The following is a 115,343-nucleotide window of genomic DNA, read 5'->3' as shown; positions in this document are numbered from 1 at the left end:
AGCCGCTCCAGTTCCGGCTCGTCGATCGTGACTTTTCTTAGCTCCAGTGCCTTGTTGATCATCACTTTAGCGCCGCTGCCGACAAGGTAGGTCATATCCTCGAAGTGCACCGGTTCAAGCCCGATTGTACCGATCGTGTGATTGAGGCTGTTCATCAGGTCCGGCGCCGTATCGAACAGCGTTCCGTCGAGATCGAATATAACAAGGGGTGAGGGCATAGTATCCGGTTAAACTGGTAATGTTGTCTCCCCGGGTAGGCCACGAATGCCCGTTTTGCAAGCCTTTATCGGCTGCCGGCAAATCGCCTCTTTGCGTTGAAACGCGAATTGATACAGAGCCGAACGGATTTTGACCAGCGCCGGTAAGCATAGTCGGTAATTACGCCTTTGCTTGGCGCTTGCTACATGGTAACAGCGCACAGGTCTATTACTTGGAGCAATCGGCGTATGGACGCCCGTCAACTGAAAATCCAGGCCGCGAGCGTTGCACTGGAGCATGTTCGCCCTGGAATGCGGCTTGGAATCGGAACCGGAAGCACGGCCGACGAGTTCGTTCGGCTTCTGGCTGAGAAAGTCGAAGCCGGATTTGAAATCAAGGGTGTTCCGACGTCGGAACGCACGGCAGGATTGTGTGTTGAGCTTGGCGTTCCGCTGTTTCCGCTTGAAGAAGTGCCCGAACTCGACCTGACAGTCGATGGTGCTGATGAGGTCGATCGCGAATTGCGTCTCATCAAGGGCGGCGGCGGCGCGTTGCTTCGCGAAAAGATCGTTGCATGCGCTTCAGAAAAGATGATTGTCATTGCAGACGAATCGAAGATCGTCGACACTTTAGGTCGTTATCCGCTGCCCATTGAAGTCAATCCTTTTGGTTTGGCATCCACACGCATTGCCATCGAAAAGGTTGCGTCTTCGCTTGATCTGAGCGGTACGATCGATCTTCGAATGGACCGGGCTGTGCCTTATGAGACGGATGGCGGCCATTTTATCCTGGATGCATCTTTTGGCCGTATTCCGGATGCAGAAGCGCTCTCAAGCGCGCTGAATGCAATACCGGGCGTCGTCGAGCACGGACTGTTTATCGGTGTAGCATCCGAAGCGATTATAGCCGGGCCAACCGGTGTAAAGACAATGAAAAACAGAGGAAATCAGGAGATATGAAACAGATGAGCATGGCCTTGGGCGTACGCCATTGTGCCCTGGCAATCGCTGCGGTTGCTGTGGTCAGCCTCGGAGCGTCCGCACAGGCTCAGGAACCGTCTGCCGAGCACCTCGCCGCTGCGCGCGCCGCAATCGATGCGATCAACGCAACTGATCAATTTGACGCTATTTTGCCGAATGCCGCGCAAAATCTGAAAACCGCGTTGATTCAGACTGCCCCCAACCTTCAGGAAGTCATTTCGGTAACTGTCGACGAAACGGCAATCGAGATGGCCGGACGGCGCGCCGACCTCGAGCGCGAGGCGGCATTGATCTATGCCAAGAATTTCTCGGTTGATGAGTTGCAGAGCATCACGACTTTCTACAGCAGCGATGCCGGCAAGAAACTGATTGAATCCGGGCCGATCGTTACCCGCGAACTTCTTCAGGCTGCCGAGGTCTGGTCGAACGGAATTTCCCGCGATCTATCGACAGCAACCGAAAAGGCGCTGCAGGCAACGGTCGGGGAAACCCCCACAGAAGGGGCGACTGCCGACACGCAGTAGGCTTGCTTGGATAACAATAGAAACAGCCCGGCTCCAACCGGGCTTTTCTTTTGCTGAATGGTCCCTATCTTTGCACGGAGTTTGCGAAGTTACCTGCAGCAAAGCTGCTGATAATCCCCGTTCCGTATGATCCCTTAGCCAGACCAAAGGCGATACAATGACTGAATTTGACTACGACTTTTTTGTGATAGGTGGCGGCTCCGGAGGCGTTCGCGCTGCACGCCTTGCCGCCGGCATGGGCAAGAGGGTCGCGATTGCCGAGGAATATCGCTATGGCGGCACCTGCGTTATCCGTGGATGCGTTCCGAAGAAGTTGTTTGTCTACGCCTCGCATTTTTCCGAGGAGTTCGAAGATGCTGCCGGGTTTGGCTGGAAGGTCGGGGAAAGCCACTTCGACTGGAATACGCTGATTGCCAACAAGGACAGGGAGATTGCCCGGCTCGAGGGACTTTACCGAAAAGGCCTGAGCAATGCGGGAGCGGAGATTTTCGACAGCCGTGCGGAATTGGTCGACCAGCACCATGTCAGGATCCTGAGCACCAATCAGGTCGTCAGCGCAGACAAGATTCTGATTGCCGTCGGTGGGCGGGTGAGCGATGCGGGCGATCTTGAAGGCCGTGAGCATACAATTACCTCGAATGAGGCCTTTCATCTTGAGACCCTGCCGAAATCCATCCTGATCGCCGGTGGCGGCTATATCGCGGTTGAATTCGCCAATATATTTCATGGCCTTGGCGTTGAGACGACGCTTATTTATCGCGGCCCTGAAATTCTCAAGAATTTCGATATGGACCTGCGCCGGACCCTGCACCGGACCATGGAAGAAAAAGGTATCCGCGTTCTTTGCAGCGAGCTTATCACGCATGTTGTCCGCTCCGCCGACGACCGTCTGGACGTGACAACGTCGGGCGGCAAGAACCTCAAGGTGGACGAGGTGATGCTGGCGCTCGGACGAACGCCAAACACCGAAAGTCTCGGCCTTGAAAGTGCCGGTGTTGAAACCGATGCGGTCGGTGCGGTGATCGTGGACGATTACATGCGCACCAATGTCGAGAACATTTATGCGGTGGGCGACGTTACCAACCGGGTCCAGCTGACACCGGTCGCCATTCACGAGGCAATGTGCATTGTCGATACCGTATTCCGCGACAAGCCGACGCGTCCCGACCATGACATGATCGCGACTGCCGTGTTCTCCCAGCCGGAGATCGGAACGGTCGGGTTTTCGGAAGATGCAGCCGTGCAGAAATTCGAAGAGCTGGAGATTTACAGCGCCACATTCCGCCCGATGAAACACACGCTTTCCGGCCGTCAGGAGAAAATGATCACCAAGCTGGTGGTCAATGCGGCGGACCGGCGCGTTGTGGGTGCGCATATCCTTGGTCCCGACGCCGGCGAGTTGGCTCAGGTTCTTGCAATAGCGCTCAAGGCCGGATGCACGAAAGATGATTTTGACCGCACCATGGCGGTTCATCCGACGGCCGCGGAGGAGCTGGTCACCATGTACCAGCCGAGCTACCGCGTCAGAAACGGCGAACGGGTGGAATAAGGTGTTCTACGGCCTGTCGCCCAATATCCAGTCCACGATCCCCGGCCAAAGTGTGTCGCGGAAGCGGGAGCGGAAGAATCCGAGGTGGCCGATCGGTTGCCCGCCGGCGTTTTCAGGTGACAGCCAGCGATCTGTTATGTCGGCATTGACGTAGTGCTTCATAAGCGCCTCGATGGCTCTGGGCGTTCCCCACGGGTCGTCCGTCATGCCGACCGACAGGATTGGCGCGCGAACGGTCGCATAGCCGGCCCGTGCACCGACCTTCGGGTCGTCGAAAAAATACTCGGGATGGAAACACCATCTGGCCCAGTCACGGAATACAGTGGCCGGAAATGGTTCGCCCAGGCCCATCCAGCGGGCCGTTCGGCCCAGTACCGCGGTTACCGGCAGCCCGACCATGTGCATCATGACCAGATTTTGCCAGGGCGTGTCGGTGTTGCGCCAATAGCCCGACAGGCAGGCAATCATGCAATAGCGCTCGAAGCGTTCCGGCATCCCGCAAATTCCGAGTGCCTGACCGCCAAATGACTGGCCGACGCCGACCATCGGATGGCCGGGCGCTTCTTCATCCAGCCTGAGCATTGCCGCCGGCATGTCGAAATGGGCCCAATCACGCATGCTAATGCGGCCTTTGAAACCAAAGGGAGGCGGCGAATCCGGCAGGCCGCGATAATCATAGATCAACGCCGCCCGGCTTCCCCTGGCAACGAGCTCGCGGGCAAAGGCGCTGTAGAAGCCGCGCGGCGCTCCCGTGGCGGACGAAATCAGGACCAGTGGTCCGTTGTTGACGGGCCGACCCGGACGTGTTGAGAAGAGTGTCCCCGCCAGAATGTAGCGATCTGCCGTTGCAAACTGGATATCAGTCTGGTCGATATCCGCATCGTTACGTGGTCTCATTACCGATTCCACTTTGTTTTCTGCAGCTTGCGCCGAGATGCTCATTGAAAGTACCCGGTAATCCGGCTCCTGATATCGCTGATTTGTTCAAAGATACCATTTACGTTTACGTCAAAGTCAATAGTTTTTGATGCTGGTGGCTTGAAGAATTCTGCACGCCCTATATAGCGGACTGACTGAATCTGGAGTCCGACTGCAATGACGCTTGCCGCCGACAATCGGGATAATCATCCGCAACCCGATCACCTTATTGCCTATTTCGGATATGGCTCACTGGTGAACAGGGATACGTTGCGCACGGACTATGTTCACGCGCAACCGGTTCGGCTGCATGGCTGGCGGCGCTGCTGGCGGCCGCGGATGCATGGAGACCCGATCCGTTCCGGCAAACCGACATCGTTGCTGAGCGCGCGGCAGATGGCCGGCAGCGTGATCGAGGGGCTGCTGGTTTTTGACAGGGTTTCCAATCTGCCTTGCGTTGATGAACGCGAAGCCACATACGACCGCGTTCGCGTGCCGCTTGACCGGCTGGAGGTCATCGACGGCAAGCTGCCCGATTGCCGGGTCTATGTCTATGAAGCGCAAACAAACAGCGCATCCCATGATCCACACCATCCAATCCTTCAATCCTATCTGGACGCCGTGTTGCAAGGATTCCTGAATGAATTCGGCAGGCAGGGGGTGCATGATTTCTTAGATTCGACGGACGGTTTTGAGCGGACTGTGCACGCCGACAGGCATGATCCCATCTACCCGCGCTCGGTGACCCTGTCTTTGGAGGAAAGAACGTTCATTGATACTCTGCTGGAGGAACGCGGAACGCGTTTTGTCTAGGCTGCCGTTGCGGGTGGGGCCGGGGGATTTCAATGACTTTGCTGCTCGCCAAGATACTGTCCACAATCCTAATCGTGCTCGTTCTTTCGAGCATTGCGGAAAGGGCGGGTCCGGCGCTGGCAGGCACTCTGGCCGGCATTCCGCTTGGAGTGGCAATCGTCTTCTTTTTCATCGGAATTGAGCAGGGACCGTATTTTGTCACGGATGCGGCGCCTTACACGATCGCCGGCTTTGCGGCGACGCTCTGTTTCAACCTGGCTTACTGGTTCGTATCGAGCCGCGTGCATAGATACCAGTTTGCCGCAGCAACCGTCAGTGCACTTATATTCTTCCTGATTGTGGCGTTCGCCACGACACAGATATCACTCAACGTGTGGTCGGCAACTTTGCTTGTCGCGGTTGTTGCCGTTCTTTCAATGATCGCGATGCGTTCGCATGACGAAACCAAGATCGACAAGCGGCTGAAAATGACCTGGATTGTTATGGCGCTGCGCGCCGGCATCGCAGTTGCCGTTGTTCTGGCGGTCACCGGGCTGGCACAGACGATCGGTCCGGAATGGGCCGGTCTGCTTGCCGGATTTCCAATCACTTTGTTTCCGCTCCTGATCATCATGCATATAAGCTATTCAGCCGAAGACGCCGGCACCGTTCTCAAGGCATTTCCATACGGTCTTCCAAGTCTCGTCGTGTTTGTTCTTTGCGCGTGGGCGGTGTTCGAGCCGCTCGGCGTTCCGCTCGGGTTCATCGTATCGCTGATGGTCTCGGTATTGTGGCTGGTCGCGCTTTTCGTTCTGAAAAGCCGATGGAGAGACATGCAGGACCTTTCAGGCGACTGAATTTCGTCATCATCGGCTGGTTGGTGTAAGCTGAGAGATTGCCGGCGTTAATGTTGCTGGCAATTGGCGGCGATTGCGGCTATAAGCCCGCCGTTGAGGCGAGATGAACGCCCGAATTGTACCAACGCAGGTGAGTAAAATGGCACAGAATTGGACACCGGAAAGCTGGCGCAACAAGCCAATCCTCCAGGTCCCGGAATATCCGGACCAGGCAGCATTGGAAAATACGGAGAAGCGTCTCGCTTCCTATCCGCCGCTGGTTTTTGCAGGTGAAGCACGGCAGTTGCGTGACCGCCTGGCCGATGTTGCCAATGGCAAGGGCTTCCTGCTGCAGGGCGGCGATTGCGCCGAAAGCTTTGCCGAGCATGGTGCAGACAATATCCGGGACTTCTTCCGCGTGTTTTTGCAGATGGCTGTCGTGCTGACATTTGGCGCGCAGCAGCCGGTAGTGAAAATCGGCCGAATTGCCGGCCAGTTTGCCAAACCGCGCTCATCCAACATCGAGAACAAGGATGGGGTAGAGCTTCCAAGCTACCGTGGCGATATCATCAACGGCATTGAGTTTGATGAGGCATCGCGTATTCCCGATCCACAACGTCAGGTCATGGCCTATCGCCAGTCGGCGGCCACGCTGAATCTGCTGCGAGCCTTCGCGCAGGGTGGCTATGCCAATCTGGAAAACGTTCACCAGTGGATGCTGGGCTTCGTCAAGGACAGCCCGCAGGCAGAGCGCTACCGCAAACTTGCCGACCGCATTTCCGAGACCATGGATTTCATGCGGGCCGTCGGCATCACTGCCGAAAATCACGCGCGGCTGCGCGAGACGGAATTCTTCACCAGCCACGAGGCGTTGCTGCTTGGCTACGAGCAGGCGCTGACGCGCACGGATTCGACCTCCGGCGACTGGTACGGCACGTCCGGCCACATGATCTGGATCGGCGACCGGACGCGCCAGCCCGACCATGCCCATGTCGAATACTGCCGTGGCATCAAGAATCCGCTCGGCCTCAAATGCGGCCCGTCCATGGAACCTGACGGTCTTTTGGAACTTATCGATCTGCTCAATCCGGAAAACGAACCGGGCCGGCTGACGCTGATCGCCCGTTTCGGCCATGACAAGGTTGCCGATCACCTGCCGCAGCTTATCCGCGCCGTCGAGCGCGAGGGCAAGAAGGTGGTCTGGTCGTGCGATCCGATGCACGGCAATACGATCACGCTCAACAGCTACAAGACACGTCCGTTCGAGCGCGTTCTGTCGGAGGTCGAAAGTTTCTTCCAGATTCACCGCGCAGAAGGCACACACCCGGGCGGCATTCACGTCGAAATGACCGGTAAGGACGTGACCGAATGCACAGGTGGTGCGCGAACGGTAACAGCGGAAGATCTTTCCGACCGCTATCACACGCATTGCGATCCGCGTCTCAATTCCGATCAGGCGCTTGAACTTGCGTTCCTGGTTGCCGAGTTGATGAAAGGCGGACGCGACGAGGAAACAAGAGTGGCCGCCGCCGGCTGATCCCGAAATGGTGACATGAACATGAAAAAGGGCAGGGGCCTTCGCGTTCCTGCCCTTTTTAGTGATCGACACACCGTTAAAAGCAATCAGCTGGTTCGAGGCGCTGATTGTTCAACTCCATTCACAGCTGCATCAAAACAATTGTCTTGTCTGCGGCCGCTCAAGCTGCATTGCTTGACCGGATGAAAGGAGGCATTCATGACAAAGCTCCACAAGGGATCGTGCCTGTGCCGCGGCATTGAATATACGGCCGAAGGGCCGCTTAGAAGTGTCATTGCCTGTCACTGTACCCAGTGCCGCAAGCAGTCAGGCCACTATTTTGCAGCGACAAATGTGCCGGATGAACGTCTTTCCATAACGGGATTTCAGAACCTGAAATGGTATCATGCCTCTGACGATGCCAAACGCGGGTTCTGCAAAAAATGCGGCTCGACCCTTTTCTGGAAGCACAGCAATGACCCCTTTACCTCTGTTCTCGCCGGAAGTCTGGATGGCGAGACAGGCCTGACAATCGAAAAGCACATTTTCTGCGCCGACAAGGGCGACTATTATGAGATCACTGACGGGTTGCCGCAGTATCCATAAGGACGTGTTTCAGCCCGATCGCTTTCGCCTATCCGCCGACCAGGCAGAGCCTGCTGGCATCAAGATCCAGAGAGACCTTGCTGCCGACGGGGTAAAAGTCACCCATCGTGTTGTCGACGACAAAAAGATCTGAAACTGCGGTGTGGATCGTGTATTGCACCTGATTGCCCAGATAGGCGGCATATCCGACCTCGCCGGACAACCCGCCATTTTTCACATATGGCGTCAGACGGACAGCGTGAGGCCTGATTACCAGCCGCGAACCGGGCGGCGCCTGGTTATTAACGGGTAGCTGGTATTTGCTGGCGCCAATCTCCACTTCGGCGAGCCCGTCGCTCAAATTGCGCACTTCGCAATCGACGACATTGGCATCACCAATAAAGTCCGCAATGAACTCGGATGAAGGGCGCTGATACAGATCGTGCGGCGAACCGATCTGCTCGATTTCGGCATTGCGCATGACGATGATCTGGTCGGAAACGGCCATTGCCTCCTCCTGATCATGCGTGACATAGACAACCGTGATGCCCAGCTTTTGCTGGATTGCCCGAATGTCCTCGCGCACGCTGCGGCGAAGTTTTGCATCGAGATTTGAAAGCGGTTCGTCCAAAAGCAGCACTTCCGGCTCGAGAACGACGGCGCGGGCGACGGCGACACGCTGCTGCTGACCGCCGGAGAGTTCACTCGGAAGCCTTTCCCCGAAGCCATCAAGGCCCACCATTGCGAGCGCATCCAGTGCCTTTTCCGTTGCTTCGGCGGCGGGAACGGAACTGACGGTCAACCCGTATTTGACATTCTCCATGACCGACATATGCGGAAACAGCGCATAGGACTGAAAAACCATCGACACGTTGCGGTAGGTTGCCGTCAAGTCGGTCACGTCCTTGCCGCCGATGATGATCTTTCCGGCGCTGGCCATCTCAAGACCGGCGATAAGCCGCAAGGTCGTCGTTTTTCCGCAGCCGCTGGGGCCGAGCAGGGTTATCAGCCTGCCGGATTGCAGGTCCAGCGACAGGCTTTTGAGTGCAGTTACCTGACCGTATTTCTTGACGACATTTTCAAATCGTATTGAACCGACAATGTTGTTGTCTGTCATTTGTTTCTCCCGGCGGGTTGGAGTGTCAATATGCGGGGTTTTGACGAGACCGACTTCTGCAGGCGGTTTTGCCGGCGCAGGCGACGCTGGCCGATAAGCAGTTGAAGCAGCAGGATCGCGCTCAGCATGGTGATGATCAGGACGGTGGAATAGGCGATGGCAAGGCCGAATTCGCCGTTCTCGACCCGTCCGACAATGAAAGAGGTCGCCATGTTGTGCTTGGCGCTGACGAGAAAGATAACCGCGCTGACCGACGTGATTGCGCGCACGAAACTATAGGTCAAAGCTGCCAGCATTGCCGGTCCCAACAAAGGAGCGATGACCCGGCGGACGGTGGTGAAGCTGTTGGCGCCGAGGGTAATCGACGCTTCATCGAAGCTTTTGTCGAGCTGCGACATTGCCGCAATCCCACCGCGCACCCCAACGGGCATGTTTCTGAATACAAAGACGATGATCAGAATGATGCTGGTGCCGGTCAGTTCGATCGGCGGAACGTTGAAGGCCATGATATAGCTCACGCCGATGACCGTGCCCGGAATGGCAAAACTCAGCATCGTGCCGAATTCAAAAGCGTTTTTTCCGGCAAAGTTCTGCCTGACGAGCAAATAGGCCGTCGCAAGGCCCACCAGCGCTGTCAGAGGGGCGGCAATCGTGGAGATGGTGAGCGTGGTGAAGTAGCTGTCCCAGGCGACACCGGTCCATCGGATCCCGTTGGACAAATCGATCGAAAAAGCCCGCAGATAATGATCAAGCGTGAAGCTGTTGTCATAGCCCCACAGTTTGACGAAGCTGCCGAACAGGATCATGCCGTAGACGATGGCGGTAAATGCCGCCCATGGAAGTGCGGTTGCGTAGCAGGCTGTTCTGACTGCAGGGCTGAGGGCCGAATGCTGACCGGAATCCGCCTTGCCCGTGACCGTCGTGTAGGATCGCTTGCCGATCCAGCGTCGCTGGATAACAAACGCGCAGAGCGTCAGGCAAAGCAAAGCCATCGCGAGAATGGCGGCCTTGGCCGGATCCGCGACCGCGCCGACGATGGCGAAATAGATCTCGGTCGAAAGAACATTGAAGTTTCCGCCGAGAACCAGCGGGTTTCCAAAATCGGCCAGGCTCTCGATAAATCCCAATAGGAATGCGTTTGCAAGACCCGGCCGCATAAGCGGAAGTGAAACCCGCCGGAAGGTTTGCCAACGATCCGCATGGAGTGTCTGAGATGCTTCTTCCATGGACGGGCTTATGCCTTCGACGACGCCAATCAGCACCAGAAAAGCTATCGGCGTAAATGACAGCATCTGCGCCAGATAGATGCCCCAGAAGCCGTATATCCACCTGGTCTTTTCCATGCCGAGCAGATCGGCAAAGATTTCCGTCACGGCGCCTGCTCGACCAAACATCAGAATCAGGGCAAGGCCGATAACGAATGGCGGTGTAATGATCGGTATCACCGTCAGCACGCGCAAAAGGCGTTTGGCGCGGAACTCGGTTCTGGTGAAAATCAGGGCGAATGCAAGTCCAAGCAGGGTTGTTCCTGCACCTGTCATTACGGCAAGCAGAACGGAATTGACCGCCGGACCGCATGATCCGGCGCCAATCACGCATTTCAAGCTCCATATGTCGGATGAAAAAAACCTCGCAAAGAAGCCGGATAACGCGTAGCTGCCATCCGGCAGCTCAAATGCCCGGATCAGGATGTGGCCGACCGGAAAAAACACGAATATGCCGACCAGCGCGATGATGAGGCCGATCAACCCGACGACAAAGGCATCCCCGCCTTTTCCTAATGACGACACAGCGGTGGTGAGGACAAACAACAGGGCAATCATAGTGACGGCTGATCCGACGCCAAAGCCTGCCTGAGCGGGAACGACAGCAGGTTGCAATACCGCTCCAAAAGACGTCGGAGCGAACCCTTGGAACACCATCAGAAGCAGTCCGATCCCCGATATTGTAATTAAAGCCCGCGCCCTGACAGCCGGCATGCTGAACAGCATCAGGGATATGGCTGATGCAGCCAATGCGATGCCGGCGGGAGTGAGTGAAATGCGGCGCTGGAAAAGTGCTTGAAAAAGGGCGGGTGCTGTTTCGCCGGTGCCGAAATTCTGTATCCAGGAAAACGACCAGAAGCCGTCTTCGACCATGAACCAGGGCAGCAGGCAATAGCCGAACAGGCCCACAAGCAGCCAAAGGCTTGTCGTGCGTACCATGTTATTTCCTTGTGAATCAAAGCGACCGGCAAAGATGCGGTCAATTCCCGGAGCGCGCTTGGGAGTTTTCGCGCTCCGGCCGCCGGCTTAATTGCTTGCCGGCTTCACTTCCTTGTCCCATCGGGCGAGAAGACGCTCGCGCGTGTCGGATGCGCCATAGGTCGCAAAATCGTAGTCGATCAGCTTGATCGATGCGAGGTCAGGCGATTCGGGCGCCACCGTTGCCCGGCTGTTTGATGGGACGTTGTAGGTGCCGACTTCGGGACCGCGTGACTGTGCGTCGGCACTCAGCACGAAGTCCACCCAGCGCTTGGCGGCATCGATGTTTTTCGCGCCCTTGATGATGCTGACACCGCCAACCTCGTAACCGGTTCCCTCGCATGGCGAGACGATCTTGAGCGGAAAGCCCGCCTTGGCGAGTTTCACCATGTCATGCATGAAGCCGATCGAAATGGTGGTTTCCCCGCGGGCGGCTGCCTTGCTTGGAGCCGATCCTGACTTTGTATACTGGTTGATGTTCTTTCCTATTTCGGCAAGCAGCCGGAAAGCCTCGTCTTCTCCGAACAACTGGACGAATGTTGCCAGCTCCGTATAGGCGGTGCCGGAGCTGTTCGGGTTGGCGACCTGGATTTCACCCTTGTAGGAAGGATCGGCGAGATCTTTCCAGCAGACAGGCGGAGCCAGACCCTTTTCCGAAAGCACATCGGCGTTATAGGCAATGCCGAGGGCGCCGGCATGGATACCGACTGTTTTTCCGCCCGAAATCTCGGACATATTGACCGACCAGCCCAGGAGTTGCGACGTGTCGGCGCCCGATGGCTGCGTCAAGTCCTCGGCAGCCGCGATCAGATGCGGATCGCCGGTGCCGCCCCACCAGACATCGATCTTGGGATTGCTTGCCTCGGCGCGGACCTGTGCAAGGGTTTCACCGGTGCTTTTACGCACCATCGCGACGTCAATGCCGGTCTCGCCTTCGAAGGCGTTGGCCATCAGATCGCACCAGTCCTGCTCATTGCTGCAAACAACATTGAGCTGTTCAGCCGATAGCGCCTGTTGGCTCGTAATCGCCAGACCCAATATGGCCAGACTTACACCCAGTTTGATTTTCATCGTGTCCTCCACTTTATGATGATCCGGCTCACGCCGTAAGGGGCAGGGAGCCAGTCAATGGCAGCTCCAAAACCCGCGATCATCAGTCTAGGTGCCGTCTTCGGCGACGATCCAGCACTCGACTGTTAACACAAAAACCAGCGTGTTCTTTCCGGTTTCAATATTTACACTCGCAGTTAATCGGCTGAAATAATTGTAACAATTGAAACGGAAAACCCCGAAATCAGCGGTGCCGCCGGAGCGGCGAAGCGGGTATGGTACACTGTGCCGCAATCCAAGCTAATACTGGGAGGTTTCGCTGCGGATGGAGGAATCCGGGCAGGAAATAACCGACGTGCACTCGGCCGCAAGTCTCATCGCAATCATTGATGATGACCCGGACGTGCGTGATGCGCTGGCAATGCTGCTTCAGGAGCATGGCTACGCGGCGGCACCGTTTGCCGGAGGCCGCGAGTTCCAGGCATTTGCGCGAAAGCAGGATATTCGGCTGGCGATTGTTGATCTGCGATTGAGTGGTGAAAGCGGATTGAGCATTGTGCATGACATTCGTGCCAACCTTGCGTTTCCGGTCATCATGCTGACTGGAACCGGAGACGAGGTGGACAGGATTGTCGGCCTTGAGACCGGCGCCGATGACTATGTCATGAAACCCTATAATCCGCGTGAGCTTATCGCGCGTATCCGCGCGGTGCTGCGGAGGTATTCCCAAACCCATTCCGAACCGGCGCTGAGTGAACAGGCGGATTCCGAAGAGGTTGTCCGTTTCGGGCAGTTCTTTGTCGACATGGGGCAACGCTGCCTTTGCAGGAATGAAGGCGAGGAGATACCGCTCACAAACTCGGAATTCCGGCTGCTTGAGTTCTTCGTCAAAAACCCCAACCGGGTCATTGAGCGTGAGCTGCTGCTGGATGTCCTCGGCAGCGATCTGTCGCGTTATGTCGACAGGACCATTGATGTGCTGATTTTGAGGCTGCGGAGAAAAATCGAGCCGGTTCCGTCAAAGCCGGTTCATTTACAGACCCGCCGGGGCCTTGGATACATATTTGTGACCGATGCGCAGTAGGATTTTCAGGAAAGCCACGAGGCTGCTGCCAAGAAGCGGTCCCCTGGCGACAATCCGGGTTCGGCTGCTGCTGGCGGTTTCCACGCTTACCGTGGCAACTTTGCTGATTGGCGCCATCGCTCTTTTCTGGCTCGAGCGGGCCGATACACGTCTGGAAAGCCTGCATCAGGAAACCCTGACGGTTGTGGCCCGTTCCCTCGACCTGGTCAGGCGTTCCTCCGATCTGGCTACAACGGCACCCTTTCTTTTGAGTTTGCGCTCTTCCTACATGGTCGAGGGGGAGGCTTCGGCGCTCGTTGATCAGTTTTCCGGGATTGAGAAGTTGTGGGAGAACCTGCCCGGCGAGCGAAACGCCCGGCTCGTTCCTGCCGCCCTTACCGAAAAGGTCAATCCACTTTTGGCGACTTTACAGTCCGATATTGCCGATCTTGCGAAAATATCCGGCCGGCTTGCCGGCGCCGACGACAGAGCCAGGCTGATCTCAGGGCAATTGCGGGTGCTGGAGCGAACACTCGATGAACAGATCGCGTTGGCAGACGGCGGTCAAATTTCGGAAAGCCGGTACCTGCGTTCGATGCAGACCATGGCCAATATCCTGATTGCTGCAAACGGGTCCGAGAACCTGCTCGGGCTCGGAGAATACCGACGACGGTTCGTGCAACTGTCCGACCGTGCCGAAAGGCTGGACAAACCGAATGACGGTGGAGACAAATTCGGGGAACTTCTGAGACTGGCCAACGGTGCCGATGGGTTGTTCGCGCTCAAGCATAAAGCGCTCACGCTGCGCCTGGACGCCAACAACATGCTTCGGCGAATTGGAAAAAATGCGAATGACTTCAATGACCTGATTGCTGGTCTTGTTCAGGAGGGCGAGCAGCAGATACAGCGAAATCGCACACGTACCGCCGGTTTCATCCGGTTCGCGCAAATCGTCATCATTGCCATCTGTCTCGCGAGCGTGGCGCTTGCGCTGGCCTCCGCCCTTTATGTGTCGCGATATGTCGCCAGACACATAAATTCCATATCAACGGCAATGGAAAGGCTTGCAGACGGCGATTATTCGGCTGCTTTGCCGCGTGCATCCAACCGGCGGGACGAGATCGCGAAATTCCTTCAATCGTTCCGCGTCTTCCGAGCCAACGCTCTCAGGCTGGACCGTTTGAACAGGCAGCACCGCCAGAAAACCGCGTTGCTGGAGACGACGTTTGACAGTATCGCAGACGGCATCGCCATCAGCGACGGAAACGACCGACTCGAGACCTGGAATCCCCAACTCGCAAATGTGCTGAACCTGGGAGAGGACACGCTGGCGCGCGGCACTTCGATGTCCGATGTTCTTGGACTGTCTCGGTTCCGTAATCCGGGAGAGCAAGAGGCAAAGGCGCCGTCGGACTTCGGCACCTACACCGAACTTGCTGACGGTGAGGGACACTATGTCGAGATCAGACGCAGCAATCTTCCCGGCGGCGGTGCGATATGGCTCTTTTCGGACGTGACCGAACGGAAACGGATCGAGGAAAAGCTGAGAAAAATCCGCCATCTGGAAAGCCTGGGACAGTTGACCGGCGAGGTGGCACATGACTTCAACAACATCCTGACCTCAGTTGCCAGCAACATCCATCTTTTGAGCGGGAAAGAGCCACGGGATACTCGGGACCAGCGGATCCTGGATCGGACAACCGCTGCCCTGGAAATCGGAACGTCGCTGACACAACGCCTTCTCGCTTTCTCCAGAAAACAGGTTCTCGCGCCGGAAACGGTCGAATTGAACGAGCTTGTGTCCGGCATGTCCGAACTGATCTCGTTCAGCCTTGGACGTGACATCGAACTGAAAACAGAATATTCGCCTGACCGTCTTTATGTCAGCATTGACCCCGGACAATTGGAGAGCGCTCTTCTCAACCTCAGCCTCAACAGTCGTCATGCCATCACGGGCAGGGGAACGGTGATACTGCAACTCGAAAAGACCGGCGACGGAGGAGCATCAATATCAATCGTCGATGATGGGTGCGGCATGTCCGAGGACGTTCTTGAGCGGGCGCTGGAGCCGTTTTTTTCCACACGCCGCGGCATGCAGGGTTCCGGTCTGGGTTTGAGTTCGGTGTTTGGCTTCATCAAGCAATCCGGTGGCGAGATGAACATTGAAAGCACGCAAGACAAAGGAACGCGTGTGACACTGACACTACCGCTTTGTCCGGAAAAGGACGCCGCACAACCGATCCGTATCAACAGCGGAGCCGAAACCGTCCTGCTGGTGGAGGACGATGCGCAGACGCTGGAGCAGACATCGGCAATCCTAAGAACGCTGGGCAGGAAGGTGGTCGGACTTGGCACCTACGCCGCGGCAAGTGATTTTCTGCGAGATGACCGAGGCTATGACGTTCTGGTGACGGATTTGCAGCTTGATGATGGAGCATCGGGCTGGGAACTTGTCCGCGAAAGTCTTCAACGAGAAGGCAATCAGAGAATAATCGTAACGTCCGGCGGCGGTGGCGGCGAGCCGAACATTCCGGCAGACCTCGTGGGAAAGGTCGTTTTTGTGGCCAAGCCGCTTACGACCGCGATCTTCGAGAAGATATTAGCCGCAAAGCCGCCGGCAAATGAACGTGACGGGACAATTCAACAGGAGCCCAGGAATGAGCGATCCGCATAATTCATCCGCCTATGTATCCGGCCAGTCGGATATTCGTCCGTGGGGGCGCTGGCTGGTTGTCGATACGGGAGAGGAATTCGCGGTCAAGCGCATTGAGGTCGAACCCGGTCAGCGGCTGTCCTTGCAGTATCACACCTATCGTTCCGAGCACTGGATTATCGTCGGCGGGCGGGGTGTTGTGTCGATTAACGGCGATGAGTTGGATGTGCAGCCCGGAAGTTATGTATTTATTCCAAGGAGCGCCACACACCGGGTTCACAACACCGGCAAAGAGACGCTGATATTTCTGGAAGTGCAGACAGGCGCAAAATTATCGGAGTCCGACATTGTCCGCCTGGAAGATGACTATGAGAGGTGAACCTGTTTGTATGCGCTTAGGGTGGCGTTCACAAATGCTGGAAGATGTGTGCAGGAAATGCTGACTTCCGTTTGATGGAGATGGCGCTAGTTCATGGGCAAAGAGGAATGCCCATGTCTGTTCTGTCATCGCTGTTCATCTCGCACGGTTCGCCCGACATCGTTATCACCGACACCGCAGCACGGGCATTTCTGCAGGAGTTTGCCGACAGGGGGCCGCGTCCTGAGGCTATTGTCGTTGTCAGTGCGCATTTCGAAGCAGGTGGTGTTGCAATCACGGGTGACGAGCATCCCTGCACGGTTCACGATTTTGGCGGCTTTGCTCCGGAGCTCTACAAGATGAAATATTCGGCTCCGGGCTCTCCGGCGCTTGCAGACCGTTTGGCATGCATGTTGCGCAATGCGGGGCTGCCCGCAGGCGTGATTTGCGATCAGGGTTTTGATCACGGTACATGGGCACCGCTCAGTCTTATGTATCCGAAGGCTGACATCCCGGTGGTGCAGGTTTCCGTCGATCCGCATGCGGGGCCGCTGCATCACTACCGGCTCGGTCAAGCGCTCGAACCAGTGCGCAAAGACAAGGTCCTTGTCATGGGATCCGGATCAATGACCCACAATCTGAAGAAAGCATTTGCCGCTCTGCGTTGCGGTGAGCGCAATGCCGCGACACCGCCATGGGTAGTGCAGTTTGTTGATTGGATGGACAGCAAGATCAGGTCAGGGGACATGGATGCTCTGCTGGCCTATCGCGACCGGGCGCCGTTTGCCGTTGAGAACCATCCGACCGAGGAACACCTGCTGCCGCTGTTTTGCGCAATCGGCGCGGCCGGCGAGAACTGGAGCGCGCGAAGGCTTCACAGTTCGTGCGATTTCGGCGTCCTGTCGATGGATGCTTATGCCTTCAACTGATAGCGTTGTGCCGGGTTGAATTTGATTCGGGGGAACCCAGGTGAACAGGATCCTGCGGGCACTGCAACATTCCTGGAACGGGCTAATCCACGCGGGCACCAGCGAAACCGCGTTTCGTCAGGAAGTTGCGGTGCTGGTCGTTGCATTGCCGGTCGGTTACTGGCTTGCCGACAGTGTCCTGATTTATCTTCTGCTTGTCGGTTCGCTCATCCTGCTTCTTATCGTCGAGCTTTTGAACACCGCTATCGAAGCCATTTGCGACGGCTTGTCCCAGGATTACATGGACGAGATCAAAATAGCGAAGGACTGCGGCTCGGCAGCTGTAACGCTGACCATTTTTCTCGCCGCAGCCGTCTGGCTCGTAGCGCTGGCTTTGAAGGCGGGCCTTGTTGCATGAATGCGAAGCCGGATGGCACTCTCGTATCGCGCACCAAGGGCTTCAACGGCAACTATCGCAACCCCGGGTATAACTTTTGTGCGACGTGAAGTGCCGGCAGGTCCCGCGGTTGATGTAAATACACGGGATTGCCTTGCCCAGCATTGCACGATACATGGCAAATCATGAGCGATAATTCAGAACTGACCGACATCGTCCGCATCGCGGTCGTCCAGCAGAACCCCACAATGGGGGATATTGCCGGCAATCTGGAACTGGCGCGGGAGGCACGGGCCGATGCCGCCCGGCAGGGTGCGGACCTTGTCCTGTTCACCGAGCTATTCCTGTCCGGTTATCCGCCAGAGGATCTGGTTCTCAAGCCGGCCTTCCTGAGGGCCTGCGATCGCGCTTTGAATACGCTTGCGCAGGAGACGGCGGACGGCGGCCCTGGTGTTGTCATCGGTGTTCCAAGGCAAAATGGCGATGGCCGCTTCAATGCGGTCGCACTGCTCGATGGCGGAAAAATCGTCGCCGAGCGCTATAAGGTGGATCTTCCTAACTATAGTGAGTTCGACGAAAAACGGGTCTTTGAAGCCGGTCCGATGCCAGGTCCTGTGAACTTTCGCGGTATCCGCCTCGGCCTGCCCATCTGTGAGGATATCTGGGGCGATCTGGATGTTTGCGAAACGCTTGCCGAAACCGGAGCCGAGATTCTTCTCGTCGCCAATGGCTCACCCTACTACCGTGAAAAGATCGATGTGCGTCAACAGGTGGTCTTAAGGCAGATTATCGAATGCGGGCTGCCAATTGTCTTTGCCAACCAGCTCGGCGGACAGGATGAGCTCGTATTCGATGGCGCCAGCTTTGCGATGAATGCCGACAAGTCGCTCGCCTTCCAGATGAGCCAGTTCGAGGCGCAGGTGTCCGTCACCACGTGGCGCCGCGGTGATGACGGCTGGGCCTGCACAGAGGGGCCGATGGTACAGATCCCGGACCGGGAAGAGGCCGACTACCGCGCCTGCATGCTGGGGTTGCGTGATTACGTCAATAAAAACGGCTTTTCCAACGTGGTGCTCGGTCTTTCGGGCGGTATCGACAGCGCGCTGTGTGCGGCACTTGCCGTCGACGCGCTTGGCGAGGAGCGTGTACGCACCGTCATGCTTCCCTATCACTACACATCGGATGAATCGCTGAAAGATGCCGAAGACTGCGCGCGGGCTCTTGGCTGCCGCTACGACACTGTGTCGATTATTCAGCCGGTCGAGGGGTTTTCGAGCGCGCTTTCCGATATGTTCGAGGGTACCAATGAAGGCGTCACAGAAGAAAACCTGCAAAGCCGCACACGCGGCACTATCCTGATGGCGATTTCCAACAAGTTCGGTTCGATGGTTGTGACGACGGGCAACAAGTCGGAAATGTCTGTCGGCTATGCGACGCTCTACGGCGACATGAACGGTGGCTTCAACCCGATCAAGGATCTCTACAAGATGCAGGTCTACGGGCTGTCACGCTGGCGCAACAGCCATGTACCGCCCGGCGCATTGGGGCCGTCAGGCGAGGTGATTCCGGTCAATATCATCGACAAGGCGCCATCTGCCGAATTGCGACCGGATCAGACGGACCAGGATTCGCTTCCGGAATATCCCGTGCTCGATGATATTCTCGAATGTCTGGTCGAAAAGGAAATGGATGTTGATGCCATTGTTGAGCGCGGCCATCCGAGGGGCGTTGTAACCCGCATCGAGCATCTTCTTTATATTGCTGAATACAAACGCCGGCAGTCCGCTCCCGGTGTGAAAATTACAAAGAAGAACTTCGGACGGGACCGGCGTTATCCGATCACCAACCGGTTCAGAGACCGGGCTGATTGATGAGCGCCGTCACTGAACGCGCCACGATGTAGAACCCAAGCACACCAAGCGCCAGCAGGAAATAGACTCTAAAGCGCTCCTCCGATGTGCGCCTTCGAATGCGTGTTCCGAGCATCATTCCCGCAAATGTCGGCAACAGTGCGGCAACTGAAACCAGCCCGAGCTCCGCGCTGAGCAGGTTCTGCGTGCCCATGGATATGCTGAGGCCTATCGTAGACAGGGTGAATAGCATGCCAAGGGCCTGAACCAGCTGATCGCGCGGCAGCAGTGTCGACTGCAGATAAACGACACCGGGCATAGTGAAAGCACCGGTTAGCCCGGCCAAAATGCCGCTGATCACGCCCATCACCGGATTGAGCGGTTTTTCAAGCCGTCTTGGCACTACGAATTGTGAGCGTGTCAGGCTCAACACTACATATGTACACAGCAACATTCCGAGGAGTGCGGTCAGGTAGTTCGTGTTTACACGCGACAAAGCGAGTGTGCCGGGCCAGGTGAAGAACATCGTTGGAATGAAGAAAGTCCAGTAGCGCTTAAAGAGCGCGGCAGTGTTGGCGCCGGCAAAACCCTGCCACAAATTCGTTCCGAATGCGGGCACCAGGAAAAGCGCAATGGCTGTGGGAAGACCAACGATGGTGGTCATCAGGCCAATGGCGACGAGCGGCAGACCGAAGCCGACAAATCCCTTGATGAATCCGGCGAGCAGAAAAACCACACAGGCGATAAGCAAAATCGAGGTGTCGGGCATACTGCGCTCTTAGTGGAAATGGCGGGGAATCGTCATGGCGGGGCATGATTACACAACTGGAGTTGGAACGCACGGCACTTGACCGGGATTGTCGATTGGGTGCATAGCATTGCAATAACAACTCCCACAAATGTCGCCGTTCCTCCATTTAATTTTCTCAATTGCGGGAACATTGCGTCCTGAAACCGATGGTCCAAGGCAGACGAATGAGCTTTTTTGCCTTTCTGCGCGAAAATGTACGCTGGCTTGCCGGCGGCTTCCTGCTGACGTGCTTTTCGAGTTTCGGACAGACCTTCTTTATTTCATTGTCATCCGGCAGCATCCGGGCGGAATACGGACTGAGCCACGGCGAGTTCGGCACGCTCTATATGCTCGCAACGCTCGCCAGTGCGCTTACCCTGTCGCAGGTCGGCAAGATTGTTGATGTTATGAGTGTCTCGCGCGTCGCTCTTATCGTCATTCCGTTGCTGGCGCTGTTTTCCGCTTCCATGGCTTTGGTGAACAGCCTTCCGCTGCTGCTTTTGACGATTTTCGGCCTTCGCTTATTCGGCCAGGGAATGATGACGCACAACGCGATCACCGCCATGGGCAGGTGGTATGTTGCACAACGGGGGCGCGCCGTGTCGGTCGCGACGCTCGGACAACAGGCGGGCGAGGCGGTGTTTCCAATCGTCTATGTGTCGATCGTTGCCAGTGTCGGCTGGCGCAATACCTGGCTTTTGTCCGCGCTGTTGCTCATGGCGGTTGCCCTGCCTGTCATATACACGCTGATGCGGGTTGAGCGGCAGCCGAGATCGTCCGACGGCGTCGAGGCTAACAGCGCGCCAAGGGACTGGACGCGGCCTGAAGTGCTTCGCGATCCGGTATTCTGGCTCACTTTGCTTGGCATTCTTGCGCCAGGGTTCATCGGTACGACCATATTCTTTCACCAGGTTTACCTGGTTGAACTGCGTGGCTGGTCGCTGGAATTGTTTGCCGGTTCGTTTGCCTTTATGGCGGGTATGACCATCATATTCGCTCTGATCGGCGGTGTGTTGATCGACCGATTTTCAGCGGTCTCGCTGCTGCCAACATTCCTGTTGCCGCTTGCCGCGTCGTGTTTCCTGCTTGCCGGGATCGAGGCACAGTGGGGTGTTTTTGCCTTCATGGCGCTGCTTGGCGTTTCCTATGGTCTGTCTTCGACACTGTTCGGTGCGTTGTGGCCGGAAGTCTACGGTACGCGTCACCTGGGCTCCATACGTGCGGTGGTCATCGCCCTGATGGTTTTTGCGACCGCCATGGGGCCGGGTGTTACCGGTTTTCTGATCGATTTCGGCGTGAGCTATCCGCTGCAGATACTTCTCATGGGTGTCTATTGTGTCGCGATTTGCCTTGTCATGGCGATCGTCAGCGGCAAGGTTGTAAGGCGCAACCGGGCGATTGCAGCCGCCATGGGGACATAATTGCACTTGCCAATCGCCGTCTGCTTGAGTAACCCGCAATCATGACAGAACTTGAAGACATTCGCCCCGCCACCGTGCGCTTTGCGCCGTCGCCGACAGGACGCATCCATATCGGCAATGCGCGCACGGCGCTGTTCAACTGGCTGTTTGCAAAGCAGCACCATGGCGAATTCATCCTGCGTTTCGATGATACCGATCTGGCGCGCTCGAAAACCGAACATGCCGAAGCCATCCTGGCTGATCTGCAGTGGCTGGGAATCGCACCTGATACAGTGGCCTGGCAGTCGAAGCGTTTTGATGCCTATGCAGGTGCCGCCGAGCGGCTGAAGGCGGCCGGACTGCTTTACCCCTGTTTTGAAAGCGGCGAGGAACTGGAGCGCCGCCGCAAGTTGCGCCTGGCGCGCAGACTGCCCCCGATTTATGGCCGCGAAGCGCTGAAACTCAGTGCTGAGGAGCGGCAGGCACTTGAAGCCGAAGGCCGCAAGCCGCACTGGCGTTTCCTGTTGCCCAATTATGCCGATAGCCCCTTTGAGACGCGGCGCACCGAGGTCCACTGGGACGACGTGGTACGCGGTCCGCAGACCGTTGATCTTGCGTCCATGTCCGATCCGGTGCTCATTCGGGAAGACGGAACCTATCTCTATACATTGCCGTCCGTTGTCGATGATATCGAAATGGCGGTTTCGCACATTATCCGCGGCGATGATCATGTCACCAATACCGGTGCTCAGATCGCCCTGTTCAGGGCGCTTGGCAGCGAAGCACCGGCTTTTGGTCACCACAATCTGCTGACATCGGTTACAGGCGAGGGGCTGTCGAAGCGTTCGAATGCCCTGTCGATCGGTTCGCTGCGTGACGACGGATACGAGCCGATGGCGATCAACAGCCTCGCTGTTCTGATCGGCACTTCAGAGAGTGTAGCGGCGATGGCGTCAATGGAAGCGCTGCTTGAGCACTTCAAGCCGGATTTCGCGTCAAAATCCGCAGCCAAGTTCGATCCGGCAGAGCTGACCAACCTCAATCGTGCGCTCGTCCACGAACTTGCATATGAAACTGTCTCGGACCGGCTCTCGGAACTTGGAATTGCCGGAGATGCCGCAGAGGCGTTCTGGCTCACGGTTCGAAAGAACGTTGACTTCGTGAAGGAAGCCGTGCGCTGGTGGACGATTGTCGAGCAGGGCCCCGACAGCGCTGAAACGCTTGAAGACGAGGATATCGACTTTGTAAGAGAAGCGTTTTCGCTATTGCCGCCGGAGCCGTGGGACGGCGAAACATGGTCCACCTGGACTGCAGCGGTGAAGGCTGCGACCGGCCGAAAGGGACGCGCCCTGTTCATGCCGCTTCGTGTTGCGCTTACCGGGCTTCGCTCGGGACCGGAGCTCGCAGATCTATTGCCTCTGATTGGTCGGGCAAGAACTTTGGACCGACAACCCTGACACGACGGGTCGGATCGATATCTCGGGCGGGCGGTTCGTTTTCGTCTGAACCGGCGGTCTGCGAGGTTTCTTTCTGCTCTATTTCACTTTGGGCCGGCTGATTGCCGTCGATGATGGATTCAGAGGGAACATTGCCCTTTTTCGGATCGATGATGACAACCGAGCGGCTGCTTCCGGGCGCAACTGCAATGTCCCCGGCGGGCGGAAGCCCTTCTTCACATGTGCATCGTGGTCCGCCGGCAGAACCGCTTCTGCGATAGGCAAAGGCGGTCGGCAGCAGGCGGTAGGGGGTCTGGTCGGCGACCGAGACCATTTCCTCGCTTTCCTGCTCCGGTACCAGATGGAAGAACAAATCGACCTCGGCACCGGGACACATGCTGGCACAACGTTCGGCGTCGCGATCGAACTGCGCCGGTGAGGAGGCGTAGGAAATCGGGAAATAGTAGCCATCGCAAATACGGACGCACATTGTGCGGTAGCGGCTGTACGGATCGCCCAGATCGATCAGATCCTCGTCGCCCTCCACACCCAGCGTGTCCCGGATGATGATGCCGTCGGATGCGGAACAACCATTGGCACGCAACGCCGCAAGGATGCGCTGCCTGGCTTCGGAATTGCTTCCTGTGATTGCCGCCTGCCTTTGGCGCAGAGCGAACTGCAGTTGTGATTCTTCGCGCACGAGATCGGATTCCATGCGCCTGCAGACAGACCTGGTCCTGCTTCCGAGCACGATAACGCTGCCAGCCGAACAATCCAGTCGTCCAAGATCGATGCGCAGTCTGGCTATCTTGTTTTCATGCTGCCTGATGGCCGCGTCATACCGGCTGGTCAGATCATCGCGCGGTGCGACATTGTTGAATTGATCGAGTTGAGCCTCCAGCCTTGCGCACACAGCACTATCCTGCGCGCCAGCCGTTATGGTCGCGTTCAAAGCGCAAACCAGCGCAGTCGCAACCATGACAGACCATTGCTGCAGTCCAGAACCAATCCGCTTCAATACCGTAACCCTTTGAATGTACGGAATCATACACGGAATTGGTTGTAAGTGTAGCCTTTGCCTCGCCAATTAGGTCAGAAAATACTGGTTTCGACCTTTGACAAGGCAGGCGTTGTGGCTGCATAGGGCCAACCCGTATCAAGCCGCCCGGCGTGCCTCTTCCAGGGTCATCGGCGTTTCCAGTACGCGTCCGGAAATCGATGCGACTGATTTCATATGGTCGAGCAGGTCTTGCGTGACCTCCCAGCCCACAGCGACTGCGATCACTGAACCGATCCTCTTTGGCTTTCCGATCCGCTCGCCCGGGCATCCCATGCGCCGGAACATGCGCTCCAAAAACACATCGGTGACGGTGATGATGTGCGAGATCCCGGATTCGAGACCGAGTTCGCCAACCCCGCACATGAGTTCGGCCGCGGCGACCGTGACCTGGTTTGATGATCGGTCCTGAACGAGGTCCGGATCGATGCAAAACCGGCTTGATTCCCAAATTGCCGCACTGCGGATTTCCGGTTCGCCGTTCATCAGCTGCGGAAATGTGTCGGCAAGCATATTTGGACCGAGCGTCGGAAGCAGGCGCAACGCTCCACGCATTTTTCCGGTGGCTGGTGAGATGGAAGCCACATAAAGCGGATTTGCGCTGTCAAATTCGTCGAGTTCCTGGTCCCCGGTTATTTTTACGTCCCATTTGAGGCTGTCGTGGAATACGCGTTTGCGGAGCCGGAATATCTCGGCAGTTTCTTCAGGATGTATTTTTCTATCTAACCCGTTGAAAATCCTAATCATATTTACTCTCCAGTTGATTGAGGACTGGAGAATTATGTGTTGTGTTCGACCCTGCAGGGTACTGTCGGTTGCGACAGTATTCAGCCGCTACCGTTTTGTGATTGAATCTTCGGTTAATGCGAGCCTTCGGCTCGAATGCCATTCAGATCTGAAAAATGAGGAGGTGCCGCCAACTACAGCGGAATGATGCCGCGCCAGACCGCCTGGGCGACTGCCTGCGGATTGGTAACGACACCCAGTTTGTGGCGTGCATTGGTCATGAAAAACCTGACAGTGCGTTCCGAGATTCCAAGGATCATGGAAATCTCCCAATAGCTCTTTCCGGCAGCCGTCCAGGTCAGTACCTCGGATTCCCGTGCAGTCAGGTCCGTGGGAAGGCGCTCCTGGGCGAGTTCCTGTCTGGCCGAATGCAAATAGGTTGCCAGCACCTGGATGTCACCGATCACGTCCAGACGGTATTGAGACCATTCCTTCGGTGTCATATCGGCATTGACGGCAAACATGGCCGCCTGGCTGCCGCGACACAGCAACGGAATGGTCATTCCGATATCGCTCACTCCATACTCTGCGGCGATTGCAAAGATCTTTTCGGCGGTAGGATCGCCCAAATGATACACACGCCAGTCGACCGGTTTGATCCCGGTCAGAGCCGACTGCATCACCGGATCGAGAGAAAACAGGCCTTTTTTCCTGTAGAACTCTACAAAATCCTCCGGGAACGTATGGCGCATGTCCAAGACGTTCTGCTGTCCTGCCGCAAGGGAGAGGTTGATGTAGATTTGATGACGGATTCCGTACTGCGCCTGAATCCTGTCAAATACCTCGTCGGTATCCTTTTCCTCATCCTGCTCCAGCTCGCTGAGTAAGTCGTAAAATACTTGTCGTTTCGACATGTCGAACAACCCCCAAACAATTTCGGGCGGCGGCATTGTCGAGACGTCCCCAGCAGAAGTCTAGCCAAATCATCTGGGGGAAGCCGGATGTAACTGGATTCCGTGAATGATTGTTTCGGCTATCTTAATTTATTCGGTCGGATGTTTTGATAATTTAATGCTTTACTCCGGAATTGATGCCTCAACGACCGCAAGAGTTGCCATATTGACAACGCCACGGGATGTAACCGACGGAGACAAAATGTGTGCAGGTTTTGCGCCTCCCAGCAGGATTGGCCCGACATGAAGCGCATCGGTCATGGTCTTTACAACACCGAGGGTGATATTTGCAGCATCCAGATTAGGGAAAACCAGCAGGTTTGCTTCGCCTGTCAGAACCGAATTTGGCATGACCCTGTTGCGCAGTGCTTCCGAAATCGCTGAATCGCCGTGCATCTCGCCATCGGCCTCCAGGCTTGGGTCCATTTCGTGGATAAGGCTTATGGCTTTGCGCATTTTGCGTGCCGTATCCGACTCGCGTGTGCCGAAATTGGAGTGGGATACCAAGGCAGCGCGCGGTTTTATGCCGAAACGCTGTATTTCCTTGGCGGCCATAAGCGTGGTTTCGGCGATTTCTTCGGCGGACGGGTCAAGCGATACGTATGTGTCAGTAAAAAACGTGGCGCCGCGCTGCGAGATCAGCAGGCTGAGAGCGGAGAAGTCACGGACGCCTTCGCGTCTTCCGATGACCTGCTCAACGTCCCTCAGATGGCGGGCGTACCGTCCCTCGACACCACAGATCATGGCATCCGCATCGCCGCGGCGTACCGCAAGGGCGCCGATCACGGTAGTGTTGGTGCGTACGATGGTGCGAGCGGCCTCCGGATTTATTCCCTTTCGGCCAACAAGCGAGAAATAGAGGTCGACATAATCGCGATACCGGGGATCGTCGTTTGGGTTTGTGATCTGGAAATCCTTGTCGGGCCGGATCTTGAGGCCGAAGCGCTTCAACCTTGTTTCAATGATGCCGGGACGTCCGATCAGGATCGGTTCGGCGATGCTTTCTTCAATGAGAACCTGCGTTGCCCGCAAGACGCGTTCGTCTTCGCCTTCTGAGAAGACAACCCGCTTTTTCTGTGCGGTCTTGGCCGCCGCAAAGAGCGGCTTCATGATCAGGCCGGACCGGAACACGAAGCGGTTGAGTTGATCGAGATAGGCGTCAGCGTCCTTGATCGGACGCATGGCAACGCCCGATTCATCGGCGGCTTTGGCGACAGCCGGTGCAATACGCAGGATCAGGCGCGGATCGAAAGGCGAGGGGATCAGGTAGTCCGGGCCGAAGACAGGCGTTTCTCCTGAATAAGCCTTTGCTGCAACGTCGGAAGCCTCTTCGCGGGCAAGCCCGGCAATGGCATGGACGGCCGCCATTTTCATTTCTTCATTGATCGTGCGCGCACCGCAATCCAGCGCGCCGCGGAAGATATAGGGGAAGCAAAGGACATTGTTGACCTGGTTCGGAAAATCCGAGCGGCCAGTGCAGATCATCGCGTCGGGCCGGGCTTTTCGTGCGTCCTCCGGCATAATTTCAGGCGTCGGATTGGCGAGCGCCATGATCAACGGATTTTCAGCCATCTGGCTGAGCATGTCGGGCTTCAACACATTTGCCGCGGAAAGGCCGAGAAATACGTCAGCGCCGGGGATGCATTCTTCAAGCACACGCTTGTCGGAATGCTGTGCATAGACGGCCTTCCACTCGTCCATGAGTTCCTTGCGGCCCTTGTAGACCAGACCTTCGATGTCATGGACCCAGATATTCTTGCGCTTGGCACCAAGTTCCACCAGCAGATTGAGGCAGGCGAGCGACGCAGCGCCAGCGCCGCAGGCGACGATTTTCGCGTCGGCAAGTTTCTTACCCGCTAGTTCCAGACCATTGAGGATAGCGGCAGCGACAATGATGGCAGTGCCGTGCTGATCGTCGTGAAAAACGGGAATGTTCATTTTTTCCCGCAGCCTGCGTTCGATCTCGAAGCATTCGGGCGCCTTGATGTCTTCCAGATTGATGCCGCCGAATGTCGGCTCCAGTGCCGATACCACCGAAACCATGTTGTCGATTTCCTGGGTGTCGACCTCAATGTCGAAGACGTCGATGCCGGCGAATTTCTTGAACAGCACCGCCTTGCCTTCCATGACCGGCTTTGATGCCAGTGGCCCAATGGAGCCCAGCCCGAGAACGGCCGTGCCGTTTGAAATAACGGCGACGAGGTTGCCTCTTGCGGTGTAGTCGGCGGCGACGCCGGGATCGTTCTGGATGGCAAGGCATGGCGCGGCGACACCCGGTGAATAGGCAAGTGCAAGGTCACGCTGGTTACCGAGCGGCTTGGTGGCCTGTATCTCCATTTTTCCCGGGCGCGGATGCTGATGATAAAACAGTGCGCTTTCGTCGAAATCGCTGTTTTTGGGGGCTTTGGATTTGCCTTTATGCGTACTCATGTGGGTCGGTCCTCAACTTGCCTGCACCGCAATCGGAATTGGAGAATTTGTCCTGTCTTAAAATGCACTGGGATAAAGGCCACCATCCACGAGGATGTTCTGGCCTGTAATGTAACCTGCGAAGGTGGAACACAGGAAAGCGCACGTGTTGCCAAACTCCTCAGGTGTACCCATTCGGGCTGCGGGAACCTGCTTCAGTGCTGCCGCCTTTACGTCCTCGACTGATTTTCCGCTCTGTGCGGAAGTGTTTTTGAAGGACGCGGTGAGCCGGTCCGTGTCCATCTTGCCCGGGAGCAACGTGTTGATCGTGACGTTCTTGTTGGCAACGCTTCTGGCCACACCCGCCAGAAATGAGGTCAGCCCAGCCCGAGCGCCCGAGGACAGATCCAGACCCGGTATGGGCATGTAAACGGATGAAGACGTTATATTGACGATTCGACCGAAACGGCGTTCGCACATGCCGTCGATCACTCCCTGAATCAACTCGATCGGTGTTACCATGTTTTGCGTGACGCCCTCCAGGATAGCCTCCCTGTCGAGAGCCCGAAAATCGCGAAAGGGCGGTCCGCCGTTATTGTTGATCAGAATGTCCGGATCCGGGCAGGCTGCAAGAAGCGCTCTTTGTCCTTCGGCGGTTGAAACATCTGCTGCCACGACATCAACGCGGACAGCTGCCTTGTCGCGCAATTGCCTGGCCGTTGCGGCCAGTGTCTGCTCATCCCTGCCATTGATTACGATATCGCATCCGGCTTCGGCCAATGCCACCGCACAGCCCTTGCCAAGGCCACGGCTGGAGGCGCATATGATGGCCTTCCTGCCGGACAGTCCCAAATCCATTATCCAGTCCTTTCAATGGGCAAAGCAGAATATGCGGATGTTCTGCTTGAGGTGGGATCGCAGATCAAGCTGCAATTGTCATCAGATAGTCGCACGTCTCGGGCTAGCCCTCCACTGCAAAAACAGATTGAACGGACAAACAAAACAGACATATCTACTACATAGCCGAAAACCACGGCGGGTTTCTACGCGACTTTCCGGGTAAACACTTTGCCGGCATCGAGGGTGATCCGACGTTATTGAGCGGGTTTTGTGCCCGCAAGATCATCGATTATGCTCTTCCTGGTCCGTAATCCTTCGGGAATGTCAAACAGCATCCACACATGGAACATTTCAGGCTCGACGGTGAGCTCAATGTCGCAGCCACAGGCATCGGCAATTTCCGCAAACGACACGCAGTCCGGGCTCATAATATCGCGCAATCCGACGTATATGTGCGTCGGCGGCAGTTCGGCCAGGTCTCCATAAATGGGGCTGAGCCTGTAGTCCTTCAGATCGTGACCATCGGCATAGAGGCGGCCGGCTTCTCTCGCGCCTTCAATGCCAAGCCATGGATCGTTCTGCTCAATGGTAGCAATGGCATGATTTGTAAGGCCAAGGTCAAACCAGGGGCTGAGCAGCACCAGTTGATCGGCCGCCGGCAAACCCTGTTTTTGCGCCTCGAGCGCCATTGCCGCGGCCAATCCGCCTCCGGCCGAGTCCCCCATCAACACGAAGGTTCCGTCCGCCGCCTCTCCGGCGATGTCGCCATAGAGCGGCATAACCATTGTGTAGACGTCCTGCCAGTTGTGTTCGGGCGCAAGCGGGTAAATCGGAACTATGAACCGGGCATTGAGCTCTTCGGACAGAGCTGCAAGAAATTTCCAGTGAAATACAGTCATTTCAAAGAGATATCCGCCGCCATGCAGGTAAAGGACGTGCAGATCGGGTTTGGTGTCGTGTGCGGACCATTCGAAGACCGGATATCCCTTGAACTCAGATTTCCTGACCGCGAAATCCCTGTTGATCCCTGGTGGTGGATTATAGTTCTGACGCGGCCGGGCCCATTTCAGGCGGCGATGCGTTCCTTCCGCCGTCGATGAGGATTTTTTCCGTAATATTCGGATAACCAGTGAAAGAAGTTTGCTTCTGAGGCTGGCCATTAAGATCCTGCTTTGGTTTGTCTTTCAGGGACTTGGGAATTCCAATCGTATTCGGCGGAATAATGCCGCCAATTTGTTCTCCGGAAAAGTATATTCCGGCAATTTGGAATTCTGCTAGGTTGCACTACCCACATTGCGGATAGGACACTGTGCCGAAAGGGGCGAATGCTGCAGATCAGCGATGACAACCGAAAATGGTGGCTTTTGACGGCAATGGCAGGCGGGCTTGGTCTTGTGCTTTTCGACGAGACCGTTGTCGGTGTTGCACTGCCGGTTATCAGGGCGGAACTGGGCATGTCGGAAATCGCCTCACACTGGGTGGTGAATTCCTATTTGCTGGTGTTCGCCGGCCTGGTGGCCATAGGGGGGCGGCTTGGTGACGTATTTGGATTGAGACCGCTTTTCCTGTCCGGGACTGCACTTTTCGGCCTGTCATCCACAGCTGCCGGCTTCGCGCCGACAACGGAGCTTCTGATATTTGCGCGCGCTGTGCAGGGTGTTGGCGCCGCCATTCTGTTTCCGCTGTGCCTCACAATCATAACAACCATCTTTCCTCAGGAGCAGCAAGGCAAGGCGCTTGGTATCAATGGTACGATCGGCACGGTTTTTCTGGCGCTTGGTCCCGCGGTAGGCGGTCTTTTCGCCGACTTTATATCATGGCGGTGGATTTTCTGGGTCAATCCGTTTCTGACGGTGGCGATGGTGGTGGTTGTGGTCAAGGCCTGGGGCAACGTTGAAGAGCGCAAGGATCCGCGGCCGCTGGATATTCCGGGTCTTGTACTGTTGTGCGCAGGACTGGGACTTGTCGTATTTGCTCTTATGCAAGCACCTGATTATGGCTGGGGACGGTCCATAACCATCATTCCCCTTGTTGCCGGAATTATACTGTCCGTCGCCTTTGTCGTGTTCGAGTTGAGACACAGGGCCCCGCTTATCGATCTCGAGTTGTTTTCTAACTCAACATTTGCCGCCAGCAACACGATCGTGTTTCTTGCGCAGTTCATGAAGGTTTGCCTGTTCGTATTTGGGGCACTCTACTTTCAGTCCGAACTCGGGATGAGTCCGTTTGTGGCCGGCCTTGCCATTCTTCCGACCGTGGCACCGCAACCTCTCCTGGCAGCTCCGACCGGTGTGATCATCGATCGCATAGGCAGCCGGGTGCCGGCATTGGCGGGCGTCATTTTCGCGTTCATAGCGGTGGCGTGGTTTGCTGCCGTTATGCCAATGCAGAATTACTGGCTGATACTCCCGGCTTTTCTCTTATGGGCTGTTGCGATGCCTTTGCTTTTCATCGGGCCGCTGAAGGCCAATATGAACGCTGTAACCCCGGAACATCAGGGGCAGGCCGGCGGTATTGCCATGTCGGCGCAAATGCTGGGCGGGACCATTGGCATGGCCGTGGCGAGCGCAATATTTTCGACGACAAAAAGCTACCAGGCCATTTTTGCTGCTGTCGCTTTGCTTACGCTGGCGGTTTTGATCTATGCGTGGTTTGGGATGAAACGGGACGCGGCCAGACCCAATGAGGTGATTTAACGGTGATCGGATGATGAAAACCCGCCGCTTTTTGCGTGATCTGGCGGTTGTCGCGGGCTGAAGGTTAGCCCCGGATCTTGTTGGGCGCTGAACAAATGGACAGGAATGTTTCAGATTAACGATAACAACAGAAAATGGTGGCTTCTGACGGCGCTGGCAGGCGGGCTTGGCCTGGTGCTGTTCGACGAGACTGTCGTTGGGGTGGCTCTGCCTGTTATCCAGAAGGAGCTGAAGACGTCCGTCCTGACCTCACACTGGATCGTCAACGCATATCTGCTTGTCTTTGCCTGTCTCGTTGCGGTTGGCGGCCGGCTCGGCGACATCTTTCCGCTCAAGCCGTTGTATCTCGCAGGGACCGCCGTTTTCGGAATTTCATCCATTGTGGCGGGATTTGCACCCACAGCAGAGGTGCTGATTTTAGCGCGTGCAGTCCAGGGTGTGGCGGCGGCGCTTGTTTTTCCGTTGTCCTTGGCGATCGTCACCCTGCTTTTCCCGCCGGAGGAACATGGCAAGGCGCTTGGCATATACGGGATGGTCGGTACCGTGTTCCTGTCAATCGGACCACTCGTGGGCGGGCTGCTGGCCGATTTTGTGTCCTGGCGCTGGATATTCTGGGTGAATCCGTTTTTGACGGCGGCCATGATTTTTATCGTGTTGAGGGCTTGGAAAAACGTCAGTGAACATAAGGACCGCCGCCCGATCGATGTTCCCGGACTGATTCTGTTGTGCCTCGGGATCGGTTGCCTGGTGTTTGCTCTGATGCAGGGACCGGATTACGGGTGGCGCAGCTGGGCGATTGTCGCTCCAGGCGTACTCGGCGCTGCCGCGGCATTGGGTTTTGTCGTCTATGAACTGCGGCACAAGGCACCGCTCATCAATGTGGAACTGTTCTCCGACACCAATTTCGGCGCGGCCAACACGATCATTTTTACAGCGCAGTTCATCAAGATGGGCCTCTTTGTCTTTGCCGTCCTCTACTTTCAGCAGACACTGGGAATGAGCCCGGTCATTGCAGGCCTGGCAATTGTTCCATCGGTGATCATGCAGCCCTTTCTTGCGGCGCCAGTCGGTATGCTGGTCGACAAATACGGATGCCGCAAGACGTCGATGGTCGGAATCGGCGGTTCACTGATATCGATGCTCTGGGTCACACTGGTCATTCCGTTTGACAATTACTGGTTCATTTTTCCGGCCTTCCTGGTCTGGAGCGTTACGGCACCGATGCTGTTCACGCCACCACGGAAGGCGGTTATGCAAGCTGTTCCGCATACGCAGAAGGGGCAGGCCGGCGGCATTGCCATGTCGGCGCAAATGCTCGGCGGCACCGTCGGAATGGCCGTCTGCAGTGCGGTATTCACCTCCACACAGAGCTATCAGGCCGTTTTTGCCGCCGTGACTTTGCTGGTGATAGCAGCCTTTGTCTATGCCTGGTTCGGGCTTGAAGAAGACGGGCTTTCGCCGCGGGCCGCCGACTGACCCATATTTAGCTATGGGAGAAGGAGTGCGCCAAGCGTTGACGCCGGGCGGTTAGGCGGTGACAGGCGGATCATAACTGGGTATGTGTCAACAATGTCGTCGCCACCTGAAAGTGATTCACAATCAACACGCTTCGCCAGCGGCAAAGTCCGGCCGGTCGACGAACCGACACCGCCAAAGGTGGATGTTGTGAGCGCCGATGGCCAGACTCATGTGAACCTGTCGGGCGACTGGCAGCTTCATTGCGTTGCTGAGATCGACAGCGTCATGCGCGACATTGGCAAGTCGGTCGACGGCGCACATGTGACTGTTGATTTCACCAATGTGGGTCATCTTGATACATCCGGCGCACTGATTGTGGAGCGCCTTCGCGATAACCTCGAACTCAGGGGTTGTGATGTTGCCTATCACGCTGCCGGTAAGGGGCGCACGACGTTGCTTGAGGCCGTGGGTAACGCCCTTCGCGTGAAATATGACGATGAGGAGCCAGAAGAAGCACCGGGTCTGGCCGAGCGAATATTCGCGCCGATCGGCCGACTGACCATATCCTTCTGGAACGACTTTGTCGCGGCAATGTACATACTGGGTTCAGCCGTGCGCGGCACGCAACTCAAACTCGACCATTCTTCCGGAATATCTGTAGCGGCGATCGTCAGCCAGATGGATCACATGGGCGTGCGGGCCGTTCCCATCATCGCCCTGATGTCCTTTCTTATCGGCGGAATCATCGCTCAGCAGGGCGCATTCCAGCTGCGCTATTTCGGAGCGGAGATTTTCGTTGTCGACCTTGTCGGAATTCTTCAGCTCAGGGAAATCGGCGTTCTGCTTACCGCGATTATGATTGCCGGCCGTTCCGGCTCAGCCATAACCGCCGAAATCGGTTCGATGAAGATGCGCGAAGAGGTGGATGCCCTGAAGGTCATGGGGCTCAACCCGGTCGGCGTTCTGGTGTTTCCGCGTCTTGTGGCGTTGACTGTCATGTTGCCGGTGCTGACGATCGTTGCAAATTTCAGCGCCCTGTTCGGTGCCTGCCTGACGACCTGGATCTATTCTGGAATAACACCGGATACGTTTCTAACGCGCCTCCGCGAGGCGATCGATATGTCGACCATCGTTTCTGGCATGATCAAAGCACCGTTCATGGCTCTGATTATCGGTATTGTTTCGTCTGTCGAGGGTCTGAAGGTGGGCGGAAGCGCAGAATCGCTCGGGCGGCATGTGACGTCCGCCGTGGTCAAGGCGATTTTTGTGGTTATTCTTGTCGACGGCTTGTTCGCGATCTTCTACGGAGCGATTGATTTTTAGTCACTATGGCGGCGATATCTCAAACCCAGAACGAAAACGGTTCAGCAATGCCCAACGGGGCAGGGCGCGAGTGTATATTGAAAGCGCGGGATATCAGTGTCGCATTCGGCTCGCATCAGGTGCTCGATCGGCTCAATCTCGATATCTGGCGCGGTGAAATCCTTGGTTTTGTCGGCGCATCGGGAGCAGGTAAGTCCGTGTTGTTGCGGACCATCCTGCAACTGTCTTCGCGTCAGGGCGGCACAATCGAAATCCTGGGTGTCGACTATGACAAGGCAACACCCCACCAGCGCATAGCGCTCGATATGCGTCTGGGTGTCCTGTTTCAGCACGGGGCACTGTTTTCGGCTCTGACCGTGCTGGAGAATATTCAGGTGCCGATGCGCGAATATCTCGATCTTCCGCAAAACCTGATGGATGAACTTGCGCTGCTGAAGATCGAACTTGTCGGGCTGCGACCCGAAACGGCTGATCTTTATCCCTCGGAACTTTCCGGTGGCATGATCAAGCGTGCGGGGCTCGCCCGAGCCCTGGCGCTGGATCCGGATCTGGTTTTTCTCGATGAGCCCACGTCCGGCCTCGACCCGATCAGCGCGGCGGAATTTGATGAGTTGATCGCCAAATTGCGCGATACGCTGGGTCTGACCGTCTATATGGTGACCCACGATCTGGACAGCCTGTTTTCGGTCTGTGACCGCATTGCCGTGCTCGGAAACAAGAAAATTGTCGTTCAGGGAACGATCGAGGACATGCTTGCTAGTGATGAACCGTGGGTTCAGTCGTATTTCCACGGGAAACGGGCGCGCTCGCTTGTGCGGGCGAAGTGAATCGGGTCATAGTCATTCGCTACATGGCTGTGGGGAATCACCCGTCCGATGAAAGCGAGCCGGATTAGCTAGAAATGGAAACCAAGGCCAACTACACACTCGTCGGTTTTTTCACGCTTGTCGTCATGGCGGCGGCGTTCGGTTTCGTCTATTGGATGGCGACATTCGGAAAATCCGGCGAAATGGCCCAACTGGAGATCCGCATTCCCGGATCGGCGGGCGGTCTGAGCGTCGGCGCTCCGGTGCTTTTTAACGGAATCCGTGTCGGATCGGTGCAATCCCTGACCATTGACGGTGTCGATCCGAATTTTGTCCTTGCCATGACCGAGGTGCGGGCCTCGGCACCTGTGTACGCGACCACGAAGGCAAAACTGGGTATTCAGGGACTAACGGGGCAGTCCCATATCGAACTGGGCGGCGGCGACACCAGTGGTCAGAACATCCTGGAAGAGGCCGTCGAAAAGGGCAGTTACGCCGTTTTGACCGCTGATGAATCGAGTGTGACCAACCTGCTTGCCACGGCCGAAGACATTCTCGGCAGCGTCAAGAAATCGGTAAAGGGCATTGAGGATTTTGTCGATACAGCAAAAGACCCGCTGATCAGGACCGCGGAAAACGCTGAGAAGTTCTCCGACGCACTCGCGGCCAATTCAGACGGCATCAGCGAGTTCCTGAAGAGCGTTTCGTCCCTGTCAGATACAGTACAAAGCGTTTCGGCCAAGCTTGAATCCGTGGTGACCAGGGTTGATGCGCTGGTAGCGGCGGTCGAGCCGGAAAAAGTCAAGGAAATCGTGCAGAACGTCGAGAAGGTGAGCGCCGACGTCGCCGATGCATCTTCCGATTTCAAACCGATGGTCGAAGAACTCAAGACGACTGCAACCAATCTGTCGAAACTCAGCGAGGACGCCAATTCAACGCTTGGCCGTATAGACAAGCTGATTGCTGCGGTTGATGCCGAAAAAGTCCAGCAGACCGTCGACAATGTGGCCGCCGCCAGTGAACAGGCGCGGCAGGGCATTGCGAGCCTGACAACTGTTGCCGACACGATCGGCAACCGCAACGATGATATCAATCAGATCATAACCAATGTCGATCAACTGTCGGCCCGTCTCAATGAGGCGGCACTGCAGGTACAGGACACCCTCAAGAAGCTGGACGGCTTCATGGGAGAGGGTGATGCGTCCGGTCTTATTGCCGAGGCCAAGAAGACCCTGCAGACGTTCCAGGAGGTCGCGAACAAGATCAATGCCCATATCGGGCCGATCGCATCCAATCTGCAGCGCTTCTCCGGATCCGGCCTGCGAGATTTCGACGCGCTTGTTAACGAAGCGCGCCGTTCCATTACACGGATAGAACGCACGATAACGCAGATCGGTGATCAACCGCAGAGTCTGATATTTGGCACATCGGGTGAAGTTAAGCAGTACAACGGCCGGCGGCGGCGTTGACAATGCACCGGGGGGTGCGGATAGCTATAGGTATCCTGTGGGGACAGCAGGAGTGAGGGGGTCTTTTGACTTTCAAGACCGGTAATACAACAGCCATCGTGGCTTTCATGGCTGGGGTCATGGTTATCGGCGGCTGCTCCGTGTTGGGCGGTGGCCCAAAGAACGACACGTATGAACTGACAGGCATACCGCCGGTCAAAGGCCCGTACTCCAGAGGCCGGCAGATCGTTGTCACCGACCCGGCGGCGCTGAAGTCGTTGGACGGCACGAATATCGTCATACGTACGTCTCCATCCTCGATCCAGTACCTCGCCAAATCCCAATGGAATGACAACCTGCCTGAGATCATTCAGGAAAAACTGATCGAGGCGTTTGAAGATTCCGATCGATTAGGCGGTGTCGGCCAACCGGGTGACGGAATAGCCGTCGACTATCTTATTTCACCGACGATACGTGCTTTCGAGATCATCACCGGCGGAGGCGATACGGCGGTTGTAGAAATTTCGGTGCGTATCATCAATGACCGCAATGGCGTCGTACGCGCCCAGCGCGTTTTTCAGGCCACTGCACCGGTTATCGGCTCCGACAACGAAGCTTTCATCTCGGCGCTTGATCGGGCCAATGGCAAGGTCATGAACGATATCGTGGCCTGGGTTCTCAAAATCGTCTGATCGCCGGCTGCGGCGCCCTTGCTGCCAACGCAATTTGAAGACCCTGATCTTACACAAGCAAAACCCCGCTGGCGCCTGGCGCCAGCGGGGTTTTGTCTGTTTCTCGATCAGTCGGCAGGCAAGTGCCCGCCATCCCGCTATTTCAATCTGCCGCTGGCATGGGCGAGCATGGTGTACACCTTGCCTGTATCCGATGTCAGGTATGTCTGTGTGACAACCTTGTCACGATCGGTCTTTGCAACGTCGGCCAACAGTTTTTCAAAATCGGCGATATAGTGATCGACCGCGGTGCGGAACTCGGGCTCCTGCGCATATTTGCTTTTGATTTCTTCAAATGTCTTCTGGCCCTTGAGGGTGTAGAGACGTCGCGTGAAGATATCGCGTTCGCCGCTCTGATAACGGCGCCACAGCTCGACCGAAGCATCGTGATCGATTGCCCTGGCGATATCGACGGACAGGGAATTGAGGGATTCAACCACCTGCCGCGGGTTGCGGCTGCGCGAATTGGAGGATGGGCTGCTTCCAGCGCTGCGCTGCGGCTGATCGGCCTCTTCTTCTTCCTTGCGCGACGCGCTGCGCAGCAGGTCCCTGACCCAGCCTTCGCTTTGCGGTTTGCGGGCAGCAGGCTGCTGCGAGCCGCTCTGCATGACCCCAAGGCCGCCGCGGAGGTCGATCTTCGGCGGAGGAGCCGACGGCATAACCGGATCGGTCTTCTGCTCGGAAACGGGGGGCTCGGACGGTGTGTCGTCGGCTGCCTCGGCCTGAGGTTTCTTGCCGTCAGATTTGGCGCGCGGGCTTGAGTGGTCGAGCATGTGCGAGGATTGTTGCACGATGGACGACAGATCCTGCAGAGCCTTGATCTGATCGGAAACGGCCTTGCGCATTGCGGATGTGCTTTCGCGCGTTTCTTCCGGTAGATCGAAGACACCCTTCTTGATTTCCGAACGGGTGTTTGTGAGCTCGTCGCGGATGTCGTTGGCCGATTGACGAATCTCCTCCGTCGCGCCGGAGAATCGCTTGATCGCGTCTTCGACGGCATCCTTGATGGCCTGTTTCATGGTCTCGGCCGTGGAAGCCGAGCGGCTTTCCGTATCGGAAAGCAGGCTTTCGATATTGTCGAGCGATGAAGACAGGCTGCCGGAAAGCTGCTTTGCGGTTTTTCCGGCCCGCTCGTTGGCCTTGCCGAAGGCGTCTTCGACGATCGTTTCGAGAGACCGCATGTTCTTCTCGATCTCTTCCGAACGTTCCACCAGTCCGGTGGACAAGCCGTCCAATGCCTCCTTGCGCTCCTCCAGCGTGTTGGCGAGGCTTGACTGTGCCGAACCCAGAAGGTCGGACGCCGAGGCCAGCATCTTGGAGTGATCGTCGAAGCTTCCTGCGATGGAGCTTACTCGGTTGAGCGTATCGCTGGAGATCGTGTCGAGCTGCGAAATGTTCGACTGCAGGACCTGTGTTGAATCCGAGAACATTTCGGCGGCGCGGCCGGCGCTGTCGGCAAATTTTTCGGTCGTATTCGTCAGACGCGAATCCACCTCTTCGAGTGTATTTGCGGTGTTGTTGACGAGGTTTGAAATCGCTGCATTGCTGCGGCCAAGCTCGGAGATGAGGTCGGTAACCTCTGTTTTCAGGCTGTTTCCGGCACTGTCGATTGCATCGAGCGTTTCGCGGGTGCGCGATGTCAGTGCATCGACGAGGGCTGCACTCTGCTCCTGCAACCGTTCGGCGCTGGCGTGCGTTATGTCCTTGAGCTCGCTGGTGATCTGCAGGCCTTTTTCGGCATAGGCCTCAACAAGCGGTGCTGCCTGTTCTTCGATAAGCTTCGAGAGCTCGGCAGACCGGCTGGAAAGCATCGAATTGAGCTCGCGGGTGTGTTCATCGAGCGTGGCCTTGATAGCGTCGCTGCGAACATCCATGGCCTTCTCGCTGTCGGCGAACTGCGATGCGATCACCTGTGCCTGTTCGCTGACCTTGTCTCCGGCTTCCAGCGCTGCATCGGTGATCGCCTGCGCGGCGCCGAGTATTCCGGATTCGCTGTCGGTCAGTTTTCCGGTCAGATCCGCAAGCTGGCGGTTGAGGGATTCGGTGCGCTCCGAAAGGCGGATCTCGATCGCTTCGGAATAATTCGCTGCAACTTCGCCGAGGCGCGCCGAGAAACCTTCGCCGATACCCTGCAGGGAGTTCGACGACCGCTGGGCTTCGGCGTCCATGTGCTCGACCGCATGGGCCACCGTTTCGCGCAACGTCGTCGCCATGCCGAGAGCCTGGGTCTCGATCGTTGCCGTGACGCTTTCGAGGCCGGTGCTCAGGGCCGTATCCATCGTCTGCAGTCGTTCCTGCATGCTGGAGGTGCGTTCGTCGATGGTTGCGCCAATGCGGTCGACGTTGGCTCCAAGGGTCGTGTCCATCGCTGCAACGCTGTCGTCCAGCTTGTTCGAGAGAGCGATGAATTCATTGGACAGGGTCTCGGAGATTTTCTCGTTGCCCGTACTCATCAGAGTTTCGATCCGCTCGGCGTTGGAGCCCAGCGTGCTCGCCAACTGTTCCGTGCTCTCTGCTGTCGAACTTGCAATGGAACCGGCGCCGTCGCGAATGAGACCCTCGATGCGATTGGTGTTTGAATCGAGCGTGTTGGCCAGCTGTTCCGTGCTTTCATTGACCGATTTCGAGATCGCGCCGGTGCTGTCGCGCACGATCCCGTCGATCCGTTCGGCGCCGGTGCTGAGCGCGCTTTCAAGCGCTTGCGTATTTTCCGTAATTGAACCGGCAATGGCACCCGTTCCTTCGCGGATGAGATTGTCGATCCGTTCGGCGTTGGAGCCAAGAGTTACAGCAAGGGCGTGGGTGTTTTCCGTTACCGCTCGACCAACGGCGCCGGCGCCTTCGCTGAGCAGGTTTTCCATGCGCTCGGCATTGGAGCCGAGTGTGTTTGCCAGTGACTGTGTGCCTTCATTGGAGACATTGCTGATGGCCTGCGTGCCTTCTCTGATAAGGTTCTGCAGGCGCTCTGCGCTTGAACCAAGCGTGGACTCGAGCTTGTCGGCGCTGTCGGACGTCGCGTTGTTGATCGCGGCGGTTCCGAAACCGATCAGGCCTTCAAGACGCTCGGCGCTGGCGCTGAGCGTGGATTCCAGCGTCTGGGCATTGTCGATGGCGGCATTGTTGATGGTCTGCGCACCTTCGTTGATGAGCCCGGCAATATTGTTCGCACTTGTTTCCAGCGAAGCGGTCAGTGCGCCGGTGCGGTCGTCGACGGCCCGGGCAATGTTCTCGGCACCATCGACCATGAGTTCGTCGACACGTGTCGAGGTCTGCTGCAAGGCCTGTTCGACGGCTCCGACCTTTGCCTCCAGCTTGCCCTCGATCTCGGCACTGCTGCTGGCCAGGACTTCGTCAAGCCGGCTGGCATTCGAAGACAGAAGGTTTTCCATCGAGCCGGTGTTGCTGGACAGCGTGTCGTTGATAGTCTGCAGGCTATCGCTGAGTTTGGAGGTCAGCGTTCCACTGCGATCTTCAAATGCGGACGTGAATTCGGCCACGCGCTCGTCAAAGGCGGTATTGAGCTGCGAAATGGTGCTCTGCAGCCGCTCCTCGAAAAAGCCGGAACGGTTGTCGAGGTCGCTCATGGCGTCCTCGGAGTGCTGCTGCAGGCTCTGGCGGAAGTTGACCGCCTTTTCATCAAGCTTGGCATTGAGCGACCCGATGACGCTGTCGAGGCCGCCACTGAGGGCCTGCTCGCCAACACTCAGGCTTTCGCTGATTTCCTTGGTGCGTGTGACCAGCGTTTCGTTGAGCTGGCGTGCGCGCTCGTTCAGGATGGTATTCAGCTTTTTGGTATTGTTGTCGAGAGACGATGCCCGTGTCTCGAATTCGCCCAGAAGGTTCTGACCGTGTTCGGTCAGATTGATCTGGAGCGCTTCAAGCCGGTTATCGAACTCCTTTGCCAGCGCACGGCCCGAATTGCCGAATGACAGCATCAGCGCCTCTGTGCGCTTTTGCAGAAGGTCCGAGACTGATTGCGTCAGCTCGTCGGCCTGATCGGACAGCTTTGTCGTGCGCGTATCGAGCAACGCGGCAACCGCCTTGCCCGACGTTGTCAGACGGTTGGAGATTTCGTCACCGGCCGACTCCAGCTCTTCCCGGAGCTGCTCATGGGCGCTGACGATTGAGGCGCGAACCCGCTCTGAATGGCTGACAATGGCTTCACGTTCGTTGCTCAGGCCCTCCACCAGGCTGCGCAGGCGAACTTCATTGTCCGAATAGCTGTGTTCCAGGGCATTGATTTCGGAATGGACAAGGGTCTCCAGCTCAGATGCACGGGCAATCGTGCGTTCTATGCCCTCATTGATGGCCGACACTTCGCGCCGAACCGCCTGTCCGACGCGCATGATATTGTCTGTTGCCATTGTTTCAGGCTCGAACAGACGGACCGCAAGCTCGGCCATTGAACGGGCAACCGAGCGCATTTCCTGGGCGCGGGCAACCATCATGCCAAATCCGAGGATGATCATCGCCGGGAAGACGATGGCGAGAAGCGTTACCAGAAACTGCGGATTGTTTGCCAGGTCCGAGAGGGAACTGGCTCCCCCGATGCCGCCATAAACCAGGTTGGCGAACCCAAGTCCGCCCACGACCCACAGCGCTGCGAGCGAATAGGTGATGATGCGGGCGGAGCGACCACCCTTGCCGTCGAGCGAGCGCATGATCGCGGCGCGCGATTCACGGCTGTCGTCGTTGGCCGGTGCAAATAGAGGCGATGATGACCGGGCAGGCTTTTGCTGTGCCTGCTGGGCTTGCTGGCGTTTTTGAGACCTGGTCTGCGACCTTGGCTGGGCGCGATTTATGCGACCCGGTTCCGCAGCGGCACGTTTTTGCGCCGGCTTCTTTTCAGGCGTGTCTGAAGCCGCCGGTTTTGCCGAACCCCGACGGGTCGGTTGACGCTTTCCGGTATCGCCCGGTTCGTCTTCATCGGCATCAGATTTGGCAAGCTCTGCAGCCGCTGACGCGACCTGGGCTTCCAGATCCGCCAAAGACGGCTCATCCGCCAGATCCGTGCCCTCATCCTCTTCAAGATCGAGACGCAGCGCGTCTTCGAGTGCCTTGAGCGGATCGTCACTGACAGTTTTACTTTGAGCGTTTCGTTTCGCCATACTGATCGATGCCTCGTACTCTATACCCTTTTATTCCCGGAACGGTGTCCAGGTTGTCGGTCCGGGTATCCGGAAGGAACAATTTCTGTCGCAAACGGTGCCGCATGCATCCGGAATTCGACCGCAATTGACAGCAACTTCCCTCACGCGATGTCCCCTTATCCCGGGACTTACCGCGTGCCAGCTTACATTTCTGGCACAGTTAACCGCTGGAAACAAATTCTACAGCACGATTAGTGAGTCCGCTTAATCAAAGAACGATGTTAACCGGTGATACCCACAGTTAAATTGTGCCGCAAATCCGGTGTTTACATTGCGTTAACCATAAATACAACTTTTAAGCCCATTCTCTGGACCTGTTAAGCCGATACCGAAGATTCTGTTGTGCACTGTTTGTGTAACAGCGGGAAAGGGGAATTCGATGGCTACACATCGGGAAATATTCGAACCACCGGAACACGGTCACAGAAACAGTCCATCAAGCGAACGGCCAATCGATTTGGTGCATCTTGCGCGGCAGACCGCGGGGGACAAAGATGCCGAAACACATGTGCTGTGTCTGTTTGCCCGTCAGGCCAGGCAGTGTGTAAATCAGATCTGCGGCACCAACCACCTGACAAAGAAACGCGACCTGGTGGCAGTCGCGCGAACACTGCACGGATCAGCATCGAGCGTCGGTGCATTTTGCGTCTCGCGAGCAGCCAAGTGCCTGGAGAGGGATCCCAGTGACGGCGTTCTTCACGACGCGTTGACCGACGCGGTTGTCGATGTGGAGAATTTTATATCCGGCCTGTCCCGGTAACCGACCGGCAACAGACGTCGTAATTGTGGCGGGATACGCCGCAATCTCATCCGCTTGCGCCTGAAAGGCGTCAGAACGCTTGACTTCCGCGCAAGTGTCTTTAACTCCGCATTGTTGCTATATTTGCGGAGCCTGATTTATGACCAAGCTGACAATCGTTGCCCATGACGGCATGAATTTTGAGATCGATGCCGAAGACGGGTCAACGGTTATGGAAAACGCTATCCGCAATTCCGTGCCGGGCATCGAGGCAGAATGCGGAGGCGCCTGTGCCTGCGCAACATGCCATGTATATGTCGATGATGAATGGAGCGAGAAAGTCGGTGCACCAGATGTAATGGAGGAGGATATGCTCGATTTTGCCTACGACGTTCGCCCCACCTCCAGGCTCTCGTGCCAGATAAAAGTATCTCCTGACCTCGACGGACTTGTCGTCCGTGTGCCGGAGCGTCAGGCCTGAACAAATCTCCGTTGGGCGGGAAACGCCAATGACTGAAAATATCGAAACCGATGTCGTCATAGTGGGAGCAGGGCCCGTTGGCCTCTTCGCCGTCTTTGAACTCGGCCTTTACGATCTGGAATGTCATCTGATCGACATTCTCGACCGGCCGGGCGGCCAGTGCGCCGAGCTGTATCCCGAGAAACCGATCTACGATATTCCCGGCCTGCCTGTCGTGTCCGGGCAGGAGTTGACCGATAACCTGATGGAGCAGATCCGGCCCTTTTCGCCGCAATTCCATTTCAACCGCATGGTGACAGCTCTAAAGAAGCTTGATGACGGGCGTTTCGAAGTCACCACCGATGAGGACGAGATATTCAGGGCCAAGGTCGTTGTCGTTGCCGCCGGCGGAGGCTCTTTCCAGCCCAAGCGACCGCCAATACCGGGTATCGAGGCCTATGAGGACGACAGCGTGTTTTATTCCGTGCGGCGCATGGAGGAATTTCGCGGCCATGATCTGCTGATCGTCGGCGGGGGCGATTCAGCGCTGGACTGGACACTCAATCTGCAGCCGATCGCCAATTCCGTTACCCTCGTGCACAGACGGCCACAGTTCCGAGCCTCCGATGACAGCGTAAACAAGATGTTTGCGTTGCGCGATGAGGGTTCGCTGAAATTCGAGATGGGGCAGATTTCGGCCCTGCACGGCGATGACGGCCGGCTCCGCGCAGCAACGCTCAAGGATGCGGACGGTGAGCGGGAAATCGAGTGCACCCGGCTATTGCCGTTTTTCGGACTGACGATGAAACTCGGTCCGATTGCCGACTGGGGCCTGAACCTGCACGAGAACCTGATCACGGTCGATACGGAGAAGTTCGAGACCAGCGTACCGGGAATTTTCGCAATCGGCGATATCAACTGGTATCCTGGGAAACTGAAGTTGATACTCTCCGGATTCCATGAGGCGGCGCTGATGGCGCAGGCGGCGAGGACAATCGTCAAACCCGACGAAAGGGTTGTATTCCAATACACCACCTCATCGACCAGTCTGCAGAAGAAGCTCGGAGTAAAATAGGTTTTGGTTCAGATGGCTGAAGCCCCGGCGCAAAACGCATTGCCGCATGCGGGATTTACACCGAGGATCTGGCGCCTGGCGCATGGCAGAATCCTCGAGCTTGGCACGCGCGGTCACCTCAAGGCCATCGTCAACGTAACGCCGGATTCCTTTTCCGATGGCGGACGCTTCGACGATGTGACCGCGGCAGTGGATGCGGCTGTGCACATGGTTGATGAAGGGGCAGCGATCGTGGACGTCGGTGGTGAATCGACGCGCCCCGGTGCGGACCCGGTCGACGCAGGCACTGAGCAGTCGCGGGTTCTGCCGGTGATCGAGATGCTGGCAGGCCGAAGCGATGTAATCATATCGGTCGACACCTATAGGGCCGAAACAGCACGGCTTGCGGTCAATGCCGGCGCGCATATCATCAATGATGTCTGGGGCCTGCAGAAGGATCCGGAAATGGCGGCGACTGCGGCCGAACTCGGCGCCGGCCTATGTATCATGCACACCGGAAGGGATCGCCAGAAGGCAAAGGACGTCATTGAAGACCAACTGCTGTTTTTGGGACGATCATTGGAAATTGCCGATGCCGCAGGTGTCGCCAGCGAGGCGATTGCGCTAGATCCGGGCTTTGGTTTTGCAAAGGATGCCGACGAGAATATCGAGCTGATGGCGAGGTTTGGCGAGCTGCGTGCGCTTGGCTATCCGCTGGTGGCCGGTACGTCCCGCAAACGATTTGTCGGCTCTGTCAGCGGGCGCGATATGGAAGAACGCGATATTGCCACTGCGGCCACCACCGCAATGTTGCGACTTGAGGGTGCGGCCATTTTCCGTGTGCACGACATTGCCGCCAACAAGGATGCGCTGGCGATGGCGGATGCGGTGCTGGCCGCCAGGTTATCTGGAGCCGGCCAATGAGCAAGACATATAAAATCGGCCTTAAAAACTGCGTGTTCTTTGCCCGCCATGGCGTCTTCCAGGCCGAGGTGCAGCTTGGGCAGAGCTTTTATGTTGATGTCGATATGGAAGTGCTCGCCGGAGACGCGCTCACAACGGACAACCATGAAAGCACCGTCGATTACGGCGCGGTCCACACTGCCGTGCAACGGATCGTCACACAGGAGCGTTTCAAGCTGATTGAAGCGCTGGCTCACCGAATTGGCAAGGAGCTGTGCTCGCAGTTCCCGACCATCGTGCGCGTTGTGGTCACAATCCGCAAACCCAGTGCCCCCATTCCCGGAATTTTCGATCACGCGGAGGTCAGTGTTGAATACGCCCCCGAGTGATGCCGGCGCGCTGGCGCATGTGGCACTGTTGGGGCTTGGCGGCAATATCGGCGATCCACCGGCAAGCATGGCCGCAGCGCTGCAGATCCTGCAGGCAGATGCAGAAATAGAGGTGGCCGCGGTTTCGCGTCTCTATCGCACGCCGCCCTGGGGCAAGACCGATCAGGCGTGGTTTTTCAACAGTTGCGCCATGGTGCGCACAGCGCTCAGTCCGCACGGCCTTCTCGATGCCTGCCTGTCAACGGAACGGCGGCTCAAGCGAAAACGCCGCGAGCGCTGGGGGCCGCGCATCATTGATATCGATGTGCTCACCTATGATGCCGAGACCATTCACGAAGACGGTCTCAGCATTCCTCATCCGCACATGCATGAGCGGGCATTTGTTTTATTGCCGCTGATGGATATCGGTCCGGAGGTTCACGTGCGTGGCAAGCCGGTATCGCACTGGGCTGCATCGGCTGATGCGGCCGGTATCGAGCTGGCGAGCGAAGATTCTTCGTGGTGGTTGAAAAAATAGCGCGTCAGCGCAGATGATCGCTATCGTCTCTTTTGACTGAACCTATCTGGCGATCGCGCGAAAGAGTCATGCCGATTACCGGAATCAATTCGTCGCGGACACTGACCGAAATGGTGACGTTCATGGTGTTGGGCTCTTCCAGATGAGCAACCATCGCACCATTGAGTTTTTTGCGGTTGATGCCGACGACAATCTTGTTGCCCCTGACGATCCCGGAGGTGATATCCAGACCTTCCCCCTTGGCGCCGTCGAGAAACCGGCCGGTATAGTCGCTGCCTTCGCGGCCGATAAATGCCGACATTTTCTGCGAGAACACACCGACGCGGCAATGGCCATCCATCTCAACGCCGACCGAGTGCTCGGTGGTCGGTCCACCGGTCAGCTTGCAGACGAATTTTGTGCCCTTGTATTTGCCGGCTACGATTTCGCCCGGTCCCTGCCACACGCCGGCGACGGATTCAAAAAATACCTTGTCCTTGGAGCCCGCCCAGGCCGGTGCGACAAGCCCGGCCACAAAAACAGCGATAGTGATCAGGGACAATCGAGAAAACATGATCCAGCCTGCAACACGTGAACAAAGCAATACCATCAACCGGAATGGTTAATGGCGGGTTGAAAAGCCCGCGGATTGTAGCAGAGCGTCGCGAAATTGCGAAATAGGCGCATATTTCGGTTCTGTTACTCAACAATTTGAGGCCACGGCGCGAATGAACGGCGGTTCAATCGGGCGGCTCTTAATTGCGGTGCACGGATATTGACGGGGCCTGTACAGCGCTTATGTTCCGATTATGGACGAATCCAATGCAGCAAAATCCCTGTCAGCCCTTGGCCATGAAGCCAGGCTTTCGGTATTTCGCCTTCTGGTGAAGGCCGGAGAAGGCGGGTTGAATGTCGGCGATATCGGCCAGCACCTTTCCATTCCGGCCTCGACCCTCGCGCATCATTTGTCCGCGCTTGTGGAAGCCGGGCTGGTGCGGCAGGAACGTTTCGGCCGCGAAATCCGCAACTACGCCGATTATGACGTCGTGACCGAGCTCGTGGAGTTTCTGACGAAGGAATGTTGCGTTGGCCTAGGCCAGCCGGAAACGCTCTAGCTTCTATTTCTGTTTGGATTTCTGCGTGCCGGTTGCCTGACGGGTGAGGTCACCGACAAACTCGCCGATCCCCGGACGTTTGAGGTTGTGGAACGGCATCGGACGGCACAGATCCATTGCGGCGATTCCTATACGTGCGGTCATCAGGCCATTGATAACACCTTCGCCAAGCCTGGCCGACAGCTTGCTTGCCAGACCGTGACCCATCAGCTGCTGAATGACGCCATCACCGATTGCCATGGAGCCTGTGACGGCCAGATGCCCGACAACGTCGCGTGCCAGCCTCATGGCGCCAAGGGTTCCGGGACGTCCGCCGTAAAGCGCTGCCAGATTGCGGATAAGGCGCATTGCCTCAAAAAGCACATAGCCGATATCGAGCAGCGCGCGCGGACTGAGCGCCGTGACCACCGATACACGCTTGGAGGCGTTGACAATCAGTTTGCGGGCCTCGCTGTCCAGCGGCCCGAGCAGTTCCGTTTCCGCCAGTTCCATCAGGTGCGGGCCGTCAATGATTTCGCCCTCCAATTCCTTCAACTGCTTGCGCGCGCGTGCTGTTTCCGGCCGGCGCGACAGAATGTTCACCAGTTTTGTCTGCACGGCTCTTGCCTTTGCAGGGTTCTTTTCCTTGCGGGCGTCTTCAGCGGCTGAGCGGATGGTATGGACGGCATCGAGGCGTATGAGAGCCGCTATTTCCCGGACGACGAGGCCGGCGAGGGCGGCGACGGCTATGACAGTCAGAGCGGTTGCAGTCCAGCCCAGCCATAGGGAGCGTGCAAAATAGGCGCTGATCAGGTTGTCGACCCACAGGGCAAATGCCAGCGAAAACAGCATGCCGAGAGCTGCGATCGCGATCTTGCCAAGTGACAGTCCGCGCCGCTTCGACGCGGCGACAGGCGGCGTCAGCGCATCGGCTAATGCAGTATCGCTATCAGTCTCCAACGGCTCACCGAGGAACGGATCGTCCTTACTTTCAGTAAAATCAATGCCTTCGGCAAGAGCCACCGGTTCACGGCGCTTGGCAGTGGCCCGTTTCCTATCGGGAGCCTCCGCCGGCTGTTCTTCGCCGTCGTCTATTTTGAAGGCGGCCGGTTTTCTGTGCTTGTTCGTCATGCCAGCCAGTCTCCGAACAGGAATTCAAACGCCCGGTCGAGCCGGATATGGGGAAGCGACAAGGTTACACCCTCGGCGGTGCGTTCCAGTTTGGGCGGGCGAAAGCGGACAAAATTGAGCGGTGGCGACGATTTGCCCGATCGGGTTTCGGCCTGTTTGAAAAAGGACTCCACATCGCTTGGCAGGTCGCCTGGAAATATACCTGTCTTGCCATTTCCGTCGAAGGTATCGCCGTTGATTTTTTCGCCCTTCATCGGCGTGCCGACGATCAGGGGAAGCTTGTCCTTGCCCTGTTTGGCGCTTGCTTCACGGGTTGCGCGGACGGCCGCCATGGCGATGACCTCAATTTCCGCTTTTGCGTAACCCGCACGCCGGGTTGCCCGCTCGACGAGACGGCGAACGATGGCCTCCAGCCGGTCGTGACTTTCGTGATGCAGATGGTCGGCCTTGGTCGCGCCGATAAGAACGCGGTCGATGCGCCGTGATACCAGCGACGTAAGAAGACTGTTTCGTCCCGGCCTGAAGCAGGAAAGGATATCGACAAGAGCCCGTTCCAGGTCCTGTACCGCTTCCGGTCCGGCATTCATGGCCTGCATGGCGTCGATGAGGATGATCTGGCGGTCCAGCCGGGCGAAGTGGTCCCGGAAAAACGGTTTGACGACAAGGGATTTGTAGGCTTCGTAACGCCGTTCCATCATCGCCCAGAGCGAATTCGCCGGTGCCGAGCCTTCCTGAGGCAGACCCGGTAAAGGGGCAAAGGTCAGTGCGGGTGAGCCTTCAAGATCACCTGGCATTAAAAACCGGCCCGGCGGAAGTGTTGAAAGGGCGCGTTCGTCGCTGCGGCAGGCGCGCAGATAGTCTGCGAATAGGCCGGATATTTCGCGCGCCCGGGTTTCGTCAGCTGTGAGGCTTGCATCGCATTCAGCCGATTTTTCAAGCCATTGGCGTGACAGATCGGCCCGGGCCGGCAAACGCGCAAGTTCCACGGCGTTCCGGCTGAATTCACGAAAATCCTGCTTCAATAGGGGAAGATCGAGAAGCCATTCACCTGGGTAGTCGACAATGTCGATCGACAGCTTTCCAGACGAAAGCAACCGGTTCCAGGCGCTGGCGGATTCGTATTCGATGGTCAGCCTGAGTTCCGATATCGCACGGGTGGATTGCGGCCACAGGCGTTCGTCCACCAGCGCTTTGACGTGGTCCTCATACTGAAAACGCGGAACACCGTCATCAGGTTGCGGTTCAAGATAGGCCGACGCGATGCGCCCGCTTTGCTGCGCTTTGAAAAGCGGCAGGCGACCGCCGTGCAGAAGATTGTGCACGAGGGCGGTGATAAACACGGTTTTGCCCGCCCTCGAGAGCCCTGTTACACCGAAGCGCATGGTCGGGCGCATGAGGTCGCTGGCGCGATCCACAAGATTGTCCACCGTGATCAGAGCTTCGTCGGATATTCGGGAAAGAGCAGAACCCAATTTTCACCTGCTTGGCACAATTGCTGGTTGGCATATAAGAACCCGCCCATGGGCTGTTCAAGCCGCTGGCCTGGCGCATCGGTGGTCGAAATACCGGGATTCGTTTGTCCTCCGGTTGAATTCCGTCACCGTCGGTGCCAATTTGATATTTAATTACAATGAATTGAGGCAGTTATTTCCACTGCACAGTCGGGATTAACAGCCTAGCCTTCGACTTTCTGCGCTTTTTTCCGCAGACGTTTTGGCGACAGAAACTCTGACAGGTGACCGCCATCCCTGATTTGCGACATCGTGCCTTCGAATTCGATGACGGCAAGCCCGGCGGTGGGGAAACCCTTCTGCAGCCGTTCCCCGGGGCGGTCCTTGGCACTGATGCTCAAAAAGCGCGCCGTATCCTCCATCATTGGATTGTGGCCAATCAAAAGGACTGGTGTGTCGGACTGCTTCGATAGCTGCTCGATATAGTATGCGTGGTCGTTGCTGTAGAGTTCGTCGCTGCTTTGGACCTGCGGTTTATATGGCAAATGCGACAGCACGATTTCGCAGGTTTGCTGGCAGCGCCTTGCGGTCGAACACAAAACCGTTGCCGGCAGTTTTTCAAAACGCGCAAAGGCCGCGCCGACAATGTTGGCATCGTCGACCCCTCGGACGTCAAGCGGTCGGTCGAAATCGCGCTGACCAGGGCGTGCCCAGGCGGAATGTGCGTGGCGAAGCAAATAGACCGTCAGGTTGGTTGAGGCGTGCTTGTTCATGCGCGGCGCTTCGCCAATCTCCAATTCCGGTTGCGGGTTATGGCGCGGTTTGACATTTAGGCATTTAAAGCATCATTCGATCGCCGATGCGAGAGGGTGCTCCACAATTATTGCAAACTGTTCAAAACATCGGGTTTCGTCGCTATCAGGTGGAATGCGCGCATCTGCAGGACTATGCAAAGACATCCAGGTAAAAGGCGAATACCGTATGAGCAATTCCACAGTGGCCGATCAACAGGTGCACGCTGCAAGCTATTACGCCGCCCGCCAGCCGCCCCGCGCATTGCGCAAGCCTCTGAAGGGCAGGGAGGATACGGATGTCGCGATCATCGGTGGCGGACTTGCGGGACTGACGGCTGCCCTTGAGCTTTCACGCCGCGGACACTCCGTGGCGCTCGTGGAATCACGGCGCATAGGCTGGGGGGCTTCCGGCCGCAATGGCGGGTTTGTTTCACCGGGTTTTGCAGAAAGCATCGGATCGATTGAACGCAAAACCGGCGTTGAGACGGCAAAAAAGCTCTACAATCTGTCGGTCACGGGTGTGGAATATGTGGAAGATACGATCGCAGCAGCAGGCCGCAGTGACATTATCGCGGGGCGGGGCTGGCTTCATGTCATACGCCACGGGAAGGTCGGTGCATTTCGGGCCTGGCGGGACCGCATGGCGCGTGATTATGGTGCTGAAATGGAGTTTCTGGACCGAAGCGGGCTACAGCAGGTCCTCAAAACGGATTGCTATCAGGCCGGTGTTGTCGACCGCAAACCATTTCATATCGATCCGCTCGCCTATGCCGAACTGCTGCTGGCGCTGTGCCTCAATGCGGGTGTTAGGGTATTTGAGGGCACTGAGGTGTCGGAGGTCGCGAAATCAGGCGCCTCCTTTGTATTAAAGGCGCCTTCGGGACAGGTCCGGTCTGCCAGGGTGGTTGTTGCCACCAGCGCCTATGGTGGTCCGATCAGTCAGATCGAACGGAGTATCCTGCCGGTTGCCACTTATGTCGTGACCAGCCGTCCCTTCAGGGACAGCCTTGCCGAAATCATCGGATACCGGGGCTGCATTGCCGACCAGCGGCGGGCCGGCGACTATTACCGTCTTGTCGAGGACGAACTCGGACTGCGATTGCTGTGGGGCGGGCGCATCACCACAAGGCGAAGCGAGCCGGCGCGCCTTGGTGAGATGCTGTTGCGCGATATTCAGCGGATTTATCCGCAACTGGGTGATCTGGAAATTGAGTTCAATTGGTCCGGTCTGATGGGGTATGCACGCCACAAAATGCCGATTGTTGGGGAATTACAGCCGGGGCTGTTCGCGCTGACGGGTTTTGGCGGCCATGGGCTGAACGCGACGGCATCCGGTGCGATTGCTGTCACAGATGCAATAGCCGGTGACGATGGCCGGTTGAAACTGTTTAAAAAGTTTGGACCTGTGTGGGGCGGAGGGCCATTTGGTAGGCTTGCGACACAGCTTGAATACATGCGGCTTCGGCTAACCGACGCCCTTGACGAAATGTAGCCGTGGCGAATTTCTGACGATGTTGTGACAATTTCGTAAATCAATATAAACGTTAAATAAAATTGTGATGCACACAAAAAATATACAGCTTGGTGAATTCACGCTTGTAAGCGGGCAGCGGTGTGGCTATACACACGCCCAAAAAGCACTGCTACCAGAGGAATCACCATGAATGAAATGATTGATCTTGGTTCCTATGTTCCCTCGGATGACGAGGTGTTCATGAATGACAAGCAGCGTGCCTACTTTCGAGCCAAACTGAATGCATGGAAAAACGAAATACTGCGTGAAGCACGCGAAACACTCGGAAACCTGCAGGAAGACAGCGCCAATCATCCCGACATCGCAGACCGTGCCTCGTCCGAAACGGACAGAGCCATTGAACTGCGTGCACGGGACAGGCAGCGCAAACTGATATCGAAAATCGATGCGGCTTTGCGGCGGCTGGACGAAGGTACGTATGGCTATTGTGAGGAAACGGGAGAACCGATCAGCCTGAAACGGCTCGACGCGCGTCCTATAGCGACACTGTCGATTGAAGCACAAGAACGCCATGAACGCCGTGAAAAAGTCTACAGGGACGAGTAGCCGGCACTTCATTGACCAGGCAAAAGGGCGGCTGATTTATCAGCCGCCTTTTTTTATTGTTTGACGCTTAGATCGCCGAGAAGCTTTTTCATCTCATCTTCGAGTGATGCAGAAGGTGTTTCAGGCTCAGGTTTATCCGTGGCTTCGGGCGATGTTTCCGTTCCCGGATCGTTGGCGGCTTTTTGCTGTTCCGCCTTGCTAATTTCCGCCTCCAGCAATTCATCAAAATCCGCGATAAGCTCGTCCGCCGTGATCGCGCTCGGTTGCGGCGCTTCCTCGCCTTCGACTGGCTGGGCGGTTTCAACTTCCGGAATTTCCACCGCTGGCGGAGCGACATCGACCTGCGGAGCGGCAATGATTTCGTCCGCAGAAGCAGGTTCGGTTCGTGTATCCGGCATCACCAGTTCGCGGGCGGCGTCCAGAACATCTTCAAGTTCGGCCGTGATGGCATTTTCCTCGTCGCCGATCGTGCCGCCTCCAGCCGCAGGCCCCATAACATCAACAACGGGTCCTGCCGGTTCGGCAGCGGGGCCTTTTGCATCCAGTTTTGCCATTTCGTTGGCGGCCGATGCCGCGGCGGCCGATACAGCAACGGCTGCGAGTTCAGGCGCCGGCGCCTGCTGAGACTTATTTTGCGGCGGCGGTGACCTGGTGTCGGGCGCCACGGGTGTAGCCCGGGTGCTTCCGACCAGCGGCGGCGGCTTAGCCTCGGAAGCGAGCGGCGGTATGGGTGGCACGGGTTCGCTGCCCGGCAATGGCGGCGTGTCGGCTTTCACCGGCTCTTCCGGTTTTTTCGCGGGTTTGGTAACCGGGATGTTCAGCGGTTCCGTCGCGATCGGCTGGGGCTGCGGCTTGGGCGGTTGCTTCGGCTCCGGCCGAGGCTGCCCCTGGGGTTGCTGCGGCCTTTGCTGATCCTTTGGCGCGGCTGGTTGAGCATGAGCCTGTTGGGCGGCTGCCTCCTGGTGGCCCGCGCGTGCTGCTACCGAAGCCCTGTTGATACCACGTTCGACGACAATGTCGCTGGGGCCGCCGATCATGATCAGGTGTTCGACGTTGTCTCTGCGCACCAGCACGAGCCTGCGCCGTGCGTCGACTGCAGCTGCATCGAGAACCGCAAGCCGCGGTTGCCGGTTCGAGCCGCCGCGAATGAAGGCCATGTGGCCGCGCCGTCTGAGATGCCATAAGAAAAGGCCGAATAGGACAACGACGACCGCACCGATAATAAGCAAGGAGTAAATGGACATTCCGCCCGTTCCGGTAAGTGCGTCACTCATAATAATTCAGCGTCCTAATATTCAATTCCCCCTGAAGCGATTCAGCGTTCGCCACCGGTTGAAAGGGTAGAGGGCCATCAGAGACCATGCAAGCGCGTGACAGTCAATTTTCATGAAACACACAGCTTGGCCATCGCTTTGGCCGGATTCGGCGCTGTGTTTCGCATAACCGGCACCGAGCCGAATTGCCGGGCGCTACACAGGTTTGGCGCGGAAAACCGGGGAAGCCTTTCATTGTGTTAAGGAATGTGGTCCAAACAGGGTATTGTATTTCAGGGGAATCATGCTCGCATCAAGAGGACGGTAATGGCGCGGGAGAACCAGTCGGGAAACTACCCGACGCCGATAATCGACCGGCATTCAAAACCAGGCACTGTCGTTCGCCTAATAGTTCTCGCCATCGTCCTTGTTGGCGCGGCGATCGCATTTGTCTATCTGGAAGGGCGCGTCAACACCAATCTCGGCCTCGGCCTTCTGGGCATGCTAGCCATGGTCGGAATTTTCTATCTCGTCTCAACGGTCATCGGATTTGTGCAGATCATGCCGAGGGCCGGCGGCGATGTGCTGTCTCGGATATTCATAGACGGTCATCCGGAAGGGACCGTCGTCACCGACAAAAAGGGCCGCGTTGTCTACGCAAACCGCACCTATGCCGAACTCATCGGAGCCGACAACCCGGCCGATGTCCTGTCCATCGAGGCCATCATGTCCCGCGACAGCCAGGCGGCGGAGGCGGTCTACCGGCTGACCAACCAGATACGGGAAGGCACGGAGGGGCAGGAAGAATTCAGGCTGCTCAAAACACTGGGCGGTTCGGGAGACTCGCCCGACGGGCCACGCTGGTATCGCCTTCGCGCACGTTTGCTCGACCTTGGCGATGCGGGCGAGAGACTGCATGCCTGGCAACTGTCCGATATCACCGCAGAACGCGAAGAGCAGGAGCGCTTCTTTCGCGAATTGCAGCATGCGATCGATTATCTGGACCATGCGCCCGCCGGTTTCATGTCGACGGGGCAGGGCGGCGAGGTTGTCTATATCAATGCCACCCTGGCAGACTGGATTGGTCTTGACCTGACCCGTTTCACCCCGGGATCCATTGCGCTCGGTGACCTTGTTGCGGGCGAAGGCATGGCGCTGATCGAATCCGTTCAGGCCGCACCCGGTCTTGACCGGACCGCGACACTCGATCTCGATATGCTGCGCCGAGACGGCAAAAGCCTGCCCGTCAGGCTCGTGCACCGGGTCAGCGCTGCGCGCGACGGGGCACCGGGTGAAAGCCGCACCATTGTGCTTCAGCGCAGCGGGGAGGGCGCCAGCGCGAGCGAGGCAGCCGCCGCCGAAACACGCTTTACGCGCTTCTTCAACAATACGCCCATGGCAATCGCATCAGTCGATAGCAACGGCAAGATCGTTCGCACCAATGCCCCGTTCCTGAAGATGTTCTCGGCAGCGGTGGCGCGCGACGATCTTGAAAAAGGTGCCCTGTTCGAGACCGTGGTTCACGAGGCGGACAGGAAACTGCTTGCCGCAGCGCTTGCCGATGCCTCACACGGCCAGGGAGAGATCGCGCCGGTCGACACACGCCATGCCGCCGACGAAGAAAGGTTCTTCCGCTTCTACGTGACCGCCGTCGTCGACGGCAGCGACAGCGAGGAAGCCGCCATCATCTACGCTGTGGAGACGACCGAGCAAAAGGCGCTGGAAGCGCAAATGGCCGAGACGCAGAAAATGAACGCTGTCGGTACGCTCGCTGGCGGCATCGCCCACGATTTCAACAATGTTTTGACCGCCATTTTGCTGTCGGCGGACCACCTGCTCCTGTCGCTGCGCCCGTCCGATTCCAGTTTTGCCGATCTGATGGAAATCAAGCGCAACGCCAACCGCGCTGCGGTTCTGGTGCGCCAGTTGCTGGCCTTCTCGCGCAAGCAGACCATGCGGCCGACGGTTCTGTCGATGACCGATGTGATTGGCGACCTGCGCATGCTGGTAGACCGGCTGACGGGCTCCAACGTTAAACTCGATGTCGAATACGGCAAGGACCTGTGGCCGGTGAAAACCGATATCGGGCAATTTGAACAGGTCATCATTAACCTGGCAGTCAATGCACGGGACGCAATGCCGGAAGGCGGGACCATCAAAATCAGCACGTCGAATGTCGAGAGCGATGAGGTCGCCGGTCTCAATAACCGGGGCATGCAGGAGGGCGATTATGTGATGATCGCCGTCGGCGACGAAGGCACTGGTATCGCACCGGATCTCATGGATAAGATTTTCGAGCCGTTCTTCACCACAAAGGATGTCGGCAAGGGAACCGGCCTCGGACTGTCGATGGTCTATGGCATCATCAAGCAGTCGGGCGGTTACATCTATCCGGAATCTGAAGTCGGCAAGGGAACGACGTTCCGTATCTATCTGCCGCGCCATGTCGAAACGCAGGAAGAAACGATCCTTGCTCAGGCCGACGACAAGGAAAACGCGGCCCAGCCGGCCGGCGCGGAGGGCAATGGCGCGGGCAAGTCCGAGGAAAGGACCGACCTGACTGGATCAGCGACCGTGTTGCTTGTCGAAGACGAAGAGGCGGTGCGGCGCGGCGGCAAGCGCATGCTTGAAACCCGCGGATACACGGTTCATGAGGCCGGCTCCGGCGTTGAGGCGCTGGACGTGATCCAGGAACTCAATGGCGATGTCGATATCGTTGTTTCCGACGTCGTCATGCCCGAAATGGATGGTCCGACATTGCTGCGCGAGATCCGCAAGGAATACCCGGATCTGAAGTTCATATTTGTTTCGGGATATGCGGAAGACGCTTTTGCCAAGAACCTTCCGGAGAATGCGCAGTTCGGCTTCCTGCCGAAACCGTTCTCGCTAAAGCAGCTGGCGACTGCTGTTAAAGAAGTTATTGAAAATTAAAAGCAAATCCAATTTATTAAGCATCGATTCAATGCAACTTTCTGTTGCTGGAATTGGCGGTCCAAATAGCCCAAACAGTTGACCATCTGGTGGCGTCTGTCGTTGACGCCCGTGTTTTGAACTGATGTCGTTGCCGCACCGTTCCGGCGGAGTTGAAGTGACTGGCATGTGTATTGGGTTGCCGAGTTGCAAAAACATCTGGACGCGATCAGTGGTTTGCAGACCAGTGACGAAGTTGATCACTACCTGTCCAAGGTCGGATCGCTTTTCGGATTTGATTTTTATTCAATCGTCTCGCTGGCTCTTGGCGTTGAAACGAGACTGACATGCGCAATCCTGACGTCGAACTGGCCGGGCGAGCTGATCGCCAGCTACGAGCAACACAACATCCGCCATTCAAGTCCGGTCTTTTCGGCATTGCAGAACTCCGCCGTTCCGCTGATGGCGCTTGCGACGGAAGCGCCGGCGGACCCGGATGCCAAACCGGGCATTCCCGGCGAACTGGACAAGGTCAGAACCAGCGTCTTTTTTCCCTTCCTTGACCCGGAGGACAAGCGCCATGTTGTTGCGTTTCATGGCAACACCGAATTTCCCGAACATGAAGCGCTCCTGGAACTCCATCGACTTGCAGCGGGGCTGTTTGAAAAATTCTGCAGTCTTCGTGTGCGCGAGGAAAACGACTCGCCCGTGCTCAGCGCACGCGAGCTGGAGTGCCTCAGATGGACGGCTGCCGGCAAAACCAGCCACGAAATCGCATTGATCCTTTCGATTTCGGAACACACGGTAAACCACTACATGTCGTCGATCTGCCAGAAGTTAGACACGGTCAACCGCATACAGGCGGTGGCAAGGGCGATCAGAACCGGCCTTATCGCCTGACCGCTGCACCCACAGCAGCGAACAATTATGGCGCCATGAGCAAAATACCGCTAACAATATGCGAACGGATTCGCCGGACGGTGCACCGGTGATTCTTCCCGCAACCCGATGTATTTCCGAGATATTAGCGATACGACGACCGCAAAGAACACAATGGCGCCGCAATATTGCTATTGAAGCCAAATCAACTTTTAATTCACCTGAGACGGGGGAATATCGAATGTACAAGAAAATCGCAGGCGTAATGATGGCGGGTGTCTTTGTGGCCTCGTGTACGACCACGGACCCATATACCGGTCAGCCGCGAGTCTCCAGGACCGCTGGGGGGGCTGCGCTGGGCGCGGCTGCGGGCGCCGGCCTTGGCCTGCTTGCGGGCGGAAACGATCGGCGCAATGCACTAATCGGTGCCGGCATCGGCGCTCTCGCCGGTGGTGCGATCGGCAACTACATGGACCGCCAGGAAGCCGAACTGCGTGCGCAGCTTCAGGGAACCGGTGTTTCGGTTACCAGAAACGGCAACAATCTGGTTCTGAACATGCCGTCGAATGTGACATTTGCAACCGACCAGGCACAGATTGATCCGAGCTTCTTTGCAACATTGAATTCCGTTGCGATCGTTTTGAACAAGTACAACCAGTCGCTGATCGACGTCTACGGCTTTACGGACTCGACCGGTTCGGCATCCTACAATCTGGATCTGTCGCAGCGCCGTGCGCAATCGGTATCTTCCTACCTTTCCGCACAGGGCATAGACAGGCGGCGCATGTATGTTGTCGGCTTCGGCCAGGAGCGGCCCGTTGCCAGCAATGCGACGGAAGCAGGACGGGCGCAGAACCGTCGTGTGGAAATCCAGATCGTTCCGCTCAGCTAGCTCATGTAACGGCATTAAGGTCATTTAAAAAGGCGCTGCCTGTTGGCAGCGCCTTTTTTGCATCAGCGCCGCAGTTCCTTGCGGATCATCAGTTTCAGGCCGGACCACACTTCGTCTATTGCACAGACCTTGACGTCCACCAGGCCGGTGGAAAGCGCCAGTTCCCGGATCGTATCTTCGGTTATGTCGGTTGGGCGCTTTGACGCCTTTTTGGGCCACGACACCCAGATCATGCCGTTCTGTGCAATGTGCGAGCGAAGTTCCGCGATCAGCGCGGCAAGCTCGCTGGTTTCGGTGACAAAAATATGGGCGGCATCGATTTCGTCACCGCCCTGCACCGGCGTCAGTTCGAGTCCGTAGCTGTTTATCTCGTCCTGCACATGCTGCGGCATTGCATGCCACAGTACCCGGTGGCCGTCTTTCAGGCTGAGTTTCTTTGCCAGATGGGTTCGCGAATAACCGGACATAATCGGTATCGACCTTTCCGTTACACGTTCAGGCACGAAGCTGCGCCACATTTTCGTCTGCCTTCATGGTCAGGCGGCTTGTCAGCGCCGCGGCAAGCGCGGCTGCTATGATCAGGACAATAATCCAGTTAAACGCATCGGCATGGGCCAGCGTTGCCAGAACGAACGACAGCGCGATGACGAATGCCCTTGAGATGCTTTTTGAAACCGCCTGGCAGGCAATGCGCTGCCTCTTGGGCGCGATCTCCAGGAGGTGCAGGGTCTGTGCACTGGTCAGACCCTTGAGGGCAACCGTGACGACAAACAGCACGCCGGCATGCAGATAGACCGAATTAGCCAGATTGAAATTGTATTCTATCAACAGAACAAAACCGGTGGCGGCGATCAGTGTCGCACTCAAAACAATGACAAGCCTGTTCGAATATTCGTTGAAGCCCCGCCAAAGGCGCGAAGCAACTATTGAAGCCGCTGCGGCAGATATGATGAGTGTCGCAAGCACCTGTGATGACGAACTGTGGGCCAGCGCGGTGATAAGAGAAAAGAAGGGGAGCGAAAGGCCGGCGGAGACAATCAGCAATCTCAGATAGAGGAATTTCCTGAACCAGCCCTGCGCAAGCAGTACCCTGGCGTCCGGCAGGAATGTGTGCAGAATCGGCCGGCCTTTCGATCGCCGCCCGGATCTGGATTCAACGGCGGCGGGTTGTTCGTCGTCGAATGCCATCATCAGCAATGCGGATCCGAAAAAGCAGATTATCGCGATCGAAATGATCGCCGAATAGTGATCGATCGGCGGGTTTTCACGCAAATGCCAATGGGCAAATCCGGTGAGGACGACAACCCCAAGGCCGGCGATCAGCATTTGCGTGTAATGAATTTTTCGCCGTCCCTCCGGCTGCAGATTGTCGCCCAGCAAATCGGTCATAAGCAGGACCTTGAACTCTTTGACTGTGGCGCCGATTGCGACCGCGGCGAACAATCCCGCGATGATTGCGGTATTGTTACCTGTAAGGACGACAGCCACCACGAGGGCGTAAGAACCCGCGACGATGCAGTCGAATACGGCAATTGCCTGTTTTCTGTTTTGAATGTTTACCGCCAGGCCGCTGCCAAAGATATTCGTGCCAAAACAGGCCAGGTGGCGCGTTGTTACCAGCAGGCCGGCCACAATCACCGGCAGGTTAAGCGCGATGGCGACATAGGTCAGCACGATCGACGGACCGGCCATGGTCCAGCCCATGATCGCGCACGTGCCTTGCCCTGTCAGGAAGGAAAGATTGCGGCGCTCGGTTCTTGGTTTCCGTTTGCTGATCTGGCCATCTCCTTTTGGTTGCAGCATAGGAGAACGCGGCCTGATTGTGCAGGCAGGAAAGTAATAATTGCCTTGCACAGCCTCAGGTCTCTGCTGCCGCCTGGTCGAGCCTCCGGCTCCTGATCTCTGTCTCCACATGCGCGGCCATGCCATGCCAATGGATCCGGAAACCGTCCTTCAGCGAATGCCTTTGCCGGCGGTGTTTCTGAAAAACCAGAGGCTGGAAATATCCGTCCTGCAATTGGTGATGGAACCGGTTTCAGGCAGGTTCTTCGACGCTCTCCAAGGGGGTTTTGGCATAGAAGAAGCACAACAGGGAAGCTGCGATGCTGGCAGCGATGATCACGGCAACCGCCCATATGGCGGCCTGCGAATGCGCGATTACAGCGAGCACCGACGAAAACACGACGACCGATATCTTGCCGAGGGATTTTGATACGGCTTGCGCCGCTACCCGGATCTCCTTTGGCGCGATCGCCATAAAATGAAGGGTCCTTGCGCCGCTTATTCCGGTGACCGCAACAGAGACGACAAATAACGAGATCGCGTGCAGATATATCGAATGTTCGAGCTGCAGGTGGTGATAGAGCATGAGCACAGTTCCGGCTATCGCCACCAGTACCGTGCCCGCAATCATTGCCAGTCTGGTCGAAATTTCATTGAAGGTTCGCCACAGGGGCGCGGCAATCAACAGCGCCGCGGCAGATGAAATGATGAGGGCGGTCAATCCTTTCGTCGAACCGTGATGCGACTCCGCCGCAAGAAGCGTAAAAAACGGGATAGACAGTCCCACAACCTGAAAAGACAGCCTGATCAGCATGTAATGCCGAAACCATGGCAGCGCCAGCATATGCCGTGTGTTCGCGGCGAAGCGCCTTGCCAAAGCCACCGGAGAATAAACTACGGGGCGTCTTGGCCGCGGAGCCTTGCCGTTCGATGTTTCGTGAACCGCAATGATGGAAATGGCGGATGCAAAAAAACAAAACACTGCGATGGTAACAACGGTTGAGTGCCGGGCAAGCGGGGGATATTCCAGCAGGAACCAGTGGGCGAGCCAGGTCAGTGCGATGGCGCCCAGTCCGCCAAGAGCAGTCTGCGTGTAGTACATGCGCATGCGGTTGCGCGATCGCAACATGTTGCCGAGTATGTCAGTAATCATCAAGCTCTTGAATTCTTCGACAACTCCGATGCAGAAGATGGCTGAAATAAAGGCGGCCATTATGACCGGCTTGGAGCCGTAGATGGCGGCGAGCAAGGCCAGGAGAAAGCAGGCCGCTACCGCAATATCCGCCAGCGCGATCAATCCCTTTTTTCGCTGCCTGCCGGCAACAATGTCACCGGCAATCATGTCGGCGCCCATTGCGGCGGCATGGCGGATAGTGATCAGAAGGCCTGCAACAAAGACCGGCAGTTCCAGCGATATTGCAAGAAATGTCAGAACGATCGACGGGCTTGCCATGGTCCAGCCCATGACCGCAAATGTTCCCTGACCGGCCATGATCGACATGTTTCTTTTTTCGGTTGCGGAAATATCGCCGGTCATTGGGCAGTCAGATCCAGTCGCATAGTTTACGATTATTTTGAGTCCAGGCAGAGCTTATTCGATCTTAACGGCGGATTAAATTAACTGAAATCGCTCGGATTTACGCGAACTCCATGATGGCGATTTCACGATCCGCCAGCCTCGAGCGCACAGGCTATGGCGGCCGCCAGTTGGGCGTTGTTTTTGACCAGTGCAATATTGGCAGCAAGGCTGTGGCCATCGGTTATCGAGAGGATTTCCGATAAGAGAAACGGCGTCACGGCCTTGCCGGCCACACCTTCGGCTTTCGCCTTGTCGAGCGCCTGATGAATGCAGGTCTGCATCTCGGTGCGCGGAATTTCATCGGCTTCAGGCACGGGATTGGCAATCAGCATACCGCCGGCGATCTCCATCGCCTCACGGGTTTTCTGGAAACGGGCTATGTCCTGCGCTGCCGAGCCGCAACGGACTTTCAGGGCCGGCCGGGAGCGGACGTTACGATCACCTCAGCACCCGTCCGTAAATATCTGAAGGCCGCCAAGGTCCGTCACGCTTAACAAACCGGTAAAGCTGTTCGGTACATTCTGGCCGCAAACCTGACCGCCCGGGGCGTCCGTAAGCAAGTTCCCGGTGCTTCCGGCAAGCAGAGTGTGACCGGTATTCACAAACATGAACGCATTGCCGCCGATACCAGAAAGTGTGTTGTCCGCAATCAGCAGATTTGTGTTCGGGGGAGCCGGATCGGGGATCCTGATGCGCGGGTCCGGCATGTCACCGACAGATATGGCATCACCACTGACATTGCGTATCGTGTTTTGCGTGACGTCAATGTTCTTGTTGCCGTGGGATATGAAAACACCTGCTCCGGCTCCCTGGAAGGGTGTTCCGCCGCGGCCCTCAATCGTATTGCCTGAAACCAGAACGTTGTCATGATTCTTAAACAGGCCGATGCCGTTGACACCAAATCCGGTTATCGTGTTGTCCGTAATCACGTGCCGGCCCGTTATACCTGTACTGCCGTCCTGCCACCCGCTCAGCCAGATGGCATCCCGCCCTCCGTCGACAATGTGGTTTCCGGATATGGTAACGTTCGCGTTGTCGTAGCTTAAGAAGATGCCTCTAAATCCAACACGTTCGATCGTGTTATGCAGAATGTCGATATTGTTGCCATTCTGAAAGAAGTAGATACCCGCAAATCCGACGTCGGTAATCGTGTTGCGGGCTATGGTGATATCCTGATTGTCAAAGCTGAAGTCGATACCGCCCCCCGAATTCCGGATTTTGTTATCGAAAATTCTGATGTTGCGGTGTATGTCGTATGGAAATGTGATGCCTCCCCACGACATATTCCTGATGTCCATCTGCTCGATGACGACATTTTCCAGAAGCCTATGGTCGCAGCGGGCGGGAACACCTCTGGTGACCCCATAGTCGCAAAGCATCCTTGCGCCAAGGATACCGGTGAAACCGCCGTCAAGGTTGAGGCCGGCGACGTGCGTGTGCGGCGCAACGGCAATTGTACCGCCAAAAAGGCCGGGTTCGGCAAACCCTGGACTGCTCGTAAGTGTCGGCCGCCCTCCGGGAGCGGTGAAGCCCGCCAACGTGCCGCTTTTCGCGCCTCGAAGCTGAATGGTCGACCCGCCACCCATCAAGGTCTGACGCTGCCATAATTCAATTCCGCCGGCGGCGCCGAATCCGTTGGGGTCGCCATCATGTGGAACCGGAACCGGAGGGGTAATGTCGATGTTGGCGCCAGGATCCTGAACGATGATGAGTGTGTTTTCCTTCATGCCGACAGCCGTTTTCAGGCTTGCCTCATCACTGGCATAGGCCACCCGTTCGAGAGCGACATTGGTCGCGTCGTCAATGACACTTTCACGCCCCGATGCAGTCACGACAATGTCGGTATCGCGCTCAATGCCGTCGAGCATGCGCCGCTCCTGCGGTAAGAGCGATGCAAGCTGGACAGACCGGTCCGAATCGGCATCCGAAATTTCCCCAAACGGAATGCGCAGTTTCAGACCGGCCTGATGACGCGACTGGCGGACATCGTCATAGGTAAACTGATAGCCGGCGGTGAGCTGCGATCCCGGCAGCGCCTCGAAAACATCCGGAACACGCAGTTCCAGCCTCGCCTTGCCGCCGGCAACTTCCTGATTGGCGTCCGAGCTGTCGAAATAATAGCCGCCGCCGTAGGCCCTGAGCTCGACGGCAGAAAAGCTCTCATTGAGCTTTTCAAGGGGTATGCGAAATCCGGCTTCGGCATCCGCACCGCCGAGCGGAACCTCCTGTCCGCCGGTCATGAAGATGCTGTTGCCCTGCAGATGCACCTGGGTCAGTCCGGCGCCGCCGGCCTTCGGATCGGTCAGTGGTATGTAGAAGTTGGCGCGAAAGTCGTAATTGTGGGAAAGCGCCTCAACGCCGCCGGAAAACTGCCAGAACGTGTTGTCGAGGCTTGTCGCGCGGATGTCGGTTCCGACCCAGGCGCCGAGATTAAATCCACTATCGGTCATCTTCCGATAGCCGAGCGCAAAATTGCCTTCCTGGTTGTTCTGCTCGAAGAATTTGCCTTTGATATCCAGAAAGAAAAGGCTGTCGGGGGTCTGTACGATCGGTGCGAAGACGGTCACCTCGCCGCGACTGGTCCGATCGGTACCGTAATAGCCACCGAATTCGAGCCAGCCGTGCCACTTTGCGGCGGGGTCAGAGTGGTACGTGTTCTCATCCGCCTCCGCACCGATACAGAAGCCAGCAAACAGCGCGACGGACATCAAAAGGTGCCGCCCAAGGCGGCCACCGGGAGCCTTGCTGGTCCTTCCACCCTGCAAACCGCCTGGGTGGTTTTTTACCGGAGCAAGGTGCCGGCATCTCGGGCCCGATGGGCAAAATAGTTCATTGACCGCCGAATCAGGTTGCGGGCGGCTCGCATTGTCCGCCACTGCAAAATTGTCTCTAGTACGCATTGTCCCGCCATTCCCCGGAGTATTAAAGTTATCCGGCATCCGGACAGACCGGGCAGGACACACCGGTTAGGGCACGGGAATCATGCACACCCCATTGCGCTTAGGTTTAAATAGGGAATTGTAATCCTTAGTTTATGTGCCGCTGTGGATGATCTGTAACGATGTGTGCGGTCGGTTCGCAGGCAGACTGGTGACGGACATTTATTTCGAGTTGGCCAGTGCGCAGGCTATGGCGGCCGCCAGTTGGGCGTTGTTTTTGACCAGTGCGATGTTGGTGGCAAGGCTGCGGCCGTCTGTAATCGAAAGGATTTCCGACAAAAGAAACGGCGTCACGGCCTTGCCGGTCACACCTTCGGCTTTCGCCTTGTCGAGCGCCTGATGAATGTAGGTCTGCATCTCGGTGCGCGGAATTTCATCGGCTTCAGGCACGGGATTGGCAATCAGCATACCGCCGGCGATCTCCATCGCCTCACGGGTTTTCTGGAAACGGGCTATGTCCTGCGCGCTGTCGAGCCGCAACGGGCTTTCAAGGCCGGATTGGCGCGACCAGAAGGCCGGTAACTCGTCGGCGCCGAACGTGACAACCGGAACGCCCCTTGTTTCCAGAACCTCGAGCGTTTTTGCAATGTCGAGGATCGCCTTTGCGCCGGCGGAGACAACAATGACCGAAGTGCGGGCAAGTTCGTCGAGGTCTGCGGAAATGTCGAAGTCGCTCTCCGCGCCATGATGAACGCCGCCAATGCCGCCGGTGGCAAACACACCGATGCCGGCATGCGATGCCGCCATCATCGTTGCAGCGACCGTGGTCGCACCCGTCCTGCCCATGGCAACGGCAAAGGCGAGATCGGCGCGCGAGACTTTCATCGCGTCCTTGCTTTTGGCAAGTGCAACCAGCTGTTCTTCTTCAAGACCGATATGAAGGCAGCCTTCGATCACAGCGATTGTTGCCGGTATCGCGCCCTCCGCGCGAATGATGTTTTCGACGTCGCGCGCCATTTCAATGTTGCCGGGCCAGGGCATGCCATGGGTGATGATGGTCGATTCAAGGGCGACGACGGGTTTTCCGGCGTCAAGCGCTGCACGGACTTCGCTGGAATAACTTGAGGGAAAGATTGAGGACTTTGTCATTTTCTATCCTGGGAGTGATGTATTTTTATTGTTTTGCGCTTCATGACAGAAATTCCGGCTGCGGAACGAGCGCCATGGCTTTTGCAAGTGAATCGGCATCAAGTTCCGGCGGTGCGGCATTGGGGGAACGCACAGCGATGCCTGCCGCCGCGACACCGCTTTTCAAAGCGTCGCTGAAGCCGGCGCCATTGACCATTGCGTTGACCGTTGCCGCCGCCAATGCATCGCCGGCGCCGGTGACGTCGACAATGCTGTCGATTGCAGGCGGCGCAATCTGGAAGACCCCTTTACGGTCGAAGCCGAGCACCGGTTCCGCGCCACGCGTAATCGCCGCACAAGTGATGCCGAGTGCGCGCAGTTTCTGCGGCCATAATTGCGGCTGAACCGGTCCGCCGCACAGCGCGTCGGCTTCGGCAGCATTGAGAAAGAGGACGGAAAGGCCTGTAAAAGCCTGCGACAGGCGAGGGACCTTTGCCGGCGATATGGCAATCGCTGCAAGCGGTTTTTCATGCGCAGCCGTCATCGACGAAAGCGCGCCGATCGTGTCGGGCGGCAGGTTGGCGTCGCACAGCACGAAATCGCTCGCGGCAACCGCCTCGCGAATGGATTTTCGCGACAGCTGGCGGTAGACGAACCGGTCGTAGAGATCCATATCCGCAACGGCAATGACGAGATCGCCATTGTTTTCAAGAACGGCCGAATAGCTGGGCGTTTTCCGGTCGAGGAAGACCTGTGCCATGTCCTCAATGCCGGCGGCCTCGACGGCCTGGCCGACCGCTTCACCGGCGGCATCGCCACCGCGCACCGACACCATGGCGACACTGTCGCCAAGCCCTGCCAGATTGCGCGCCGCATTAAAACCGCCCCCGCCGGGCTCTTCGTGCCAGTTGCCGGGATTGCTCGCGCCCGGCACGGTCTCGCCGCTGATCGTTGCGCGTCTGTCGATATGTGCGCCGCCGAAAACAAGAACGCGTGCCATCAGCAATTGCCTTTCCCAAGGGCCGGATGCGGCCCTGAAATGAAGCAGTTGCCTTACGGCAAGCCGGAATGCAATTCAAATCTCAAATATCAGGCCTGACCGTGCGGCGAATTTATGGGGATCGGCATCACGAATGCCCTCTGCGGGATATGGGGATGATTCTGTGACGTACGCCGAATCGCGTTCTTGTGCATTGGAACGGTCGGTTTCCTGATTGTCATCAGGATTGAAAATATTAAAACAAAAATAGAACACGCGGTATTTTATTGTATAAATACACTGCCTTAAGGTGTGGTTGCAATACGAGAACAAATGCAGTACATTTTTTCCCGGCGGCTTTCATTGCCAGTGATGCGTATATAACCTAAAGGTGGACGGAATGGCTCAGAACTCTTTGCGGCTTGTAGAGGAAAAATCGGTGGACAAAAGCAAGGCACTCGACGCGGCGCTCTCGCAGATCGAACGGGCTTTCGGCAAGGGCTCGATCATGAAGCTCGGTTCCAACGAGAACGTTGTCGAGATCGAGACCGTGTCGACGGGGTCGCTGGGGCTGGACATTGCGCTCGGAGTTGGTGGACTGCCGAAGGGGCGCATAATCGAAATTTACGGGCCTGAGAGCTCGGGCAAGACGACCATGGCGCTGCACACGGTTGCCGAGGCGCAGAAGAATGGCGGCATTTGCGGATTTATCGATGCCGAACACGCACTTGATCCGGTCTATGCGCGCAAGCTTGGCGTCGATCTTGAAAGCCTGCTGATTTCACAGCCGGACACCGGTGAGCAGGCGCTTGAGATAACCGATACGCTGGTGCGTTCCGGCGCCATTGACGTGCTGGTGATCGATTCCGTTGCTGCGCTGACGCCGCGCGCCGAAATCGAGGGCGAGATGGGCGATTCTCTGCCCGGCATGCAGGCAAGGCTGATGAGCCAGGCGCTGCGCAAACTGACCGCGTCGATCTCGCGCTCCAACTGCATGGTGATCTTCATCAACCAGATTCGCATGAAGATCGGTGTGATGTTCGGTTCGCCCGAAACGACGACCGGCGGCAACGCGCTGAAGTTCTACGCTTCGGTTCGCCTTGACATCCGCCGCATCGGTTCGGTCAAGGATCGCGATGAGGTTGTCGGCAACCAGACGCGCATCAAGGTCGTCAAGAACAAGATGGCCCCGCCCTTCAAGCAGGTGGAATTCGACATCATGTATGGCGAGGGCGTCTCCAAGACCGGCGAGCTCATTGATCTCGGGGTAAAGGCCGGCATTGTCGAGAAATCCGGTGCCTGGTTCTCCTATAACAGCCAGCGGCTGGGGCAGGGCCGTGAGAATGCCAAGACTTTCCTGAGGGAAAACCCGCATCTGGCGGAGGAGATCGAACTGGCGCTGCGGCAAAATGCCGGGCTGATCGCCGAGCAGCTGCTTGAAGAAGGCCGTCCCGACGATGGCGAGGCCGATGAGGCGGATGCCGCCGAAGGTTAGCGCTCCTCAATTCAGCGATTGAATATGGACTGGCCGGTGGCGATGAAAATGCCGCCGGCCATTTTGTTTGCCGGGATCAGTTTTCGCCGCTTCTGCCTCAAGTGTTGCGGTGCAAGGACTGTCTGGACAGCCCCTTGCCGGACGGATAAAAGCCCAAAGACCGTTGGTAATTCATTACTGACTTACTTTGCATATCGGTCGGCAGGAACAGAAAGATCAAAGGGCGTTCTATGAGTAGTAGCGTAAACGAGATCCGCACGGCATTTCTCGACTATTTCGGCAATAACGGACATGAGGTGGTTCCCTCAAGCCCGCTGGTGCCGCGCAACGACCCGACGCTGATGTTCGTCAATGCCGGCATGGTGCAGTTCAAGAACGTCTTTACCGGTCTTGAAAGCCGACCCTACAGCCGCGCCGCCACGTCACAGAAATGCGTGCGCGCCGGCGGCAAGCACAATGACCTGGACAATGTCGGCTATACGGCCCGCCACCACACCTTTTTTGAAATGCTCGGCAATTTCTCGTTTGGCGACTATTTCAAGGACCGAGCCATCGAGCTTGCCTGGAACCTAATCACCGGCGAATTCGGTATCGACAAGAACCGCCTTCTCGTGACTGTCTACCACACGGATGACGAGGCTTTTGATCTGTGGAAGAAGATCGCCGGCCTGCCGGACGAGCGCATCATCCGCATCCCGACGCATGACAATTTCTGGGCGATGGGCGACACCGGACCCTGCGGGCCGTGTTCCGAAATCTTCTACGATCATGGCGACCACATCTGGGGCGGACCTCCCGGTTCGGCGGAGGAAGACGGCGACCGCTTTATCGAGATATGGAATCTCGTCTTTATGCAGTATGAGCAGATTGCCGCCGATGAACGGATCGATCTGCCGCGCCCGTCCATCGACACCGGCATGGGGCTGGAGCGCATTGCCGCCCTGTTGCAGGGCAAACACGACAATTACGACATTGACCTCTTCCAGGCGTTGATAGGAGCATCCGTTGAACTGACCGGCGTCAAGGCCGAGGGTAAGGCACAGGCAAGCCATCGGGTGATTGCCGACCACCTGCGGTCCACAGCGTTCCTCATTGCCGATGGCGTGCTGCCGTCAAACGAAGGCAGGGGCTACGTGCTTCGCCGTATCATGCGCCGCGCCATGCGCCACGCGCAGCTGCTGGGTGCGCGCGAACCGCTTATGTGGAAGCTTCTTCCCGCGCTGGTCGAACAGATGGGGCGGGCCTATCCGGAGCTGGTGCGCGCCGAAGCGCTGATTTCCGAAACGCTGAAACTCGAGGAAACCCGTTTCCGCAAGACCTTGGAGCGCGGTCTGAACCTGTTGGCCGATGCCAGCGCCGGCTTGACAGAAGGCGATGAACTCAGCGGCGAAACCGCTTTTAAGCTGTACGACACCTATGGGTTCCCGCTCGACCTGACCCAGGATGCGCTGCGCCAGCGCGGCATCACGGTCGACGATGCCGGCTTTACGGCTGCCATGGAAAAGCAGAAGGCCGAAGCGCGGGCCAACTGGGCCGGATCGGGCGAGGCTGCAACCGAGACCATCTGGCTGGAGCTGCGCGACAGGCTCGGCGCCACCGACTTTCTCGGCTATGACACCGAACAGGCAGAAGGTGTTGTGCAGGCCATCGTGCGTGACGGCGCGGAGGTCGGGAAAGCTTCACAGGGCGAAGAAATACAGCTTGTCGTCAATCAGACGCCATTTTACGGAGAATCCGGCGGTCAGGTCGGCGATACGGGCACAATCACAGCCGACGGCGTGACCATCCGCGTGACCGATACGCAAAAAAAGGGCGAGGGGCTCTTCGTCCATCGCGCCATTGTTGAAGAGGGAACGATCGAAACCGGTGCCGAAGTCGTGCTGACGGTCGATCACGAGCGCCGCAGTCAGGTGCGGGCAAATCACTCGGCCACCCATCTGCTGCACGAAGCGCTGCGCGAAGTGCTCGGAACCCATGTGGCCCAGAAAGGTTCGCTCGTTGCGCCGGACCGGCTTCGCTTCGATATTTCCCACCCCAAGCCGATGAACGAAGACGAAATCGCCAGGGTCGAGGATATCGCCAACGGGATCGTCATCCAAAACAGCCCGGTCACTACGCGCCTGATGGCCGTTGACGATGCCATCGCTGAAGGTGCCATGGCGCTGTTCGGCGAAAAATATGGCGATGAAGTGCGCGTTGTCTCCATGGGCACTGCCCAGGAGGGCGACAAGAAGGACAAGACCTATTCGGTTGAACTGTGCGGCGGCACCCATGTGAATGCGACGGGCGATATCGGCCTTGTCCGTGTCATCGGCGAGAGCGCCGTGGCAGCCGGCGTGCGCCGGCTTGAGGCACTGACGGGCGAGGCCGCGCGCAGATACCTGTCTGATCAGGACACGCGCATAAAGTCGCTTGCCTCCTCGCTGCGGGTGCAGCCCTCGGAAGTCGTCTCCCGTGTCGATGCGCTCGTTGATGAGCGCAAGAAGCTCGAGCGCGAGATCAGCGATCTTAAAAAGAAACTGGCGCTTGGCGGCGGCACGAAGGAAGCCGACGAAACGCGCGATATCGACGGCGTCAAATTCCTCGGCAAGACCGTCAGCGGTGTCGAGCCGCGCGATCTCAAAAGCCTTGTCGACGATGCCAAAACCGCACTCGGGTCAGGTGTCGTGACGCTTATCGGCGTATCCGGCGAAGGCAAGGCCAGCGTCGTTGTCGGTGTGACCGAAGATCTGACGGGCCGGTTCAGCGCCGTGGATCTGGTGAGGGTCGCATCGGCGGCGCTTGGCGGAAAGGGCGGCGGCGGTCGTCCGGATATGGCGCAGGCCGGCGGACCCGATGCCGGCAAGGCCGATGCTGCCGTTGAGGCTGTCGCGGAAGCTGTCGCGTCCTGAGCAGGCCTGTCTTTGCTGACTACTGCGGGCCGGTTTGTCGCGCGAATTGGATTTGCAGAAATTCGATCAAATGTTCAGCGGCCGTCGACAGGATGCCGGTTTTTCGCGTGAGCAACTGAAACGACCATTGAAGCGGCGGACCAAACTCAAGGACCTGAACATCGAAGCGCCGTTTGGCGACCACGCTTCGATCCAAAATACTGATGCCGGCACCCGCCGCGACCAGGCCGGCAATTGCGCTTTGGGTCCTGAACTGGGCGCGTATGTTGAGTGACAGATTGTGGGCAGCAAGGTGCTGATCGAGCGCATAGCGGAACGGGCTGCCGGCTGACAGGGCAATGAACGGTGCTTCCTGAATATCCGACAGGCTGATCTTTGCCTGCTCTTCTTCGAAATGTCCGGGAGGCGCAACCAGCACCGTATTGCCTGGAAATGCGGCGTGCACCTTGAAATGATCCGGGGGACTGCCAGACAAAATGGCTATGTCGATGGATCCTGCGTCAAGCAAATTTATTGCGCGGTGCAGTTCGACAACTTCGAGCGATATTCCGATATCCGAGTTGTTTTTCATGTAGCAACCCAGCAGATCCGGCAAAATATGGTCGGCAACGACGGGTATGGCTCCCAGTCTTACATTGCCGGTTCTTGCCGATCTGATCGATTTGGCCGATGCCTGCAAACCGGACAGCACGTTGAGCGCAGATGACACGTCGTTGAAAAATACCTGTCCGTCCTCGGTCAGAACAAGCCTTCGACCCTGCTTTCTGAACAGTGTCAGACCGGTCGCGTCGGCCAGTGATTTGAGCATATGGCTGACGGCCGGCTGTGTGACGTGAAGTTGCTCTGCCGCCGCTGCCACTGATCCCAGGGTCACGACCGCGTGAAAGGCCTCTAGGGCACGTATGCTCATCTGATCGCGGAACATTACATTAAAATTTCTAATGTATTGGCTAAATTAAAGTCAATTGAATTATCAATAGACGCCTTTACACTGCGGCCATGTTCGAGGGACTTTTCGAGAATTTGCCTGCGTCGGTGCTTTGGGTGCCTTTTGTCGTGGTTTTCGTAGGAGCAGCGTTGCAGGTGGCGACCGGTGTCGGTCTCGGGCTTCTTGCCACGCCGGCCATCCTGTTTGTCCTGGACGGCCCTGCGGCGGTGCAGGTCGCCATCATCCTGAACCTTACGCTCACTGCATTTCTTCTGCCGCTCGAGATCGGATATGTGGCCTTCAGCCGCCTATACGCAATCAGCATATGGGCCTGCATCGGAATTCCGCTTGGCGGTTTTTTGCTCTTGGCCGTCGGCAATACAAGCCTGAAACTCATCTGCGGCGTTGTCGTGATTTTTGCGGTATTGCAGCTTCGGTTTTTTCCGCTGCCCGTGTTGAAATCGCCGGTGCAACTGCGTTGGCTGAACCGCATGGGCGGTGTGGTTTCGGGCGGCATGACAGGCGCACTGGCCGCGCCGGGTCCGGTTGCACTGTGGGCGCTGCTTTCGTCAGGCCTTGAGACGGCGGCGGTTCGCGCGACACTGCGGGCCTATTTCCTTTTTGCCTATGTCGTTGCCTTCGCGGTCAGCATTTTGCTTGTCGGCAGCAGCACACGCGTGTGGATGATGAGCCTCGCACTTATGCCGGCGCTCATTGTGGGTATAGGCGTCGGTATAGCGGGGCGGCGCACCATCGGTGCGACGGCGATGCGGGGCTTGCTGGAACTGGTGCTGCTGGCCATGGGGATATCCATGTTGGTGAAAGGACTGTCTGATGCCGGCGGATTTTAAAGCGGCTTTCGACCTCCTGCCGGAGTTGGAAGCACATGCCCGGGTTGATCTCGGTTTGGTGTGCTCCGATATCGATCGCCTCGACCGTCTGGGTGAACGGATCGGCGTATCGCTTCTTGCAAAGCGGGATGATGCGCAGCCGCTGGCAATGGGCGGCAACAAGGTCAGGCAACTGGAATACTATCTTGGCCCGGGCCGGGAGCAGGGTGCGGATACGGTCCTGATTACGGGCGCGGTGCAATCGAATTTCGTACGCCTGTGCGCTGCCGCGGCACGCAAAATCGGCTGGGAGGCAATTGTTCAACTCGAGGAACGGGTGCCGAAGGATGACGTTTTTTACAACACGTCCGGAAATGTGCTTCTCGATCATTTGCTCGGCGCCCGCATCCATTCATTCGCGGAAGGTGAGGATGAAGCCGCAGCGGACGCAAATCTTGACCGGCTGGCAGAGGAGCAGCGCGCCGCCGGGCGAACCCCCCATGTTGTTCATCTAGGAACCGATCATCGGCCTCTCGGCGGTCTTGGCTATGCGCTTTGCGCCGTGGAAGCGTGGCTGCAGCTCGAAGCGCTGGGCCAATCGCCCGATCATGTCGTCATCCCCTCCGGCAGCGGCTTGACCCATGCAGGGTTTCTGGCCGGGGCACGTGCAATCGGTTGGAATGTTCCGGTCCATGGTATTTGTGTTCGCAGGCCTGCACACCTTCAGCAGCCGCGCATAGAAATGCGCAGTGCGGAACTTGATCAAATGCTGGAAGGTCGCGCCGGGCTTTGCGCAGTCGATGTCATGGTCGACGATGTGACGCTGTCACCCGGATATGGGCGGATGAATGAGGATGTCCTGGCGGCAATCCGATACGCCGCCCTTGACGAGGCACTGCTGCTCGATCCCGTTTACAGCGGCCGAACAATGGCGGGTCTCGTTTCACTCGTGTCGCGCGGTGTTATCCGTAAAGGCGAAACCGTTCTTTTCATCCATACAGGCGGTTTACCGGCCATATTTGGCTATCAGACGGATCTGGCCGAGGGGCTGGGCTTTCCCGCGCATATGACACCCGTCGCGTAAGCTAACCGCCTTTACCGGCGCAATGACCCGGTTATGGCCATCATCGGCAAATCCTGTAAGGTTACGGTGCAATTACAGGGGAGCGCCGTTTCATGAAAAAGAGTCTTTCGTGGTCCTTATGCATTCTTGTGTATATGGCAACGCCCGGCCTTGCACAGCAAACAGGCAAAGACGCACTGGATGAGTGGATTAAAAGCAGTGCCGAATCCGGAACCGAGGCGACTTACCGGTCAGCAGAAGAATCCGGCGACGTTCTGACGGTCGAAGACCTTGCGTTCTCACTGACATCGTCCATTGCGCTCGGGGGTGCAAAAGACGGCGATACGCCATCGGCGGTCAAACTGGATTTTACCTGGAAGATACCCGAGCTTGTCGCAAAGAACCTGTCCGCTGATGACAGTGGCTTCTCGGCCGAGCGTCTTGAGTATCCCGATGATGTGTCGTTCAATTTTGTAGTCGGCGCCGATGACGGGGTGGTGCTTTCCTATGAGGGCACAATCAAGGATTACGTGATTGAGGGGATTTTCTGGCCGCGATATCCGAAAATTCCAGACACGCTGTTGGGCTCGACCAAGGAATGGCTGGCGCTGTTGAGCTCATTTGCGGAGGTGCAGATCGACAAGGCCGGCGCCGGAACCATTGAGCTCGATCTCGCCACGATGGAAAAACCGGATGAGGATGGTGCCGTTTCAGTTCATACGGTGATCGAAGGGTTTGACCTTCAAGGCATGTGGGACGGGCGGATCGCCGAGTACAATACCGGAGAGTTTCGTCAGGAAACGAATTACGGCTCGGTGGATGGTCAGCCCTATACGGAGTTGGTCACTGTCGAGAAAACTCAGGCGAAAAATGTCGACTACGCGGCCATGCTGGTCCTGTTCGAACCGAAACCGGTCGGAACGAGCGAGTATTTCGAGGTGATCGAATCGACGTCGATGACCGGCTATCGGGTCGAGAGCAATTTTTTTGAAGTGCTGATTGATCGCATTGCCTATGAGAACTTTGCTGTTCGGTCGCCGGAGACCGATCTGATTGCCTTCATCGACCGGCTCTCGACCGGTGTGGAACCCGATGAGGGTGAATTGTTGGCAATGGTTCTCGATGTCTACCGGTCCTTTGCTATCGGACGGATTTCCATGGACGGCTTCCTGATGGGCTTCGACGTGGATTCGGAAACCGGTTCCGGTGGGGTTGGCAACGTCACGATTTCCGATTTGAGTTCCGACGGTTTGGGCGAATTCTCCATTGGGTCGGTTGATTTCGATATCGGTGAGCAGGGCTCGTTCCGGATGGACAGATTCGCTCTGGGCGACCTGGAATTCGCGCCCTACGGACCAATGCGGGAGTTCGCCAAAAACACTCTGGCCTGGGACAATCCCGATCCGCTGGAGATTGCGCGTATTTTTACACCCAGGTCCATTTTCATGGAGCTTTCCGGATTTGCCGTTGCCTCGGAGGAATTGTCGGGAGAAGTCGGCCTTGATAACTATTTTCTCCGATTGAGCACCTTGGTCCCGCCCGTGCCGACATATATCGAGCTTTCGACCGAGGGGCTCGAGTTTCCGGTTGCGCTGATGGACGATGACGAGGCAGAAGCGATTTTCAAAGCCGCCGGCATAGATGTCTTGCGCCTGACGGAGAAAATCAAGCTGCACTGGGACGAGGACAGTGAAGACCTGGTTATTGATGAACTCGTGGTCGAGCTTGGCAATGTGGGACAGGTAAGAGCAAGCGGCCGTCTCGGCGGACTGCCGAAAGCCATCCTGCAGAACCCGCAACAGATTGAGGCGGCAATCGCGACACTCAACATCAAATCGGCAGAACTTGAACTGGTAAATGAGGGCGGTGTTCAAACAGCAATCACACTGATGGCCAAAGATGCCGGTGTCAGTGAGGGGCTGATGGTGGAAGCTCTGCTCATGCAACTGGACGACGCGCTGACCGGCATAGGAAACGAGGCTTTCCGCACCACCGTAATGAACGCCGCGAGAGAATTTTTCGACAAGCCGGACACACTCAGCGTTCGCCTTGCACCAAAACGCTCGGCGCCGGTTTCGCTGATAATCTCGGATTTGATGATGGCACCTGACATGCTGCCGGAACATCTGGGCATCTCTGTCGAAGCCAATCCCTGAGGTCCCGGGCGACACACGATTACAACAAAAAACCCCGCCGAAATGGCGGGGTTTTTTTATTGGCCTATTTAAATGCGCTTAGGCTGCCTTGGCTTTTTGGAGGTTCTCGTCGACCTTGTCGAGGAAACCGATAGTGGAAAGCCACGGCTGATCGGGGCCGATCAGCAGGGCAAGGTCCTTTGTCATGTGACCGCCTTCAACCGTTGCAACGCAGACTTCTTCGAGCGTGCGTGCAAATCGCGCAAGTTCAGCATTGTCATCGAGCTTGGCCCGGTGCGCCAGGCCGCGGGTCCAGGCGAAAATCGAGGCGATTGAGTTGGTGGACGTTTCCTCACCCTTTTCGTGCTGGCGGAAGTGGCGGGTGACTGTGCCGTGGGCGGCCTCCGCCTCGACGGTTTTGCCGTCCGGCGTCATCAGAACGGAGGTCATGAGGCCGAGCGAACCGAAACCCTGGGCGACGGTATCCGACTGAACGTCGCCGTCGTAGTTCTTACAGGCCCAAACATAGCCGCCGGACCATTTCAGGTTGGCTGCAACCATGTCGTCGATAAGACGGTGCTCGTAGGTGATGCCTGCTTCCTTGAATGCATCCTCGAATTCGGCTTCGTAGATTTCCTGGAAGATGTCTTTGAAGCGGCCGTCATAGACCTTGAGGATGGTGTTCTTTGTCGAAAGATAGACCGGAACCTTGCGCTGCAGGCCGTAATTGAGGGATGCGCGGGCAAAATCCTCGATGGATTTGTCGAGATTGTACATGCCCATGGCAATGCCCGAACCCGGCGATTCAAACACTTCGTGCTCGATTTCCTGGCCGTCTTCTCCAACAAACTTCATGAACAGTTTGCCTTTGCCTGGAAATTTGAAATCCGTGGCACGGTACTGGTCGCCGAATGCGTGACGGCCGACGATTACCGGCTTAGTCCAGCCCGGAACCAGTCGCGGCACGTTCTTGCAGATGATCGGCTCGCGGAAGATCACGCCGCCCAGAATATTGCGGATCGTGCCGTTCGGCGAACGCCACATCTTCTTCAGGCCGAATTCCTCGACGCGTGCTTCATCCGGTGTGATCGTGGCGCATTTGACACCGACGCCATGTTCCTTGATAGCGTTTGCTGCATCGACCGTGATCTGGTCGTCGGTCGCGTCGCGGCTTTCCATTCCGAGGTCATAATATTTCAGGTCGATGTCCAGATACGGGTGTATCAGCTTGTCCTTGATGAACTGCCAGATGATTCTGGTCATCTCGTCGCCGTCCAGCTCGACGACAGGGTTTTCGACCTTGATCTTTGCCATATGAAAGCCTCGTTTATTTTTGGAGTTGGGCTTCCCGCCCACTGAAAATTCGTGAAGTTCGCGCTCCTATACCATTGTGATGCGCGAAGGCAAAGGCGCAGCGCCTCGCGAATTGGTATTAGACCATTTGAGCCGGTATTTTCTGTGCTATCAGGTGGCAGTCAGTTTTGGAGGGCGATCGGGCATGGAATTCACATCGGCGTATTACGAGGACAGAAAGAGGCGCATCCACTATGTCTCCATGGGAGCCCCGTCCAATCCGCTGATGCTGTGCCTGCACGGATTTCCCGAATATTGGGGCGCCTGGCGCGACATAATGCCGTTGCTGGCCGAAACGCACCATGTGGTTGCGCCGGACCAGCGCGGATTTGGCAGGTCGTTCAAACCGGATGGGGTTGAGGCGTATCAGACTCGCCACCTTGTGAAGGATATGGCTGCGCTGGCAGATCATCTGTCTCCCGAAAGACGCTTCGTGCTTTTCGGCCACGACTGGGGATCGGCGGTGGCTTACGCGTATGCATTTGGCTTCGCCGACCGGCTGAGCGGTCTTATCGTTGCCAACGGCGTTCATCCCTTCACGTTTCAAAAGGCAATTATTGACGACCCCGAACAACGTGCGGCAAGCCAATATATGAACTGGCTGCGTGGTGATCAGGCAGCGGCGGCAATGCGCGAAAACAATTATGCCCGCACGCTCAACATGATTTCCGGCTTTTCAGCTGCCGGCTGGATGAGCGAAGAGACAAAAGCTGCCTATCGGGACGCCTGGAGTGGCGAGGGGACAATGGAGGCGATGCTCAACTGGTATCGTTCCTCGCCTGTTGTCGTTCCGCCGGTATCGCAGCCGGCATCTGAACTTGAAGGAAAAGTGCCCGTTTACGAAATTCCGTCCGAAGCCATGTCGGTCCGTGTGCCGCATCTCGTCGTGTGGGGCGAAGACGATGAGGCATTGCGTCCTGCGTGTCTTGAGGGGCTTGACCAGTTTGCCGACGATCTGACGGTCACGCGCGTGGCAGGGACAGGCCACTGGATTTTGCACGAATGCCCGGAGGCCGTTGCGGCCGCTGTCAGGGAGTGGATTGCCGAAAGGGAAATCTGAGTGCGGCATCAGAGCCGGCTACAATTAGGGGTTATCTGGGCCAGAAATTCGTGCAAGGATTGCGGATAGCGTTATCAGCTTGTGCGAGGTGGCCGGTGTTTTACTACAACGTTCGCAACTCCAATGATCCGGCGAGAACGGCTGATGGCCTTCTGCGGCTGAAACAGGATATGGCGAGTGCCGGCATACCGCCACGCGGACCGGACACAACGCTGATCGCCACCTGGAACATTCGCGAGTTCGACTCCAAAGCCTATGGTCCACGATCGCTGGAGTGTCTCTATTACATTGCCGAGATCTGCTCGAAATTCGATATTATCGCAATACAGGAAGTGCGCGAGAAATTGGACGCGCTCGACAAGGTCCGTGACATTATGGGCAGGGGATGGCGGTATATCGTCTCCGACGTCAGCGAGGGAACGCCGGGCAACCGTGAACGCATGGCGTTTCTCTATGACAGCTCAAAGGTGAGCTTTACCGGGCTGGCCGGTGAGATCGTTGTACCGCCGATCGAAGTCAAGAAAAACGGCAAGACCGTTCGTTATGATCCCGCCCGCCAGCTCTACCGGACACCCTTCATTGTCGGTTTCCGTTCAGGATGGACAACCCTTCAGCTGTGCACGGTTCACATTCTCTACGGCGAGGATGAGGCCGACAATCCGGAACGAACCCGGGAAATCGGCGCTGTAGCCCAATTCCTCGCGAACCGCGCCAGGGAAGGGCAGATCGAAGATGCCAATCTGGTGTTGCTTGGCGATTTCAACATCTACCACCCGGGGGATGTCACGATGAAGGCAATCACCGATGCGGGCTTCATCATCCCCGAGGAGTTGCAGGAAGTTCCGGCCACCAATACCGGCAAGAAGAAGAGACACTACGACCAGATCGCCGTTATGCCGCAGATGTGGAGAATGGAGACGACGGGGAATGCCGGTGTCTTTGACTTTTACAACACCGTCTATCGGGCAAGTGATGAGGATGAGGCGGCCTATGTGCCGGAAATGGGCGATGCCTATGATGTGACCAGCAAAGGCAAGCCGCGGACGGATTCCGGCAAGACCGGCTACTACAGAACCTACTGGCGCACGCATCAGATGTCCGACCACCTGCCGATGTGGATCGAGGTCCGGTCCGATTACTCAGTGGACTATCTCCAGGAATTTTTGATCGAGGAAACCTAGAGAACTTTCCAGCCACTGGCCGGATGGCCGCGTGGTCAATTGCACTGAGCCGGCATACCCAGACCTTTTCTACAGCGCCCGGATGTGTCAGGTAGTGCCGTGATTGAGGCAGGCGACCGGATAGGGTGAATGGCAGGAACTGACAAACAACGGGCGTTGATAACCGAAGGGCCGGCGGTGATCCTCGTTGAACCGCAGCTTGGAGAAAATATCGGCATGGTTGCCCGTGCCATGGCCAATTTCGGTCTGTCGGAGTTGCGGCTGGTCAATCCGCGCGATGGCTGGCCCAGCGAAAAGGCGCGTTCTGCAGCAAGCAAGGCCGACCATGTTATCGACGGGGCGGTCGTCTTCGACACGCTGGAAGAAGCGATTGCCGACCTCAATTTCGTCTTCGCCACAACAGCGCGCGAAAGGGACGGATTCAAAACGGTACGCGGGCCTGTCGAGGCGGCGGGAGCATTGCGCAAGCGGTTCGCCGCCGGGGAAAAATGCGGCGTCCTTTATGGCCGAGAGCGATGGGGGCTGAATAACGAGGAAGTCGGGCTGGCCGACGAGATCGTGACCTTTCCGGTCAACCCCGCCTTTGCCTCGCTCAATATTGCACAGGCCGTCCTGCTGATGTCCTATGAATGGATGAAAACCGGGCTGGCGGGCGATTCAGAAACGCAGTTTTCGCAACCTGAAATGCAACCGGCCACCAAGGCAGACCTGCAAGGCCTGTTCGATCACGTTGAGGAAGCGCTTGATGCGCGCGGATATTTCCGACCGCCACATAAAAAGCCCAAAATGATCGACAATCTGAGGGCAGTCCTCAGCCGACCGGGTTTTTTCCGTCCGGAAATCCGGCTGTTGCGCGGCGTCATCCGCTCGCTGGATCTTTATAGCCGCCAGGCACCAAAGGGGTCCGGCGCACCTGAGGCCGGTGATGCAGGCGCTGGCAAAGAAGTGGAACACTAGCATTGAGCCAGCGCCCGGTTCTGTTGTTTGATTCTGGAATTGGCGGCCTGACCGTTCTGCGGGAGGCGCGTGTCCTGATGCCTGAGCGGCGCTTCGTATATGTGGTGGACGATGCCGGCTTCCCTTACGGAAGTTGGGGGGAAGATGAGCTGACTGAGCGCATAGTCGGGCTGTTCGCCAAGCTTATCGCGCGATATGAGCCGGAACTATGCGTCATTGCCTGCAACACCGCATCGACGCTTGTGCTGGAACATCTGCGCAAGGCATTTGCCGCGACACCGTTTGTCGGCACGGTTCCGGCTATCAAGCCGGCGGCCGAGCGAACCCGCTCCGGGCTGGTCAGCGTCCTTGCAACGCCCGGAACGGTGAAAAGGGCCTATACGCGGGACCTGATTCAGTCCTTCGCCGCTCAGTGTCACGTGCGCCTTGTGGGCTCCGAGAACCTTGCCGGGATCGCTGAACGGTACATTCGCGGCGATACGATCGAGCCCGATGAGGTACTCGCAGAAATTGCTCCCTGCTTCGTCGAACAGGAAGCGCACAAGACCGATATCGTCGTTCTTGCCTGTACCCATTATCCGTTCCTTGCCAATCAGTTCCGCAGCCTGGCGCCATGGCCGGTGGACTGGCTGGATCCGGCGGAGGCGATCGCAAAGAGAGCGCAGTCGCTTCTGGCACCTGTTCAAGCTGCCTGGGAGGAACCGGATACGGCGGTATTCACCTCCAATGAACCTGACTTTGCGGTAAAACGCCTGATGTCGGGCTTTGGTCTGGCCCTCGCACCGATGCACCATTGACAAGCCATCCGGTATGTCTTAAATCCCCGCCATCTCCGGGCGCTGTGCCCGGTTTTTGTTACGTGTCCCGTGAATGACCGCTGCGAAAAAGGCAGGACATTCTGTCAGTCGACAAAAAAAGTCGGCAGAGGAGGGCGCGTTTCCTTTGACCGGTTTGGAAACAGGCCGGTTTAACCGTGTGAAAGGGAATGCGATGAGCAAACGCGATTCATCCAAGTATAAAATTGACCGCCGTATGGGCGAGAATATCTGGGGTCGTCCAAAGTCCCCGGTCAACCGCCGCGAATACGGCCCGGGCCAGCACGGCCAGCGCCGCAAGGGCAAGCTGTCCGACTTCGGCATTCAGCTGCGCGCCAAGCAGAAGCTTAAGGGCTACTACGGCGACATCCGCGAAAAGCAGTTCAGAAAAATCTACGCAGAAGCAAACCGCCGCAAGGGCGATACACCGGAAAACCTGATCGGTCTTCTGGAATCGCGTCTCGACGCCGTGGTCTACCGCGCCAAATTCGTGGCGACCGTTTTTGCAGCTCGCCAGTTCGTCAACCACGGTCATGTCACGGTAAACGGTGTTCGCACCAACATTCCGTCCTATCGCTGCAAGCCCGGCGACGTCATCGAAGTGCGCGAAAAGTCGAAGCAGCTTGCATTCGTGCTGGAAGCCACACAGCTTTCCGAGCGAGACGTTCCGGAATATATCGAGGCCGACCACAACAAGATGGTTGCCACTTACGTGCGTATCCCGACGCTGTCAGACGTGCCGTATCCGGTCCAGATGGAACCGAACCTCGTTGTCGAATTCTATTCGCGTTAATCAAGGCGAATTTTTCGGATCAGGAAGCCGCCGGCAATACCGGCGGCTTTTTTTGTTTTCATGCCGCCCGCTTCGGAGTAGGAACCGAGTCACGTAGCCTTTTCACAAGGCGGTGTACGAGCCATGCGGACGGGACAATTCAAATGAGCATGCTTGAATCCATGGAAAACGGAGCACCTGCGGCTGTGGCAAACGACGCAGAGCAAAGCGATGCGTGCCATCCGATGTTTCGCAATGTGCCGTCGACAGTCAGCTTCAACAAGTTGCGCAAAAGGCTGTTGCGGCAGGCCCGCCAGGCGATTGACGATTTCGCGATGATCGGTCCCGAAACCGACCGCAAGCAGCGCTGGCTTGTTGCGCTTTCGGGCGGAAAGGATTCCTACGGTCTTCTTGCCCTGCTGCTCGACCTGCAGTGGCGAGGACTTTTGCCGGTAGAGCTCGTCGCCTGTAATCTCGATCAGGGCCAGCCGAACTTTCCGAAGTACATTTTGCCCGAGTTCCTCGAACGAAACGGCATCCCCCACCGCATCGAATACCGGGATACCTATTCGGTGGTGACGGAAAAACTCGCTGAAAACAGCACCTATTGCTCTTTGTGCTCGAGGCTCAGGCGCGGTCACCTTTATCGCGTCGCCCGCGAAGAAAATTGTGATGCGCTGGTGCTCGGCCATCACCGCGAAGACATACTGGAAACCTTCTTCATGAATTTTTTCCACGGTGGCCGGCTGGCTGCAATGCCGCCCAAACTGCTTAATGACGAAGGCGATGTGATGGTTTTCCGCCCGCTTGCCTATTGCGCCGAGGACGACCTGGCGAAGTTTGCCGATGCGATGGCGTTTCCGATCATTCCCTGCGATCTGTGCGGTTCGCAAGACGGTCTGCAGCGCAATGCAATGAAGGCGATGATCGCGGGTATCGAAAAACGTATGCCCGGGAGAAAGGACACCATGATCCGCGCACTGACAAATGTGCGACCCTCCCATCTCATGGACCGCAGTCTCTTTGATTTTACCGGTCTCAACATACAATCAAACATTCAGGCTGAAGAAACACCATGATATTTTCCGATCGCGATATCGCCACGCTGAATGATATTCTGGTGCAGGCGGGCGATAGAGAAATCGTGCCGCGCTTCTGTCGGATCAACGACGCCGACATCAAAGAGAAAGAGGCGTCGTGGGATGTCGTGACCGAGGCCGATACGGCGGCTGAGAAATATATTTCCGCTGCGCTGCTTCAACACTATCCGAATGCACGCATCGTCGGAGAGGAAGCTGCGGCGGAAGATCCGTCCGTCATCGAAGGCCTCGGCGACACGGATCTGGCCTTCGTAATCGATCCGGTCGACGGGACGTATAATTTTGCGTCCGGAATGCCGACTTTCGGAACGATACTCGCTGTGGTCGTCGGCGGCGAGTGCGTCGCCGGGATCATCCATTATCCGATCGGGGGCGAAAGCCTTGTCGGTGTCGCGGGTGGCGGCAGCCGGCTCATCGACGAGCAGGGCAATGCGGAGCCGGTCAAGGTGGCCGCACCCGTGACGCTCGATCAGATGGTCGGCACGGTGTCCTGGGGCTTCATGAGCGAGCCGCAGAGAAGCCGCGTTGCCGGCAATCTTTCAAAGATCGGCATGTCTTTCGGTTTCCGCTGTTCAGCTTGGGAATACCGCTTGGCAGCGACGGGCAGGGCACACTTCGTCAGTGCCCAGAACCTCATGCCCTGGGATCATCTTGCCGGTGTTCTTATCCACGAAGAGGCCGGCGGCTACTCCGCCTGTGTCGATGGTGAACGTTACAGGCCGGGCATCGTAGAGGGCGGCCTAATCACGGCCTCCGACAGGGATTGCTGGGAGTTGATCCGCAGGGAAATTTTCGATGCGTAAGAACGCCGCCTGATTACAGCTATTCAGTTTGGTCCGGTCGCACGAAGAGCTTGCCCTTTTCGGTCCACACGATGATGACCACGGCGGTCCAGCCGAACACGGCATATCCCATTGCAAGTGGCACCAGCGTGCCGTCAAAAGCCTGCCCGACTACAGCTCCAAGCACCGCGCCGCCGGTGAAGGATATGACGCCCATTACCGATGACGCCGTGCCGGCGATGTGGCCGAGCGGCTCCATTGCCAATGCGTTAAAATTCGGCGGAACGAGACCAAAAGCGCCGGCGATGGCCGCCAAGAGCAGATAGGCGACCAGGAAGGGTGGCGTTCCGGCAAAGCTGATCACAAGCAGGATCGTGCCGAGGGTTGCAAATGCAATGAGCGCGCTGTGGGATATCAGCCGCATACCCACCTTGCGCACAAGAAAACCATTGGTGAAATTCAGCACCGCCATCACGCCGGCGTTGAGGGCAAAGACCAGCGCAAAAAGGTGGCCGAGATCGTAGACAGACTGGAATACCTGCTGGGCCGATACAACAAATGCAAAAAGCCCGCCGAAGCACAGGGTGGATGCCAGCGTATAGCCCATCGCGAGACGGTTCGAGAGGATCTCCTTGAATGCGTTGCCGATAGCAGAAAACGACAGCGGCAACCTTTCCTCGCGCGGCAGGGTTTCCCGCATGCGCAAGCCGCTCCAGGCCGCCAGAAGAAGGCCGGCAAAGCCGAGGAAAATAAATATCCACTGCCAGGACGAAATATCGACGATCCACTGGCCGATTGCCGGAGCGACAATGGGCACGATCATGAAGACGGTGAATGTATAGGACATGACCCGTGCCATTTCACGGCCGCCGAAGCAGTCGCGCACAATGGCGTTGACCACAATGCGCACCGCCGCTGCTCCAACGCCCTGCGCCAGGCGCAATAGCAGGAGCATGGAAAAACTGTCTGCAAAAGCGTCCGCTACCGCAGTCACGGCATAAAAAAGGATTGCAGGGATCAAAACGATCTTGCGTCCAAACCGGTCCGACAGCGGGCCGAAGAGGATCTGGGCGCAGCCAAAACCAAGCATGAACACGACGATGACTGCCTGGCGGTCATTGTCGTCTGTAATGGAAAAACTGTCGCCGATCTGCGGCAGGGCCGGCAGCATGATGTCGATGGAAAGCGCGACGATTGAGCTCAACGCTGCGACAAGCACGATGAATTCGAGAAAACCGATGCCGGCTTTTTCAACTCTTTCAACGCGCTGTTTTGCACCAGCGGATTGTCGACCCGAACCGGGTTCGCTTCTCATGTCCATGTTGCTGCCTTTGGTATAACGCCGAAAAAGACCGGAAAACGGCCGGGCGAAATATGCAAATGTCGGGATCCGTGCGGGGCCTGTTAAATCAGGCGCATACCCGCGAATCATATCGACCGGTCCGCAGATTTCGCGCGGCCCGGAACATTGGCGTATCGTTAAATCGCTGAATTGGCAATACAGTACGATCACTATGGCGCTGACGGAAGGCCCTCCGTCAGCGATGATCGATTGGCGGAGTTAGCCGGTATATCCGGCCAGATTGCCGTTTATGACATAGTCCAGGATGCGGACGATCTGATCGGGTGTCTCGACAACGGCGAGTGCCGCGGCGTCGACTTCCTTCAGCGGATGCTGGTGTTCGGGACCATGCATGACAATCAGCGATTTACCGAGTGCCGAGGCATAGCCGGCGTCAAAAGCGGCGTTCCACTGCTTGTACTTTTCGCCGAAGCGCACGACGACGACGTCGGCGTCGGCTAAGAGCGTGCGGGTACGGATCGCATTGACCTGTGCGCCCTTGTGATCGTGCCAGAATTTGTCCGGCTCGGCGCCGAGGATCGATACGCCGCAATCATCCGAAGCTTCGTGATGCGTCACCGGAGCGCTGAAGGTTACCGGCAGATTGGCGGCCTTGACGCCAGCCTCGATCTGCTCGCGCCAGTCCGTGTGGATTTCTCCGGAGAGATAAACGTTCCAGTTACGCATCAGGCCGCGCCTTTGACTGCGATGCCCTTTTCGCTCAGGTGGCTCTGGAGCTCGCTGGCCTGGAACATCTCGCGAATGATATCGCATCCGCCGACGAATTCGCCCTTTACGTAGAGCTGCGGAATTGTCGGCCAGTTCGAATAGTCCTTGATGCCCTGGCGCAGATCGTCGTCGGCCAGAACATTGACGCCTTTATATTCAACGCCGAGATAGTCGAGAATCTGAACCACCTGACCGGAAAAGCCGCATTGCGGAAATGACGGTGTGCCCTTCATGAAGAGGACGACATCGCTGCCCTTGACTTCATTGTCGATGAATTCGTTGATGGCGGTCATGAGTTATTCCTTGTCGCTGCCGGGGAAAAGGCCCGGAGTTTGTGTTAGCCCGTAAATAACTCCGAACCGTCCGGATTTCCAGCCCCTGCGGCAAAGCAGCAACGAAATTGGCAAGGGTGCTTGCAAGTTGTGGCTTTCAAAGCAAAAAAGGCTGCGGAGATTCCGCAGCCTTCAACTCAGCTTTGACATTTCGGTCAGAAGTTCAGGCACTTTTCCAAAAGAGCCGGATCCGGATATTTGGCATCGGGGCCGAATTCCGCATAGCAAGCGGAGGTCCAGGCATGGGCCGTATTGTCGAACGGCGCAGCGGTCGGTCCGGAGCCGGACTGGATCTTCATCGGTGCCGTAGTGGTCGGGCCGGTCGCGCGGCGCAGCGTATCCGCATTTGCCGGTGCAAAGGCGGCAAGCGACAGCGTTGCGGCGATGGCGAAAGAAGCAGCGGTTGCGATTGCGGTTTTCATTTGGTCTCTCCTTGGTTTGTTCAATCCCTTTCGGGTGCATGAACAAACTAGGCGGACCCGGCTGAACGGCGCTCGAATGCGCCATTCAGGTTGCATTCATGGAATTTTTCGCTACTCAGGCGCGCTCGTTTGCAGCGCCAGGGCATGCAATGCATCGCCCATATTTCCCTGGAGGGCCTTATAGACCATCTGGTGCTGTTGCACCCGCGACTTACCTCGAAAACTTTCCGAAACAACTTCGGCGGCGTAGTGATCGCCATCACCAGCAAGATCGCGGATGGTCACGTCCGCATCAGGGATTGCGGCCTTGATCATCTCTTCAATGTCTCCGGCGCTCATCGGCATGGCATTCTCCCCGTATTCTTCTTCAAACTGTCTTTCTGCACGCGCTCAGCCTTCACCAGCCATTGCTGCAGTCCCATCCATATAGTCTGGGAACCATGATTCATAGGCAGTGCGCAACTCTTCTACAGATATGGAGAGCAGCTCATCGATCGTCAATCGGTCACCGCCGACGGTTCCGAGCCGCCTGAAGGACACACCGGCGCCTTCGGCATTCATGCATACGAAGTTGGCGAGCTCGGGTGATACGGTCGCGACATAGCGCGCCTGATCCTCACCAAAGAGCTGCGCGTGCGCGGGTTCCAGTTCGTTATCCAGGCCAATCTGCATGCCTTTACCTGATGCGATGGCCATTTCCGACAGGCACAGGGCGAGGCCGCCGTCGGAGATGTCGTGGCAGGCGCTGAACTGGTCGTTGCGGATGGCTGAGCGGACAAAATCGCCATTTCGCTTTTCCGCCCAAAGATCGACCGGAGGCGGGGGGCCGTCCGTCTGGCCGAGATGATCGCGCAGATAAACCGACTGGCCGAGATGGGTCCCGTCCCCGCCGAACAGGATGATGACGTCGCCCTCATTCGAACCGCCTATGGTTGCCATCTGCGACCAGTCCGGGATGAGGCCGACACCGGCAATTGTGGGGGTCGGCAGGATCGCCTCCCCATTGGTCTCGTTATAAAGAGAGACATTGCCGGAAACGATGGGAAAGCCGAGGGCTGAGCAGGCTTCGCCGATACCTTCGATCGCTTTCACAAGCTGGCCCATGATTTCGGGGCGCTCCGGATTGCCGAAATTGAGATTGTCTGTCGATGCCAGCGGTTCGGCGCCGGTTGCCGTCAGATTGCGCCAACACTCGGCGACGGCCTGCTTGCCGCCTTCAAACGGGTCGGCCTCGCAATAGCGCGGGGTCACATCGGAGGAAAAGGCAAGCGCTTTCGAGGGATGGCCGTCGACGCGGACAACGCCCGCATCTCCGCCGGGCAATTGCAGGCTGTTTCCCTGGATGAGCGTGTCATATTGTTCGAACACCCAGCGGCGCGACGCATTGTTGGCGGATCCAACGAGTGACAGCAACGCCTTGCCGTAGTCTTCGGGCTCATCGATCTGCTGTGCGGCAAGCGGTGAATAAAGACCGGTTTCACGCCAGGGGCGGTCATATTCCGGTGCTTCGTCGCCGAGTTCCTTGATCGGCAGGTCGGCGACGAGGTCACCCTGGTGGAATATCCGAAAGCGCAGATCGTCGGTGGTCTTGCCGACAATGGCAAAGTCCAGCCCCCATTTGACAAAGATCGCCTGGGCTTCGGCTTCCATTTCCGGACGCAGGACCATGAGCATGCGTTCCTGGCTTTCAGAAAGCATCATCTCGTAGGCGCTCATGTTTTCTTCGCGCACCGGCACCTTATCGAGGTCGAGCTCAATGCCGAGATCGCCTTTTGCGCCCATTTCAACGGCAGAGCAGGTGAGGCCGGCCGCCCCCATGTCCTGAATGGCGATAACGGCACCGGATGCCATTAGCTCCAGACAGGCTTCCAGCAGGCATTTTTCAGTGAACGGGTCGCCCACCTGCACGGTCGGACGTTTCTCTTCGATCGATTCGTCGAACTCGGCTGAGGCCATCGTTGCTCCACCGACACCGTCCCGGCCGGTCTTTGCGCCAAGATAGACGACGGGCAATCCAACGCCTTCTGCCTTGGAGTAGAAGATCGCATCGGACTTTGCGAGACCCGCAGCAAACGCGTTGACGAGGCAGTTGCCATTGTAGCGCGCGTCGAACTCGACCTCGCCGCCCACGGTCGGAACGCCGAAGGAATTGCCATATCCGCCGACACCGGCAACAACCCCGGCGACAAGGTGATGGGTTTTGGGATGATCGGGTTCGCCAAAACGCAGGGCGTTCATTGATGCAATGGGCCGTGCGCCCATGGTGAAGACGTCGCGCAAAATGCCGCCAACGCCCGTCGCCGCGCCCTGATAGGGTTCGATGTAGGAGGGGTGATTGTGACTCTCCATCTTGAAGACAACGCAGTCGCCATCGCCAATGTCGACGACACCGGCGTTTTCTCCGGGGCCCTGTATGACCTGCGGGCCGTCGGTCGGTAGCGTGCGCAACCATTTCTTGGAGGATTTGTAAGAGCAGTGCTCGTTCCACATGGCCGAAAAGATACCGAGTTCGGTGAAGCTCGGTTCCCTGCCCATCAGCTCCAAAATGCGGTCGTATTCATCCGGCTTCAGCCCATGGGCTTCGATAAGGTCCGGGGTGATCTGGATTTCGTTGGGTATGTTCATGTCGGCTTTATTGTAAACGAGTTTAAAGTGGCTAAGCGCATGCGGTCGAGCCGCTGGTCCAGCGCTTGATATCGGCGGTCATGCGGCTACCGGTGGCTTCGAACAGCAGCGGACCATAGGCGTTGACGGTGGCAGGATTGCCTTCACCTTCGACGACGGCCAGCGGGCGGTCCTCAGGTCTGTTGCGCGGCACAATCAGGATGCGGGGCCGGCCGGAAAAGGAATTGAGCTCTGGGGCAAGGCGATAGGCTCTGAAACTGCGCTCGCCGCTCTTGAACCAGCATTTGCTGGCTGCCAAGGCAATGCGCTCCATGGTCGGCAGAGCCGCTTCGGACGACTTGAGAGTCAGATTGCCCGGGCCGGAAGTCTGGCAGGCCGTCAGCAGTCCTGCGGCGACCAGGGTTGCTGTAGCGGTCAATCCTTGCCTCAGTGCCCTCATGCGGCAATTCCAAGCGCGGCGCTGAACAGTGCCTGGCCGTCGGTGCCGCCATGGGCTGCTTCGATGAGATTTTCAGGGTGTGGCATCATGCCAAGCACGTTGCCAGCCTCATTGACGATGCCGGCAATGTCGTTGATCGAGCCGTTCGGGTTTGTACCGTTGGCGTAGCGGAAAACGACTTGTCCGTTGTCTTCGAGCTTCTTCAGCGCATCGGGTTCGGCAAAATAGTTGCCGTCGTGATGGGCGACCGGGCAACGGATGATATCGCCTTGGCCGTATTGCCCGGTAAAGGCTGTGTTTGCGTTTGCGACCTCGAGCTCAACTTCGCGGCAGACGAATTTGAGCGAGGCATTGCGCATCAGTGCGCCGGGCAAAAGGCCCGCCTCTACCAGAATCTGGAAGCCGTTGCACACGCCCATAACACGAACGCCTGCCTCGGCTTTTTTTCGAACCGCTTCCATGACCGGCATGCGGGCGGCAATGGCACCGCAGCGCAGATAATCGCCGTAGGAGAACCCGCCCGGGATGACGACCAGATCGACGTCGGGAATTTCCGTCTCGGTCTGCCACACGGTAACGGGCGGCTCGCCTGAAATTTTGGTCAATGCGGCAATCATGTCCCGGTCGCGGTTGAGGCCGGGCAGGAGGAGGACAGCAGATTTCATAGTTCTGGAACGCCTTGCGGATCTGGGTCGGTTCGGCTGCCTTTTAACGCATATGTGGGTGAATTGCGATAGCTGTTGCTTTGCTTTCCAGTGCGGAGTATTGTTTAGATATTTTAAACTTAAAATAAACGCTGCTGAACCGGAAATCAGGGTGTTTTGCAGATAACCGGATCGTCCGGACCATGGAGTAAAAATTGGCAAAGGAAACCAGCCGGGTCGAAAGCGGCATGTCGCTCGATTTCGAGGGGCGCATGTCCTATGGCGACTACCTGAAGCTCGACACTTTGCTGTCGGCGCAGTCTCCGCTGAGCGACAAGCAGGATGAAACCCTCTTTGTCATTGTCCACCATGTACAGGAACTGTGGCTGAAACTGATCATAAACGAGCTTGAATTTGCCATGGGCAATCTGCGTGAGGACAAGGCCGGAATCGCTTTCAAGGCGCTTGCACGCATTTCCGCGGTTCAAGAGCAGCTCATTACGGCGTGGGACGTGCTTTCGACCATGACCCCGTCCGACTATATGACATTCCGCGATCAGTTGGGGCAGGCGTCCGGTTTCCAGTCCTACCAGTACCGGCTTGTGGAAATTCTGCTCGGTGCCAAGGATGAACGCATGCTGGCGCCGCACAGGCACCGTCCGGAAATCTTTGAGCGGCTTGAAGCCGCCTTTCGCGGACCGAGCATCTACGATGAAGCGATCGCGCTTGTCGGCCGGGCAGGATTTGACGTTCCCGATCTGCTGCTGAAACGGGACTTTTCAAAAACCCATACATTCAGCGATGCGCTTCGCGACATCTGGCTGCAGGTCTATCGGGAGCCGGAGCGTTATTTCGAGCTTTACGAGCTTGCCGAGGAACTTGTCGATGTCGAGGACCGGTTCCAGCAATGGCGGTTCCGCCATATGAAAACCGTTGAGCGAATCATCGGTTACAAAAAGGGTACCGGCGGCTCATCCGGGGTTGGTTTCTTGAAAACCGCGCTCGACCGTACGTTTTTTCCTGAACTTTGGGCGGTCAGGACCGATCTATAGGATTCAGACGAGTTCGACCGAATAGTCTTCGATGACAGTGTTTGCGAGCAGCTTTTCGCACATGGCGGAAATCTGCTCCTGCGCCTTCGCCGTATTCGTGGAAGAAAGTTCGATATCGAACACCTTGCCCTGGCGGACCTGGCCGACGTCTTCGAAGCCGAGCGAATCGAGCGCGCCTTCTATGGCCTTGCCCTGTGGGTCGAGCACCCCGTTTTTCAGAGTGACTGTGACACGTGCCTTGATCACGGTTGCTGTTCCTTGAGTGCTGTTCGCTGTCTTTATTTGACCAGGACCGGCCCGGTTCCGCGTGGCGGCTCGTTCTTGTTGACGATGCCGAGGCGGCGGGCGACTTCCTGATAGGCTTCCACCAGACCGCCGAGGTCGCGGCGGTAGCGGTCCTTGTCCATCTTGTCCTTGGTTTCTATATCCCAAAGGCGGCAGCTGTCCGGCGAAATCTCGTCGGCGACGACAATGCGCATCATGTCGCCCTCGAACAGGCGGCCGCATTCGATCTTGAAATCGACCAACTGGATGCCGACGCCGAGGAAAAGGCCGGAAAGGAAGTCGTTGACGCGGATGGCGAGCGCCATGATGTCGTCGATTTCCTGCGGGCTTGCCCATCCGAATGCGGTGATGTGCTCTTCTGAAACCATGGGGTCATCGAGCGCGTCGGCCTTGTAATAAAACTCGATGATCGAACGCGGCAGGACGGTGCCTTCGTCAAGACCGAGCCGCTTGGAAAGCGAACCGGCAGCCACATTGCGCACCACCACTTCCAGCGGAATGATCTCGACTTCCTTGATGAGCTGTTCGCGCATATTCACGCGTTTGATAAAATGCGTCGGAATGCCGATCCGGTTGAGATTTTCGAAGACATACTCGGAAATCCGGTTGTTGAGCACGCCCTTGCCTTCGATGACATCGTGCTTCTTGGCATTGAATGCGGTGGCATCGTCCTTGAAAAATTGTACGAGTGTTCCCGGTTCCGGGCCTTCATAGAGAATTTTGGCCTTGCCCTCATAGATACGGCGGCGACGATTCATGATGTTCTCTGTTTCTGCAGCGGGAGATTGAGTGCTGCCCCATTTGCGTCAAATTCCGCTACCATCTAGCTGAAACCGCCGCATTTCACAATCGCCGGGTCTCGTCAATTTGACGAAATAGGCAGATAATTTGCCCGCGACCAAAGCAGCGATTGATCTTTTGGCAGGCATTTGGTTTAGAGATGTAAGCCAAGCAGATACTTGCTATAAAGGTTTGCAGAGCTATGTAATAACTTTACGTTCAGGAGAACTGAATATGAGCGGCATGGACGAGCGCAGCGAAGCCTACGAAAACAAATTTGCACATGATGAGGAGCTGCGGTTCAAGGCCGAGGCCCGTCGCAATAAAATGCTGGGCCTGTGGGCAGCAGAATTGCTTGGCAAGGAAGGCGATGACGCCGAAGCCTACGCCAAGGAAGTGGTATTGGCCGATTTCGAAGAAGCCGGTGACGAGGACGTATTCCGCAAGGTTCGCCGTGATTTTGACGAAGCCGGTGTGGACCAGTCAGATCATCAGATTCGCCGCCACATGGATGAATTCATGCATACGGCAATGGAGCAAATTGTTTCCGAGTAATCAATATTTTGGCCCCGTTTCTTAATGTATCGGGGCCAATTTGCATTCAGGCTTCTAGTTTGCTGAGAAATTTGGCGAACACCATGAGGCCTTCTGGCCACGGGCCGAATCCCGACTCAGCATTGATATGTCCGGCTTTGCCGGCATCCATGAACAACGCTCCCCAGGCCGCGGCAATGTCGTCCGCCGATTCGTAGCTGCTGTACGGATCGTCGCGGCTTGCGATCACGATGGCCGGAAACGGCAGGGGATCGCGCGAATACGGCCCGAATGTCATGAGGTGTTTTGGCCGGATTTTCGGATTTTCGACTTCAGGCGGTGCCACAAGCAGTGCGCCGCTGACCTTGTTGGTGAATTCGGGAACCGCCTGGACGGCTGCGGCCGCGCCAAGCGAATGGGCGACTATGACGACCGGTTTTTCTGCCTCGTTTACGGCTTTTGCGATGTTTGCGGTCCAATCATCGCGTTCCGGTTTTGACCAGGCTTCCTGCTCTACCCGCCGGGCGGTTGAAAGTTTGGCCTGCCAGCGGCTCTGCCAGTGATCAGGGCCCGAATTCTTGTAGCCGGGAACGATCAGGATGTCGGCGTCAGAAGCTTTCATCGATTACTCACCACACAAATCCTGAGAAACAGGTCTACGTACCAAAGACGCGCGCAAATATCGTATCGACGTGCTTGGTATGATAGCCGAGGTCGAATTTTTCTCGGATATCATCTTCAGAAAGCGCGTTGCGAACCTCTTCATCCGCCAGCAGCTCTTCGAGGAAATCCTTGCCTTCCTCCCAGACCTTCATGGCGTTGCGCTGAACCAGCCGGTAGGCATCCTCGCGGCTGACGCCCGCCTGGGTCAGGGCAAGGAGAACGCGTTGGGAGTGCACCAAGCCCCTGAATTTGTTTAGGTTTGCCATCATGTTGTCAGGATAGACGACGAGTTTTTCGACAACACCGGTCAACCGCGCAAGGGCAAAATCCAGCGTAACGGTGGCATCCGGACCAATCATGCGCTCGACCGACGAATGCGAGATATCACGCTCATGCCAAAGCGCGACGTTTTCCATGGCGGGCATTGCATAGGAGCGGACCATGCGGGCAAGGCCGGTCAGGTTCTCGGTCAGAACCGGGTTGCGTTTATGCGGCATGGCAGAAGAGCCCTTCTGGCCAGGCGAGAAGTATTCTTCGGCTTCCAGGACCTCGGTGCGCTGCAGGTGACGGATTTCGACCGAAAGCCTTTCGATCGAGGAGGCGATGACGCCGAGCGTGGCAAAATACATTGCATGGCGGTCACGCGGGATAACCTGCGTTGAAACTGTTTCGGCGGAAAGGCCCATGGATCTGGCGACATGGTCCTCAACACGCGGGTCGATATTGGCAAATGTGCCGACTGCCCCCGAAATAGCGCAGGTGGCAATTTCTTCGCGTGCCGCCTCCAGCCGTTTCAGGCAACGCTCGAACTCGGCGTAGGCGAGGGCCAGTTTAACCCCGAAAGTGGTGGGTTCCGCATGAATGCCGTGGCTGCGGCCGATGGTGATCGTTTCCTTGTGCTCAAGTGCCCGTTTCTTAAGCGCAGCCAGCAGTTTGTGCATATCTGCAAGCAGAATGTCCGTTGCTTTCACCAACTGGACATTGAAGCAGGTGTCGAGAACATCCGAGGAGGTCATGCCCTGGTGCACGAACCGTGCGTCCGGCCCGACGATTTCGGAAAGATGTGTCAGAAACGCAATGACATCGTGTTTGGTGACAGCCTCGATCTCGTCAATGCGGGCAACGTCGAATGTTGCCTTGCCACCTTTTTCCCAGATGGTTTCGGCAGCCGATTTGGGTATGACGCCGAGTTCTGCCAATGCATCGCAGGCGTGGGCTTCAATTTCAAACCAAATGCGAAACTTGGATTCGGGCGACCAGATGGCCACCATTTCAGGACGGGAATAACGAGGGATCATTAATGACACTCACTGGTGATGTCGTTTCAGAGGAATCGGGCGAGGCGATCAACCGCCGTTTGGCCGCATGGCAGCCTGCTAGCAGAAAAAAGCCCCGATCTCAACGCGTCGTTTTGGCCAGCCGGTAACTTGCTGCAACAAGAAAGACCAGACCAAGGGGCATAAAGTTGCGCACGCCGATGACGGCAAACTGATAAAGCGCCGATGCAAGGGTAAAAGCAAGCTGGTAAGCCCAAAGCACAGTTGCAAACTCACCGTGCCACTGGGCATAAAAGCTCCGGTAGATGATCGCGAACAGCCCGGCTGTGACGGCAACAGTCAGGCCCCCAAGGCAGATGAATGCGATGGAAAACCGGGCTTCGGCGCGCCTTTTCCTTGTGAGAAAACCGATGATTACAAGTGCGATGGGAAATGCGAGCGTCCCGCCTGCGAAATAGAGCGCCAGCAGGGCTGTCATATGGGAGGTTAACCCGCCGATCGATATCTGAAGTCCTGCATAGACAGAGAGCGCCATGACCGCGCCCCACAAGGGAGCACCGAAAAGGAACCAGCGGGCGCTCAGTATGCCGGTCTTCGACGTTGCCGAACGCTGCGTTCCTGCACGTGCTGTTTGCGGTGCGGCTTGCCCCTTCAACGGTTCAGGCCCGGACGGCAATTGCGGAGTTTAGCTTCGTGCGGATTCCGCGGCGGCGCGGATAGCGGAAATATTGTCTCTGTAGGCTTCAGCTGTGCCTCCTTTGAAGATCGCCGAGCCGGCCACCAGAGCATTGACACCGGCTGCGGCGGCCAGAGGGGCCGTATCGGCGGTAACGCCGCCGTCGATTTCCAGATCGATCGGCCGGTCGCCGATCATGGCGTTTATGCGCCTGGCTTTTTCCAGAACCGCCGATATGAATTTTTGCCCTCCGAACCCCGGATTGACGCTCATGATTAGGATCAGATCGAGTTCATCGAGGACGTACTCGATCACGTTTTCAGGGGTCGCCGGATTGAGCGACACACCGGCCTTCTTGCCCAGAGCCCTGATTGCCTGCAGCGAGCGGTGGAGATGCGGGCCGGCTTCGGCGTGCACCGTGATGATATCGCAGCCGGCCTTGGCAAAGGCTTCGACATAGGGATCGCACGGTGCAATCATCAGGTGACAGTCAAACACCGCTTTACTGTGCGGACGCAGTGATTTGATGACATCGGGCCCGTAGGAAATGTTGGGGACGAAATGGCCGTCCATGACATCAAGATGGATCCAGTCCGCGCCATTGTCGGTTACATCGCGAACTTCCTGGCCAAGCTTGGAATAGTCCGCTGCAAGAATGGATGGCGCGATCCTGATGGGGCGGTTCATGGTTTACTCCACTGCTCCGGGAATTTTGCGGGGCTTAACACTTCCTGCAGCCGGAGACAATCGGACGGGGCGTCATCGATGCGGCCTGCATTATTTGCCGCCGAATTTCGATTGCCAGGTGGGATTGACGTCGTTCGGTTCCTCGCGGGCTTCGAATACGCCCCGTGCTATTGCCCGTGACATTGTTGCCGCGGCCGCCGCGCACAGGTCCAGAAAGCCATCAACGTCGAGCTTCTTGCCACTCCGGCCCGTTGCAATGGAGAAAATCAGGTCGCCGTCGAAAGGCGTATGCGCCGGCCAGATCGCCCGGGCAAAGCCGTCATGCGCCGAGACCGCAAGACGTTTTGCCTCGGCCTTGGTCAGGACCGCATCGGTTGCAATTGTCGCAATTGTGGTGTTCGCGCCTTCGGGACTGTGCCGCTCGCGGAATTTAATCCGCAGGTCTGTCGTGCTTTCCGGCTGCGGCGAAGGCAGTCCGAGGCCGCCGAACTCGGCGCCGCATTCGAAGGGCGCGGCCCAGAAGTGAGCGCCGCCGCCGACATTTGCCGTACCCACCGAATTGACAGCCACCAGCGCGCCGACCGTCACTCCATTATCGAGCGTGGCGGATGCCGAGCCGAGGCCGCCTTTCAGATCGGCCGTCATCGCGCCGGCGCCGGCGCCTGCGGTTCCGGTAGCAAATTCCCGGGTGGCCTTCGTGGCGGCCTCATATCCGAGCTCGCGATAGGGCGGGTAAAGGCCCCAATCCTTGTTTCCGCCATTTAAGAGGTCGAACAAGATAGCAGCCGGAACGATCGGGATAATATTGGGGCCGATCTCGAAGCCCACACCCTTTTCGCGCAGTGCGGCCTGCACCCCTGAAGCAGCATCGAGGCCGAAGGCAGAGCCGCCAGACAGGACGATCGCATTCACCGTCTCGAGGGTGTTGTGGGGTTCCAGAAGGTCTGTTTCACGGGTGCCGGGTGCGCCGCCGAGCACCTGTACGGACGCCACGGCCGCGTCCTCGCACAGGATTGCCGTTACCCCTGATTTGAGCTCTTGATCCTCAGCGTTTCCGACAAGCAGACCATCGACATCGGTGATTAGATTGCGTGGACCGGTTTTTATCATTCAATTGCTGCCCACAGTGTCTTCACCTCGGGGTCTTTCCGACAGGCTGGCCGGCATGAATGTGCCGTTGTACCAGACCATCAGCTCAAAGGGATTGTCTTTTCGTTCGCCAAAATCGTCGAATTCGATTTTGCCGATGGCCGTAAAAAACTCCTTGCCCGTCAGATGCTCGGCCAATGGGGACGAGGCAATGCTGGAGGCACGTTTGGCCGCCAGCAGGATTTGTCCGGATGCATAGGCCGGAATGCTGTAGCCGCTAATGCTGATCTCGGCATTGTCGAACTGCGAAACGGCGCGTTCGGCGCTCTGCAGAAAACGCGGCTCTGGAAGCGTGACCGCCAGGAAACCATTGGCGAGCGGTGGCTCGCTATCGGCTGCGTTTAGCGCATCGCCGCCAAGAAATGTGAGGTCGAGATCGGCCTCCTTGCTGTCGCGTGCGATCGTTGCTGCGTCCTGCCGGTCGCCACCGACGAATATGTGAGTTGCGCCGGATTTTTCGAGCCTGCGGACAAGGCCGAACTGTTTGTCCTGGGAGGGCCTGAAATTGTCTACAAACACCGGGCTGATGCCTATTTCCTCGAGTCTCAGCCGGACCGATTCCATCAGCTCACGCCCGTAGATCGTTCCGTCTTCTATCAGCGCCAGGGGCTTTCCGAGCCAATCGGTCGAGATCGTCCGGGCGATCATCTTCGCTTCGTCGTCATCGCGCGGGGCAAGGCGATAGAACAGCCAGTTGTTGCGGCTGGCATCTTCGGCGATGATTGCCGAACGCACGCCCAGTGTAATGGCCGGAATGCCGGATGCTGAAAGGACGGGCAGCGCGGTCGCCAGGCTTTCCATGCATAAAAATCCAATGACGGCGTCCACCCCCGCCTCGACAAAGGCGCTTGCCGCGTCTTCGCCCCCGGCCGCATCGCAGGAATCGGGTTCTTCCAATATTTCCGAAATTCCGTTTCCTGAATTCGCGGCGAGAACTTCAATGCCGGAAACGACCTGATCACCCAGAACGGAAAAATTGCCTTCCCGAGGCACCATGATGCCGACCCGAAGGCCTTGACCGTTGTCCTGAGCCGCTGCTGCGGGAGCAAGAAGCTGGATGCCCGCCAAGGCAATCACAGCAACAACGGATGAACGTGCCAGCCTCATCGATTTTCTTCTATACCCCAAAACGCAAACGGTTGTTTCCCCAAGCGATAACAGATCACATAAGCGCTACCAAGTCGAACCTTGCCGAATAGCATGGCATGCATCGATTTGTCCTTAATGCGTATTTCTGTTTCCTGAACGGCCGGACAGCCATAAATAGTATGGTTGGCGCCGCTATAGCGGTGAATCGGACAAGAAAATCGGCAAAATGGTTTCAAAATGCGAAGATGTGTCTATGTATTGCCTGCACGCCGGACGAGATCCGGAAATTGTTGGAGATGATGCGTGTTGAAACGAAAGACGGTTCAGTCGAAGGACTATAGGGATGCCATGGCCCGGTATGTCGGCCATGTGCAGCTCGTGACGACTGAGCACAACGGTATTCGCCGTGGCGTAACGGTCACGGCTGCCTGTTCGGTATCCGACGAACCGCCGATTGTTCTTGTCTGCCTCAACAAATCCAATCCAAACAACAGGATCTTCCTGGAAAGCGGCAATTTCGCCCTTAATACACTGGCCGTTCAACATCAGGCGATGGCGGCAGCGTTTGCCGGATTTGAAAACAAGGATGCCGATGAGCGGTTTGCCATGGGCGAGTGGGACACGATTTCCACCGGATGCCCGACATTGACGGACGCCATGGCTGTATTTGACTGCAATCTGATGGAACACAAGGAATTGGCCACCCATATGGTGCTGTTCGGAGAGGTCGCGGGATTGCGAATCGGCAATGTACAGTCCTCCCTTCTGTTTATGGACCGGGAGTGGCGGAGCCTGTAGCCTGCGTGCGCAAACAGGAAATGCCGGACACACAGCCAAAGGACAAAGCTTTGACCGACAAGCCGAAACCAATTCCAGGCTCCATTGACGAGACGCTGGAGTTGCTGGATGGACAGAATTACGTCGCGAGCCGGGCGTTGGCGACCGTACTGTTCCTGAGCCTGAGAATGCACCGGCCGCTGTTGCTTGAAGGCGAAGCAGGTGTCGGGAAAACCGAAATTGCCAAGGTGCTCTCAAAGGGGCTGAACAGGCCTCTCATCCGGCTTCAGTGCTATGAGGGCCTCGATATTTCGACGGCGGTTTACGAATGGAACTATCCGGCGCAGATGCTGGAAATCAGGATGTCCGAGGCTGCCGGTGAAACGGACCGCGCGGCCATCGAACGCAACATCTTTTCCGATCACTATCTGATACGCCGCCCCGTCTTGCAGGCGCTATCATCAGAAGGTGGCGGTGCACCGATATTCCTGATCGACGAACTGGACCGAACCGATGAGGCGTTCGAGGCCTATCTGCTCGAGTTGCTTTCGGAATATCAGGTCTCGATCCCTGAAATTGGCGTCATCAAGGCGGACGAACCGCCCATCGTGATCATCACCACGAACCGCACGCGTGAAATTCATGACGCGCTGAAGCGGCGCTGCCTCTATCACTGGGTCGATTATCCGAATGCGGCTGCCGAGCTGGAGATCGTCGGGCGAAAGGTGCCTGGATGCAATGCGGAGCTTTCAAAGCAGCTTGTCGGCTATGTGCAAAAGCTCAGGACGCTCGATCTCTTCAAGAACCCGGGCGTTGCAGAAACGATCGACTGGGCGACAGCGCTGACCGAACTCGACAGCGTTGCACTCGACCCCGAAGTGATTTCGGACACGATCGGTACCTTGCTGAAATATCAGGATGACATCGCCCGTATCGAAGAGGGTGAAGGCAGGAAGCTTCTGGAAGAGTTGAAGTCAGAGCTGGCGACGGCCTGAGGACCGACTGATCCGGAAACGGAGGATGAATCTGGGTAGCGTTACCGGCATAGAAAAGCACACACCACCAGATGGACGGTTGGCCGACAATATCGTCTATTTCGCCCGTGCCTTGCGGCGCGCCGGGATGCGCGTCGGGCCGGCTGCGGTGACCGAGGCTGTCGAGGCGGTGATGATTGCTGGTATCGGCTCGCGCGAGGATTTCTACTGGACGCTGCACTCGGTCTTCGTCAACCGGCATGAGGACCACGCCGTTTTTGATGAGGCATTTCGCCTCTACTGGCGCTCGCGCGATCTGATTGAAAAGATGATCGCGATGTTTTCTCCGGTGGCGCTGGAGCGACCCGATAAGGAAAAACAGCGGGCCGGCGAAACGCGCGCCAGCCAGGCATTGCAGAACAAGGATGTGCGGCGTCCCGAAAAAGACGAGCCGGAAATCGAGATCGATGCGCGCTTCACCAGCTCCGGCAACGAAGTGCTGCGCCAGATGGATTTCGCCCAGATGACGGCGGAAGAGATTGCCCAGGCGAAGCAGGCGCTCACGCATCTGATCCTGCCGCACGACCGCGTCAGGACCCGCCGCTTCAAGCCAAGCCACCGTCCTAAGACCGTTGATCCACGTGCCACTATGCGGATGTCTCTGAAGACCGGAGGCTCGCTCATCCTGCCGCGCTTTCGCGAACACAAAACAGTGCATCCACCGCTTGTCGTTTTGGCGGACATTTCGGGATCGATGAGCCAGTACACGCGGGTTTTCCTGCATTTTCTACATGTGCTGACGGAGAAGCGCCGCCGTGTGCATACATTCCTGTTTGGAACCCGGCTAACGAATGTTACGCGGCAGATGCGTCATCGTGACCCGGATGAGGCGCTGGCGGAATGCGCGTCGGCGGTGCAGGATTGGTCAGGTGGAACCCGCATTTCTGAAGCGCTGCGCGAATTCAACCGCCTCTGGTCGCGAAGGGTGTTGTCGCAGGGCGCCATCGTTCTTTTGATCAGCGACGGGCTGGAACGCGAAAGCGTCGATGACCTGCCTCAGCAGATGGAAAGGCTTCACAAATCCTGCCGGCGCCTTATCTGGCTGAATCCGTTGTTGCGGTTTGAGGGCTTTGAGGCAAAAGCCATGGGCGTGCGGGCTATGCTGCCGCATGTCGATGAATTCCGGCCCGTGCACAACCTTGAAGCCCTGTCCGATCTCGTGGCGGCATTTGAGGGTGATGAACGCGGCAATACCGATCCGAGGCGGTTCCTGAGCGCGACGGGTTAAAAACTAGGAGGCCGAACCGATGACAGAAACTGGCGAAACACTCGATCCGCTGACGATTGCCGAACGCTGGGCAGGCGAGGGGCGGGACGTGGCCGTTGCCACCGTTGTTGAGACCTGGGGATCCGCGCCACGTCCGGTTGGCAGCCACCTCGTCATTGACGGGGAGGGCAATTTTCACGGTTCAGTGTCCGGTGGGTGCGTTGAAGGTGCGGTTGTCAGCGAAGCAACCGACATCATAGCGGACGGCAAACCGCGCATGCTTGAATTCGGGGTGGCAGACGAAACAGCCTGGGAAGTCGGCCTTTCCTGCGGCGGGCGCATCCGTGTTTATGTCGAAAGGCTGGGGTGAGCGGTGGATCTTGATCTTCTCAAACAACTGAATGTCGAGCGCGAAGCACGCAGAGCGGCCATCCTTGTAACCGACCTGGAAGACGGAAGCGGCCGTCTCGTGCGGGAAGGCGACAGTGTCACCGGTGATTTGGCTTCCGCAGTCGAACGGGGCTTTCGGACCGGCAAATCGGCTGCGGTTGAATCCGGTGGGCGTAGCTTTTTCCTCAATGTCCACGTGCCGCCGGCGCGGCTGTTTGTTATCGGGGCGGTTCATATTTCTCAGGCGCTAGCACCGATGGCGCGCATTGCCGGATTTGACATGCGGGTGATCGATCCGAGGACCGCCTTTGCGACGGAAGAGCGGTTCGCCAATGTAGAGCTGCTGGCCGAATGGCCCGATGAGGTGCTGGAGCGCCAGCCGCTCGATGCCTATACCGCGCTTGCAGCCGTTACACACGATCCGAAGATCGACGATTATCCATTGAAGGCGGCGCTGGAAGCCGGAAGCTTCTATGTCGGGGCGCTCGGCAGCCGCAAGACCCACGCCAAGCGCGTCGAGCGTCTCAAGGAACAGGGTGTCAGTGACGAGCAGATCGCCCGCATCGCGTCGCCCATCGGGCTCGATATCGGAGCGGCGAGCCCGCAGGAGATTGCGGTCGCGATCCTGGCCGAGATCATAGAGGCGCTGCGTAAACGACAGGTGGCGGTCAATTGAAGTTCGGACCGGTCGATACGGAAGCGGCGCTTGGCGCCATCCTCGCGCATTCACTGATCGTTGGAAAACTGCGGCTGAAAAAGGGGCGCATTCTCAATCAGGATGATCTGGCGGCGTTGAAAAACGCTGGTGTCACGGAGATTGTCGCCGCCCGGCTGGAAGAGGGCGACGTGGGTGAAGACGAAGCCGCCGCCCGGCTTGGAGAAGCGCTGGCTCCAAACAATATAAGGGCCGGGGCTGCGGCGACCGGGCGTGTCAATCTGTTCGCACGCGAGAACGGCCTCTTTCGTGCCGATAAAGCGCTGGTAGACCGTTTCAACCGCATCGATCCATCAATTACCCTGGCGACCCTGGATAACAACGCGCAAGTCGCCGCCGGCGATATGGTCGCGACGATCAAGATAATCCCGTTGGCCGTTCCCAGCGATAGTCTGCGCCGCGCTGTCGAAGCTGTTGCAACCCCGGGCATCATTGCAATGCAGCCGTTTTCGCCTGCACGGGTTGGATTGGTGGCAACTGTGCTTCCGTCTCTCAAACCCTCCGTCATGGATAAAACTGCCAGGCTGCTGCAGGAACGGCTTAATGCGTCGGGCAGCACAATCGTAACGGAAAAAAGAGTTGCGCATAATGACGCCGCCGTTGGCGAGGCGGTCTCGGAACTTGCCGGCGATTGCGATCTGATCGTAGCTTTCGGTGCTTCGGCGATCGTTGATGCTGAGGATGTCATACCATCGGGCATTGTTCAGGCCGGAGGGGTTGTCGACCATGTCGGGATGCCTGTGGATCCTGGTAATCTCCTTGTGCTTGGGTATGTCGGAAATGTGCCGGTCATCGGTGCGCCCGGTTGCGCGCGCAGCCCCAAGGAGAATGGGTTTGACTGGGTGCTTGCGCGTATATTGTCCGGCGACACTCCAACGTCCGACACGATCACGACAATGGGGGTTGGCGGTCTCCTGAAAGAAATTCCGAGCCGGCCGCAGCCGAGGCTCGCCGGCGAACCCGCTACAACAAAGGACCTGCCGGTGGAAATCATCGTTCTTGCAGCCGGGCGGGCCAGCCGCATGAGTTCGGCTACGCATAAAGAGGATGAAGGCTTGGTGCCGCACAAACTGCTGGCCGAGTTCGATGGCGTGCCGCTAGTGCGCAGGTCATGCGAAACAGCGATCGCCAGTAATGGTGGCTCAGTACACGCCGTTACAGGTTACCGCAGCCCGGAAATGTCGGCAGCGCTTGAGGGGCTCGACGTCAATATCGTCGACAATCCCGATTTCGACGAGGGCATGGCGTCATCCCTTCGCTGTGGTATTGCCGCCGTCGGTCCAGAAGCTGCAGGCGCTCTTGTCATGCTTGCCGATATGCCTGCGATCAGGACGGAACATCTTTCAGCGATGATCGACGCGTTCAGGAAGGTGGGCGGACAGGCGATCGTGCGCGCTGCCAGCGGCGAGGTGCGCGGCAACCCGGTGATCCTGCCTCGCGAGACTTTCGATTCGGTTCTGCGGCTGGAGGGCGATGTCGGCGCCCGGCAGATCATTACGTCGGCAGGACTGCCTGTCATCGATGTCGATATTGGCGATGCTGCGCTATTGGACGTCGATACTAGGCAGGCGGTGCTCGATGCGGGCGGTGTTCTTAAAGCGTGATTCCGATCGTGGCGCCTAGGATCAGGCCGAGGCAATGTCGTTTGCCGCTGAAAGTCCGCGCTCTATGTCAGCGAGCAGGTCCGCCGTGTCTTCAAGCCCTATCTGAAGGCGGATGACCGGCCCTTCTTGCGGCCCGGTGGCGATTGTCCGGTCCTTGAGCGAGACCCTGACGGCAAGGCTCTCATAACCGCCCCAGGAATAGCCCAGGCCAAAAATCTGCAGCGCATCGAGGAATGCATGCGATTTCCTGCGCCACAGATCGCGCGACGGGCCGCCATCCAGCACAAAGGAAAACAGGCCGCTGGAGCCCTTGAAGTCACGCTTCCATAAATCGTGGCCCGGAAAATCGGACAGAGCAGGGTGCAGGACGTCGATAACGCCGGCCATACCCTTCATCTTCTGGGCAATTTCCAGTGCTGATTTCTGGTGATGCGCGAGCCGCACACCCATGGTGCGCAGACCTCTGAGCACCTGATAGCTTTCGTTTGGATTGCCGCAGACGCCGAGATTCGTTTGCGCATCTTCCAGTTGCTGCCAGTGTTTTTCGTTGGCCGAAACAAGCCCGAGCAGCACGTCGGCGTGGCCGCCTGGATATTTCGTGGCCGCATGAATGCTGATATCGACACCGAAGTCGAGCGCCTTGAAATAAATCGGGGTTGCCCAGGTGTTGTCCATCATGACCACCGCATCGTGTTTGTGCGCAGCTGCGGCGATGGCCGGGATATCCTGTATCTCCATCGTGTTCGAACCGGGTGATTCGGTGAAGACGACTTTTGTGTTCGGTTTGATCAATGCTTCGATGCCGGCACCGATCAGCGGGTCGTAGTAGGATATTTCCACGCCGAGGTTCAGCAGCATCGTGTCGCAAAACCGGCGGGTGGGAAAATAGACCGAATCGACCATGAGCAGATGGTCTCCCGACTTGAGGAATGCAAGCAGCGGAACGGTTACGGCCGCAAGACCGGAAGGCACGATGATAGTTCCGGCCGATCCCTCAAGTCCGTCGACTGCGCCCGCCAGCGCATCTGTTGTCGGTGTTCCGTGGGTTCCGTATGTGTATTTCTGGTCGCCGCTTTCCATCGTTGCACAATCGGGGAACAGCACCGTTGAGGCGTGAACAACCGGCGGATTAACAAATCCGAAGAAGTCATGCGGGTCATTGCCCGAGTGCGCGAGCTTCGTATTGACACCCCAATTCGACCCGTCTTTTGCCTTAGTCATATTCAAATCCCGTTGTGCCTCATCCAAATGGCCGGTGTACAACTTTGGTTGTAGGTGTTCAAAGGGCAAGATGGCCATTGGGTCCAAAAAATTGAAAATAATGTTCAATTTCGCCCTGCTTGATGCGCGGTTTAACCAAATTGCGCAGGAAATGTCGGAATTTGGACATAAGCACTTGACCGCAGCGCTGATTTGGGAATGTGATAGCGGCGTCGAAAGCACGAGATGGGGAGGGCGGAGCCTTCAGGTTCCGGCGTGCCCTGCGTGCTTATGGGAGTGATACACAGGGCAACAGAAAAGGTTGTATACAATGACAAGAAAAATCCTGTCGGCGATCGTCGGCACTGCAGTTTTGGGCCTCTCGGCCGGAGCTGCATCGGCTGCGACGCTGGACGACGTTAAAGGAAAAGGCTCAGTGCAATGCGGCGTGAGCCAGGGGCTGCCCGGCTTCTCAAACCCGGATCAGGACGGCAACTGGTCTGGCCTGGATGTTGATTTCTGCCGCGCTGTCGCTGCGGCAATTTTTGGGGACGCATCAAAGGTCAAATTCACACCGCTGTCGGCTAAAGAGCGATTTACTGCGCTTCAGTCCGGTGACGTGGATGTGCTGTCCCGCAACACCACGTGGACCATGAGCCGCGACACGGCTCTGGGCCTGAACTTCTCTGTCGTCAATTATTATGACGGTCAGGGTTTCATGGTTCGCAAGGACATGGGCATCAGCTCAGCGCTGCAGCTTTCGGGTGCATCGATCTGCACCAATACCGGCACGACGACGGAATTGAACGTCGCCGACTATTTCCGTGCTAACAAGATGGAATACGAGCTCGTTGCCTTTGAAAAGGCCGACGAAGTTGTTGCCGCTTACGATGCCGGCCGCTGCGACGTCTACACGACTGACCAGTCCGGCCTTTATGCTCAGCGTCTTAAGCTGACGGATCCGGCTGCACACGTCGTTCTTCCGGAAATCATCTCCAAAGAGCCGCTCGGGCCGGTTGTCCGCCAGGGCGACGACCAGTGGCTGAACATCATCAAGTGGACCCATTTTGCAATGCTGAACGCTGAGGAACTCGGTGTCACGTCCGCAAATGTCGACGAGATGAAGAACAGCGACAACCCGTCCGTCAAGCGCCTGCTTGGCACCGAAGGTGAATTCGGTGGCGCCATCGGCCTCGGCAATGACTGGGCCTACAACATCATCAAAGGCGTTGGTAACTACGGCGAAGCCTTTGACAGGAATGTCGGTCCGGACACGCCACTTGCAATCGCCCGCGGCGTGAATGCGCTGTGGACGCAGGAAGGCGGCCTGCAATACGGTCCGCCGATCCGATAGGAAAGACGTATTCTGCCCGGCAATCCATGTTGCCGGGCAGTTTCTTTCAAGAATAACGAACGATCCGCCGACAAGGTGGACGTGGGGAATGTAAAGGCCCTGTCACCCCGGCTTCGGTGTGGCACGGGTGGGAGATTTCAAAATGGCTCTGCAAGACGTTTCACAGGACGTCGGTCAGCCAAAGGTTGCCATATTCAACGATCCAAAAGTGCGCGGCTGGGTTTACCAGGTCGTGCTGCTTGTGGTGATCGTTTATCTGGTCGTCGTTGGTGTCCAGAACATGTTCGCCAACCTGGCAGCACAGAACATCGCTTCTGGCTTCGGGTTTATCGGACGCAATGCGGGATTCGCGATCAGCCAATCCATGCTGGAATACAATCAGGCTGAATCGAGTTATGGCAAGGTCTATGTCGTCGGGCTTTTGAACACGATATCGATTGCGTTCATTGGCGTGTTGCTCGCAACGATCCTTGGATTCATCATCGGCATTGCACGCCTGTCGCAGAACTTTGTCGTCCGCTCGGTTGCGACGATTTATGTCGAGACGTTCCGCAATATTCCACTGCTTCTACACATTTTCATCTGGTATTTCGGTGTTCTGCGCCTGTTGCCGCACCCGCGGAGCAGTGCTGATTTGGGGCTGCTTGGCCTTTTGAACAATCGCGGCTGGTTTGCACCCAAGCCGATCCCTGAGGATCTGTTTTTTATAACGGCGATAACGTTCGTCATCGGCATTGTCCTGACGTTCTTCATCTCCGGTTGGGCACGCCAGCGCCAGGCGAAAACCGGCCAGCAGTTTCCGGTCTTCATGACCGGCCTCGGGCTGATCATCGGACTGCCCGCAGTTATTTTCCTCGTTACCGGATTGCCGCTGGTCTTCGATTATCCGGTGGCAGGTGCTTTTCGTCCGAGCGGCGGAATGACCATCATTCCCGAATTCATCGCCATGCTTCTGGCGCTGTCGACCTATACAGCGGCCTTTATCGCCGAAATTGTCCGGGCTGGAATTCTGGCGGTCGACAAGGGGCAGACGGAGGCGGCGCATGCGCTCGGTCTTCGCTCAGGTCCGACCCTGCGCCTGGTGATTATTCCGCAGGCAATGCGGGTGATCATTCCGCCTTTGACGAGCCAGTATCTGAACCTGACGAAAAACTCGTCCCTGGCTGTGGCGATCGCATATCCAGACCTCGTCTCGGTGTTTGCCGGAACCGCGCTGAACCAGACCGGCCAGGCCGTCGAGATCCTCGGCATGACCATGCTGACTTATCTCGGCCTGTCGCTTCTGACCTCGGCTTTCATGAACTGGTACAACGCCCGAATGGCGCTGGTGGAGAGGTAGGACCATGGCAGATTCAGCTAACAACTCCTCCGTCGCCTATGTTCGGGACAACATTCTTGAAGAATCCGCGGCGCCGAGCAGTGCCGTGGGACCGATCCACTGGTTACGTGCCAACCTGTTTTCCAACTGGGTCAACTCGGTTCTGACCATCCTGGTCATCTACATATTGTATGTGATCATTCCGCCGCTTATCAGCTTCGCTTTTGTCGAATCGGTCTGGACCGGCGCCAACCGCGAAGCCTGTGCCACGGAAGCGCAGGGCGGCTTGAGGCCGGACGGATGGTTTGGGGCCTGCTGGGCTTATACCGATGCCTATTTCAACCAGTTTATCTATGGGCGCTATCCGGACGCGGAACAATGGCGGGTCAACATCGTCTTTGTCATGTTCTTTGGCGGGCTTGCACCGCTTCTGATCCCTTCCGTGCCTTTCAAGCAGGCGAACATCATCTTCCTGAGCGTGATATTCCCGGTTGCGACCTTTATCCTGCTGACCGGCGGCAATCTTCACTATAGCGGCTTCCTGCTGCCGGATGCCGTCATGGCCCCGTCGGCTGCCAGGTTCTGGGTCGACTATGTGATTTTGACGCTCGTCATTCTTGCCATTGGCCTGGGTATTGCGAGGGGGACGCATTCAGATCCAATGCCGACGCTGAAGACGGTACTCGGCTTCATGGCAGGGCTGGCAATTGTCCTCGCTCTGTTTGCTGTGCCGTTTGGCCTTCAGTCCATCGAAACGGACCGCTGGGGCGGATTGCTGGTGACGTTGGTCATTGCAATTACAGGCATCGCCGTATCGCTGCCGATCGGCATTGCTCTGGCGCTCGGGCGGCGTTCCAACATGCCCATCGTCAAGCTGTTCTCGGTGGTGTTCATCGAGTTCTGGCGTGGTGTGCCGTTGATCACGGTCCTTTTCATGTCGTCGGTGATGCTGCCGCTGTTCCTGCCCGAAGGGGTGCATTTCGACAAATTGCTGAGGGCCCTGATCGGTGTGGCAATGTTCTCCGCCGCCTACATGGCCGAGGTTGTGCGCGGCGGCCTGCAGGCCATTCCAAAGGGGCAATATGAAGGGGCCATGGCGCTCGGCCTGGGCTTCGGTCAGATGATGCGGATGATTATTCTGCCGCAGGCTTTGACCCTGGTCATACCGGGAATCGTCAACACCTTTATCGGCCTTTTCAAGGATACGACGCTGGTGCTGATTATCGGCCTGTTCGATTTCCTCGGTCAGATCCAGTCGAGCTTCACGGATCCCACCTGGGCGTCGCCGGTGCAGTTGCTCACGGGCTACATGTTCGCAGCATTTGTCTACTTTTGCTTCTGCTTCGGCATGTCACGTTATTCAGCATATATGGAACGCCGGCTCGATACCGGTCACAAATCATAATTAGGGGAAGAGCGCTATGTCAGAAGACGCTGCTCACGAAGTAGAAGTAGAAGCCGACCGGTCAAAGATGAAGGTGTCCGAAACGGATGTCGCCATTGAGATTACCAACATGAACAAGTGGTACGGTGATTTTCACGTTTTGAGGGACATAAATCTCAAGGTCATGCAGGGCGAGCGGATCGTTGTGGCGGGTCCGTCGGGCTCTGGAAAATCGACCATGATCCGGTGTATCAACCGGTTGGAAGAACACCAGAAGGGCACGATCGTCGTCGATGGCATCGAGCTGACGAATGATCTGAAAAAGATCGACGAAGTGCGCCGGGAAGTTGGCATGGTGTTCCAGCACTTCAATCTGTTTCCGCATCTGACCATACTTGAAAACTGCACACTGGCGCCGATCTGGGTTCGCAAGATGCCCAAGAAAGAAGCCGAGGATGTTGCCATGCATTTCCTCGAGCGCGTGAAAATCCCGGAGCAGGCACACAAGTTCCCGGGGCAGCTTTCCGGTGGGCAGCAGCAGCGCGTCGCCATTGCACGCTCGCTTTGCATGAATCCGAGGATCATGTTGTTTGACGAGCCCACATCGGCGCTTGATCCGGAAATGATCAAGGAGGTGCTCGACACCATGGTGGGCCTTGCCGAGGAAGGCATGACCATGATCTGCGTAACCCACGAAATGGGTTTTGCCCGTCAGGTTGCCAACCGCGTCATCTTCATGGACCAGGGCCAGATTGTTGAACAGAACGAGCCCGGCGAGTTCTTCGACAATCCCCAGCATGAGCGTACGAAGCTCTTCCTGAGCCAGATTCTGCACTAGCGGACGCCAGGTGTTGCAATCAATCTAAACTGGCCGGCTCCGCGCCGGCCAATTTCGTTGGTTCAAAGTTGTGAAAGATCGGTCGCGTCGTAACCGTAGAGCCAGTCGAGGTCGGATGCCAGCGTCTCCGGCGTCCGCATAGACAGGATCAGGTTTCTGGCGATCCGGGCCGGGCCTTTTGCGTGATAGGCAAACTTGTTGAAATCACCCCGCTTTCGAACGCGCGCGATCCGTGGGATTCTCAGCGCATCGAACATCGGCATCATATCGTCTGTGTTGCCATTCGCGGCGTCGAAGCACGCCGCAAGCGCGCAGGCATCTTCGATAGCCATTGCGGCTCCTTGTGCAGCGTGCGGTGTCATGGCGTGGGCAGCATCGCCGATGAGAGCCGTTTTACGGCCGGCTGTGTAGCACGTGTTCCTGACTTCAAAGAGTGGCCAGAAGCGCCACGACACGTTGCCGAGGGCATTGAGAATTGCTTTGTTCCAGCCGCCAAACAGCGCGCGCAGTTCCTCGACGTTGCCTTCGTTGTCCCAATTGCGGCCCGTTACCTTGCCTGGTGTGATCGCCACGGCGTTAACGACGCCGCGATGACCGAGGGGATAGGTTACCAGATGTGTATCGGGCGCAAGGAATGCGTTCACGTGGTCAGGGTTTTTCAGGGCTGGCAGATCACCGGGATTCAACAGCCCGCGCCAGGCGATCGATCCTGAAAAAGTTGCGGAAGGGGCGTTGGGCACCATCCTCCGCATGGCCGACCACACGCCGTCCGCACCAACAACCAAATCCGGTTCAGCGCCCATCGCCCTCGTCAGCAATGCCAGGAGTTGAGGTTCGGACTCCGCCACAATGGATCTGTCCAGATGCAGCGTACACAGCGCATCCGCGTTGACGGCATCGGCCAGCAGTTTTTGAAGATCAGCGCGATGGATGACGCCATAGGCCGCATCCCAACGCCGGCGGGCAAACCCGCCAGCCGGTATTTCGCACAAGGTCTGCAGATCTATGCCCGACAATAGCGACAATCTGGGTGGCTCGACCATGACTGCTGAAAGCTGGTCTCCGATTTCCAGATCGTGGATCAACCGCGTGACGTTGGGCGACAATTGAAGCCCGGCGCCTACCTCGTCCAACGTCTGGCTGGCTTCAAAAATATCCACCTTATACCCGCGCCGGGCAAAGGCGATCGCTGCGCACAATCCGGCGATTCCGGCGCCGACAACGACAATTCTGGGTTGCATCACGTGTGTGCTAGCTCACTATGCATGATCGGAAGCGCAGTCGAATAGACCGTATTCCAGGCTCTGGCGAGCCTAGCAAAAGACATAAACGGCCGCCAGCGGAGATGGCTGGCTTTTCGAATTGTCCTTAGTCGGTCTCTGTCGAAAAAGTGCACCCGTCCGGCTGGGTCTGATCGGCCGCGAGCTCGCCATTGTGCTTGTAAAGTGTTGAGCAATAGGGACAAATTATCTCGTTGTCGTCGCCCATGTCCAAATATTCATGGGGATGATCGAACGGCGTGTTTGCGCCAACACACATGAATTCTCTGACGCCGACCTCGATAGAGGGATGCCCGGCGTCATTCTGGAAATGCGGGATAGTGTGCCCGGCCATTTCGATACTCCAAAATCAATGTAATTCAGGCGGAACATATACGCACGGTTGTCAATTGTGTAGAGAAATTTGGCAGTCATATACGACTTTTTCCCCCGTTTTGACTGTATTTTGTAATGATGTCGCTCCTATTTGCTATCGAGAGGCAAGTCTTCCTCCCTTGTCAACCGCTGGTAGGCGTTCGTCGGCTAAATTCGAGTCGCCGTAAAATCTGATTGGCATTGTGATCTCACGGCATGTCACGCGGCAATCGAATGGGTGCTTGAGAAATGTTCAAGATTGGCATAAATGCTGTTATTCAACGTGACTATGGAGCCGTATTGAATGGACATCGACCGCTTGCCGATGAACGAGATCAGCAATGGAGGCGTTCGGATCGCTTATCTCGATGTCGGTCCGAGAGACGGCTATCCGGTTCTTCTTATCCATGGCTTTGCCTCCACGGCACATGTCAACTGGGTTTTCACTGGCTGGGTCAGGATGCTGTCGGAATTGGGCTATCGTGTCATAGCACTGGATAACCGTGGCCATGGCGGCAGCGAAAAACTCCACGACCCATCAGGCTATACGCCTGATTTGATGGCCTCGGATTCGTTGGCCCTGCTTGAATTCCTGGCAATCGAACGCGCCCATGTCATGGGATATTCGATGGGTGCCCGGCTCAGTGCCTTTCTGGCACTTGCTGCGCCGGAACTGGTGAGCACACTCGTATTTGGCGGCCTCGGATCGGGAATGACCGAAGGTGTGGGCGACTGGGGGCCGATCGCGGATGCGCTGCTGGCGCCGTCGATTGGCGATGTCACAGATGCGACGGGCCGCGCCTTTCGCGCATTTGCGGACCAGACCAGGTCGGACAGGCAGGCCCTAGCCGCCTGCATTGAATCATCACGGACGCTTGTTGTGCCGGCGCAGCTTGCAAGGCTGACCATGCCGGCGCTCGTAGCGGTGGGAACCCGGGACGATATTGCCGGCTCTGCCGAGGTGCTGGCCGGTCAACTTCCCGATGGCCGCGCCTTTGATATAGCGAACAGAGATCACATGCTTGCCGTGGGCGACCGGAGCTACAAGGCAGCGGTCGCACAATTTTTCGAGGAGTCTGAAATTTCATGACTGATGTTGGCGTCGATCAGGTGTTGCCGGATTTGCAAGAGCGGTCTTTTGTCGGTGTGAATGACAACAAGCTGGCCGCCAGTGTTTATGAAGGCGGCGGCCAGCCGATTCTGCTGTTCCATGGTGGCGGGCAGACACGGTACGCGTGGGACAAAACCGCAAAAAGGCTTCAGGCGGATGGAATGACTGCAATCACGGTGGACCTGCGCGGCCACGGTGAAAGCGACTGGATTGCGGACCAGTCCTATTCCTTTGACGATTATGCGGCCGACGTCGCTTTGATTGCCCGCGCGACCTACAAGGAATACGGCGTAAAGCCGATTGCTGTCGGGGCTTCCCTTGGCGGGATATCTTCCCTCGTTGCGCAATATGAATCGAACCAGGACTGTTTTGCAGGGCTTATCCTTGTAGATGTTACGCCACGAATGCACAGGGATGGCGTCGACCGTATCCTGGGTTTTATGTCTGACCGCATCGAAGATGGTTTCAGTTCACTGGAAGAGGCTGCCGACGTCATATCGGCCTATCTTCCCAACCGCAGCAGACCGAAATCGCTCAATGGTCTGTCTAAGAACCTGCGGCTTGGCGACGACGGGCGATACCGCTGGCACTGGGATCCGGCCTTTATTACCGGACCGCGTCCGGTCAACACCGGACGGCTCCGTTCTGAGGAATACCGCATGAATGCGGCGCGTGCGCTTACGATACCGACCCTTCTGGTTCGCGGAGGGCAATCGGAACTCGTATCAGAGGACCACGCGGAGGAGTTTTTGAAGCTGGTTCCGCATGCGAAGCTGGCGGATGTTTCGGGTGCCGGGCATATGGTTGCGGGAGACCGAAACGATATTTTCCAGGCCGCGATACTCGAATTCCTGGACGACATTCTAAAGCAGGACAGATGATCCTATTTGCCGGCAAAGCTGGGGCTGCGTTTTTCCCGGAACGCCCGGCGGCCTTCCGCGTAATCCGCGCTCCTGAATGTCGATTGCGCCACCTCTTCAGCGCGTAGCAGATCCTCATTCCTGCCCGTGAGCGCTGCTCTGATGGATAATTTCGAAGCCCGGTTCGACAAGGGAGCG

Annotated in this window: 105 protein-coding genes and 1 pseudogene (2 of these 106 only partly in view); 59 read left to right on the top strand and 47 right to left on the bottom strand. The window is 57.2% G+C overall.

Features of this window, described 5'->3' with window-relative positions; translation table 11 throughout:
- Positions 1 to 218 carry the beginning of an HAD family hydrolase gene (locus tag ABVT35_RS13540; RefSeq protein WP_368467110.1) on the bottom strand. The gene continues 460 nt to the left of window position 1, outside the view, so the window shows 218 of its 678 coding nt (coding positions 1-218); its start codon is at positions 216 to 218; its stop codon lies off the left edge, out of view.
- Between the two features lie 228 nt (positions 219 to 446).
- Between ABVT35_RS13540 and rpiA the strand changes: the two genes are divergently transcribed.
- From rpiA to gor, 3 genes are all read left to right on the top strand, one after another.
- Positions 447 to 1,157 (top strand): ribose-5-phosphate isomerase RpiA, encoded by a 711-nt coding sequence (gene rpiA / locus ABVT35_RS13535; RefSeq protein ID WP_368467109.1) that lies wholly within the window; start codon positions 447 to 449, stop codon positions 1,155 to 1,157.
- A 5-nt stretch (positions 1,158 to 1,162) separates the two neighbouring features.
- A complete protein-coding gene (locus tag ABVT35_RS13530) occupies positions 1,163 to 1,702 on the top strand; it encodes a DUF2059 domain-containing protein (protein ID WP_368467108.1) in 540 nt (179 codons plus the stop codon).
- Positions 1,703 to 1,859: 157 nt separating this feature from the next.
- Positions 1,860 to 3,251 (top strand): glutathione-disulfide reductase, encoded by a 1,392-nt coding sequence (gene gor / locus ABVT35_RS13525; RefSeq protein ID WP_368467107.1) that lies wholly within the window; start codon positions 1,860 to 1,862, stop codon positions 3,249 to 3,251.
- Positions 3,252 to 3,257: 6 nt separating this feature from the next.
- On the opposite strand, the gene ABVT35_RS13520 is transcribed toward gor, so the two are convergent.
- The gene (locus ABVT35_RS13520; RefSeq protein WP_368467106.1) at positions 3,258 to 4,148 is read right to left on the bottom strand and encodes a hypothetical protein; all 891 of its coding nucleotides are present in this window, start codon (positions 4,146 to 4,148) and stop codon (positions 3,258 to 3,260) included.
- A gap of 198 nt (positions 4,149 to 4,346) precedes the next feature.
- Here ABVT35_RS13520 and ABVT35_RS13515 point away from each other — a divergent pair, with 198 nt between their 5' ends.
- From ABVT35_RS13515 to ABVT35_RS13500, 4 genes are all read left to right on the top strand, one after another.
- Positions 4,347 to 4,982 carry a gamma-glutamylcyclotransferase family protein gene (locus ABVT35_RS13515; protein WP_368467105.1) on the top strand — a complete coding sequence of 212 codons (636 nt, stop codon included), beginning with the start codon at positions 4,347 to 4,349 and terminating at the stop codon, positions 4,980 to 4,982.
- A 32-nt stretch (positions 4,983 to 5,014) separates the two neighbouring features.
- Positions 5,015 to 5,818: a hypothetical protein gene (locus ABVT35_RS13510; RefSeq protein WP_368467104.1), complete on the top strand. Its 804-nt coding sequence runs from the start codon at positions 5,015 to 5,017 to the stop codon at positions 5,816 to 5,818.
- Between the two features lie 139 nt (positions 5,819 to 5,957).
- Complete coding sequence (locus tag ABVT35_RS13505) at positions 5,958 to 7,334, top strand: class II 3-deoxy-7-phosphoheptulonate synthase (RefSeq protein ID WP_368467103.1); 1,377 nt, start codon at positions 5,958 to 5,960, stop codon at positions 7,332 to 7,334.
- A 198-nt stretch (positions 7,335 to 7,532) separates the two neighbouring features.
- Positions 7,533 to 7,919 (top strand): GFA family protein, encoded by a 387-nt coding sequence (locus ABVT35_RS13500; RefSeq protein ID WP_368467102.1) that lies wholly within the window; start codon positions 7,533 to 7,535, stop codon positions 7,917 to 7,919.
- A gap of 28 nt (positions 7,920 to 7,947) precedes the next feature.
- Here the strand turns inward: ABVT35_RS13500 and ABVT35_RS13495 are convergent, their stop codons facing one another.
- The 3 genes from ABVT35_RS13495 to ABVT35_RS13485 form a co-directional block, all read right to left on the bottom strand.
- Entirely contained in the window at positions 7,948 to 9,015 is a 1,068-nt protein-coding gene (locus tag ABVT35_RS13495) for an ABC transporter ATP-binding protein (RefSeq protein ID WP_368467101.1), read from the bottom strand.
- Positions 9,012 to 11,219, bottom strand: a complete 2,208-nt coding sequence (locus tag ABVT35_RS13490) for an ABC transporter permease (protein WP_368467100.1) — start codon at positions 11,217 to 11,219, stop codon at positions 9,012 to 9,014. Before ABVT35_RS13490 ends, ABVT35_RS13495 begins: the two co-directional genes overlap by 4 nt.
- A gap of 87 nt (positions 11,220 to 11,306) precedes the next feature.
- Positions 11,307 to 12,329, bottom strand: a complete 1,023-nt coding sequence (locus ABVT35_RS13485; protein WP_368467099.1) for an ABC transporter substrate-binding protein — start codon at positions 12,327 to 12,329, stop codon at positions 11,307 to 11,309.
- A 304-nt stretch (positions 12,330 to 12,633) separates the two neighbouring features.
- Between ABVT35_RS13485 and ABVT35_RS13480 the strand changes: the two genes are divergently transcribed.
- From ABVT35_RS13480 to ABVT35_RS13455, 6 genes are all read left to right on the top strand, one after another.
- Positions 12,634 to 13,392, top strand: a complete 759-nt coding sequence (locus ABVT35_RS13480; protein ID WP_368467098.1) for a response regulator — start codon at positions 12,634 to 12,636, stop codon at positions 13,390 to 13,392.
- A complete protein-coding gene (locus ABVT35_RS13475) occupies positions 13,382 to 16,045 on the top strand; it encodes an ATP-binding protein (protein WP_368467097.1) in 2,664 nt (887 codons plus the stop codon). Before ABVT35_RS13480 ends, ABVT35_RS13475 begins: the two co-directional genes overlap by 11 nt.
- Positions 16,029 to 16,403 carry a phosphomannose isomerase type II C-terminal cupin domain gene (locus ABVT35_RS13470; RefSeq protein ID WP_368467096.1) on the top strand — a complete coding sequence of 125 codons (375 nt, stop codon included), beginning with the start codon at positions 16,029 to 16,031 and terminating at the stop codon, positions 16,401 to 16,403. The genes ABVT35_RS13475 and ABVT35_RS13470 overlap by 17 nt, the downstream gene beginning before the upstream one ends.
- A 113-nt stretch (positions 16,404 to 16,516) precedes the next feature.
- Complete coding sequence (locus ABVT35_RS13465; protein ID WP_368467095.1) at positions 16,517 to 17,311, top strand: class III extradiol ring-cleavage dioxygenase; 795 nt, start codon at positions 16,517 to 16,519, stop codon at positions 17,309 to 17,311.
- 40 nt (positions 17,312 to 17,351) lie between these two features.
- Positions 17,352 to 17,708: a diacylglycerol kinase gene (locus ABVT35_RS13460; RefSeq protein ID WP_368467094.1), complete on the top strand. Its 357-nt coding sequence runs from the start codon at positions 17,352 to 17,354 to the stop codon at positions 17,706 to 17,708.
- A gap of 164 nt (positions 17,709 to 17,872) precedes the next feature.
- Positions 17,873 to 19,558, top strand: coding sequence for an NAD+ synthase (locus ABVT35_RS13455; RefSeq protein WP_368467093.1), 1,686 nt, complete (start codon positions 17,873 to 17,875; stop codon positions 19,556 to 19,558).
- Here the strand turns inward: ABVT35_RS13455 and ABVT35_RS13450 are convergent.
- Positions 19,539 to 20,306 carry a sulfite exporter TauE/SafE family protein gene (locus ABVT35_RS13450; RefSeq protein WP_368467092.1) on the bottom strand — a complete coding sequence of 256 codons (768 nt, stop codon included), beginning with the start codon at positions 20,304 to 20,306 and terminating at the stop codon, positions 19,539 to 19,541. The genes ABVT35_RS13455 and ABVT35_RS13450 overlap by 20 nt on opposite strands.
- 206 nt (positions 20,307 to 20,512) lie before the next feature.
- Here ABVT35_RS13450 and ABVT35_RS13445 point away from each other — a divergent pair, with 206 nt between their 5' ends.
- Entirely contained in the window at positions 20,513 to 21,748 is a 1,236-nt protein-coding gene (locus tag ABVT35_RS13445; protein ID WP_368467091.1) for an MFS transporter, read from the top strand.
- 41 nt (positions 21,749 to 21,789) lie between these two features.
- Positions 21,790 to 23,184, top strand: coding sequence for a glutamate--tRNA ligase (gltX, locus tag ABVT35_RS13440; RefSeq protein WP_368467090.1), 1,395 nt, complete (start codon positions 21,790 to 21,792; stop codon positions 23,182 to 23,184).
- Here the strand turns inward: gltX and ABVT35_RS13435 are convergent.
- The 6 genes from ABVT35_RS13435 to ABVT35_RS13410 all read right to left on the bottom strand — a co-directional run bounded on the left by ABVT35_RS13435 (position 23,102) and on the right by ABVT35_RS13410 (position 30,308).
- Positions 23,102 to 24,142 carry a DUF2865 domain-containing protein gene (locus tag ABVT35_RS13435; RefSeq protein WP_368467089.1) on the bottom strand — a complete coding sequence of 347 codons (1,041 nt, stop codon included), beginning with the start codon at positions 24,140 to 24,142 and terminating at the stop codon, positions 23,102 to 23,104. The two genes, gltX and ABVT35_RS13435, sit on opposite strands and share 83 nt — an antisense overlap.
- Before the next feature lie 177 nt (positions 24,143 to 24,319).
- Positions 24,320 to 24,967, bottom strand: coding sequence for an acyl-homoserine-lactone synthase (locus tag ABVT35_RS13430; protein ID WP_368467088.1), 648 nt, complete (start codon positions 24,965 to 24,967; stop codon positions 24,320 to 24,322).
- 173 nt (positions 24,968 to 25,140) lie between these two features.
- Positions 25,141 to 25,860: an autoinducer binding domain-containing protein gene (locus ABVT35_RS13425; RefSeq protein ID WP_368467087.1), complete on the bottom strand. Its 720-nt coding sequence runs from the start codon at positions 25,858 to 25,860 to the stop codon at positions 25,141 to 25,143.
- 162 nt (positions 25,861 to 26,022) lie between these two features.
- Positions 26,023 to 28,329 (bottom strand): NADP-dependent malic enzyme, encoded by a 2,307-nt coding sequence (locus ABVT35_RS13420; RefSeq protein ID WP_368467086.1) that lies wholly within the window; start codon positions 28,327 to 28,329, stop codon positions 26,023 to 26,025.
- 57 nt (positions 28,330 to 28,386) lie between these two features.
- A complete protein-coding gene (locus tag ABVT35_RS13415; protein WP_368467085.1) occupies positions 28,387 to 29,166 on the bottom strand; it encodes an SDR family oxidoreductase in 780 nt (259 codons plus the stop codon).
- Positions 29,167 to 29,402: 236 nt separating this feature from the next.
- Positions 29,403 to 30,308: an alpha/beta hydrolase fold domain-containing protein gene (locus ABVT35_RS13410; protein ID WP_368467084.1), complete on the bottom strand. Its 906-nt coding sequence runs from the start codon at positions 30,306 to 30,308 to the stop codon at positions 29,403 to 29,405.
- Positions 30,309 to 30,473: 165 nt separating this feature from the next.
- On the opposite strand from ABVT35_RS13410, the gene ABVT35_RS13405 reads away from it, so the two are divergent.
- From ABVT35_RS13405 to ABVT35_RS13380, 6 genes are all read left to right on the top strand, one after another.
- Positions 30,474 to 31,844: a DHA2 family efflux MFS transporter permease subunit gene (locus ABVT35_RS13405; RefSeq protein WP_368467083.1), complete on the top strand. Its 1,371-nt coding sequence runs from the start codon at positions 30,474 to 30,476 to the stop codon at positions 31,842 to 31,844.
- 105 nt (positions 31,845 to 31,949) lie between these two features.
- Entirely contained in the window at positions 31,950 to 33,320 is a 1,371-nt protein-coding gene (locus tag ABVT35_RS13400; RefSeq protein WP_368467082.1) for an MFS transporter, read from the top strand.
- Between the two features lie 93 nt (positions 33,321 to 33,413).
- A complete protein-coding gene (locus tag ABVT35_RS13395; protein WP_368467081.1) occupies positions 33,414 to 34,625 on the top strand; it encodes an ABC transporter permease in 1,212 nt (403 codons plus the stop codon).
- A gap of 47 nt (positions 34,626 to 34,672) precedes the next feature.
- Entirely contained in the window at positions 34,673 to 35,452 is a 780-nt protein-coding gene (locus ABVT35_RS13390) for an ABC transporter ATP-binding protein (RefSeq protein WP_368467080.1), read from the top strand.
- Between the two features lie 74 nt (positions 35,453 to 35,526).
- On the top strand, positions 35,527 to 36,900 hold the full coding sequence (locus ABVT35_RS13385; RefSeq protein ID WP_368467079.1) for an MlaD family protein: 1,374 nt from the start codon (positions 35,527 to 35,529) through the stop codon (positions 36,898 to 36,900).
- Positions 36,901 to 36,965: 65 nt separating this feature from the next.
- A complete protein-coding gene (locus ABVT35_RS13380; RefSeq protein WP_368467078.1) occupies positions 36,966 to 37,571 on the top strand; it encodes an ABC-type transport auxiliary lipoprotein family protein in 606 nt (201 codons plus the stop codon).
- A 137-nt stretch (positions 37,572 to 37,708) separates the two neighbouring features.
- Here the strand turns inward: ABVT35_RS13380 and ABVT35_RS13375 are convergent, their stop codons facing one another.
- Positions 37,709 to 42,718, bottom strand: a complete 5,010-nt coding sequence (locus tag ABVT35_RS13375; RefSeq protein WP_368467077.1) for a hypothetical protein — start codon at positions 42,716 to 42,718, stop codon at positions 37,709 to 37,711.
- A 421-nt stretch (positions 42,719 to 43,139) separates the two neighbouring features.
- Between ABVT35_RS13375 and ABVT35_RS13370 the strand changes: the two genes are divergently transcribed.
- The 6 genes from ABVT35_RS13370 (at position 43,140) to folK (ending at position 46,822) form a co-directional block, all read left to right on the top strand.
- On the top strand, positions 43,140 to 43,520 hold the full coding sequence (locus ABVT35_RS13370) for an Hpt domain-containing protein (protein ID WP_368467076.1): 381 nt from the start codon (positions 43,140 to 43,142) through the stop codon (positions 43,518 to 43,520).
- A 139-nt stretch (positions 43,521 to 43,659) separates the two neighbouring features.
- Positions 43,660 to 43,980, top strand: a complete 321-nt coding sequence (locus ABVT35_RS13365; protein WP_368467075.1) for a 2Fe-2S iron-sulfur cluster-binding protein — start codon at positions 43,660 to 43,662, stop codon at positions 43,978 to 43,980.
- Between the two features lie 28 nt (positions 43,981 to 44,008).
- Positions 44,009 to 45,034, top strand: coding sequence for an NAD(P)/FAD-dependent oxidoreductase (locus ABVT35_RS13360; protein WP_368467074.1), 1,026 nt, complete (start codon positions 44,009 to 44,011; stop codon positions 45,032 to 45,034).
- Positions 45,035 to 45,046: 12 nt separating this feature from the next.
- The gene (gene folP / locus ABVT35_RS13355; RefSeq protein ID WP_368467073.1) at positions 45,047 to 45,937 is read left to right on the top strand and encodes a dihydropteroate synthase; all 891 of its coding nucleotides are present in this window, start codon (positions 45,047 to 45,049) and stop codon (positions 45,935 to 45,937) included.
- On the top strand, positions 45,934 to 46,305 hold the full coding sequence (gene folB, locus ABVT35_RS13350; RefSeq protein WP_368467072.1) for a dihydroneopterin aldolase: 372 nt from the start codon (positions 45,934 to 45,936) through the stop codon (positions 46,303 to 46,305). The genes folP and folB overlap by 4 nt, the downstream gene beginning before the upstream one ends.
- Positions 46,286 to 46,822, top strand: a complete 537-nt coding sequence (folK, locus tag ABVT35_RS13345; RefSeq protein WP_368467071.1) for a 2-amino-4-hydroxy-6-hydroxymethyldihydropteridine diphosphokinase — start codon at positions 46,286 to 46,288, stop codon at positions 46,820 to 46,822. Before folB ends, folK begins: the two co-directional genes overlap by 20 nt.
- Before the next feature lie 4 nt (positions 46,823 to 46,826).
- Here the strand turns inward: folK and ABVT35_RS13340 are convergent, their stop codons facing one another.
- A complete protein-coding gene (locus ABVT35_RS13340; protein WP_368467070.1) occupies positions 46,827 to 47,375 on the bottom strand; it encodes a hypothetical protein in 549 nt (182 codons plus the stop codon).
- Between the two features lie 235 nt (positions 47,376 to 47,610).
- Between ABVT35_RS13340 and ABVT35_RS13335 the strand changes: the two genes are divergently transcribed.
- Positions 47,611 to 47,916, top strand: a complete 306-nt coding sequence (locus tag ABVT35_RS13335; RefSeq protein ID WP_368467069.1) for an ArsR/SmtB family transcription factor — start codon at positions 47,611 to 47,613, stop codon at positions 47,914 to 47,916.
- Positions 47,917 to 47,919: 3 nt separating this feature from the next.
- On the opposite strand, the gene ABVT35_RS13330 is transcribed toward ABVT35_RS13335, so the two are convergent.
- From ABVT35_RS13330 to ABVT35_RS13320, 3 genes are all read right to left on the bottom strand, one after another.
- Positions 47,920 to 49,026 (bottom strand): YcjF family protein, encoded by a 1,107-nt coding sequence (locus ABVT35_RS13330; protein ID WP_368467068.1) that lies wholly within the window; start codon positions 49,024 to 49,026, stop codon positions 47,920 to 47,922.
- Positions 49,023 to 50,498 carry a YcjX family protein gene (locus tag ABVT35_RS13325; protein WP_368467067.1) on the bottom strand — a complete coding sequence of 492 codons (1,476 nt, stop codon included), beginning with the start codon at positions 50,496 to 50,498 and terminating at the stop codon, positions 49,023 to 49,025. The genes ABVT35_RS13330 and ABVT35_RS13325 overlap by 4 nt, the downstream gene beginning before the upstream one ends.
- 203 nt (positions 50,499 to 50,701) lie before the next feature.
- Entirely contained in the window at positions 50,702 to 51,250 is a 549-nt protein-coding gene (locus tag ABVT35_RS13320; protein ID WP_368467066.1) for a histidine phosphatase family protein, read from the bottom strand.
- Between the two features lie 208 nt (positions 51,251 to 51,458).
- Here ABVT35_RS13320 and ABVT35_RS13315 point away from each other — a divergent pair, with 208 nt between their 5' ends.
- Complete coding sequence (locus ABVT35_RS13315) at positions 51,459 to 52,763, top strand: NAD(P)/FAD-dependent oxidoreductase (protein WP_368467065.1); 1,305 nt, start codon at positions 51,459 to 51,461, stop codon at positions 52,761 to 52,763.
- A 168-nt stretch (positions 52,764 to 52,931) separates the two neighbouring features.
- On the top strand, positions 52,932 to 53,351 hold the full coding sequence (gene dksA / locus ABVT35_RS13310) for an RNA polymerase-binding protein DksA (protein WP_368467064.1): 420 nt from the start codon (positions 52,932 to 52,934) through the stop codon (positions 53,349 to 53,351).
- Positions 53,352 to 53,404: 53 nt separating this feature from the next.
- On the opposite strand, the gene ABVT35_RS13305 is transcribed toward dksA, so the two are convergent.
- Entirely contained in the window at positions 53,405 to 54,625 is a 1,221-nt protein-coding gene (locus tag ABVT35_RS13305) for a flagellar biosynthetic protein FliO (RefSeq protein WP_368467063.1), read from the bottom strand.
- A gap of 306 nt (positions 54,626 to 54,931) precedes the next feature.
- Here ABVT35_RS13305 and cckA point away from each other — a divergent pair, with 306 nt between their 5' ends.
- The 3 genes from cckA to ABVT35_RS13290 all read left to right on the top strand — a co-directional run bounded on the left by cckA (position 54,932) and on the right by ABVT35_RS13290 (position 59,285).
- Positions 54,932 to 57,535 carry a cell cycle histidine kinase CckA gene (cckA, locus tag ABVT35_RS13300; protein WP_368467062.1) on the top strand — a complete coding sequence of 868 codons (2,604 nt, stop codon included), beginning with the start codon at positions 54,932 to 54,934 and terminating at the stop codon, positions 57,533 to 57,535.
- Between the two features lie 186 nt (positions 57,536 to 57,721).
- Entirely contained in the window at positions 57,722 to 58,414 is a 693-nt protein-coding gene (locus tag ABVT35_RS13295; protein ID WP_368467061.1) for a LuxR C-terminal-related transcriptional regulator, read from the top strand.
- A 220-nt stretch (positions 58,415 to 58,634) separates the two neighbouring features.
- The gene (locus ABVT35_RS13290) at positions 58,635 to 59,285 is read left to right on the top strand and encodes an OmpA family protein (RefSeq protein WP_368467060.1); all 651 of its coding nucleotides are present in this window, start codon (positions 58,635 to 58,637) and stop codon (positions 59,283 to 59,285) included.
- Positions 59,286 to 59,347: 62 nt separating this feature from the next.
- On the opposite strand, the gene ABVT35_RS13285 is transcribed toward ABVT35_RS13290, so the two are convergent.
- The 7 genes and pseudogenes from ABVT35_RS13285 to ABVT35_RS13255 all read right to left on the bottom strand — a co-directional run bounded on the left by ABVT35_RS13285 (position 59,348) and on the right by ABVT35_RS13255 (position 67,653).
- Positions 59,348 to 59,788 carry a DUF3052 family protein gene (locus tag ABVT35_RS13285; protein WP_368467059.1) on the bottom strand — a complete coding sequence of 147 codons (441 nt, stop codon included), beginning with the start codon at positions 59,786 to 59,788 and terminating at the stop codon, positions 59,348 to 59,350.
- Positions 59,781 to 61,088, bottom strand: a complete 1,308-nt coding sequence (locus ABVT35_RS13280; RefSeq protein WP_368467058.1) for a hypothetical protein — start codon at positions 61,086 to 61,088, stop codon at positions 59,781 to 59,783. Before ABVT35_RS13280 ends, ABVT35_RS13285 begins: the two co-directional genes overlap by 8 nt.
- A 232-nt stretch (positions 61,089 to 61,320) precedes the next feature.
- Positions 61,321 to 62,604 carry a hypothetical protein gene (locus ABVT35_RS13275; protein ID WP_368467057.1) on the bottom strand — a complete coding sequence of 428 codons (1,284 nt, stop codon included), beginning with the start codon at positions 62,602 to 62,604 and terminating at the stop codon, positions 61,321 to 61,323.
- Positions 62,605 to 62,729: 125 nt separating this feature from the next.
- Positions 62,730 to 63,026, bottom strand: a pseudogene (locus ABVT35_RS13270) (pseudouridine-5'-phosphate glycosidase); the annotation flags it as partial.
- 63 nt (positions 63,027 to 63,089) lie between these two features.
- On the bottom strand, positions 63,090 to 65,354 hold the full coding sequence (locus ABVT35_RS13265; RefSeq protein ID WP_368467056.1) for a right-handed parallel beta-helix repeat-containing protein: 2,265 nt from the start codon (positions 65,352 to 65,354) through the stop codon (positions 63,090 to 63,092).
- Between the two features lie 393 nt (positions 65,355 to 65,747).
- Complete coding sequence (locus ABVT35_RS13260) at positions 65,748 to 66,674, bottom strand: pseudouridine-5'-phosphate glycosidase (protein WP_368467055.1); 927 nt, start codon at positions 66,672 to 66,674, stop codon at positions 65,748 to 65,750.
- A 40-nt stretch (positions 66,675 to 66,714) separates the two neighbouring features.
- Positions 66,715 to 67,653: a carbohydrate kinase family protein gene (locus tag ABVT35_RS13255; RefSeq protein ID WP_368467054.1), complete on the bottom strand. Its 939-nt coding sequence runs from the start codon at positions 67,651 to 67,653 to the stop codon at positions 66,715 to 66,717.
- A gap of 379 nt (positions 67,654 to 68,032) precedes the next feature.
- On the opposite strand from ABVT35_RS13255, the gene recA reads away from it, so the two are divergent.
- Together recA and alaS are read left to right on the top strand one after the other, a co-directional pair.
- A complete protein-coding gene (recA, locus tag ABVT35_RS13250; protein ID WP_368467053.1) occupies positions 68,033 to 69,127 on the top strand; it encodes a recombinase RecA in 1,095 nt (364 codons plus the stop codon).
- A 230-nt stretch (positions 69,128 to 69,357) separates the two neighbouring features.
- Positions 69,358 to 72,018, top strand: a complete 2,661-nt coding sequence (gene alaS, locus ABVT35_RS13245; RefSeq protein WP_368467052.1) for an alanine--tRNA ligase — start codon at positions 69,358 to 69,360, stop codon at positions 72,016 to 72,018.
- A 19-nt stretch (positions 72,019 to 72,037) separates the two neighbouring features.
- Here the strand turns inward: alaS and ABVT35_RS13240 are convergent, their stop codons facing one another.
- Positions 72,038 to 72,928: a LysR family transcriptional regulator gene (locus tag ABVT35_RS13240; RefSeq protein ID WP_368467051.1), complete on the bottom strand. Its 891-nt coding sequence runs from the start codon at positions 72,926 to 72,928 to the stop codon at positions 72,038 to 72,040.
- Between the two features lie 89 nt (positions 72,929 to 73,017).
- Here ABVT35_RS13240 and ABVT35_RS13235 point away from each other — a divergent pair, with 89 nt between their 5' ends.
- The 3 genes from ABVT35_RS13235 (at position 73,018) to ABVT35_RS13225 (ending at position 76,995) form a co-directional block, all read left to right on the top strand.
- Positions 73,018 to 73,797, top strand: a complete 780-nt coding sequence (locus ABVT35_RS13235) for a sulfite exporter TauE/SafE family protein (RefSeq protein WP_368467050.1) — start codon at positions 73,018 to 73,020, stop codon at positions 73,795 to 73,797.
- Positions 73,781 to 74,860: a D-cysteine desulfhydrase family protein gene (locus ABVT35_RS13230; protein ID WP_368467049.1), complete on the top strand. Its 1,080-nt coding sequence runs from the start codon at positions 73,781 to 73,783 to the stop codon at positions 74,858 to 74,860. The genes ABVT35_RS13235 and ABVT35_RS13230 overlap by 17 nt, the downstream gene beginning before the upstream one ends.
- Before the next feature lie 92 nt (positions 74,861 to 74,952).
- Positions 74,953 to 76,995, top strand: coding sequence for a hypothetical protein (locus ABVT35_RS13225; protein WP_368467048.1), 2,043 nt, complete (start codon positions 74,953 to 74,955; stop codon positions 76,993 to 76,995).
- Positions 76,996 to 77,073: 78 nt separating this feature from the next.
- Here ABVT35_RS13225 and ABVT35_RS13220 read toward each other — a convergent pair whose 3' ends face one another.
- The gene (locus ABVT35_RS13220; RefSeq protein ID WP_368467047.1) at positions 77,074 to 78,288 is read right to left on the bottom strand and encodes an NADP-dependent isocitrate dehydrogenase; all 1,215 of its coding nucleotides are present in this window, start codon (positions 78,286 to 78,288) and stop codon (positions 77,074 to 77,076) included.
- A 184-nt stretch (positions 78,289 to 78,472) separates the two neighbouring features.
- On the opposite strand from ABVT35_RS13220, the gene ABVT35_RS13215 reads away from it, so the two are divergent.
- The 7 genes from ABVT35_RS13215 (at position 78,473) to ABVT35_RS13185 (ending at position 85,015) form a co-directional block, all read left to right on the top strand.
- Complete coding sequence (locus tag ABVT35_RS13215; protein WP_368467046.1) at positions 78,473 to 79,387, top strand: alpha/beta fold hydrolase; 915 nt, start codon at positions 78,473 to 78,475, stop codon at positions 79,385 to 79,387.
- Between the two features lie 95 nt (positions 79,388 to 79,482).
- The gene (locus tag ABVT35_RS13210) at positions 79,483 to 80,568 is read left to right on the top strand and encodes an endonuclease/exonuclease/phosphatase family protein (RefSeq protein WP_368467045.1); all 1,086 of its coding nucleotides are present in this window, start codon (positions 79,483 to 79,485) and stop codon (positions 80,566 to 80,568) included.
- A 129-nt stretch (positions 80,569 to 80,697) separates the two neighbouring features.
- Complete coding sequence (locus ABVT35_RS13205) at positions 80,698 to 81,525, top strand: RNA methyltransferase (RefSeq protein ID WP_368467044.1); 828 nt, start codon at positions 80,698 to 80,700, stop codon at positions 81,523 to 81,525.
- A gap of 2 nt (positions 81,526 to 81,527) precedes the next feature.
- Entirely contained in the window at positions 81,528 to 82,322 is a 795-nt protein-coding gene (gene murI, locus ABVT35_RS13200; RefSeq protein ID WP_368467043.1) for a glutamate racemase, read from the top strand.
- Between the two features lie 193 nt (positions 82,323 to 82,515).
- On the top strand, positions 82,516 to 83,133 hold the full coding sequence (gene rpsD / locus ABVT35_RS13195) for a 30S ribosomal protein S4 (RefSeq protein WP_368467042.1): 618 nt from the start codon (positions 82,516 to 82,518) through the stop codon (positions 83,131 to 83,133).
- 161 nt (positions 83,134 to 83,294) lie between these two features.
- Positions 83,295 to 84,191, top strand: a complete 897-nt coding sequence (ttcA, locus tag ABVT35_RS13190; RefSeq protein WP_368467873.1) for a tRNA 2-thiocytidine(32) synthetase TtcA — start codon at positions 83,295 to 83,297, stop codon at positions 84,189 to 84,191.
- On the top strand, positions 84,188 to 85,015 hold the full coding sequence (locus ABVT35_RS13185) for an inositol monophosphatase (RefSeq protein ID WP_368467041.1): 828 nt from the start codon (positions 84,188 to 84,190) through the stop codon (positions 85,013 to 85,015). Before ttcA ends, ABVT35_RS13185 begins: the two co-directional genes overlap by 4 nt.
- Positions 85,016 to 85,034: 19 nt before the next feature.
- Here ABVT35_RS13185 and ABVT35_RS13180 read toward each other — a convergent pair whose 3' ends face one another.
- From ABVT35_RS13180 to purQ, 8 genes are all read right to left on the bottom strand, one after another.
- Positions 85,035 to 86,315, bottom strand: a complete 1,281-nt coding sequence (locus ABVT35_RS13180; protein ID WP_368467040.1) for a multidrug effflux MFS transporter — start codon at positions 86,313 to 86,315, stop codon at positions 85,035 to 85,037.
- Between the two features lie 240 nt (positions 86,316 to 86,555).
- Positions 86,556 to 87,023, bottom strand: coding sequence for a YtoQ family protein (locus ABVT35_RS13175; RefSeq protein ID WP_368467039.1), 468 nt, complete (start codon positions 87,021 to 87,023; stop codon positions 86,556 to 86,558).
- Positions 87,023 to 87,358, bottom strand: coding sequence for a Grx4 family monothiol glutaredoxin (gene grxD / locus ABVT35_RS13170; protein WP_368467038.1), 336 nt, complete (start codon positions 87,356 to 87,358; stop codon positions 87,023 to 87,025). Before grxD ends, ABVT35_RS13175 begins: the two co-directional genes overlap by 1 nt.
- A gap of 194 nt (positions 87,359 to 87,552) precedes the next feature.
- Entirely contained in the window at positions 87,553 to 87,819 is a 267-nt protein-coding gene (locus ABVT35_RS13165; protein ID WP_368467037.1) for a hypothetical protein, read from the bottom strand.
- Positions 87,820 to 87,930: 111 nt separating this feature from the next.
- Entirely contained in the window at positions 87,931 to 88,164 is a 234-nt protein-coding gene (locus tag ABVT35_RS13160; RefSeq protein ID WP_368467035.1) for a BolA family protein, read from the bottom strand.
- 45 nt (positions 88,165 to 88,209) lie between these two features.
- Entirely contained in the window at positions 88,210 to 90,444 is a 2,235-nt protein-coding gene (gene purL / locus ABVT35_RS13155; protein ID WP_368467034.1) for a phosphoribosylformylglycinamidine synthase subunit PurL, read from the bottom strand.
- 31 nt (positions 90,445 to 90,475) lie between these two features.
- Complete coding sequence (locus ABVT35_RS13150) at positions 90,476 to 90,883, bottom strand: hypothetical protein (RefSeq protein ID WP_368467033.1); 408 nt, start codon at positions 90,881 to 90,883, stop codon at positions 90,476 to 90,478.
- The gene (purQ, locus tag ABVT35_RS13145; RefSeq protein ID WP_368467032.1) at positions 90,880 to 91,548 is read right to left on the bottom strand and encodes a phosphoribosylformylglycinamidine synthase subunit PurQ; all 669 of its coding nucleotides are present in this window, start codon (positions 91,546 to 91,548) and stop codon (positions 90,880 to 90,882) included. The genes ABVT35_RS13150 and purQ overlap by 4 nt, the downstream gene beginning before the upstream one ends.
- Positions 91,549 to 91,775: 227 nt before the next feature.
- Between purQ and kynA the strand changes: the two genes are divergently transcribed.
- Complete coding sequence (gene kynA, locus ABVT35_RS13140) at positions 91,776 to 92,579, top strand: tryptophan 2,3-dioxygenase (protein ID WP_368467871.1); 804 nt, start codon at positions 91,776 to 91,778, stop codon at positions 92,577 to 92,579.
- A 3-nt stretch (positions 92,580 to 92,582) separates the two neighbouring features.
- Here kynA and purS read toward each other — a convergent pair whose 3' ends face one another.
- Together purS and purC are read right to left on the bottom strand one after the other, a co-directional pair.
- Entirely contained in the window at positions 92,583 to 92,825 is a 243-nt protein-coding gene (purS, locus tag ABVT35_RS13135) for a phosphoribosylformylglycinamidine synthase subunit PurS (RefSeq protein WP_368467031.1), read from the bottom strand.
- Between the two features lie 32 nt (positions 92,826 to 92,857).
- Positions 92,858 to 93,622 carry a phosphoribosylaminoimidazolesuccinocarboxamide synthase gene (purC, locus tag ABVT35_RS13130; RefSeq protein ID WP_368467030.1) on the bottom strand — a complete coding sequence of 255 codons (765 nt, stop codon included), beginning with the start codon at positions 93,620 to 93,622 and terminating at the stop codon, positions 92,858 to 92,860.
- A gap of 256 nt (positions 93,623 to 93,878) precedes the next feature.
- Between purC and ABVT35_RS13125 the strand changes: the two genes are divergently transcribed.
- The gene (locus ABVT35_RS13125; RefSeq protein ID WP_368467870.1) at positions 93,879 to 94,199 is read left to right on the top strand and encodes a DUF1476 domain-containing protein; all 321 of its coding nucleotides are present in this window, start codon (positions 93,879 to 93,881) and stop codon (positions 94,197 to 94,199) included.
- Between the two features lie 46 nt (positions 94,200 to 94,245).
- On the opposite strand, the gene ABVT35_RS13120 is transcribed toward ABVT35_RS13125, so the two are convergent.
- From ABVT35_RS13120 to ABVT35_RS13095, 6 genes are all read right to left on the bottom strand, one after another.
- Positions 94,246 to 94,800 (bottom strand): RBBP9/YdeN family alpha/beta hydrolase, encoded by a 555-nt coding sequence (locus ABVT35_RS13120; RefSeq protein ID WP_368467029.1) that lies wholly within the window; start codon positions 94,798 to 94,800, stop codon positions 94,246 to 94,248.
- Between the two features lie 34 nt (positions 94,801 to 94,834).
- A complete protein-coding gene (gene purB / locus ABVT35_RS13115; protein ID WP_368467028.1) occupies positions 94,835 to 96,139 on the bottom strand; it encodes an adenylosuccinate lyase in 1,305 nt (434 codons plus the stop codon).
- A 100-nt stretch (positions 96,140 to 96,239) separates the two neighbouring features.
- Positions 96,240 to 96,773, bottom strand: a complete 534-nt coding sequence (locus ABVT35_RS13110) for a hypothetical protein (protein ID WP_368467027.1) — start codon at positions 96,771 to 96,773, stop codon at positions 96,240 to 96,242.
- 30 nt (positions 96,774 to 96,803) lie between these two features.
- The gene (gene rpe / locus ABVT35_RS13105; protein ID WP_368467026.1) at positions 96,804 to 97,481 is read right to left on the bottom strand and encodes a ribulose-phosphate 3-epimerase; all 678 of its coding nucleotides are present in this window, start codon (positions 97,479 to 97,481) and stop codon (positions 96,804 to 96,806) included.
- A 90-nt stretch (positions 97,482 to 97,571) separates the two neighbouring features.
- A complete protein-coding gene (locus ABVT35_RS13100) occupies positions 97,572 to 98,591 on the bottom strand; it encodes a P1 family peptidase (RefSeq protein ID WP_368467025.1) in 1,020 nt (339 codons plus the stop codon).
- A complete protein-coding gene (locus ABVT35_RS13095) occupies positions 98,592 to 99,737 on the bottom strand; it encodes a branched-chain amino acid ABC transporter substrate-binding protein (RefSeq protein WP_368467024.1) in 1,146 nt (381 codons plus the stop codon).
- A 285-nt stretch (positions 99,738 to 100,022) separates the two neighbouring features.
- Between ABVT35_RS13095 and ABVT35_RS13090 the strand changes: the two genes are divergently transcribed.
- The 6 genes from ABVT35_RS13090 to ABVT35_RS13065 are packed head-to-tail and all read left to right on the top strand — an operon-like array spanning position 100,023 to position 105,446.
- On the top strand, positions 100,023 to 100,517 hold the full coding sequence (locus ABVT35_RS13090) for a flavin reductase (RefSeq protein ID WP_368467023.1): 495 nt from the start codon (positions 100,023 to 100,025) through the stop codon (positions 100,515 to 100,517).
- Between the two features lie 20 nt (positions 100,518 to 100,537).
- A complete protein-coding gene (locus ABVT35_RS13085; RefSeq protein ID WP_368467868.1) occupies positions 100,538 to 101,491 on the top strand; it encodes an AAA family ATPase in 954 nt (317 codons plus the stop codon).
- Between the two features lie 25 nt (positions 101,492 to 101,516).
- Complete coding sequence (locus tag ABVT35_RS13080) at positions 101,517 to 102,758, top strand: VWA domain-containing protein (RefSeq protein WP_368467022.1); 1,242 nt, start codon at positions 101,517 to 101,519, stop codon at positions 102,756 to 102,758.
- A gap of 19 nt (positions 102,759 to 102,777) precedes the next feature.
- Positions 102,778 to 103,107, top strand: coding sequence for an XdhC family protein (locus tag ABVT35_RS13075; RefSeq protein WP_368467021.1), 330 nt, complete (start codon positions 102,778 to 102,780; stop codon positions 103,105 to 103,107).
- Positions 103,108 to 103,110: 3 nt separating this feature from the next.
- Positions 103,111 to 103,803 carry an XdhC family protein gene (locus tag ABVT35_RS13070; RefSeq protein ID WP_368467020.1) on the top strand — a complete coding sequence of 231 codons (693 nt, stop codon included), beginning with the start codon at positions 103,111 to 103,113 and terminating at the stop codon, positions 103,801 to 103,803.
- Entirely contained in the window at positions 103,800 to 105,446 is a 1,647-nt protein-coding gene (locus ABVT35_RS13065) for an NTP transferase domain-containing protein (protein WP_368467019.1), read from the top strand. Before ABVT35_RS13070 ends, ABVT35_RS13065 begins: the two co-directional genes overlap by 4 nt.
- A 21-nt stretch (positions 105,447 to 105,467) precedes the next feature.
- On the opposite strand, the gene ABVT35_RS13060 is transcribed toward ABVT35_RS13065, so the two are convergent.
- Positions 105,468 to 106,667 (bottom strand): cystathionine beta-lyase, encoded by a 1,200-nt coding sequence (locus ABVT35_RS13060; RefSeq protein ID WP_368467018.1) that lies wholly within the window; start codon positions 106,665 to 106,667, stop codon positions 105,468 to 105,470.
- A 310-nt stretch (positions 106,668 to 106,977) separates the two neighbouring features.
- Between ABVT35_RS13060 and ABVT35_RS13055 the strand changes: the two genes are divergently transcribed.
- The 4 genes from ABVT35_RS13055 to ABVT35_RS13040 all read left to right on the top strand — a co-directional run bounded on the left by ABVT35_RS13055 (position 106,978) and on the right by ABVT35_RS13040 (position 111,540).
- Entirely contained in the window at positions 106,978 to 108,000 is a 1,023-nt protein-coding gene (locus tag ABVT35_RS13055) for an amino acid ABC transporter substrate-binding protein (RefSeq protein ID WP_368467017.1), read from the top strand.
- Between the two features lie 142 nt (positions 108,001 to 108,142).
- The gene (locus tag ABVT35_RS13050) at positions 108,143 to 109,339 is read left to right on the top strand and encodes an amino acid ABC transporter permease (RefSeq protein ID WP_368467016.1); all 1,197 of its coding nucleotides are present in this window, start codon (positions 108,143 to 108,145) and stop codon (positions 109,337 to 109,339) included.
- Between the two features lie 4 nt (positions 109,340 to 109,343).
- Positions 109,344 to 110,723: an amino acid ABC transporter permease gene (locus ABVT35_RS13045; protein ID WP_368467014.1), complete on the top strand. Its 1,380-nt coding sequence runs from the start codon at positions 109,344 to 109,346 to the stop codon at positions 110,721 to 110,723.
- 16 nt (positions 110,724 to 110,739) lie between these two features.
- Positions 110,740 to 111,540 (top strand): amino acid ABC transporter ATP-binding protein, encoded by an 801-nt coding sequence (locus ABVT35_RS13040; protein WP_368467012.1) that lies wholly within the window; start codon positions 110,740 to 110,742, stop codon positions 111,538 to 111,540.
- A 62-nt stretch (positions 111,541 to 111,602) separates the two neighbouring features.
- Here the strand turns inward: ABVT35_RS13040 and ABVT35_RS13035 are convergent, their stop codons facing one another.
- Both ABVT35_RS13035 and ABVT35_RS13030 read right to left on the bottom strand, forming a co-directional pair.
- On the bottom strand, positions 111,603 to 112,781 hold the full coding sequence (locus tag ABVT35_RS13035; RefSeq protein ID WP_368467010.1) for an FAD-dependent monooxygenase: 1,179 nt from the start codon (positions 112,779 to 112,781) through the stop codon (positions 111,603 to 111,605).
- Between the two features lie 127 nt (positions 112,782 to 112,908).
- Complete coding sequence (locus ABVT35_RS13030) at positions 112,909 to 113,154, bottom strand: zinc-finger domain-containing protein (RefSeq protein ID WP_368467009.1); 246 nt, start codon at positions 113,152 to 113,154, stop codon at positions 112,909 to 112,911.
- A gap of 324 nt (positions 113,155 to 113,478) precedes the next feature.
- Here ABVT35_RS13030 and ABVT35_RS13025 point away from each other — a divergent pair, with 324 nt between their 5' ends.
- Both ABVT35_RS13025 and ABVT35_RS13020 read left to right on the top strand, forming a co-directional pair.
- Positions 113,479 to 114,264: an alpha/beta fold hydrolase gene (locus tag ABVT35_RS13025; protein WP_368467008.1), complete on the top strand. Its 786-nt coding sequence runs from the start codon at positions 113,479 to 113,481 to the stop codon at positions 114,262 to 114,264.
- The gene (locus tag ABVT35_RS13020) at positions 114,261 to 115,166 is read left to right on the top strand and encodes an alpha/beta fold hydrolase (RefSeq protein WP_368467007.1); all 906 of its coding nucleotides are present in this window, start codon (positions 114,261 to 114,263) and stop codon (positions 115,164 to 115,166) included. Before ABVT35_RS13025 ends, ABVT35_RS13020 begins: the two co-directional genes overlap by 4 nt.
- Before the next feature lie 2 nt (positions 115,167 to 115,168).
- Here ABVT35_RS13020 and ABVT35_RS13015 read toward each other — a convergent pair whose 3' ends face one another.
- Positions 115,169 to 115,343: the 3' end of an enoyl-CoA hydratase-related protein gene (locus tag ABVT35_RS13015; protein WP_368467005.1), read on the bottom strand. The gene runs 629 nt beyond the window's last position; the window shows 175 of its 804 coding nt (coding positions 630-804); its start codon lies off the right edge, out of view; the stop codon is at positions 115,169 to 115,171.

Source organism: Hoeflea sp. TYP-13, assembly GCF_040932035.1.
Taxonomy (GTDB): domain Bacteria; phylum Pseudomonadota; class Alphaproteobacteria; order Rhizobiales; family Rhizobiaceae; genus Hoeflea_A.
This window is presented reverse-complemented; position numbering and strand designations above follow the sequence as displayed.

Coding starts and splice junctions, on each gene's coding strand:
- rpe (WP_368467026.1), bottom strand. CDS start 97,481: ATGAACCGCCCCATCAGGATCGCGCCATCCATTCTTGCAGCGGACTAT.
- ABVT35_RS13515 (WP_368467105.1), top strand. CDS start 4,347: ATGACGCTTGCCGCCGACAATCGGGATAATCATCCGCAACCCGATCAC.
- dksA (WP_368467064.1), top strand. CDS start 52,932: ATGAATGAAATGATTGATCTTGGTTCCTATGTTCCCTCGGATGACGAG.
- ABVT35_RS13510 (WP_368467104.1), top strand. CDS start 5,015: ATGACTTTGCTGCTCGCCAAGATACTGTCCACAATCCTAATCGTGCTC.
- ABVT35_RS13225 (WP_368467048.1), top strand. CDS start 74,953: ATGAAAAAGAGTCTTTCGTGGTCCTTATGCATTCTTGTGTATATGGCA.
- ABVT35_RS13220 (WP_368467047.1), bottom strand. CDS start 78,288: ATGGCAAAGATCAAGGTCGAAAACCCTGTCGTCGAGCTGGACGGCGAC.
- ABVT35_RS13160 (WP_368467035.1), bottom strand. CDS start 88,164: ATGCCGATGAGCGCCGGAGACATTGAAGAGATGATCAAGGCCGCAATC.
- ABVT35_RS13085 (WP_368467868.1), top strand. CDS start 100,538: ATGCCGGACACACAGCCAAAGGACAAAGCTTTGACCGACAAGCCGAAA.
- folP (WP_368467073.1), top strand. CDS start 45,047: ATGGCTGAAGCCCCGGCGCAAAACGCATTGCCGCATGCGGGATTTACA.
- ABVT35_RS13050 (WP_368467016.1), top strand. CDS start 108,143: ATGGCTCTGCAAGACGTTTCACAGGACGTCGGTCAGCCAAAGGTTGCC.
- ABVT35_RS13365 (WP_368467075.1), top strand. CDS start 43,660: ATGACCAAGCTGACAATCGTTGCCCATGACGGCATGAATTTTGAGATC.
- recA (WP_368467053.1), top strand. CDS start 68,033: ATGGCTCAGAACTCTTTGCGGCTTGTAGAGGAAAAATCGGTGGACAAA.
- ABVT35_RS13030 (WP_368467009.1), bottom strand. CDS start 113,154: ATGGCCGGGCACACTATCCCGCATTTCCAGAATGACGCCGGGCATCCC.
- ABVT35_RS13475 (WP_368467097.1), top strand. CDS start 13,382: ATGCGCAGTAGGATTTTCAGGAAAGCCACGAGGCTGCTGCCAAGAAGC.
- rpiA (WP_368467109.1), top strand. CDS start 447: ATGGACGCCCGTCAACTGAAAATCCAGGCCGCGAGCGTTGCACTGGAG.
- ABVT35_RS13500 (WP_368467102.1), top strand. CDS start 7,533: ATGACAAAGCTCCACAAGGGATCGTGCCTGTGCCGCGGCATTGAATAT.
- ABVT35_RS13335 (WP_368467069.1), top strand. CDS start 47,611: ATGGACGAATCCAATGCAGCAAAATCCCTGTCAGCCCTTGGCCATGAA.
- ABVT35_RS13420 (WP_368467086.1), bottom strand. CDS start 28,329: ATGAGTACGCATAAAGGCAAATCCAAAGCCCCCAAAAACAGCGATTTC.
- purC (WP_368467030.1), bottom strand. CDS start 93,622: ATGAATCGTCGCCGCCGTATCTATGAGGGCAAGGCCAAAATTCTCTAT.
- ABVT35_RS13165 (WP_368467037.1), bottom strand. CDS start 87,819: ATGAAAACCGCAATCGCAACCGCTGCTTCTTTCGCCATCGCCGCAACG.
- ABVT35_RS13120 (WP_368467029.1), bottom strand. CDS start 94,800: ATGAAAGCTTCTGACGCCGACATCCTGATCGTTCCCGGCTACAAGAAT.
- ABVT35_RS13395 (WP_368467081.1), top strand. CDS start 33,414: ATGTCGTCGCCACCTGAAAGTGATTCACAATCAACACGCTTCGCCAGC.
- ABVT35_RS13425 (WP_368467087.1), bottom strand. CDS start 25,860: ATGTCGAAACGACAAGTATTTTACGACTTACTCAGCGAGCTGGAGCAG.
- ABVT35_RS13290 (WP_368467060.1), top strand. CDS start 58,635: ATGTACAAGAAAATCGCAGGCGTAATGATGGCGGGTGTCTTTGTGGCC.
- ABVT35_RS13480 (WP_368467098.1), top strand. CDS start 12,634: ATGGAGGAATCCGGGCAGGAAATAACCGACGTGCACTCGGCCGCAAGT.
- grxD (WP_368467038.1), bottom strand. CDS start 87,358: ATGACCGCCATCAACGAATTCATCGACAATGAAGTCAAGGGCAGCGAT.
- ABVT35_RS13430 (WP_368467088.1), bottom strand. CDS start 24,967: ATGATTAGGATTTTCAACGGGTTAGATAGAAAAATACATCCTGAAGAA.
- ABVT35_RS13235 (WP_368467050.1), top strand. CDS start 73,018: ATGTTCGAGGGACTTTTCGAGAATTTGCCTGCGTCGGTGCTTTGGGTG.
- ABVT35_RS13315 (WP_368467065.1), top strand. CDS start 51,459: ATGAGCAATTCCACAGTGGCCGATCAACAGGTGCACGCTGCAAGCTAT.
- ABVT35_RS13375 (WP_368467077.1), bottom strand. CDS start 42,718: ATGGCGAAACGAAACGCTCAAAGTAAAACTGTCAGTGACGATCCGCTC.
- ABVT35_RS13060 (WP_368467018.1), bottom strand. CDS start 106,667: ATGACTAAGGCAAAAGACGGGTCGAATTGGGGTGTCAATACGAAGCTC.
- ABVT35_RS13020 (WP_368467007.1), top strand. CDS start 114,261: ATGACTGATGTTGGCGTCGATCAGGTGTTGCCGGATTTGCAAGAGCGG.
- purL (WP_368467034.1), bottom strand. CDS start 90,444: ATGAACATACCCAACGAAATCCAGATCACCCCGGACCTTATCGAAGCC.
- ABVT35_RS13175 (WP_368467039.1), bottom strand. CDS start 87,023: ATGCGTAACTGGAACGTTTATCTCTCCGGAGAAATCCACACGGACTGG.
- purB (WP_368467028.1), bottom strand. CDS start 96,139: ATGATCCCTCGTTATTCCCGTCCTGAAATGGTGGCCATCTGGTCGCCC.
- ABVT35_RS13045 (WP_368467014.1), top strand. CDS start 109,344: ATGGCAGATTCAGCTAACAACTCCTCCGTCGCCTATGTTCGGGACAAC.
- ABVT35_RS13100 (WP_368467025.1), bottom strand. CDS start 98,591: ATGATAAAAACCGGTCCACGCAATCTAATCACCGATGTCGATGGTCTG.
- kynA (WP_368467871.1), top strand. CDS start 91,776: ATGTCGCTCGATTTCGAGGGGCGCATGTCCTATGGCGACTACCTGAAG.
- ABVT35_RS13495 (WP_368467101.1), bottom strand. CDS start 9,015: ATGACAGACAACAACATTGTCGGTTCAATACGATTTGAAAATGTCGTC.
- ABVT35_RS13055 (WP_368467017.1), top strand. CDS start 106,978: ATGACAAGAAAAATCCTGTCGGCGATCGTCGGCACTGCAGTTTTGGGC.
- ABVT35_RS13205 (WP_368467044.1), top strand. CDS start 80,698: ATGGCAGGAACTGACAAACAACGGGCGTTGATAACCGAAGGGCCGGCG.
- ABVT35_RS13505 (WP_368467103.1), top strand. CDS start 5,958: ATGGCACAGAATTGGACACCGGAAAGCTGGCGCAACAAGCCAATCCTC.
- folB (WP_368467072.1), top strand. CDS start 45,934: ATGAGCAAGACATATAAAATCGGCCTTAAAAACTGCGTGTTCTTTGCC.
- purQ (WP_368467032.1), bottom strand. CDS start 91,548: ATGAAATCTGCTGTCCTCCTCCTGCCCGGCCTCAACCGCGACCGGGAC.
- cckA (WP_368467062.1), top strand. CDS start 54,932: ATGGCGCGGGAGAACCAGTCGGGAAACTACCCGACGCCGATAATCGAC.
- ABVT35_RS13035 (WP_368467010.1), bottom strand. CDS start 112,781: ATGCAACCCAGAATTGTCGTTGTCGGCGCCGGAATCGCCGGATTGTGC.
- ABVT35_RS13025 (WP_368467008.1), top strand. CDS start 113,479: ATGGACATCGACCGCTTGCCGATGAACGAGATCAGCAATGGAGGCGTT.
- ABVT35_RS13320 (WP_368467066.1), bottom strand. CDS start 51,250: ATGAACAAGCACGCCTCAACCAACCTGACGGTCTATTTGCTTCGCCAC.
- ABVT35_RS13080 (WP_368467022.1), top strand. CDS start 101,517: ATGAATCTGGGTAGCGTTACCGGCATAGAAAAGCACACACCACCAGAT.
- ABVT35_RS13400 (WP_368467082.1), top strand. CDS start 31,950: ATGTTTCAGATTAACGATAACAACAGAAAATGGTGGCTTCTGACGGCG.
- ABVT35_RS13490 (WP_368467100.1), bottom strand. CDS start 11,219: ATGGTACGCACGACAAGCCTTTGGCTGCTTGTGGGCCTGTTCGGCTAT.
- ABVT35_RS13040 (WP_368467012.1), top strand. CDS start 110,740: ATGTCAGAAGACGCTGCTCACGAAGTAGAAGTAGAAGCCGACCGGTCA.
- ABVT35_RS13230 (WP_368467049.1), top strand. CDS start 73,781: ATGCCGGCGGATTTTAAAGCGGCTTTCGACCTCCTGCCGGAGTTGGAA.
- ABVT35_RS13180 (WP_368467040.1), bottom strand. CDS start 86,315: ATGGACATGAGAAGCGAACCCGGTTCGGGTCGACAATCCGCTGGTGCA.
- ABVT35_RS13405 (WP_368467083.1), top strand. CDS start 30,474: ATGCTGCAGATCAGCGATGACAACCGAAAATGGTGGCTTTTGACGGCA.
- ABVT35_RS13435 (WP_368467089.1), bottom strand. CDS start 24,142: ATGGTTGCGACTGCGCTGGTTTGCGCTTTGAACGCGACCATAACGGCT.
- ABVT35_RS13280 (WP_368467058.1), bottom strand. CDS start 61,088: ATGCTGCAACCAAAAGGAGATGGCCAGATCAGCAAACGGAAACCAAGA.
- ABVT35_RS13185 (WP_368467041.1), top strand. CDS start 84,188: ATGATATTTTCCGATCGCGATATCGCCACGCTGAATGATATTCTGGTG.
- ABVT35_RS13385 (WP_368467079.1), top strand. CDS start 35,527: ATGGAAACCAAGGCCAACTACACACTCGTCGGTTTTTTCACGCTTGTC.
- ABVT35_RS13265 (WP_368467056.1), bottom strand. CDS start 65,354: ATGTCCGTCGCGCTGTTTGCTGGCTTCTGTATCGGTGCGGAGGCGGAT.
- ABVT35_RS13340 (WP_368467070.1), bottom strand. CDS start 47,375: ATGTTTTCTCGATTGTCCCTGATCACTATCGCTGTTTTTGTGGCCGGG.
- ABVT35_RS13330 (WP_368467068.1), bottom strand. CDS start 49,026: ATGACGAACAAGCACAGAAAACCGGCCGCCTTCAAAATAGACGACGGC.
- ABVT35_RS13415 (WP_368467085.1), bottom strand. CDS start 29,166: ATGGATTTGGGACTGTCCGGCAGGAAGGCCATCATATGCGCCTCCAGC.
- ABVT35_RS13360 (WP_368467074.1), top strand. CDS start 44,009: ATGACTGAAAATATCGAAACCGATGTCGTCATAGTGGGAGCAGGGCCC.
- alaS (WP_368467052.1), top strand. CDS start 69,358: ATGAGTAGTAGCGTAAACGAGATCCGCACGGCATTTCTCGACTATTTC.
- ABVT35_RS13305 (WP_368467063.1), bottom strand. CDS start 54,625: ATGAGTGACGCACTTACCGGAACGGGCGGAATGTCCATTTACTCCTTG.
- ABVT35_RS13445 (WP_368467091.1), top strand. CDS start 20,513: ATGAGCTTTTTTGCCTTTCTGCGCGAAAATGTACGCTGGCTTGCCGGC.
- ABVT35_RS13275 (WP_368467057.1), bottom strand. CDS start 62,604: ATGACCGGCGATATTTCCGCAACCGAAAAAAGAAACATGTCGATCATG.
- ABVT35_RS13370 (WP_368467076.1), top strand. CDS start 43,140: ATGGCTACACATCGGGAAATATTCGAACCACCGGAACACGGTCACAGA.
- ABVT35_RS13240 (WP_368467051.1), bottom strand. CDS start 72,928: ATGAGCATACGTGCCCTAGAGGCCTTTCACGCGGTCGTGACCCTGGGA.
- gltX (WP_368467090.1), top strand. CDS start 21,790: ATGACAGAACTTGAAGACATTCGCCCCGCCACCGTGCGCTTTGCGCCG.
- ABVT35_RS13465 (WP_368467095.1), top strand. CDS start 16,517: ATGTCTGTTCTGTCATCGCTGTTCATCTCGCACGGTTCGCCCGACATC.
- ABVT35_RS13520 (WP_368467106.1), bottom strand. CDS start 4,148: ATGAGACCACGTAACGATGCGGATATCGACCAGACTGATATCCAGTTT.
- ABVT35_RS13255 (WP_368467054.1), bottom strand. CDS start 67,653: ATGGCACGCGTTCTTGTTTTCGGCGGCGCACATATCGACAGACGCGCA.
- ttcA (WP_368467873.1), top strand. CDS start 83,295: ATGGAAAACGGAGCACCTGCGGCTGTGGCAAACGACGCAGAGCAAAGC.
- ABVT35_RS13530 (WP_368467108.1), top strand. CDS start 1,163: ATGAGCATGGCCTTGGGCGTACGCCATTGTGCCCTGGCAATCGCTGCG.
- ABVT35_RS13260 (WP_368467055.1), bottom strand. CDS start 66,674: ATGACAAAGTCCTCAATCTTTCCCTCAAGTTATTCCAGCGAAGTCCGT.
- gor (WP_368467107.1), top strand. CDS start 1,860: ATGACTGAATTTGACTACGACTTTTTTGTGATAGGTGGCGGCTCCGGA.
- ABVT35_RS13470 (WP_368467096.1), top strand. CDS start 16,029: ATGAGCGATCCGCATAATTCATCCGCCTATGTATCCGGCCAGTCGGAT.
- ABVT35_RS13125 (WP_368467870.1), top strand. CDS start 93,879: ATGAGCGGCATGGACGAGCGCAGCGAAGCCTACGAAAACAAATTTGCA.
- ABVT35_RS13410 (WP_368467084.1), bottom strand. CDS start 30,308: ATGGCCAGCCTCAGAAGCAAACTTCTTTCACTGGTTATCCGAATATTA.
- ABVT35_RS13455 (WP_368467093.1), top strand. CDS start 17,873: ATGAGCGATAATTCAGAACTGACCGACATCGTCCGCATCGCGGTCGTC.
- ABVT35_RS13450 (WP_368467092.1), bottom strand. CDS start 20,306: ATGCCCGACACCTCGATTTTGCTTATCGCCTGTGTGGTTTTTCTGCTC.
- ABVT35_RS13390 (WP_368467080.1), top strand. CDS start 34,673: ATGCCCAACGGGGCAGGGCGCGAGTGTATATTGAAAGCGCGGGATATC.
- ABVT35_RS13075 (WP_368467021.1), top strand. CDS start 102,778: ATGACAGAAACTGGCGAAACACTCGATCCGCTGACGATTGCCGAACGC.
- rpsD (WP_368467042.1), top strand. CDS start 82,516: ATGAGCAAACGCGATTCATCCAAGTATAAAATTGACCGCCGTATGGGC.
- ABVT35_RS13150 (WP_368467033.1), bottom strand. CDS start 90,883: ATGAGGGCACTGAGGCAAGGATTGACCGCTACAGCAACCCTGGTCGCC.
- ABVT35_RS13215 (WP_368467046.1), top strand. CDS start 78,473: ATGGAATTCACATCGGCGTATTACGAGGACAGAAAGAGGCGCATCCAC.
- ABVT35_RS13485 (WP_368467099.1), bottom strand. CDS start 12,329: ATGAAAATCAAACTGGGTGTAAGTCTGGCCATATTGGGTCTGGCGATT.
- ABVT35_RS13095 (WP_368467024.1), bottom strand. CDS start 99,737: ATGAGGCTGGCACGTTCATCCGTTGTTGCTGTGATTGCCTTGGCGGGC.